Below are 115,343 nucleotides of genomic sequence, written 5' to 3' on the forward strand. Positions count from 1 at the left end.
TCTCCTCGGCTTCGGCCGTGGAGGAGGCGATGACCGGCACGATCCCGGGCAGGATCTTGACGTGGTCGGGGTCGCGGCCGTGTTCGGCCGCGCGCCGTTTGAGGTCGTCGTAGAACTCCTGGGCGTCGGCGAGGGTCTGGTGGGCGGTGAAGACGGCTTCCGCGTACTCGGCGGCGAAGTTCCGTCCGTTCTCGGAAGAGCCGGCTTGCACCAGTACGGGGTGACCCTGCGCCGACCGCGGAACGTTGAGCGCCCCGGCGACCTGGTAGAACCGGCCCTCGTGGGCGGCCGGGTAGATCTTGGCGTCGTCGCCCCAGACGCCGTTCTCCTTGTCGGCCAGGACGGCGTCGTCGTCCCAGGAGTCCCAGAGCTTGAGCGAGACGTCGACGAACTCGGCGGCGCGTTCGTAGCGCTCCTTGTGGGCGGGCAGGTGGTCGAGGTTGAAGTTGCGGGCGGCGTCGAGGCCGGCCGTGGTGACGATGTTCCAGCCGGCCCGGCCGCCACTGACGATGTCGAGCGAGGCGAAGCGCCGGGCCAGGTTGTACGGCTCGTTGTAGGTGGTCGACGCGGTCGCGATCAGGCCGATGTGCGAGGTGGCGCCGGCCAGTGCGGTGAGCAGGACGGTCGGTTCGAGGACGCCGGAGGGGCGGCGCCCGACCTGATCCCAGAGCACCGGGCCGTCGGCCAGGAAGACCGAGTCGAGTTTGCCGCGCTCGGCGATCCGGGCGAGGTTCTTGAAGTGTTCGACGTCGATGTCCGCGTGCGGGTCGGTCTCGGGCAGCCGCCAGGCCGCCTCGTGGTGCCCGACGCTCATCAGGAACGCGTTGAGGTGCAGTTCACGAGCCATGGTCACTGCACCTGCGGGGTGTAGTGGGTGGCCTCGTCGCCTTCGAGGATGTAGCTCTTGGTGCCGTCGGTGCCGACCGGGACGTCTCCGGCGACGGTGACGCGGTGCAGTTTGCGGTCCAGGTCGCCGTAGTCGTCGGCGGCGTAGTGCTGGGTGCTGCGGTTGTCCCAGACGACGAGGTCGCCGACCTGCCACTTGTGGCGCAGGGTGTTCTCGGGGCGGGTCACGTAGTGCTGGAGCAGGCGCAGGATGTCCCGGGACTCGGTCTTGGAGAGGCCGAGGATGCCGGTGACGAAGTTGCCGATGAACAGGTTCGGCTTGCCCGAGTCCGGGTTGACGCGGACGACCGGGTGGGCGGTGCGGTAGCGGGTGGAGACGAAGACCTTGTGGTAGTCGTCGACCTCGGCCGAGCGGAACTGCGGGTGCTCGGCGTAGTCGTACTCGTTGGAGTGCTCGGCCCACAGCCGGTCGGCCAGCACGCGCAGGTGTTCGGGCAGGTCGAAGTAGGCGGCGCTGGTGTTGGAGAAGAGCGTGTCACCGCCGTACGGCGGGATGACCAGACTCCGCAGCGTCGTCGCCTTGGGCGGGGCGACCACGAACGTCACGTCGGTGTGCCAGGCGTTGGCCCGGGCGCCCTCGCCGCCGGCGACTTCGAGCACGTTGGCCTGGCCGTCGACGGACGGGACGGTCGGGTGCGCGAGGGTCAGTTCGCCGAAGAGGCCGGCGAAGCGCTGGTGCTGGTCGTCGTCGAGGTGCTGGTCGCGGAAGACGAGCACCTTGTGCTCGACGAGCGCGTTGTGGATCTCCTTGGCGTCGCTCTCGGCGATCGGCTGTTTCAGGTCGATGCCGGTCACGGAAGCGCCGATCCGGCCACCGATGCGCTGGATGTCGATACTCATGGGAATCCCTTTCTGATTAGTTGGTACGCCAGGTCGAGAAGTGGCGCTCGGTGAGGATCAAAAGCTGGTTCACGATGAGGCCGATGCCGGAGATGGTGATGATTCCGGCGTACATGTCGGGGACCGCGAAGTTGTACTGCGCGTAATTGATGAGGTAGCCCAGTCCCGCTTTGGCGCCGACCATTTCGGCGGCGATCAGGATCAGGATCGAGTACGCCCCGGCCAGCCGGATGCCGGTGAAGATGGTGGGCACGGCGGCGGGCAGGACGACTTTCTGGAACAAGCTGAGCGGGCCGAGTCCGAGCGAGCGGGCCGATTTGATCAGCAGCGGGTCGACGGTCCGGACGCCGCTCACCGTGTTCAGGAGAATGGGCCAGGCGCAGGCGTACAGAATGATGGCGATCTTTGATGTCTCGCCGAGTCCCAGGATCAGCACGAAGACCGGCAGGATGGCCAGGGCGGCCGTGTTCCGGAACACTTCGAGGAGCGGGGTCAGCAGATTGGCGACCGGTTTGTACCAGCCGATCAGCAGGCCGAGCGGGATCGAGACGACGATCGCGAGGGCGAAACCGACGAGCGAGCGGGTCAGGCTGGCCTGGGTGTGTTCCCACAGTTCGCCCGATCGGGCCAGGTCCCACCAGGCGACCAGGACTTCGGAGAGCGGCGGGAGGAAGGTCGAGTCGACCACGCCCAGCCGGGGGAAGATCTCCCAGATGAGGGCGAGCGCGAGGATCGCGACGCTGCGGGTGATGGCGTTCCCGAAGAATCGGGCGATCCGGCGGGCCTGCACCGGAACGGCCACGGTCTTCGGAGCGACCAGCGTGGAGCTAGACACGGGTGGCCTCCAGTTCCTCGGTACGGGCCTTGCTGACCTCGTCGCGCAGCAGCGTCCAGATCTCGTGGCGGTAGTGCGCGAACTGCGGGTCGGAGCGGACGTCGTCGCTCTGTTCGAGGGGCGGGATCTCGACGACCTGCTTGATCCGCCCGGGCCGGGAGGTCATCACCGCGACGCGTTGTCCCAGGTAGACCGCTTCTTCGATGCCGTGGGTGATGAAGACGACGGTCTTGCCGGTCTTCTCCCAGATCTTGAGCAGTTCGTCCTGCAGGCCGTCGCGGGTCTGTGCGTCCAGGGCGGCGAACGGCTCGTCCATGAGCAGCACGTCCGGGTCGAAGGCGAGGCTGCGGGCGATGGCGACGCGCTGCTTCATGCCGCCGGAGAGTTCGTGCGGGTAGCGGTCGTGGAAGCCGGCCAGGCCGACCAGGTCCAGGTATTCGCGGGCCCGCTCGGCCCGTTCCCGGCGGGGCACGTGCTTGGCCTCCAGACCGAATTCGACGTTGCCCTGGGCGGTGCGCCACGGGAGCAGCGCGTACTGCTGGAAGACCACGCCGCGGTCGAGTCCGGGGCCGGTGACCTGCTTGCCGTCGACCAGGATGCGGCCGCTGGTCGGTTCGGCGAGGCCGCCGAGCAGGTCGAGCAGGGTGGACTTGCCGCAGCCGCTGGGACCGACGATGACCAGGAACTCGCCGTCCTGGACGTCCAGGTTGATCTCCTGCAGGGCGGTGACCGTGGTCCCGCGGGCCCGGAACTCCTTGCCGATGTTCTCGAAGACGATCTTGGCGGTCATGCGGCGCCACCCGCGTACGAGTTGTACTTGTTGCTGAAGATATCGGTGGCCTTGATGTCCTTCTTCAGTTCGCCGGCCCGGCTCAGCCAGTCGATCCAGGTCTGGAACTCGGCGTCGGCGATAACACCGCCGGTGCCGGCGACGCCGTAGCTCTTGAAGTACTGGATCGTGGAGCTGTCCTCGTTGCGGCCGCGTTTGGTCACGATGTCCTGGAAACGGGCGATGACCTGTTCGCGGGGTGTGGTCCGGGCCCATTCGATGGCCTTGCCGACGCCGGAGACGAACGTCTTGACGGTGTCCGGGTTCTTCTTGAGGAATTCGTTGCGGAAGATGAAGCTGCCCGCGGTGAACTTGCCGAGCAGGTCGAAGTCGCTGAACAGCGGGTGGACGCCGCCGCGGGCGATCGCCTTGTCGCGCAGGACGCCGCCGAGCGCGCCGACGTCGATCTGGTTCTGCCGCACCGACTGCTCGGTGTTGACCGGCGGCACGACGATCAGTTCGACCTGCTTGATCTCGGCGTCGGTCAGATTGTTCTTGGCCAGGTAGGTCTTGATGACCGCCTCGTGGTGGGCGCCCAGGGTATTGACGCCGATCTTCTTGCCGATGAGGTCGCGGGCGGTCTTGATCGGGCTGCCGTCGAGCACGTAATAGCCGGTGTAGGTGTCCTGGTCGACGCCGTAGTAACCGATGACGGCGGTGATCGGGGCACCGTTGGCGGCCAGTTTCACGATGGCGCCGTTGAATGCGCCGCCGAAGTCGACGTCACCGGTGGTGGCGGCCTGAATGTCCTGCGGGCCGCTGATCGTGTTGCCGATCCACTTGAGCGTCAGGTCACCCAGAAAACCGAGGTCGGCGGCGAGTTCGGGCAGGGTCACGGAGCCCACGCTGCCCTGATATCGCAGTTCCTTCACCTGGCCGCCGGCGGCCGAGGCCTCACTGCTGCCGCATGCCGAGAGTCCGGTGGCGGTCAGGAAAGCGCCGCCCAGAAGGCCGGCGAGTGCGTTGCGACGAGTGGGCACAGAAATCTCCTCAATGGCAGCATTCAACGGACGGCCCGCGAAAAGGGCCGCCGGAAATTCAAAGGCTTTTCGGCGTACGGACACAGCCGCGCGACCGCGCGTCGATGCGGGGCCGGGGCTGCGGGAGGGTGTGGGGCGGCGGGCCGTGGCGCTTCGCCGTCACCGCCTCAACAGGAGCAGGTGCACACCCGGAGGAAGTCGACGAAGCGACGCCGCGTCAGGCGCTTGTTTCGCTTCATGTCCACGAACGTAAACGCCCGGCGACGCCGCGTCAGCCTCTTTGTGACTCAGAACACACGTATTTCCCATAGGTTGAGTGGGATATACCTCAGAGCATTGGGCTGACCTGCGGAAACGCGAAAGGGCGGGAGCGCGTGTACGCTCCCGCCCTTTCGGACAGTCCGATTTGTCAGTCGACTTTCTCGATCAAATCTCCCCCATCGACCTCATCGGTCGACTTGGTCGACCGGCGCCAGGCCGGCCGCGCGGGGTTGCCGAGCAGCGCTGCGCCGGGCAGCCCTGGTCGATCGGCGCCGGGGGACGGCGCTGTTCGATCGGGACCGCGCCGACGCCGGGTGGTGCCGACCGGCCGCGGCGTCCCGCCCGGCGCCGGGCGGTCACCATGACCGCCGGCGGCGCCGGAGGGGAGGGTCGCGGGTCAGTCGTCGCCGAAGTCCTCGAAGACCTCTTCGACGGCCTCACCGATCACGTAGCCGGCCGCGAGACCGCCGACCGCGCCCAGGATCGCGCCGCCCATGCCGCTGCCGCCATGACCGCCGTGCCCACCCCGGTAGTGGCCGTGGTGCCCGTAACCGCCACCGTGACCGCCGTGCCCGTAGGCCGGCGCGCCGTGCCCGTAACCGGGCGGGGGCGGCGGCGGGTAGCCGGGAGCACCGTACGCCCCGTGGCCGCCGTGCGGGGCACCGTAGCCCGGGCGGGACTTGTGGTGGTCGACCGCCTGACGGACCCAGCCGTCGACGACCGCACGCCAGTCGGTGGTGTCGGCGTCGTGGTGCGAGACCGAGTAGCGCCCGTACGTGTCCTGGCCGCTGTGGAACAGGCCGCCGCGCTTGTCGAATTCGAGGACCACCTCGACCGAGTGCGGGCTGGTGACGAACGTCAGCTCGACCTCGTTGACCGAGTGCGCGTACTGCGAGGCGGGCCAGTACTCGATCTCCTGGTAGAACGGCAGCGTCTGGTGGACGCCGTAGATCTGCCCGTGCTCCAGGTCGGCCGACTTGAAGCGGAAACCGAGCTGGTTGAACGCGTCCAGGATCTTCTGCTGGATCGGCAGCGGGTGCACGTAGACCGGGTCGAGGTCGCTCTTGTCCAGCGCCCGCGCGATCGACACCTCGGTGCGCACGCCCATCACCATGCCGCGCAGCGGCTGCCCGTAGGCGGTGGTGATCGGGGTCTCCCACGGCATGTCGATGCGGAACGGGATCGACAGCTGCTGGCCCGGGTGCAGCCGCATCGGGCCGGAGACGGTCAGCCGGTAGAAGTCGCCGGTGGTCGAGTAGTCACTGCCGCCGCTCTCCACCTCCATGCGGGTGACCAGTGCCAGCGTGATGTGCTCGATGTCCGATTCCTGCGTGCCACCGGTCAGGTTGACGTGACCGGTGAGCGGGGCCCCCGGATAGGTGCTCGGGTTGGCCAGCACGGTGTCGACGCTCGGGCCGCCCACTCCCATGGCGCCCAACAGCTTTTTGAAGACCACGATGCCCTCTCTATAAGTCCTGCTAGCCCAGGTCCCTCGGAAAATTAACAAGGCCGGCTGGAAGGTCCCTGAGAGCGCCCCCACCAGCCAATCTTGCAGAGCAGCGTACGGCTATCGTGCAAGCTCATGGACCCAGTCTCGATTCACCGCCTCGCCGATGTCACCGTTGTCCACGCATCGAGTGACCCGGCCGACGTCGTCGCCGGCACGCCGACCACCGGCGCGGTCACGGTCACCACGCTCGACGGGCCGGGCGTCGAGGTCGGTGTCTGGGAGATGAGCGCCGGCGCGGTCCGCGACGTCGAGGCCGAGGAGGCGTTCCTGGTGCTCGCCGGGCGCGCGACGATCGAGACCGGTGGCGCGACGTTCGAGGTGGGGCCGGGCGACCTGGTCCGCCTGGCCGAGGGCACCAAGACCGTCTGGACGGTCTCCGAGCCGCTGCGCAAACTCTACGTGACGGGGCTTTAGAAACGACAAAGGCCGCTTATCCCGTACGGAATAAGCGGCCTTTGATCTTGAAATTTACTTGATCAGGCCGAGGCCCTGAACGGCCGTGCGCTCCTCCTGGAGCTCGGCGACCGAGGCGTCGATGCGGCCGCGGGAGAACTCACTGATCTCCAGACCCTGGACGATCTCCCACTTGCCGTCCTTGGCGGTGACCGGGAACGAGCTGATCAGGCCGGCGGGCACGCCGTAGGAGCCGTCGGAGACGATCGCGGCCGACGTCCAGTCGCCCTCGGCCGTGCCGTTGACCCAGGTGTGCACGTGGTCGATCGCGGCCGACGCGGCCGACGCGGCCGAGGACGCGCCCCGGACCTCGATGATCTCGGCGCCGCGCTTGGCGACCCGCGGGATGAACTCGTCGGCCAGCCAGGCCTGCTCGACCAGGTCCTTGACCGGGCGGCCGGCGGCCTCGGCGTGGAAGACGTCCGGGTACTGCGTGGCCGAGTGGTTACCCCAGATCGTCACCTTGCGCAGCTCGGCGACCGGCACGTTCAGCTTCTTGGAGAGCTGGGCGAGCGCGCGGTTGTGGTCGAGCCGGGTCATCGCGGTGAAGCGGTCGGCCGGCACGTCCGGCGCGTGCTGCTGGGCGATCAGGGCGTTGGTGTTGGCCGGGTTGCCGACGACCAGGACGCGCACGTCGGACGCGGCACCCGCGTTGATCGCGGTGCCCTGCGGGCCGAAGATGCCGCCGTTGGCCTCGAGCAGGTCGCCCCGCTCCATGCCCTTGGTGCGCGGGCGGGCGCCGACCAGCAGCGCCACGTTGACGCCGTCGAACGCGGCCTTGGCGTCGTCGAACACGTCGACGCCGTCGAGCAGCGGGTAGGCCCCGTCCTCGAGCTCGAGCGCGACGCCCTCGGCGGCCTTGGTGGCGGCCGGGATCTCCAGCAGGCGCAGGCGGACCGGTACGTTCGCGCCGAGCAGCTGGCCGGAGGCGATGCGGAACAGCAGCGCGTAGCCGATCTGGCCGGCTGCGCCCGTCACGGTGACGGTGACCGGTGTCTTAGTCATGAGTTTGTCTCCCGAGGTTGAGGCATTTCGGCACCCGAACCGGACTCTAGTCCTCGCGTTACGGGACGATGACGCGGATGCCTACGCGTGTGACCTCACGCGTTACTTCTTCCGTCCCACGGCCGCCCAGGTCGAGGTCTCGATCGGCTCCGGCCGCTCGGGCGACTCCGGCCGCCAGTCGCTGACCGGCGAGACCCCCGGCTCGACCAGCTCCAGCCCGTCGAAGAACGCGCTGAACTGCGCCTGGTTGCGCGGCCGGAGCGCGGCCGGGCCGCTCGGCTGGGTCGCCGCGATCCGCGCCGAGACCTCCGGCGGGACGAAATCGGCCGTGCCGTGCGTGGCGACCAGGAAACTGCCCGGCGCGGCGCCGGCCAGCAGGGCACGGACCACGCCGACGGCCTGCTCGTCGTCGTGGAGGAAGTGCAACACGTTGATCAGCAGGAACGCGATCGGACGGGCCGGGTCGATCGTCGCGGCGAACCCGTCGGCGCGGACGATCTTCTCCGGGTCGCGCAGGTCGGCATCCACATACGTCGTCGAGCCGCCGATCATCAGCGCGCGGGCGTGGGCGAGGACCATCGGGTCGTTGTCGACGTAGACGACCTTCGCCTCCGGCGCGATCGCCTGGGCCACCTCGTGGGTGTTGTCGGGCGCCGGCAGGCCGGTGCCGATGTCGACGAACTGGCGGATGCCGGCCGCACCGGCCAGGTGCCGGACGGCCCGGTTGTGGAAGGCGCGGCCCTCGCGCGCGGCCGTCCAGACGGCCGGGTAGATCCGGGCGATCTCGTCGCCGGAGTCACGGTCGACCTGGTAGTGGTCCTTGCCGCCGAGCCAGTAGTTCCACCGGCGGGCCGGCGAGACGGTGTGCTGATCCACCCGGTCGCTCGTCATGACTCATCCTAACCCGGTCGATATCTCCACTGTGGACGCGAAGGGTTTTCCTACTCCGGCCCCGCGGGCATATCCTGCATCGGCGGACTTCGAGGAAAGGTGCAGCGTGGCCATCCTGGCGCCGCCCTATCGGCCCTTCTCCCCCGGCTTCCCGCCGCTCGATCCGGCGCGCGGCGACGGCGGCGCGACCATCGCGGTGACCATGCGATACGCGCCGCTCGCCTTCGTGCTCGGACTCTTCACCCCGGTGCTGGAGATCGACGGGAAGAACGTGCCGGCGAGCTGGGGGCGGGTGACGACCCCGGTCGCGCTCGGGGAGCACCACGTGCACGTGCACATTCCGTACCTGCTGCCGTCCCGGATCGGCGTGGCCGAGACGACCGTGGTCGCGCTGCCCGGCAAGACCGCCGAGCTGGAGTACCGGGCGCCGATGCTGGCCTTCCTGCGCGGGGCGCTCGGGCCGCCGCCGCAGCGGTACCCGGGGCTCGCGCTGGCCGTGGTGCTGGTGATCGTGGCGCTGGTGCTGGCGATCTGCGGCTGCCTCGGGATGCTCACCTCCGGCCCGCCGGAACAGGAACCGGGGGCGACGATCGCGCCGTCGGCCCGCAGCGTCCCGGTGTCGCCGAGCCCGGACCTCTCGCCCGGCCGGCCCGGGTCGCTCCCGGGCGGATGATCGGTCGCGCGCCCCGGTCGATCGATCGGGGTGAGTGGACCGTTCGGTCAGGGCGGGGATCGACTCGCGCGGTGGGTACGGACCGATCGGCGGGTGGTGATGGGCGGATTCGGACATCAGGCTCTCGCTGTGAGTTTGCCGCCTCCGCAGGACCCGTGGGCCGTGCCGTCCGATACGCCGCATCCGGGGATGCCCGGGCCTCCGGTGAGGCCGGGTCCGGCCTATCCCCCGGGGCCGGGGCAGGCCTATCCGCCGACCACGGCCATGCCGGGGCCGGCCTACCCGCCGACCGCGACCGGGCAGCCCCGTCCCCCGGCGCCGAAGAAGAAGCTGACCCTCGACAAGGTGATGCTCGGCGTGGTCGGGATCTCGGCGATCGTGGCGTGCGGGGTGTCGATCCTCGCGCCGGACTCGACCAAGCCGGCGACGACGAACGCCGCCGCCTCGGAGACGCCGTCGGTGGTGGTGACCACCGAGAAGGTGGCCGCGTCGGCGCCGCCGGTCGCGGTCACGCAGTCGGCCCGGCCCACCGTCACCACGACGGCGCCGGCCACCAGGACGGCCAAGCCCACGCCGGTCAGGACCACGGTGAAGCCGGTCTACTACACCAACTGTGACGCCGTCTTCGACGCCGGCGAGTCCGACCTGCGCAAGAGCGACCCCGGCTACCGCAAGGCGCTGGACCGGGACGGCGACGGCATCGCCTGCGAGTCCGACGGCACCGACGAGGAGCCGGTGGTGGACGACGAACCCGACACCGGCGGCACCGATCCGCGGTTCTCGACCTGCGCGGCGGCCAAGAAGGCCGGGTACGGGCCGTACACCGAGGGCGAGGACCCGGAGTACGACTGGTATCAGGACCGCGACAAGGACGGGGTGGTCTGCGAGTAGCGGCCGGCCACCACCGCCGGGCGTTCCAGGACGCGGCCGGCGGCCAGGTCGGCGGCCAGCCGCAGGTACTGGGCGTGGGCCCAGGCCAGCGGGGTCGCCGAGGTGCTCGGTGTGCCCAGCGGGCGGTTCGGCGGATACTGGTCCCACACCTGCTCGGGCAGCATCCGGCTCGGCCCGGCCGCGGCGGCCAGGATCCTGAGCTGGTCCCGGGCGCCGCCCTTGGCGCCGGCGGCCAGCAGGTACTCGCCGCGTTCCCCGTTGAGCAGCGGCCACGCCCGGCCGCGGGTGATCAGCGAGTCGGCCGGGAGCGGGTAGTCCCACGGGCCGCCGTCGGCCTTCTCGCCGTAGCCGTCGAACGACGCCCGGTGCCAGTACGGCCCGGCCGCGAGCTGAGCGTCGACCACGCCGATCGAGGTACGGACGTCGGCGTCGGACGCCGGGAGGATCCCGAGCCGGACCAGCTCCAGGAATCCGGGGTCCACCACCCGGCGCTGATCGACCCCGGACGGGCCGCTGTCGCCGATGTCGTACGTGGTGCCCACGTCCGGCTTCCCGTCCTTGGTCAGGCGCAGGAAGTACGGCTGCTCGGAGTAGGTCCCGGTACTGGTGACGGTCCAGGCCTTGACGTTCGCGCGCCACTGATCGGCAACGGTCAGATACCGTACGGCGGAAGCATGGTCCTGGTTCTTCTCCGCGATCGACGCCGCGCATACCAATCCGGCGATCTCCGCCGCGATGGTGGCCGGGGAGTATCCGGACTGGTTCTCCCAGCGGTCCTGCGGGCTCCAGGGCGCGCGGTGGCCGTCGCGCTCGAAACCGGTCAGGAAGTCGGCCGCCTTCCGCACGTGCGCCCAGGTCGCCGCGTCGGTCCGGCCGAGCTGGTCGGCGAGCACGATCGGCAGCCCGACCTCGTCGAGTTGCAGGCCGTCCCAGACCGGGGTGCCGTCGAGCCGCGAGTTCTGCGGGAACGAGCCGTCGGCCTTCTGCTGCACGGTGAACAGGTAGTCCAGGGCCCGTCCGGCCCCGGCCCGGTCGCCGGCGGCGAGCAGCCCGGTGGCGATCTGATAGAGGTCACGGGACCAGACCAGGTGATACGGGCCGGACGGATCGTCGCGCCCGAACGCCCACGGCGAGCCGGGCGCGGCCACGTACGCTCCGCGGTGGGTCTTGTCCTCGGAGGCGGCCAGGACCATCGCGGACGCCTGCCAGAGCGTGCGGTCGGCGACGGCCGGCGGACGGTGCAGGCCACGCAGGTAACCGTGCCAGCCCTCGGCGTACTCGCGGGCGGCCGGGGCGAATCCGCGGCGCAGTCCGGCCCGCGCGCCGGCGAGCGCGGCGCTCTCGGAGGGGCCGAAACCGAGTGCGAGCGTGGTGTGCCCGGTGGTCAGCCGGCCGGTCTGCACGAGGTAGCCGGGTGCGGCCGAGGTGTACCTCGCGTCCGGGCCGTCGCTGGTCCCGGAGTAGCCGCTGGACGTCGTCCGGAACCCCGGCGAGGCCACGAAGGCGCTGGCCACGTCCCCGTCGACGGCCAGCAGCGCGTCGCCCGAGGTGCGGCCGGCGTCACCGGCGCGGCTGTTGCCGAGCGCCGGGTCGTAGACGGCGTACAGGCGGTAGCCCGGGCGGGCGGTGAAATCCACGTCGGCCAGGACGGTGGCCCGGTGCGGGTCGGTCACGTACGAGAGGGCGAGCCGCCACCGCCCGGACGGGCCGGCCAGCCGCTGCCGGAAACTCAGACTGCGGTCGTCGGCCAGGGTGGTGTCCACGGACGCCGCGGTCTCCGGGCCCGAGGGGCCGGTGACGACGAAGCTGAGCGCCCGCGCGCTCGGCGTTCCCAGGTCGGGGTAGAAGATCTCGCCGAGACCGCCGGTGCGTTGCACGGTCGCCCAGATCCGGCTCGCGGTCCCGGCCGCGGTGATCAGGCCGGTCTTGTCGGCCGGAAGATACTGCTGGTCGACGCCGGGCGCGCCCGGAGCCGAGCCCCCGGGAGCGAGGACCTGCGGGGTGAGACCGATCAGGGCGGTCGCGAGGACCCGGCCGATTCTCCGGTACGCCATGACGGCCGCATACCCAGATATCGACGAAGATAACAGTCAGGGCTTGGTCTGGAGTTCGTCGTGCAGGGCGCGCATCAGTTCGGCGCTGGTGAACGGCTTCTCCAGCAGGTGCACGTCGGCGGCGAGCGTGCCGTGGTTGGTCAGGACCGGCTGGGCGTAGCCGGACATGAACAGCACCTTGGTCCGGGGGTAGCGGGTGGTCACCGCGTCGGCCAGGTCCTTGCCCAGCATCCCGGGCATGATCACGTCGGTGAGCAGCACGTCGATGCTGTTCTGGTCGGCCAGCCGGAGCGCCTCCTCGCCCCCGCCTGCGGCCAGCACCGTGTACCCGCCCCGGTTGAGGATGCGGCAGGTCACCTCGCGCAGCGCGTCCTCGTCCTCGGCGACCAGCACGGTCGCGCCGTGCCCGGTCAGCCGTTCGTCGCTCTCCTCGGGGGTCGCCGCCTGCGCCTGGACGTCGGTGACCGGCAGCAGGATCGTGAACGTGGTGCCGATGCCCGGCTCGGAGTAGATCTGCACGGTGCCGCCGGCCTGCGTGATGATGCCGTACACGGTGGCCAGTCCGAGGCCGGTGCCCTGGCCGCTCGGTTTGGTGGTGAAGAACGGCTCGAACGCCTTGTCGATCACCTCCTTGGGCATGCCGGTGCCGGTGTCCGAGACACGCAGCCGCAGGTAGTGGCCGGGACTGAGACCGGCCCGGGCGGCCGAGTGCTCGGCGTCGACGCGGACGTCGGCGGTGTCGATGGTGAGCCGCCCGCCGGTCGGCATCGCGTCGCGGGCGTTGACCGCGAGGTTGACCAGCACCTGTTCCAGCTGGCCGGGGTCGGCCATCACCGCGGGCAGCGCGGCCGTGGTCCGTACCGTCAGGGTGATGTGCTCGCCGAGGGACCGTTCGAGCATCTGGTGCACCTCGGTGACCACCACGTTGAGGTCGAGCGGCCGGGGCCGGATCACCTCGCGCCGGGCGAAGGCGAGCAGCTGATGGGTGAGGTCGCTGCCGCGCCGGGCGGCCCGGGCGATCTGCTCGGCGTCGGCCGCGGCCGAGCTGCCGGCGGCGTCCTCGATGATGAACGCCGCGTAGTTGACGATCACCGCGAGCAGGTTGTTGAAGTCGTGGGCGATGCCGCCGGCCAGCTGGCCCAGGCTCTCCAGGCGCTGGGCCTGCTGCATCCGGGCTTCGAGCTTCTGCCGGTCGGTCTCCTCGCGCAGCCGGCGCCGTTCGGCCTCGGCGGCCAGCCGGTCGGTGATGTCCCGGACCGCGGCCACGGTGATCACCCCGGTGTCGGTGTGTAGCGCACTGACCGCGATGTCGACCGGCAGTTCGGCGCCGTCGCTGCGGGTGGCCCGGCGTTTGGCCCAGCGCTGCTCGCCGTCCTCGGTCCGCTCGGTGTCGAGCGGGGTGGCCGACTCGCCGGTGCGCAGGATCGCCGAGACCGGGGGCAGCCCGTCCGGCAGCAGGCGGTCCACCGCCATGTGGATCAGGTCGTGCCGGGGGTGGGCGAACAGCCGCTCGGCCTCGGCGTTGACCAGCACCACCTCGCCGGACTCGGCGACGCCGAGCAGCGCGTCCGGCGCGGCGTCGAGGATCGCCTGCACGCGGGCCTCGGTGCGTTCCCGTTCGCTGATGTCGCGGGCCGTGCTGGTGGTGCCGACCAGCAGGCCGTGCTCGTCGAGCAGCGGCGAGATCAGCATGGCGACGGCCACCGGCTGGCCGGCCGAGGTGAGCCGCAGCGAGCGGTAGCGGTCGACCCGGCCGCCCATCCGGACCAGCCGGCGGATCTGCTCCTCGTCGGCCCGCCGGTCGGGCGGGATGATCTCGTCGATCGGGGCGCCGATCATCTGCTCGGCGGTGAAGCCGTAGAGCAGTTCGGCGCCCGGGTTCCAGGACAGGACCCGGTTGTTCAGGTCGACCGTGACGATGGCGTCGTGCGAGGACTGGACGACCGAGGCGAGCAGCGCGCGGTTGGCCGCCGCCTGGCGTTGCGTGGTGTCGTCGCGCAGGACGGCGGTCACGTACGTCTCGACGCCGGGCACGGTGACCCCGGACAGTGACACCTCGACCGGGAAGACCGTCCCGTCCTGGCGGCGCCCGCGCAGCGGGAGACGGCGCAGCGGCGGGTGCTCGGCGGCCAGGTAACCGGCCCGCTGGTCGGGATGACCCGGGCGTACGTCGTCCGGGACCAGTTCGTCGATGGAGGCGCCGACGAGCCGGCCGGGCGGGTAGCCGAACATGTCGTGGGCGCGGCGGTTGGCGATGGTGATGACGCCGTCGGCGCGGCTGATGATGATCGCGTCCGGGGCGGTGTCGACCAGGAGCCCCGTCAGCTCGATGCGTGACTCCACGGCCGTCCCCTCCCTCCCCAAACTATCAATTTTCCGAAATTCCGGGCATGAAATCCCCATTTTCCGGGCATCGTCGGAGATTGTGAGCATCGATCCGAACCGGCCCAGCTCCGCCCGGGTGTACGACGCCTTCCTCGGCGGCACGCACAACTTCGCCGTGGACCGGTCGGTGGCGGCCCGGATCATGGAGATCGTCCCCGAGATGGCGGCGCTGGCCCGGGCCAACCGCGCGTTCCTGCACCGGGTGGTGCGCTGGGCCGTGGCCGGCGGGGTGCGCCAGTTCGTCGACCTCGGCTCCGGCATCCCGACCGAGGGGAACGTGCACGAGGTGGCCCTCGCGGCCGACCCGGACGCCCGGGTGGCCTACGTCGACGTCGACCCGACCGCCGTCCTCTACGCCCGTGAGCTGCTGGGCGACGAGCACCGGGCCGTCGTGGTCAACGCTGACCTGCGGGATCCGGCGTCGGTGCTCGACGATCCGGAGCTGCGCGCGGTGATCGACCCGGAACGGCCGATCGGCATCCTGATGTTCGCGGTGCTGCACTTCATCCCCGAGGGGCCGGTGCTCGACGCGACGCTGCGCGGCTACCGCGAGGCGGTGGCGCCGGGCAGTCTGCTCGCGGTCTCGCACGCCAGCGGCGGGCTGGACCCGGAGGCCGTGGATCGGGTGGCCGACCTGTACAGCCGGGCCGGAACACCGTTCGTGCCGCGGGACGAGGCCCGGTTCGCCGCGCTGTTCGACGGGTGGGAGCTGGTCGAGCCCGGCGTGGTGCGCGGGTCGGGCTGGCATCCGGACGGCGGGGTCGAGCAGCTCAGCGACTCGGCGTCGTCCATGGTCCTGACGGGCGTCGGCCGCCGGCGATGAGATCGCGGTCGGCCGGCCGGTCCCACCCGTCGCAGCAGTCCTCGGGCTCCACCTCGAGGAGGTCGAACAGGTCCGGCCCGGCGTGGCCGGTGTCGACCGAGCCGCCGATCAGGCCGAGCAGGGCGGCACAGTTGCGCCCGTAGCCCTGGACCATGCGATCCACCCGGGTCGGGTGACCGCAGCGACGACACGGTCGCATCCGCTCTGCCGGACGGTCACCCACCGGTCCATTATTGTCGGGAACCCGGATCCGCGCCCGTCTCATCCGCGCCGAATCCGGCCTCGGCCGCTATCGCCGCGATCCGGGCCAGTGCGCCCCGTGGATCCTGGTGTGGCCGGCTGGCCAGTTCGCCCACCTGACGGAGCAGGTCGGGCAGGTGACCGCCGTCGAGCTGCCGGACCCGTTCCACGATGCGCAGCAGCGCGGTGAGGTCGGCGATCGTGTCGCGGAGGCTGTCCGGGTCGAGCGTGCCGATCATGACCGGCTGCCGGTCGGGGCCGGGCTCGGCCTCACCGGCCGCGCGGAGCACCCCGATCCGGAAGCCGATGGCCACGGCATGAGCCTGATCGCGGGCGCCGAGTTGCTGGTAGAGCGTCCGCAGGCGGGACTTGACGGTGTTCGGCGAGATGTAGAGGCGAGCCGCCATCTCACGGGCGGTCTCACCGGCGGCGAGCGACTCGATTATCTCCTGGAGGTGCGGTGCCAGCACCGGCCATTGCGCAACGGCCCTGATGTGGCTTCGATGCGTTTGCAGCGACATGCCCGAGAATGTAGATCTTGCCTGTCCCGGTGTGATCCACACCTCCCGGATGACCCGGCCCGGTCGCGGCTGCCAGGAAACACTCAACTTCGGGTCCGTACCGTCCGGGGTCTGAGAATCTTGGAAGGGGTGTCGGGTGGAAGCGTTCCGGGTGTTCCGCGTGACCGCGGTCGCCGAGGCGTTCTCGTGGACCGGACTGCTGGTGGGGATGTATCTCAAGCACGTCTCGCACACCACCGACGCCGGCGTGTGGCTCTTCGGGCGGGTGCACGGCGCCCTGTTCGTGGCCTACCTGGTGGCGACGTTCTGGGTGGCCCGGGCCGAGCGGTGGTCGCTGTGGCGGACCGCGTTCGCGCTGGCCGCGTCGATCCCGCCGCTCACCACACTGATCTTCGAACGTTGGGTGTCCAAGCGCCGCCCGGCCGCGGCACCGGCCACCGCGACGGCCTGAGGCTTTACGGAACAGGAGCGCGCTGGGCGGCCGCCACCGCCTGTGCTCCGCCACGGAAAAGGGGCGCGTCCACCCGGGCGCGCCCCTTTTTCCGGCCGCGGGCCGGCCCGCGATCGGGCCGCTACTTGACCGCGATCGGGTTGACCGGGCTGCCCACGGCCCCGGTGATCGGCAGCGGCGCCGCGGTCAGCCAGAACTCGTAGACCCCGTCGGCCGCGCAGTCGGCCGCCAGCTCGTCCGGGTCCCACATCTCCCCCAGGAACAGACCGATGTGCGGGATCGCCACCTGGTGCAACGGCTGGAACGCGTCGTCGAACTCGTTCGGCCGCACCTCGAAGCCCCACGTGTCGGTCGCGATCGCGGCGATCTCGGTGCGGTGCAGCCAGTCCGCGGTGGTGAACGACAGTCCGGGCGCCGGACCGCCCGCGTAGTCACCCCAGCCGTCGCGGCGGACGCGGGTGAGCTGCCCCGTCCGTACCAGAATGATGTCGCCCGGCCCCACAGCCGACCCGGCGCCCTGCCGAGCGATGGTCTCCACCAGGTGTTTCTCCGTGATGGCGAAGCCATCCGGAAGCTCGCCGTCAGCGCCGAGAGCGCGCCCGACGTCGAGCAGCACCCCGCGCCCGGCGATCACCGACGCCACCGTCTCGATGCCGGTGACGCCGTCACCGAGGCTGGTCACCACCTTCTCGGCGGGCCGGCCGTTCCACGCGCGGCCGTGGTCGAAGATGTGGCCGAGCCCGTCCCACTGCGTCGAGCACTGCAGCGGCATGGCGATCACGTCGTCGGCGCCGCCGAGCCCGTGCGGAAACCCCTGCACGCCGGCGACCGCGTCGGTGCCGGTGTCGAGCATGGTGTGCACCGGGTTGGTGCGTCGCCGCCAGCCTTTCTGCGGCCCGTTCGCGTCGAACGACTGGGCCAGCGAGAAGGAGACCCCGCGCCGCACCAGGCTCGCCGCGTGCGCCCGGTGCGCCGGGGTCAGGAAATTCATCGTTCCCCGTACGTCGTCGGCCCCCCACCGCCCCCAGTTCGAGCACCGCTTCGTGGCCGCGGCGATGGCGCCCTCCGGATCCGTGCGGTCGATCATGCGAGCACGTCCGTGATCCAGTCCGCGATGTACGCCTGCACGTGCGCGAAGTGGTCGAGCCCGATGTGCTCGGCCCCGCCCTCGGCCGCCGTGAAGATCCGCAGGTCCCGCCGCGGCGCGTTGACCGCCTGCTGGTAGGAGCGATGCGCGTACTCCAGCGGGATCTGCCGGTCGTTCTCGCCGTGCACGATCAGGAACGGCACGGTGATCTTCTCGACGACACCGTCCAGGTTGACCGCCTCCGCCTTCTTCACAAAGGTGTCCAGATCGGTCTCGCCCCACACCCAGAGCACGTGGTCCCAGTAGTGCGGGACCGGGTTCTCGCCCTCGCGGTCGAGCCGCCGTTTCTGCACCGCGCCCCAGTCGTGGTTGGCGCCCCAGGCGACGCAGAGCGCGAGCCGCTTCTCGAACGCGGCGGCGCGGGGTGCGTAGTAGCCGCCCAGCGACCACCCGACCAGCCCGATTTTTCCGGGAACGACGTCATCGCGCGTGAGCAGGTGGTCGACGCAGGCCGCAGCCCAGTCCTCGGTCTCGACGCGCGACGTCAGCCCCAGGAACCGCAGCGCCTCGCCGCTGCCCGGGCAGTCGACCATCAGCGTGTGGATGCCGCGCGCGGCCAACTCGTGCGCGAATCCCGACGAATACATGTGCTCCTTGGTCGAGTCGAGCCCGTTCCACAGGATGATCGTCGGCGCCGGCCCGTCCACCGGCGCCTTCGTGAAGTACGCCGGGAGCAGCGCCCCCTCGAACGGCACCGCAACCCGGGTCGTGGCCGGGTCGATCAGGTCGAACGCCTTCTGCTGCAGGTCGAGCAGGCGCTGGTAGAACGCCCGCCGGTCGGGCGACTTGGCGCTCTGCATCCGCTCGGCCTGGGCCAGATAGTTCGTGGCCCGCAGATACTTCTGACCCGCGGTGCGCAGGTGCCCGGCCCGCTCGTCGGCCGCCGCCTGCGTGGCCAGATCCTCCGCGACGGCCGCCCAGGAAGCCATGAACTCCCTGGTCCCGACGTCCGCGCCCTGCGCGCCGAGCTCGCGGATCGGGCGGCAAGCGCGGTCGACCTCGTCGATCAGGCCACCGCTGTTCAGGGTGGCGACCACGCCCAGGTTCCAGACGTAGTTGCCGGGGAAGTACTCGAACATCAGCCTTGCCTTTCGCTTCGCGCTTTCGCCTGGTCACGGCGGCGAACCGGCGGCAGTGCCGCCGCTTTCAGACCGGACATGACCCGATTTGTCAGACGCCCGATCCCCTCGACCGTCAGCGTCACCTCGTCGCCGTCGCGCAGCGGCGGCGGATCCTGCGTCCCGCTGCGACCCCACAGCTCGGCCAGGCACCCGCCGTTGCCCACGGTCCCCGACCCGAGCACGTCCCCCGGCCGCACCACGCTGTCCCGGGCGGCGTAGGCCAGCATCGCCTCGAACGTCCAGCCCATGTTGCTGAGCAGGTCCCGCCCGACCTCGACGCCGTTCACCTCGGCCACACACCGAAGATCAAGAAAACCATCGATTTTGTACGGATCCAGCTCATCCGCCGTCACGATCCACGGCCCGAGGCTGGAGGCGAAGTCCTTGCCCTTGGCCGGTCCCAGGCTCACCCGCATCTCGCGACTCTGCAGGTCCCGCGCCGACCAGTCGTTGAAGATCGTGTAACCGAAAATGGTCTGTCCCGGGCCCACGACGGCGGCGACCTCCAACTCGAAGTCACGCGCCACCGACGCCGCCGGGAACGGGATGTCGTCGCCCGGCCCGTAGATCGCATGCGGGTTGGTGAAGTAGAACGTCGGCGCGTCGTACCAGGCCTCGGGCACGCCGGCCGCGCCGTCGATGCTGCGCCGGACCCCCTCGACGTGCTCCTCGAACGTGACGAAGTCCCGGATCGAGGTGGGTGTCAGCGGCGCCAGAAGCCGAACGTCATCAAGCCGGGTGCCGATCTTGGAAACATCGACCGGACCGCTTCTGATCACCTCCAGCACGTCGACGTCATCGACGAACGGAAAGATCGACCCGTCCCGGACCACACCGGCCCTTATGCCGGTTTTATCGATATAAGTGGCTATTTTCATGCTTACACCGGCGGGGCGACGAAGACGCCGCGGTCCGGGTCGTTGAACGACTGCCGGGCGACGAACTCGTTCATCGGGTTGGCCGTCCCCCACTGATCACTCACGGACGGGTCGGAGAAGTCGTACAGGTGCGGGTGCCACGTGTCCTCGTCGAGTTCCTCTAGCTCGGTGGTGTACTCGACGGTGTTCCCGTGCGGGTCGAGGAAGTAGCTGAAGGTGTTGTTCCCGGCCAGGTGCCGGCCCGGGCCCCACACCTTCTCGACGCCGCCGCGCAACAACCGGCCGGTCCCGCGCATGTACTCGTCGATCCCGCGCATCTCGAACGACGCGTGGTGCAGCGACACGTGCGGGCCGCGGGCGATCGCGAGGCTGTGGTGCCAACGGTTGGTCCGCAGGAACCACATCATCGAACCCATCCGCGGATGCATCAGCGTGTCGGAGAGCGCGAAGTTCAGATGCCGGTCGTAGAAGGCGACGGTCGCCTCCGGGTCCGGCGAGTTGATCACCACGTGCGAGAGCTTGACCGGGACGGACTCGCCCTCCTCCACCCGGCGGTGCTTCCGCACCGCAACATCGGAAGAGACTTCGACGGTACGGCCGTCCAGGTCGAAGAAGCGGAATCCGTAACCGCCGCCCGGAGTCCGCAGCGTGCCGGGCTCGCTGATCAGCTTCACGCCCGCACGGCCGAGCCGCTCGGCGAGCGCGTTCACGTCGGTCTCGTTCGCGGCGCCGAAAGCGATCAGGTCCAGGCGCTTCTCGTCGGCCTTGCGCAGCCGCACCGAGTACTGCTCGGGCGAGCCGGCCGCGGCCAGGAACGCGAGGCCCTCGTCGGTGGTCTCGGCGTCCAGCCCCCACATGGTCGTGTAGAAGTCGAGCTGCCGGTCGTAGTCGGGCACGGCCAGATCCACGTGCCGCAGGTGGGTGATCAGTCGTTCGTCGTTCACGTCTCTCTCCTCACTCTCTCCGGATCAGGCCGGCTCGGCCACGAGGTGCGAGATCCGCGCCATCAGGCCGGGAACGTCGCCGCGCTCGTGATCGAGGAGCCAGCGGCACAGTTGCCGGGACGCCTCGACGACCTCGGTGGCGCGCGGCAGGCGGCGCGCGGTGAACTCCGACCACAGTCCGTCGGTGACCCTGTCCTCGCGCAGCAGCAGCTCGGCCAGCACCGACGCGTCCTCCAGGGCCTGGGCGGCGCCCTGCGCGAGGGTCGGCGGGCAGCTGTGCGCGGCGTCGCCGATCACCACGACCCGCCCCCGGTTCCACGGCCCGTCCAGGACGTGACTCTCGAACGCGGTGTAGTTGACCCGGCTCGGATCGGTCAGCCGCTCGCGGATGTCGTCCCACGGCCCGTGGTACGCCCCGGCCAGCTCCCGCATCGTCGCCAGCGCCTCCTCCGGGGTGAGACCGGACCGGTCGCGCACGCCCTCGACCAGGTACGCGTATGTGCTGTCGGGGCCGGTCGGGCAGTACCCGGCGATGTAGGCCGGACCGCCGTAGAACAGGTCGGTCCGGGTGATCGAATCCGGCCGCCCGGTGAAGGTCCGCCAGATGCCCATGCCGACCGGCTGCGGCTCGGCGTCGATCCCGACCGCCCGCCGGGTCCACGAACGCAGCCCGTCGGCCCCGACGACCAGGTCGTACGTCATCGTGGTCTGATCGTCGAAGGTGACCGTGACCGCGTCGCCCACCGGGACCAGCGTGGTCGGTCGCGTCCCGAACCGGACAGTGGCGCCGGCCTTCCCGGCCCGCCCGATCAGGATCCGGGCCAGCGTCGGGCGGTACATGCCCAGGGTCGCGGGCAGGTCCGGGCCGCCGGTGCGGAGGTCGGTGAGCTCGGCGATCAGCGTGCCCGCCGGGTCGGGGGCGCGCAGGCCGAGCGTGTCGAACGCGTACCCCTCGGCCCTGATCTGATCCCAGACGCCCAGTTCACGCAGCACGCGCAGCGCGTTGCCCTGCAGCGTGATCCCGGAGCCCCGGGCGGCGACCTCGGGTCGGAGATCGACGAGGTCGACCGCGACTCCCCGCTCCGCGAGCAGGATCGCCGTGGCGGCGCCGGCCACGCCACCACCGACGATCAGAACGTTACGAACTGCTGGCACGGCGGTTTCCCTCCCGTTTCATGTGACTGGGACCACTGTCGCCGGAGCCGGTGGTATTACGGAAGGTCGAGTTGGTGATGCCGGTCATCGGTCCGGCTTATAGTGGTGCCGTGGCGGTCGACCGGGTGCTGGCCAATCTCGACCTCAACCTGCTGGTCACGCTCGACACCCTGCTCCGCGAGCGGAACGTGACCCGCACCTCCGAACAGCTCGGCGTCAGCCAGCCCGCGGTCAGCGGCGCCCTGGCCCGGCTGCGCCGGCACTTCGGCGACCCGCTGCTCACCCGCATCGGCAACCGGTACGAACTGACCCCGCTGGCCGCACGCGTCGCCGTGCTGACCGGGCCCGCCCTGGCCGGCGTGCGCCGGGTCTTCGACTCGACCCCCGACTTCGACCCGTCCCGGCTCGACCGCGAATTCACCCTCGTCATCTCCGACTACGCGGCCACGATCCTGGGCCCGCTGCTGGCCCGGCAACTCGCGGAACTCGCGCCGGGCGTGCGGCTGCGGCTGGAACAGACGACGCCGTACGCGGTCGACCACGTCGCCGACACGCTGCGCGCCGCCGACGGCCTCGTCATCCCGCACGGCTTCGTCACCGAACTGCCCTACCTGGACCTGTTCGAGGACCGCTGGGTGTGCATCGTGTCCGGTGACCACCCGACCGTCGGGGCGACACTCACCCTGGAAGAGCTGGGCACACTGCCGTGGGTGGTGGTCTTCGACCGGCCCACCGCGTTCGCGCCGGCCGCCCGGCAGCTGCGGATGCTCGGCATCGAAGCACGGGTCGACGTGGTCGTCGACGGGTTCGCGCAGATGCCGTTCCTGGTCGCCGGGACACGGCGGGTGGCGCTGATCCAGGAACGCCTGGCCCGGCTGCTGGCCCCCGTCACCGGGGTGCGGATCCTGGACTGCCCGTTCGACGTGGTCCCGGTGGCCGAGGCGTTCTGGTGGAACCCGATGTACCGCAACGACCCGGCCCACGCCTGGTTCCGCGACCTGATCCTGGGCGCCGCGGCGCCACTGCGCCATAAGACCGGGTGATGCCGGCCATCAGCGGATACGGGCTTCCGTGATGACCGGCCGTCTGACCATATTCAGGGCCAGCCGGATGTGACCTGGGCCACCGGCTTTCTCCTCCTCCGGAAGGCCTTCCATGTCCGAAGCCACCACCCTGCGCCGCGCCGGTGCCGGTCAACTCGCACTGCTGCTCGCCGGCAGCTGCCTGTCCGTCCTCGGTGCTGTGCTGATCGCCCCGGTCCTGCCGCAGATGACCGACCACTTCGCCGGAGTCGCCGGGGCGGACGTCCTGGTCCCGATCGTCCTCACCGTTCCGGCCCTGGTCATCGGCCTGACCGCGCCGTTCGCCGGGTACATCGTGGACGCCGTGGACCGCAAGCGCCTGTTGATCGCCGCGATGATCGGCTATGCGATCTGCGGGACGGCGCCGCTCTACCTGGACTCGCTGCCCGCGATCATCGGCAGCCGCGTCCTGGTCGGACTCTGCGAGGCGGCGATCATGACCTGCTGCACGACGCTCATCGCGGATTACTGGTCGGGGCGCCGGCGCAGCCGCTACCTGGGCCTGCAGACGCTGCTGGCGTCGGTGTCGGCGACCGTGTTCCTGGGGGTCGGCGGCGCGATCGGCGGGTCCGGGTGGCGGGCACCGTTCTGGCTGTACACGGTCGCCCTGCTCCTGGCCGTCCCGATGGCCGTGCTGATCTGGCCGCCGGCCCGGCCCGCGGCCGCCGTCGCCGCCGGCTCGCGGCGGGTGCCGCCGCTCCCCTGGCGGGCCCTGCGCACCCCGTGCCTGGTCACTCTGGGCGGCGGCATCGTCTTCTACGCGCTGATCGTCGAGCTGTCCTTCCTTCTCGACGAGGTCGGCGTCACCGCGACCGGTACGATCGGCGCCCTCAGCGCCCTGATGTCGCTGGCCACGGCGATCGCGGCCGGCTCGTTCGCCAGGCTCTCGGACCGAACCCCGCGCCAGCTGCTGCCGGTCGCCTTCGGGCTCGCGGCCGCCGGCTTCCTGATCATCTCGGTCTCCGACGCGGTCCCGGTGATCACGATCGGCGCGGTGGTCGCCGGTGGCGGCACCGGTCTGCTCCTGCCCACGCTGCTGACCTGGGCGACCAACAACCTCGGCTTCGAGGAGCGCGGGCGCGGTACCGGGCTGTGGACCGGCGCCCTCTTCGTCGGCGAGTTCCTGTCCCCGCTGCTGATCAACGGTCTCGCGGCCGTGACCGGTGGTCTGCGCCCGGCGATCGGTGTCCTCGGCGTCGCGACCGCGGTGATGGCCGTCGCCGTGTTGTGGATCGTCCCGAGGTCCGCCCCCGCCCTGAACCGGACGAGCAGCTGACCGGCCCGGTCACCCGGGGCCGGCGGCCGCGGGGTGGCGGTGGGCGGCCCATCGGGCGGCCGGGACCATGGCCAGGCCGGCGGCCAGGAACAGGGCGGCCGGCACGGCCCAGCCCCAGGGCGGGTGGTCGATCGCGGTCGCGGTCACGGCGACCGGGCCGATCATCAGGCCGCTCGCCGTGCCCGCGTTGAACACGCCCTGGTAGGCCCCGGTGGCCCGGCCGTCGGCCAGGTCGTAGCTGAGCAGCCAGCCGCCGGCCTGGGAGAGCACCTCCCCGGCCGTGCCCAGCGCCACCGCGGCCAGCAGCACGGCCGTCGCCGGGATGGCCGGCAGGCCGTCGCTGACGGCGATGACCAGGCAGTACCCGGCCAGCAGCAGTCCGGCGGCCCGGCAGGCGCGGGCGGCCCGGGGGATGTCCTCGGCGGTCCGGGCCGCGCGCACCTGGAAGACCACTACCAGCACGGTGTTGAGCAGCAGGGTGGCGCCGACCAGGGCGGGCGGGGCACTGGTCTCCCGCACGATCCACAGAGGGAGGCCGACCGTGAGCACCGCGAACTGCAGGCTCAGCACCGCGTTGAGCGCGGTGATCAGCAGGTACGGCCGATCGGTGAGCGCGCCCCGCCGGGAGCCCTCGTCCGCGGTGTGGACGCGAGCCGGCGTGGCCGGGATCCACCGCAGGATGACGGCCACGGCCAGGAACGTCACCGCGTCGGCGGCGATCAGGGTGAGGTAGGCGGCCCGGGTGTCGATCTGCAGGGCGATCGCGGCCAGGGCGGCACCGGCCCCGTAGCCGACGTTGGTGACCGCCCGCAGGTAGGCCCGCCCGGCGACCCGGCCGGCCGGGGACAGCACGTCGGCGTAGAGGGTGTTGCGGGCGGTCGCGGCGGCCCGGTCGGTCGCCGTCTCCACGCAGACCACCAGCAGGAACGCCGCGAAGCTGTGCACCAGGAAGTACGCGCTCAGGCCGGCCGCCTGCACGACGCAGAGCGTGATCAGCACGCGGCGGCTGCCCCAGCGGTCCGCGGCCCGGCCGGCCGGGATGCTGGCGGCGACACCGCACACCCCGGCCAGGGTCAGGCCCAGGCCGACCGCGCCGGCGCCGAGCCCGACGATCCGGGTGAAGAACAGCACCGACGCGGTGACGAACAGGCCGTTGCCGATCGTGTTGACCAGCACCATCCAGGACAGCCGGCGCACCATCGGGTCGGGGTGCAGCAGACGGCGCTCGATGACTGTCACGTCCCGATCGTGCCGTACGCCCGCATCAGCCGGCCGGGAGGAACGTCCGTCCCGAGCCGTAGGCGGTGCCGGCCCGGTCGCGTTCCAGCCAGCCGGTCTCGACGAGCATCCGGCGGACCGCGGCGACGTCGTCGGCGACCAGGGCGATCCGCTGGTTGACCTCGTCCTCGGTGAGCACGCCCTCGACGGCCAGGAACCGGGCCAGCATCTCGGAGATCTGCTCGTACCGCTCGCTCAGCGTCGGCGGCAGGCTGCTCAGCCGGCCGTGTGCGAAGAAGCTCTTGAGCTGTGGGTATTCCTTGAGCAGGGGCGCGATCGGCAGGGTGCCGACCAGGGCCTGGGCCGCCTCGCGCAGCACCTCGGGCTTGGCCCGGTAATACCCGTCGCCGCTGCCGCTGGCCAGTCCCAGCCCGGCCAGGCGGCCGAGGGCCTCCCCGGCTTCCGGCTTGGTCATGTCCAGCAGGTAGGACATCTCGGCGATGGAGAACCCCTCGGACCCGCGGGCGACGAGGCCGGCGAAGGCGCGCAGGCGGGCGGGGTTGGACAGTTGCGTCAGGAGTTCGGCGGCTCGGGCGGCTTCGGCGGACATGCCCCGCAATCTAGCCGCGGTCAGTACCGGAAGGTACCGATTATGTCCTGCAGCTGGGTCGAGATCCGGGCCAGGTCGGTGGCGGCGACCTCGGTCGCGTCGGCCGCGCTGCGCGTGGTCGAGGTGACGTTGACGACCTCGGCCAGCTGGGAACTGATGTCCGAGGTGCCGTCGGCGGCCCGGCCCAGGTCGTCGGTCATGCCCTTGGTGGTGGCGCTCTGCTCTTCGACGGCCGAGGCGATGGTGTTCTGGAAGTCGTTGATGTTGCCGATGATCTGGCCGATGCCGGCGATCGACTCGACGGCCTCCTTGGCGTCGCGCTGGATCGCCTCGACCCGGTGCGAGATGTCCTCGGTGGCCTTGGCGGTCTCCTGGGCCAGGTCCTTGACCTCGGAGGCGACGACGGCGAAGCCCTTGCCGAGTTCACCCGCGCGGGCCGCCTCGATGGTGGCGTTGAGGGCCAGCAGGTTGGTCTGCTCGGCGATCGCGGTGATGGTCTTGACCACGCTGTCGATCTCGCCCGAGGAGACGTCGAGCTTGGTCATCAGTTTTTCCGCCTCGGCCGCGACGTCGACCGCGCTGGAGGCCACCGCGGCGGCCTGGCTGGCGCTGATGGCGATCTCCCGGATGGCCGCGCCCATCTCCTGCGCGCCACCGGCGACCGCCTGCACGCCCGCGGTGACTGCTTCGGCGGCCTGGTCGATCGAGCTGACCCGGCTGGAGGTCTGCTCGACGCCGCCGGACAGGTTGCGGCTGGCCTGCTGCATGTCCTCGGAGCGTTGGAGCAGGCCGGCGCTGGCCCCGGAGAGGGTCTGCATCACGTTGCGCATGTGGTCGAGGGCGGCCACGGCCGAGCGGGACATCCGGCCGATCTCGTCGCCGCCGTTGTCGGCCCGGGCTTCCCGCAGGTCACCGGCGGCCATCGCGGACATCATGGCCTCCAGCGCGTTGAGTCGCCGGGAGTAGGCGCGGGCCACCACCAGGGCGAGCGCGCCGGCCAGCAGGACGCCGATCACGAGCGTGGCGATGATGGTGATCCGGGCCTGCGAGGCGGCCTTGCTGGCGGCTTCGGCGGCGGCCGCCGCGCCGGCCCGGGAGACGCCTTTGAGTTCCTCGATGTGCTTGACCGCCTCGACGATGGCCGGGTTCATCTTGGTGGTGCGGATGTCCTGCCACTCGTCGAGCTTGCCGGCGTCCTTGGCCGCGACGGCCTGGGCCCGGTATTTGAGGTATTCCTCCCAGGACGCCTGGACCTGGGCCATCCCGTCCTTCTCGGCCGCGCTGACGTCGAGTTTGGCGTAGTCGGTGATCTGCTGGGAGACCTGCTCGATGTAGCCGGCCGACTCGGCGGTGTACGCCTTGGCCTTGACCGGGTCGGTCGAGGTGGTGCCCGACAGCCCGGCCCACCGGGAGTGCCAGATCAGCTGCTGGATGTCGATGACGGCCGAGATCGGCTGCAGCGCCCGGCGGTAGATCGCGTCGGCCCGATCCGCGATGCTCGACATCCGCATGATGCCGACGACGCCGACGACGACGGCCACGACCAGGCCGACCGCCGCCGCCGTGAGCAGGTTCGAGCGCATGCTCATCGAGCTCAGACGCTTACCGGTGGACGCCATGCCCGTCACCAAGACCCTTCACGGCGGACGAAACACGTTCACCGTAAAAGTCCGGAGCCTCCTGAGGTTCCCAGTCCGGAAATGTCCGGAACGTCAGACTTCTCCCACCATCAAGATCAACACCATTTCGCCGTACGGCGGAAAGCCCGCACGCATTGACTTAACTCGATCAATTGGGCACTCTGGGCGCACAGCACTGCCGCGGCGTCGCGCGGCACCCGGGAGCGGGGGCAGCTCCCGACGTCCTCACCGCCGGCCGTCGCCACGGGCACGGCCCTGAGCTCAGGAGTGCTGAGTTCGCATGCCCAACGTCGTACGAAACAAGTTGTTGATCTCTGCTTTGATCGCGGCCCTGACCGCGGTCCTGGTCGTCCTGGTCGCGCCGAGCTCCCCCGCCTCGGCCCACGGGAACGTCCTGAGCCCCGCCTCGCGCAACTACGGATGTTTCGAGCGCTGGGGCGACAAGTTCCAGGCGCCCGAGATGGCTACCCAGGACCCGATGTGTTACCAGGCCTGGCAGGCCGACCCGCAGGCGATGTGGAACTGGAACGGCCTCTACCGCGAGGGCGTCGCCGGCAACCACCAGGCGGCCATCCCGGACGGGCAGCTGTGCAGTGCCGGAAGAACCCAGAACGGCCGATACGCCGCGATGGACACCATCGGCGACTGGAAGGCGACGAACCTCGCCAACTCGTTCACGCTCGGCCTCTTCGACGGAGCGCGCCACGGGGCCGACTACATCCGGGTGTACGTCACCAAGCCGTCCTACAACCCGGTCACGACCGCGCTCAAGTGGTCGGACCTGGACCTGGTCAAGGAGGTGCCGAACACGCCGGCGGCACAGTGGACCGAGCAGCTGAGCAACGGCGTGCAGATGGACATCCCGGTGAGCGTGTCCGGGCGTTCCGGACGGGCCATGGTCTACACGATCTGGCAGGCCAGCCACCTGGACCAGTCCTACTACTTCTGCAGTGACGTGAACTTCGGCGGGACTTCCTCCCCGTCGCCGTCCACCTCGTCGACCCCGTCCACCTCCCCGTCGGCGTCGCCGTCCTCGTCGCCGTCGGTGTCGCCGTCGACCTCCACCCCGCCGGTCACCGGGGCCTGCGCGGCGACCGTCGCGGTGGCGTCGCAGTGGTCCGGCGCGTACCAGGCGACGGTCACCGTGACCGCGGGCAACGCGGCGGTCAAGGGATGGGCGGTGACGCTCACCTACGGGGCGGCCCAGACCGTCCAGCAGTCCTGGAGCGCAACCGTGCTGACCAGCGGCAACCAGATACAGGCGACGAACGCGGCGTACAACGGCGCACTGTCGGCCGGCGGGTCGACGTCGTTCGGCTTCATCGCCTCGGGGACACCGAGCACACCGGCGGTCGCCTGCTCGGCGGTCTGACCTCTCGCGGGCTCCGGCAACAATTGCTACAGTTCGGTTAACTGGGAGCGCTCCCAGATCATCTCCGTCCCCCAACCGACCGAACGGAGGCAGCGAATCCCCCGCGTGCCACCACGCAGTGCTGCCGCACCACCAGGACGGGGAACGAGGCCGCCCCAGCCTCGCTCCCCGTCACCCCCACCCGCCCCGGCCCGGGCGTTCCGATCACGTACCGGCGGGCCACATCGACCGGCCGCCCCGACCGGGTTAGGCTGCCCTAACCAATTACGGGGCGGGTGGACATGGCGCAGCCGGAGTCGCTGTCAGAATTGCTCAACGGGCGGCGCGCCGCCATCGACGCGTCATGGCCCGCGGTCGGCTACCTGGCCGGCTGGCTGATCTTCCACTCCATCTGGGCCGGCTCGGCCGGTGCCCTGATCTGCGCCCTCGGCGTCGTCGCCTGGCGCCTGCGCCGCGGCGACAAACCCCGCGCCGTCCTCATCGGCCTGCTCGGCGTGTGCGTCGCCGCCCTGATCGCCCTGCACACCGGCAAGGCCGAGGACTTCTTCCTCCTGCAGATCCTCAGCAACGGCGCCAGCGTCCTGATCTGGGCCATCAGCATCGTCGTCCGCCGGCCCCTGCTGGGCCTGGTCGTCGGCGCGGTCCTCGGCCAGAGAACCCGTTGGCGCCGCGACCCCGACCTGCTGCGGGCCTACTCACGGGCCAGCTGGGTGTGGGTCCTGCAGTACGTCATCCGCGTCGCCGTGTTCCTCCCGCTCTACGCCGCCGGCTGGGCCGGCACCCTGGCCGCCGCCCGGATCGCGCTGAGCTGGCCGCTGGTCGCGGCCTGCCTGGCGGTCAGCTGGGGCGTCATCCGGCGCACCCTGCCGGCCGACCACCCCGGCCTGCGCCACCCCCGCATCGAACAGCCCGTCTGACTACTTCCCGGCCGCCCCGCGTCGAACAGCCCGTCTGACCACTTCCCGGCCGCCGCGCGTCGAACAGCCCGTCTGACCACTTCCCGGCCGCCCCGCGTCGAACAGCAGCTATGGACCCTCCCCGGCCACGATCCACGCTCGCCGGATCACCGACGACCCGGGCAGGGGGCGCCACCAAACCGTCGCGGGGCGCGAGGAGCATGATCACCGCGAGCGCCACGCGTCGGGAGCCGGCCAGGACTGCAGGTCGCAGGCAGGCCGGTCGCTCGGACTCGGTCGATGTTGATCGCCGGCAACGACACCGGGTCGCCGGTCAGCGCCGGCAGAAACCGTCTGCAGCGCACGCCCGACCTTGGTATCGCCGGCGATACTATCGCTGAAGTTAGTATCGCCGGCGATAGTAAACCCGGCGGTAGCCGCCGGGATCAGAGGTCGGCGAGGACCTGCTGGGCGATGCGGAAGGCCGTGTTGGCGGCCGGCACCCCGCAGTAGATGGCGCTCTGCAGCAGGACCTCCTTGATCTCGTCGACGGTGAGGCCGTTGGTGCGGGCCGCCCGCACGTGCATGGCCAGCTCGTCGTGGTGACCGAGAGCGATCAGCGCGGTCAACGTGATCATCGAGCGGCTGCGGCGGTCGAGGCCGGGGCGGGTCCAGATGTCGCCCCAGGCGTAGCGGGTGATCAGGTCCTGGAAGTCGCGGGTGAACGGGGTGGTGGCGGCGGTCGCGCGGTCGACGTGGGCCGGGCCGAGGACTTCGCGGCGGACGGTGATGCCGGCCGCGCGGGACTCGTCGAAGTGCTGGTCGAGCAGGAATGCGACGACTTCCGGGGATTCGGCCGGGGCCAGGTGGGCCACGTTGTCGAGGACGACGAGCCGGCCGTGGAGCACGCTGGACGCGATCAGTTCCAGACCGGCGACCGGGGTGGGTTTGTCGTGGCCGCCGGCGACGGCGAGCACCGGCGTGGCGATCTCGGCCAGGCGATCCCGTACGTCGAAGTCGGCCAGGGCCTCGCAGCAGCGCGCATAGCTCTCGTCGTCGGTGGCCCGCAGGGCGGCGAGCAGGGGTTCCTGGTCGGACGCGGGGAAGTCCGGGTTGAACCAGCGTTCGATCGAGCCGGCCACGACCGCGTCGGTGCCCTTGGCCCGGACCAGCGCGGCGCGTTCGCCCCAGGCCGCCGCCTCGCCGATCTTGGCGCCGGTGCAGAGCAGGGCCGCGGCGGTGATCCGTTCGGGGGCGTCGAGCAGCAGTTGCAGGCCGATGGCGCCGCCGATCGAGTCGCCGGCGTAGAGGAAGCTCTGGCCGGGCCGCAGCCGGTCGGCCACGGCGACGACCTCGCGGGCCAGGTCGGCGATGGTGAACGGCCCGGTCGCGGGCGAGCTGCGGCCGTGTCCGGGCAGGTCGAGGCCGACCACGTGGTAGCGGCCGTAGAGCCGCGACGCGCAGCGCGTCCACAGGCTCTCCGCGGAGGTGCCGACCGACGTTGCGAGCAGCAGCAGCGGGCGGTCGGGGGCGTCGGTGAAGACGGTCGCGGTCAGCACAGCGGTCCTTCCGGGAAAGATCACATTCTTGCTCGGGTACGGCGTCAGCGCGGTCCCGCCGCGGCCCGGGCGAGCACCGCGTCGATGATCTCGTCGGTCGCGCCGAGGTAGGGGTGGTCCGGGGAGACGCCGGGGGTGATCGACTGCTGTTCGGCGTCGATGCCGGGCCGGGCCTCGTGCAGGGTGGCCAGCATCTTCCCGGTGTCCACGCGCAGCCCGGCGAGCAGTTCGGCGGTCTGCGAACCGGCGACCGCGGTGCGCCGGGCCAGGGTTCGCAGGGTGGCCCACTCGACGTGCCAGCCGCCGTCCGGGCGTTCGTCCACCGCGGCCGCCGCACCGGCGTGGACCAGGGCGGACAGCGGCGGACCGGCGATGGCGGCGCGTTTGATCAGGACGGCGTGGACCGGGTTCTGCTTGTTCGGCATCGCCGACGAGCCGCCCTTGCCCTCGGCCGCGCCCTCGATCAGTTCGTGGATCTCGGGCCGGGCGCCGACGAGCACGTCGTTGGCGATCCGGCCCCACGCGTCGGTGCAGGTCACGAACGCGTCGGCGATCCGGGTGACCGGCGCGCGGCTGGTGTGCCACGGTTCCCGGGGCGGCAGGCCGAGCTGCTCGGCGGTGGCGGCGACGAGGTCCCGGGCCCGGGCCGGATCCCCGGTGAGCGCGGTCGGTGCGGCCAGGCTGCCGGCCGCGCCGCCGATCTGGATCGGGAACGTCACGGCGGCCAGCTGGTCGCGGGCGTCGAGGACACCGGTGAGCCAGCCGGCCGCTTTCAGTCCGAAAGTGATCGGGATGGCGTGCTGGGTGAGCGTGCGCCCGGCCATCCGGGTCTCGCGGTGTTCCTCGGCAAGACCGATCAAAACCCGGATTTGAGTACGGAGGTCCGCGCGGATCCGGTCGTGCGCGTCCCGCAGGCACAGCACGATCGCCGTGTCCACGACGTCCTGACTGGTCAGGCCCTTGTGCAGCCAGCCCGCGGCCGCCGTGTTGCGGCCCCGCAGGCGGGCGCGCAGCAGCTTGAGCAGCGGGATCAGCGGGTTGCCGCCGGACTCCGCGTCGACCGCCAGCCGCGGCCGGTCGTCCGGCGTGACCAGGCCGGTCAGGTCGGGAACGGTGATGTCGGCCAGCTTCGACCCGGCCAGAGCGGTCAGCCAGGCGTGTTCGACGCGGACCATGGCCGCCACCACGGCCGCGTCGCTGAACAGGTCACCGGCCCGATGATCCCCGGGCCACAGCAGATCGCTCACGACGTACGGGAAAATCGGAAGTTGATCTTCATGCCCAGGAATCCCGCAGGCGGGGGTAGGTGAGGAAGACCGTCTCGGCGTCGCCCTGCAGACTGATGTCGAAGCGCAGGCCCTGGTCGGTGCGCTCGGTGATCAGGGTGGCCCGGCGGTCCGGTTCCAGGGCCGACAGCAGCGGGTCGGCGGCGAGCGCCTCGGCGTCGTCGGGCAGGTAGGCACGGGTGAAGAGCCGGTCGAGCAGGCCGCGGGCGAAAACGGTCACGGCGAAGAACGCGGGACGGCCCGGTTCGGTCGGGCCGGGCGTGACGGTGGCGAACGAGTAGAGGCCGTCCGGGTCGGTGGCGGCCCGGCCCCAGCCGGTGAACGTCCAGCCGTCGCGGCGCAGCGAACCGGGCTGCCGCACGATGTGGCCCTGCGGGTCGGCCTGCCAGATCTCGATCACCGCGTCCGGCACACCGGCGCCGGAGCCGTCGGTGACGCGGCCGTGCAGGCGGACGGCGCGCGGGTTGCCCGGCGGCACCAGCTCGTTCATCTGCGGATAGGCGAGACCGAGGTGGAAGAAGGGGCCCACGGTCTGCCCGGGCACGGCGCTCATGCTGTCTCTCCGCTTCGCTCCGAGCCATCATGAGTTGAAAAACTGAGCCTGATGATGAGCTCCCTCCGGTCGCTCATGCGGGTTCCTCGGTGTCGAGCGGAGTGCGGTGGGTGCCGGTGAGCACGATGTCCCAACGGTATCCGGTGTTCCACTCCGGGGTGGTGAGGTCGTGGTCGTACTGGGCGATCAGCAGTTCCCGGGACTTCGGGTCGGTGATCGACTGGTAGATCGGGTCGTACCTGAAGAGCGGGTCGCCCGGGAAGTACATCTGGGTCACCAGGCGCTGGGTGAAATCGGTCCCGAAGATCGAGAAGTGGATGTGCGCGGGGCGCCACGCGTTGAGGTGGTTGCGCCACGGGTACGGACCCGGCTTGATCGTCTGGAAGCGGTACGTCCCGTCCGGCCCGGTCAGGACCCGGCCGACCCCGGTGAAGTTCGGGTCGTGCGGCGCCGGGTGCTGGTCGCGCTGGTGGCGGTAGCGGCCGGCCGCGTTGGCCTGCCACACCTCGACCAACTGGTTCGCCACCGGGCGGCCGTCGCCGTCGAGCACCCGGCCGGTGACCACGATCCGCTCGCCGAGCGGGGTGCCGGCGTGCTGGATGGTCAGGTCGGCCTCGTCGTCGGCGACGTCCCGGTGACCGAAGGCGGGAGCCCACAGCTCGACCGACTCCGGGTCGATGAGATGAAGGGGCTGCTTGGGGTGCCGCAGGACACTGCTGCGGTACGGGGCGTAGTCGATCTTCGGCTGCGGTCCGCCGGGCTGCTGCGCCGCCGCTTCGATCTCCTGGTTGATCTCGGCCTGGGTGTTCACCCCCTGGACGCTAGGCGCTCGGTGGACCCGGAGGCGATACTCGGCTTCCGTTCAGCGGAAAGGAGAGCCGGTGGCGAAAAGTGTCACGGCCCGCGCGCTCGACCTGCTCGGCGTCTTCGACTCGGAGCATCGCAGTCTGACGCTCAGCGAGATGGCCCGGCGTTCCGGGACTCCGCTGGCCACCGCCCACCGGCTCGTCGCCGAGCTGCGCGCATGGGGTGCGCTGGCCCGCGAGCCGGGCGGGGAGTACGTGATCGGCCGGCGCGTCTGGCAGCTCGGCCTGCTCGCCCCGGTGCAGAGCGAGTTGCGGACGGCGGCCAGCCCGTTCCTGCACGACCTGTACGGGGCGACGCTGGCGACCGTGCACCTGGCCGTCCGGGACGGCCTGGAGGTGCTCTACATCGACCGGCTGGCCGGGCACGTGTCGGTACCGGTGGTGAGCCGGATCGGGTCACGGTTGCCGCTGCACGCCACCGGGGTCGGGAAGGTGCTGCTGGCCTACGCCCCGGACGACGTACGCGCAAATGCCCTTCAGAATTTGACCCGGGTGACCGCCTACACCGTGACCCAGCCGGCCCGCCTGCTCGAACAGCTGCGGCGGGTGCGGGCCGAGGGGTATGCGACGACCGGCGAGGAGATGAGTCTGGGCGCGTGTTCGGTCGCGGTGCCGGTGCGCCACGGGGACGCGGTGGTGGCCGCGCTCGGCATCGTCGTGCCCGATCTGCGGCGTCAGCTGCCCCGCCTGGTCTCCGCGTTGCAGGTCGCCGCGCACGGCATCGGGCGTACGATGGCTTCCGTCCAGTGGAAATAGGCCCTTGCCCGGGGGCCGTCCGCCGCTGAAGGTGGGTGGCATGCGAACCCAGGTCGCCATCATCGGCGCGGGCCCGGCCGGCCTTCTGCTCTCCCATCTGCTCGCCCAGGGCGGCGTCGACTCCGTGGTCCTGGAGACCCGCTCGGAGGAGTACGTCGCGGCCCGGATCCGGGCCGGCATCCTCGAACACTCCAGCGTCGAACTGCTGGAGTCGGTCGGGCTGGGCGCCCGGCTGCGGGCCGAGGGGGACGAGCACCGCGGGATCTACCTGCAGTGGCCGGGCGAGCGGCATCAGCTCGACTTCGTGGATCTGACCGGGCGGTCGGTGTGGGTCTACGGTCAGACCGAGGTGCAGAAGGATCTGATCGCGGCCCGGAAAAAAGCCGGGCAGGAGATCCATTACGAGGTCACCGACGTCGCCCTGCACGACATCGAAGATTCTCCGTATGTGACTTATGCCGATAAAAACGGGCAAAGCGTCAAGCTGGACGCCGCCGTGATCGCCGGCTGTGACGGCTCCTTCGGGCCCTCGCGGGCCGCCGTCCCCGCCGCGAAGGCGTTCGAGCGCGTCTACCCCTACTCGTGGTTCGGGATCCTGGCCGACGTGGCGCCCTCCACCGACGAGCTGATCTACGCCTGGCACCCGGACGGGTTCGCCCTGCACTCCATGCGCTCGGCCACGGTCAGCCGCCTCTACCTGCAGGTTCCCAACGGCACCGACCCGCAGTCGTGGTCCGACGACCAGATCTGGGACGCCCTGGCCACCCGCCTCGGGCACGGGCAGAACGGGTGGAAGCTCCACCCCGGGCCGATCACCGACAAGAGCGTGCTGCCGATGCGCAGCTACGTGCAGACGCCGATGCGGCACGGGAACCTGTTCCTGGCCGGGGACGCCGCGCACATCGTGCCGCCGACCGGCGCCAAGGGGCTGAACCTGGCGATCGCCGACGTGGCGCTGCTCAGCCGGGCGCTCGTCGCTCGCTTCCGGGAGAACGACCCGCGCCTGGCCGACGCGTACTCGGAGACCGCGCAGCGGCGGGTCTGGCGGTGCACGCACTTCTCCTGGTGGATGACAACGATGCTGCACACCTCGGGCGACCCGTTCGACGCCGAGCTGCAACTCTCCCAGCTGCGGTGGGTGGCGTCGAGCGAGGCCGGGGCGACCGGCCTCGCCGAGAACTACGCCGGCCTGCCGATCTTCCTCTAGAGCAGCGCCTCGATCGCCGCCCGGATCGGGACGGCGACGCGGAAACGGGCGCCGAGCCAGTCCAGGATCACCCGGGCCGCCGCGGGATTGCCGTGGTAGCCCGGGACCATCCCGGCCAGGGGCAGGACCTCGGGCGGATAGGTTCGCTCGACCCGGCGGGAATCATCGAAGACATCACGGTACGGCGGTTCGCCCTCGTTCAGGCGCAGCAGCGCGATCACCCGGTCCACGGCGTGACCCTGGATGAACCGGGCCGCGCTCAGGTGCTCGCCCCGCAGGTCGCGGTGCAGGCCGACGTACAGGTTGGCCAGGGCCTCGTTGAGGTGGAACTCGACCGTGTCGAACGGCGGGCGCGGCACCGGGGCGTCCGACTCGGTCAGGCCGGGCGGGGCGTCGGCGCGACGCCACACCGGCCGGGCGCCGCGGAACGGGACGCGGCGCAGCTCGGCGACGGTGACGACGCCGTACTCGACCAGGATGCCGTCGGCCAGCAGCGCCTTCCGGCCGTGACGCTCGTGGGCGAAACTCCACACCACCGGGACGGTCCCGGCCAGCCAGCCCGGGTCACCGGCGTAGCGGCTGGTCGCGCCGTCGGCGACGACGAGCAGGAGATCGAGGTCGGAGTGGTCGTCCAGTCGGCCCCTCTGCGCTCCGGCCGACCCCAGCCCGAGCAGCGCGATCGTGTCGTCGCGGGTGGCCACGTGGGCGGCGATCTCGTCCAGGCGCTGCAGCATCGGATGCATACGGGGTCCCTCCGAGTAGATATCCGTGGATCCCTAAGGAGCATCACGGATTTGCGCCGCGCGCCCAAGCCCTAACGTCCGACATGCACGGCTCCGGCCCGCGTGCGAACGGGGGGACATCGGTGGGGCGGCTCGACGCGCTCCCACCGATGTCCGCGTCTCCGGCGGTGGAGGGGCTCATGCCGTACGGGAAAATGGGGTTGATCTTCAGGAAAGGCCCTTGTCGCGGGGTGGCACCTCGTCGTCGTAGGCGCCGATGCGGCCGCGGTGGCGGGTGCCGTCGAGGAAGGGCCAGGGGTTGGGCTTGCAGCCGTGCAGGCCGAGGGTCTGCTGCTGCATGACCGGGGCGAGGTCGCCCTTGGCCGGGCAGAGTTCGTGGGCCTGGCCGAGGCGGTGGCCGACCTCGTGGTTGATCACGTACTGGCGGTAGACGTCGAGGCTCGCGCCGTAGTGAGGGACGCCCTTGACCCAGCGGGCGACGTTGACGACGACGTTGTCGTGGGTGCGGCAGGACGTGTAGCCGTCGGCCGCGCCCTCGCAGATCGAGTCCCGGGTCGCCGGGGTGACCAGCCAGATCGTGAAGTCGGCGCGGTCGGACGGGCCGACGCGCTGCAGGCGCCACTCGCCGCCCGCGGTCCAGCTGCGGGGATCACGCAGCGTCGCGGTGGCCACGGTGGCGAACTGAGCGGCGGTGACGCCGTGGATGTCCTTCTCGACGGCGACGCGATAGCGCAGCAGCGTGCCCTTATGACCGGCCGGGGCCGCGGTCTCCCCCGCGGCGACCGTGAACTTCCGCCCGCCGGCGGCCGGGTAGGTGATCCGCTCCGCGGCCGGTGGTTTCGCCGCGGGCCTGGTCGTCGGCGCGGCCACCTCCGTCGTGGGCGTCGCCGCGGTCGGCTCCGCCCGGACCGCGTCCCCGCCTCCGGCCAGCGCGTATCCGACGATCCCGCATCCGGCCAGCACCAGGAGCACGGCCAGGACCGGCAGTCGAGTTGATCTCACAAACCCCTGACGCACGGCGAGTGGTCACGGTTGCATCCCGGTGAGATGGGTCATTGTTCGGTATGACGGGCAACGTTGACGCACGTCGATGCATAGAAGATCGTGGATTGACTATGGCCTGGCGCACCGTGCGCCGGCCCACCCCACGATCGAGGTACCGATGACCTGGTTCTCGCGTCTCCGGAGGCTGATCGCCGTCGGGGCAGCCGTGCTGCTCGTTCCGATCGGGGCCGGGCTCACGACGCCCGGCGCCGCCACGGCAGCCGTCCCGGGCCCGGCCGACCTGGCCTACTACGACATCACGTCACCGTCCACCACCACCGGAAGCCTGGCCGCCGACCTCACCCGGCGCGGCTACGACGTGCTGGAAGGACCGCTGACCAGTGGCGTTCCGATCCTGGCGTCGGCCCTCGACGCCCAGCGGCTGCGGCAGCGCGGGCTGACCGTGCGCTACGCCGGCCCGCTCTACCAGCCGGTGGCCACGTCGTTCGTGGCCGCGGCCGACACGTACTACGGCGGCTACCACACCGCGGCCGGGCACGAGGTACACAACCAGGCGGTCGTCACCGCCCACCCCGACCTGGCCGTGCTGCGCACCATCGGGCAGTCGTGGAAGAAGACCCAGGGCACCGGCGGCCACAACCTCCAAGCCCTGTGCATCACCAAGATCGCCACGGGCGACTGCGCGGCGGGCACCAGCGGCTCCAAGCCCAAGTTCACCCTGATGGCCCAGATGCACGCCCGCGAACTGGCCACCGGCGAACTCGCCTACAAGTGGATCGACTACCTGGTCGGCAACTACGGCAAGGTCGCCGCGGTCACCAACCTGATGAACACCACCGAACTGTGGGTCATCCCGATCGCCAACCCGGACGGCGTCGACATCGTGTCGTCCAACTCGACCCGGCCCGTCTCCCAGCGCAAGAACGCCCACACCAACGGGTGCAGCGGCACCGGCCTCGGGGTCGACCTCAACCGCAACTCCAGCTACCACTGGGACGTCAACCAGGGCACCAAGTGCAGCGAGACGTACCCGGGCACGGCGGCGGCGAGCGAACCGGAAACCCAGGGCATCCAGAGCTTCCTGTCGCAGATCTACCGCGACACCAAGCCCAGCGCCGACTTCTCACCGGCGACGACCGCGACCACCGGGACGTTCCTGACCCTGCACAGTTACGCCGAGCTCAACATTTATCCGTACGGGTGGACCAACTCCCTGGCGCCGAACAACACCGACCTGAAGACGATCGCCACGGCGATGGGGCGGTCCAACGGGTACGACGTGGTCCACGGGGACGGAGGGCTGAACTACTTCGCGCCGGGCGCGACCGACGACTGGATCTACGGCACGCTGGGCGTTCCCGGATACACCATCGAGGTGGGGCCGAACTCGTCCGGGTGCAGCGGGTTCTTCCCGGCCTACTCGTGCATGACGTCGTTCTGGAACCTGAACCTGCCCGCGTTCATGACCCTGGCCACCGCGGCGGCCCGCCCCTACCCGACCGGGAGCTGAGGATCGCGCCGGGCGGGGTCAGGATCCCGCCCGGCGCCGTAGTCATGCACAGATATCGGTCTAGACTGATATCTCATCTTTTGTCAGCTTGCGGGATCGTACGGCTGCTACCGGGCGCGGGTGCGCCTCGGCCGCGGCGGCCAACCGGGCGGCGTGATCGCGCTGCTTCTGCCCGTGCCCGTAGAGCGCGCCCCGCGGCGACAGCCGGTCCACCTCGCGCATCGTCGCCCGGGACGACACTCGGAAGAAATCACCCCGGTTACACCCCATACTCGACAAACCACCACGATGCGCTCTCGCACCCACGACCTGGCCCGCACCGACCCGACCGTTCCGGACGTGACCGAGACACAGCGATACCTCTGCCACTCCGAGGCCGTTCCGTTCTCGACCCGGATGCGTCCTATAGCAAGATCTTCGGAGAGGAACCGTGACCCTGCCTGTACCGCCGAAGCTTCCCGTGCCACCGGTCCGGGAGATGAGCAACACGGCCTTGGCCGACCTCGTCCGAGCTGGTGGCCCGTACCGTGGAAAGGCTGTCTTCGAACTCGGCGACAGAGCCTCGACCGACGAGGGCGCGGCTGGCCTGCTGGGTGAACTGACCCGCCTTCCGATCCTCCGCGCGGACCGTGTTCACGCGCTGTCCCTGGCCTGGGCGGCAATCATCTCCCTGCTGGCCGCGAAGACGCCGTACGCACGACAGACGGCATACCAATCGTTCGCAGCCCTGCCTGAACCCGAGCAACGAGACTTGCTCGCCTACCTGCGTTGTACCCGGATCGAAGACGCCCAGCCCTGAGGTCTCGCCTTCCATGACGGGTAACACGAGGTGCACCGGTCAGCGCCTCTGGCGCAGCGCCTCGCCGTCGACTTCGACACCGAGTTCGACAACCCGCGTGCGGTGCGGTTGCGGCTACCGGGTCGCACCGTTGACTCCCTGACCGCGATCGACGGCGCCACCAATACCCAGACGATCGACTACATCAAACAGGTGGCGGCGGCGATCCTGGACGTCCTCGACTCACCGGGCGCCTGACCACGCCCGGCCTCGCACCTACGGCGCGCGAAGCGTTCAGCGCCTATCGCCGTTCGTCGCGTATAGCTGACCCCAGGCCGCGTGTAAGCATAGTTACATCGGCCGCACTCACACGGATAAACCCATGCCGACTGCCATCGCATCGTCACTGGTCGGCATCCGCGGGTCCGAAGACACAGGCAGTAGTCCAGTTTGCTGCGGGCAGGCGTAGATGCAGCCGCGGGTCATCTCCAGGGCGCTGCACCGTTCCACTTGAGGGGTACCCGGCGGGCCGGGGGCATTACATCCGACGACTTAGCAACTGTCCGGGGTCGGCGTGTCGTCCAGGAACTCGTGCCGGTCGGCCGGGTCCGGTGGAATTCGCGCGCCATTAGCGTTCTCCTTTCCACCGGATACAGGAGCTCGGGATGACAATTACCGCGGAAAGCCAGAATGCCGATTCGGGCACCACTCTGGACTATCCCCCGGGCGTACGCGGATATGCCGTGATCGTGGCCGGCGCCGGCAGCGACGGCGCCGATGTGGTGGCCATCTGGATCCTCAATCCCTTCGGCGAGCCGACCGGGGCCTGGGTGCGGCCACTGGTCGATCTCGACGGTGAGCGCCTGACGGCGATCATGGGCATGGTGGAGGGCCGTTGCCTGGTCGGCTGGACCGAGGAGGCGGCGGCCGGCGCCCTGGACAAGATCGAGGCGGTGCTGCCGGCCGAGGTCGTCGCCCGGCTGCGGGCCGGGGTCCTCGCGATTCCCGACCTGATCGCCGAGACGCGCGAGCACCGGGCCCGCTACGAGGAGGCCCTGGCCGCCTACACGGCCACCACCACCTCGAAGATCGCGCCGCTGGCCTGGGCGCGGGCCCTGCCGTCGGCCGGTGAGGAGGTCGCCGCCCTCAGCCCCCGCCCGATCGTCGCGGCCAGTCCGGCCGCGTCGGCCGCGCTGACCCTGGCCAAGTCGCTGAGTCAGGCGATCGAGCTCTGGCAGATGACCGAGGAGGCCCGGTACCGGCGGCCCTACCTGCGGTCGACCGGCGCGCAGCAGTCCCTGCCGCCGCGCTGGCTGGCCCGTCTGCGCCGCGCCGAGTCCGGGGAGAAGAGCTGACCGTGTACGCCGTCATCGACCTGGAGACCACGGGTACGAAGACCAGCTGGCACGATCGGGTCGTGGAGATCGCCGTGGTGCGGCTCGACGAGTCCGGGCGTACCCGCGACGAGTGGTGCACCCTGGTGAATCCCGACCGGGACCTGGGGCCGCAGGACATTCACGGCATCAGCGCGGCCGAGGCCCGCCGGGCCCCGAAGTTCGCCGATCTTGCCGGGCAGATCGTCGAGCAGCTCGCCGGGCACACCGTGGTGGCGCACAATCTGCCGTTCGACGCCGGATTCCTCACCGCCGAGTTCGGCCAGCTCGGCCACCAGGTGCCCGTCGCGGCCGGCCGCGGGCTGTGCACGATGCGGCTGGCCAGGCATTTCCTGCCCGCCTCGGCCCGCAGCCTGGAGGCCTGCCGATCGGCCGCCGGGCTGGGCCCGCACCGGGCGCACTCGGCCCTGCACGACGCCCGGGCCGCCGCCGAACTGCTCGCCTACTACCTCCGGCAGGCCGGCAGCCCGCCGCCGTGGACCCCGCTCGTGCACGAGGCCCGGCAGGTCCCGTGGCCGAACCTGATCAGCCGCGGCCTGGCCCCGGTGAACCGGCGCCGCCCGGAGGACCGGGAGCCGCACTTCCTCACCCGGCTGGTCGACCGCCTGCCCCGGCTGCCGGACCCGAAGGCCGACGCCTACCTGGGTGTGCTCGACCGGGCGCTGCTGGACCGGCACATCTCCGGGCACGAGGCGGATCAGCTGGTGGCGACCGCCGATCGGCTGGGGCTGGCCCGCATCGACGTGGAACACCTGCACCGCGGCTATCTGACCAGCCTGGCCGCGCTCGCGATGGAGGACCAGGTCCTCACCGACGAGGAGCTCAGTGACCTGGACGCCGTGGCCGGCCTGCTCGGCCTGACCACGGACGACGTCAAACGTTCACTGGACGAGGCCGTCACGAATCCGGTCGCGATCCGCCCGCAATGGCAGCTGAATCCCGGCGATCTGGTGGTCTTCACCGGAGCCATGAATCCTCCGCGTGAGGTCTGGAGGAGCAGGGCGCTGGAACACGGCTTGCTCGTCGGAAAAGACGTCACCAAACGAACGCGCCTGTTGATCGCAGCCGACCCCGACTCGATGTCCGACAAAGCGAAAAAGGCGCGACAGTACGGCATTCCGATCGTGGACCCGACCGCCTACCGGTCGATGCTCGGCCGGTTGCCGGAGTCGGTGGCTCGCTGAGGCCGGACGGCCGCGACGGTCACGCGGCGGGCGGTGGCTCACGTTGACCGGACGGCCTCGGCGGTCACACGGCGGGCGGTGGCGACCAGGCTGGCGACGGCCTCCTCCGGGGGCAGGCCGCACAGGTCGGTGAGGGTGAAGACCGACTCGGCGCTGATGACGACGGCCAGGTCGCGGACCAACTGGTCGGCCACGGGGTGGCCGGCCAGGCCGTTCGCCTCGATCCACGGGGCCAGGGCGTGCTCGATCAGGCCGAAGCGGTGGGCCGGACGCTCCCGGGCGGTGGCCGGCTTGGCGACGGTCGCTGCGACGATGGCGCGGACGGCGCCCTGCCGGCGCAGCACCGCGCGGCCGAGGATCTCCGCCGCCTGGCCGATCCGCTCGACCGGGTCGTCCCCGGTGGTCACCGCTCGCAGGGCCGCCACCTGGTCCTGCACCGGGACGGCGGCGCGCAGGAGCGAGACGAGATCGGGAAAGTACCGGTACGCCGTCGCCTCGGAGACCTTGGCCTCGGCCGCGACCGCGACCATGGTGATCTCGGCGCCGCTGTCCGCGAGGTGGCCGGCCGCGGCGACGATCGCGGCCCGGGTGCGTTCCATCTGGTTGGTGCGGGTGGTCACCGGCCGACTATACCGCGACGCTCTCACGAGAAGAGTCAATTCTCTTCATGAGAGTGGACTTGCATGAAGGCGGTCCGCACTCCTAGGGTCGAGCCGACAACACCGATCAGGGGAGGCTTCATGGTCGCCGTATCGATCGTCGGACCGGGCGAGGGCGAAGTCATCGTCAACGGCCCGTCACGGGTCCGGATCCTGGAGGACGGCAGCAACACCGCCCACCGGCTCGGGCTGGCCGAGATCGTCGTCCCGCCGCACACGCCCGGGCCGCCGCAGCACCGCCACGCCCAGCACGACGAGGGCTTCTACGTGCTCTCGGGCGTCGTGCGGTTCACCGTCGGGACCGACGACCACGACGCCACGGCCGGCACCTGGGTGATGGTCCCGCCGGGCGCACCGCACACGTTCGCGAACCCGGGCGACGAGCCGGCGGTCATGCTGAACACGTTCACCCCGGACCTGTACGTGCAGTACTTCCGGGACCTCAAGGACATGGTCGAGTCCGGCCGGCCGTTGACGCCCGCGTCGGTGGCCCAGGTCTGGACGAAGTACGGCACCGAACCCTCCACCGAGTACGCGCCGTGACCGTCCTGCTCGTCGTCAACGCCGTCGGGGCGCTCGCGAGCATCGCCTTCGCGGTGATCGGCGGCGTCCGCCCGGCCGCGCTGAGCGGCAGCAACACGCCGACCGCGGGGGAACGGTTCCACGGCTGGATGTACGCCGTCCGCGGCGTCCCCCTCGGCGTGGCGGCCGGCCTCGCTCCCCTGCTGTGGACCGGCCCGGCCGTCTCCCTCGTCCTCTACGCGGCCGCCGCGGCCCAGATCGGCGACGCCACGATCGGCGCCACCCACCGCAAAGCAACGATGATCACCGGCGCCTCCCTCCTGACCGTCATCCACGTGGCGACCGCCATCGCGGTCCGGAGCAGCCGCTGAGCGGGTCAGAGGAGACCGTGCCGCCGGGCGAACCGCGGAAAGGCTTCTCCGCTGCAGGGCAGGCGCATGCCCAGGGCCGCCAGGGCATCCACGATGTTGCCGGCCCCGACCTCGGTCAGCTTGCCCTCGGCACACGCGGCGCCGAGGAGCCACAACGTCCCGTGCACCTCGACCCCGAAGGCCCGGCCGGTCCGGGTCGCGTCGCGGTCGTCGATCAAGGCGACGGCTCGGTATTCCTCGGCGACTGCCAGAACGCTGGCTTCGCCGAGGTCACGGGCTCCGGCACCGACCCGAGCCGACCAGACGGCGAACCGCCGGATCCGGTCCAACGTGTCGAGAGCGGCGACGGAGAGCCACTCCACATCGAGAACGTGGGCCAGCGCGGGATGATCGGGGATCCCGGCGCGAATCTCCTCGCGCACCACGTGCGGCACCGAGGTCCGGACACCCGCCAGCAGGTCGCCGAGCACGTCGAGCCGGTCCGCCCGGGCGAAATAGCTGAGGCAGGTGGCGTCGAACACCAGGTGCGAGGCGGTCAAGGGGCGACGTCCTCGTCGAGCGGCGGCAGGTCCGTCTCGGCGATCTGGCCCCGCATCAATTCCACCGCGCGCGTCGTGGTGATCAGGTGCCGTCGCCGGGCCTCGAGGACCGCGTGTGCGTACGCCGGTGGCACCCGTATCCATTCCAGGTCCGGCTGCGGTGTCCAGCCGGTGGTGTCGAGAAGTTCGGACCTGGTCGGCGTCAGCGGCAGCCAGCCCGCGGCCTCACCCTGATCCAGAACGCCGGCCCGGACAGCCTGCCGGACCGCCAACGACCAGGACGTCCGGTACGTCGAAGCAAGCCGGACGAGCACATCGCGACTGAAACCGCCGGCGGTGATCACCGTTGACGGCAGGAGGAACTCGGCCGCGAACGCGTCGATGACCGACTCCCGGGCGGCCCGTGACGTGTGCACGCCCAGGTCGCTCGAATACTCGTCGCCGAGTACGAGATGACCGAGTTCGTGGGCCGCCGTCGAGCGCCGGCGCCCCGGATCGCCGCGCCGGCTCACCACGGCCACCGCGAGGTCGTCGTCGCGCACCGAGGCGCCGTCGCCCGGCAGGTCGGCGACGGCGACCAGGAGGCCGGCCTCCTGGCAGGCCTTCACCAGCGACTCGATCGGTTCGTTTCCACTGCCGAGGCGGCCCCGGAGCCAGCCGGCCGCCGATTGCGCGGCCGCTTCCGAATCGGCCGCTTCCGGATAGCCGAGGATCGCCCCGACCGTGAGCACCCCGAACGACTGCACCTGCCGGACATCGTGAAGCCAGCTGACGAGGGCCGCCTCCAGCCGGAACGATCCGCGGCTCGCGTCGGTCGCATCCTCGTCGAGAAGCCCGCTCCGCCGCGACAGGACCGCCGGACGCTCCCGCAGAAAGTAGTCGATCGGTAGGTCAAGGGCCTGGCCGAGCCCGATCAGCTCGACGGCGTCGATGCGACGCGTACCCGCCTCGATCTTGGCGACCATCGTCCGGTCGAGGCCGAGGCGGCGACCGAGCTCGTCCTGCGAGAGGTTCGCGGCCAGCCGGGCCTCACGCACCCGCTGCCCGATGCTCACCCACTCCTGCTGCGCCGCCATGGTGCGATAATCGCACACTGTCGCCTCGTGGCGAGTGCTGTCGGCGACAGACACCCGAACGGCGCCGCCGGCAGCGCCTAGGATCCTCAGTGGACGGTGTGGGCGGCGGCGGGGGGCGGCGGGATGTCGAGGGACACGACCGTGGTGGTCATCGGGGCCGGGCCGGCCGGGGTGTCGCTGGCGAACTTTCTGCGGCGCAGCGGGGTCGACTGCGTCGTGCTGGAGGCGCGGGATCGGGAGTATGTCGAGGGGCGCCAGCGGGCCGGGGTGATCGATCATCGGGCCGAGCAGATCTTCGGGGAATTCGGGCTGGCCGGGCTGGTGGGTGGGGGCGCGCCGCTGGAGACGTTCCTGGAGATCCGGGTCGAGGGGGTGCCTCGGCTGATCGACGGGCCGGGGCTGGCCGGTGGGCGGCCGAGCCGGCTGGTTCCGCAGCAGCTGCTGGTGCGGCGGCTGATCGGGGCCTATCTGGAGGACGGCGGGGATCTGCGCTTCGACGCGCGGGACGTGACCCCGCACGATCTGGACGGTGACCGGCCGCGGGTCACCTATCGGGACGCGGACGGGGTGGAGCGGGAGCTGACCTGCTCGTACGTCGCCGGGTGCGACGGGTTTCACGGGGTCAGCCGGCGCAGTATCCCGGAGGGGGCGCTGACCACGTACAGCTTCGATCACGGGATCGGGTGGTACACGGTGCTGGCCGACTCGCCGGCGCCGCGCTATCCGTTGATGGCGGTCAGCCGGCACGGGTTCGCGGCGCAGTTCGCGCGGGGGCCGCACGCGAGCCGGTTCTACCTGCAGTACCGGGCCGGAGAGGATCCGCGGCGGTGGCCGGACGAGTTCACCTGGGAGCAGCTGCGGCTGCGGCTCGGTGACGACGGGCTGCCGGGCGGGGCGATCACCGGCCGCGAGGTGGTGGACATGCGCAGTTTCGTGGCCGAGCCCATGTCGTACGGGAAAATGTTTCTGGTCGGCGACGCGGCGCACATCATCACGCCGATGGGCGCGAAGGGGATGAATCTGGCCGTGGCCGACGCGTATCTGCTGGCCCGCGCGATCGTGGCGGCCGAGCGGGACGGCGATCGGTCCGGGCTGGCCGGGTATTCGGAGGCGTGCCTGCGGCGCACCTGGGACTACCAGGAGTTCTCCCGGTGGTACGCGGAGATGGTGCACGAGGCGGGCGACGAGAGCGAGCCGTTCCGGCGGCGGCTGGCCCTCGCGCGGCTGGATCGGCTGTTCCGTTCACCGACGGCGGGCGCCGCGTTCGCCGACCTGATGGCCGGCACCGAGGTGAGCCCGGGCCGATGGCCGGCACCGAGGTGAGCCTGGGCTGACCGCGGCGCCCGCCACAAGGCCGAGCGGCTCAGACGCCGGCGAACTTGCTCATGGTGGCGGCCAGCGTCGTGTCGGTGATCTCCATGTAGACCTTGTGGTTGTCGGGGACGCCCAGCGCGTACGGGCAGGTGGTGTCCTTGGCCGCGAGCTTCGTGTCCATGATCTTCTTGCCGGTGGCCGTCTCGTACACGTGCAACCGGTACGTCGCGTGGTACAGCGTGGCCTCCCCGCCGGCCAGGCCGGAGCCGGGGCTCTCGTAGGTGCAGGTGCGCACCTTCGCGCCGACCGAGACCCGGTCGATGCAGGCCACCATCTGGATCTTGGACACGGGCATGCTGGACGACGACCACGCCTTCTCCAGCGCGGCCGGCTTCTTGAGGAACCAGGCCTTGAACATCGTGTACGGCAGCCGCTTGCCCTCGCCGGTGTCGCCGGTGACCAGGATCGGGTGCGGGGCCTTGGTCGAGCTGCGCTTCGGCAGCATCGGCCAGTAGGTCAGGCCCTGGCAGATCTGGTCCATGTCGTAGATGCTCTCCGGCGGCACACCCTGCGGGACCGGGCCGGGCGGGATCGTCGACAGGTCCTCGGAGGGCGTGACCGACGGCTGCGGCGACGGCTGGAGCAGGGACGGAAGCCCGGACGAGAGGTCGCGCGACGGGAGGACGGCCGGGGTGGTCAGGGCGACGGCCGGGGTGTTGCCGGTGGATCCGCGGGCGACGACGCCGATCGCGCCGCCGACCAGCGCGGTGACGGCGACCACGAGGACGGCGACCAGGACGCGCAGATTCCGCTGCCGCACGGCCGGCTGGGCATACGTCGCCAGGTCCAGATCCTCGATCGACGGCGCCCCGGGCGGCGGGGTCAGGCCCTGGATCGGCATCGGCCACGGGTCGATCGGCGCCTGGACCTCGGGCGATCCCGCCTCGGGGTGCTCGCGACCGCCGGCCCGGGCCGCCCACTGGGCGAGCGGCGCGTGCTGCGTCTTCTCCCCGTGCTCGGTGTCGGCCGGCACCACCGGGTCGCCGGGCGAAGCCAAGAGACCGCCCGGCACCACCGGGTCACCGGGCGAAGCCAACAGACCGCCCGGCACCACCGGGTCACCGGGCGAAGCCAACAGACCGCCCGGCACCACCGGGTCGTCCGGCGGCACGACCGGATCGGCATCCTTCTCGCTCCCGGGCTCAGCCACGAGCGCGACTGTATCGAAAGCTTTCACATCATCGCGCGCGGCCCGGACCGCTCCGGACCGCGCGCGACGGGTCACCGACGTGTCTTGGGCAGGTCGTACTGGTCAGCCGAGCGGCAGTCGCGGTAGTCGCCGATCGCGCCCTTGGGGAGCTTCTTCAGGGCGGCGCGGGCGCGCTGCCGTCCGAGGTTCCAGGCGTACCAGGGGTCGGGCTCCTTGAGGTCGTCGTTGATCCAGCTCAGCGTGCATCGCCGTACGGGATCGGGCAGTCGGGTCAAGGCCGGGGTCGCGTCGGCCGAGAGGGCCCGCAGATACCACGCGTCGATCTTGCCGGTCTGCTCGTAGCGCAGGGCGTTGCGGTCGGCCGCGTAGCCCTCCGGGTCGAGGACCGCGAGGCCGAGCAGCATCAGCACGGCCAGGCCGATCGTGGCCCGCGGGATCCAGCGGCCCCGCCAGCGGATGCCGGCCACCGCGATCATCACGAACACGGTGCCGAGCAGGATCTCCAGCGACATCACGAAGATGCGCTCGCCGGTGAAGCTGTAGACGCGCTGGTAGGCCCACATGCGGGAGAGCGCCGACCAGACGATGACCACGCTCAGGCCGCAGACCAGGCCGAGCAGGACACGCAGCAGCATCCGCTCCGTCGGGGTGTCGCGGCGGGCCCAGCGGGCCAGCGCGGCGAGCAGGGCCAGCGACAGCAGGGTGACGGCGACGAGCTGCCAGAAGCCGCTGCGCGCGTACTCCGCGTAGCTGAGCCCGGCCGTCTTCAGCACGTGCCGGCTGCCGCCGAACAGCACCGCGAACTGCACGCCGACGAACCCGGCGAAGAGCAGGACCAGCGCGGCGGCGGCGGGCGCCCACTCGACCAGGCCGAACCGGCCCCGGCCCTCGGTGTCCAGCCCGGACGTCGTCGGCGGCGCCGACAGCGTGTAGATGCCGGCGACCGCGATCAGGGCGCCGGCCACGGCCAGGAAGATCCACTGGAAGATCGAGCCGCCGTCGAGATCGGGCACGACGTCGCCGAGCAGCGTCGAGAACGCGACGTCGGCCGAGGACAGCAGCGCGCCGAAGACCAGCAGGACCAGCACCGTGAGGCCGACCGAGAAGACGATGCGCCGGGCCAGCCCGGGGTTGCGGCTCGCTTTCACGTGCCGGCGGACCCAGGGAAGACCTTTGAAGGCGGCGTACGGCGTGGCGATCAGGCCGAACAGGATGGACCGCACCTGACGGCCGCCGACGATGGCCAGTGTGGCGCAGCCGAGTGCGCCGAGCACGCTGAACGTGACCAGCCACCAGGCGTTGCGGACGGCGGGAACCGCGAAGAGCAGCAGCGACGCCACCGCCCAGCCGGAACGGATCCAGCGTTCACCATGAGAAAGATCAACCGATTGGCGTACGGCCATGACCACGCCCGCGGCCAGCACCAGGAACCCGAGGAACCAGCCGATGCCGGTCCGGTCCAGCGGCACGAAACAGGCGACGCCGAGCGCGCCCGCGAGCACACCGAGCGGGACGGCCGCGCCGCGCGTCTGGGCCGGTCCCGGCCAGTGCTTCTCGCGGAACTTCTGCCACGGGGTGGGCGGGGCCTCGTACCGGTACGGCCGGTGCTGGTCGTGCCGGACGCCGGGCGGCCAGGTGGACGGGGTGGTCCAGTCCTCGCCGGGCGCCGGCGCGACCTTCTCGGGCACCCGCGGAGCCGGGGTGGCCACGGCCTCGACAGCGACCGCGGTCTCCGGCTCGTCGCCCTCCGCCGTGTCCACGTCGGACTCTTCGGACTTGTCGGATTCAGCGACCTCGGAAGCGACCTCGGCAGCGGCCTCCGGGGCGGACTCGGCCGGCGTGACAACCGGCGCCGCAACTGCCGGGGAGGCCGAAGCGCCCACGGGCGCCACGACGGTCGCGGCCGACACGGCGACCATCGGCACGAACAGTGCGTACCCCACGGTCCCGGACGGGATCCGGACCGGGATCGCCCAGGCCGGCTCTCCCTCGGCACCGGGCCAGGCCATCGACGGCAGCACATCGTTCTGGGGCATCACCAGCAACTGCGGCGCCGGTGGCGCCGGATCGGTCGGGTTGCGTTGCTCTGGCGGGGACTCGGCCACAGTGCCCTCCTCGTTTCACAGGTTCGGCACAGCGTAGGGGGTCCGCGCACGTACGTCTACGTTGCGACGGTTCCGTATCGCCGTGACGACTGCGTGTGCACGCCGATCGTGTCCCGAGGAGGGCCTCCTGAGCTGGTCAGTGGCGCGGCCGGAACTCCCGGGCGAGCACGTACCGGGCCGTGCCGTCACCGATCTGGACACCGCGCACATCGGCCGTACGGAAGTGGACCCCGCCCCAGATCCGCGCCTCGACCACTTCGGCCAGTGCCGACGAGAAGCTGGTGAACGAACGCGTGGTCCCCGAGTCCGCGCTGTACGCGCTCATCGCGATGTCGTCCCGCCCGAAGAACCGCTGCCAGGTCAGCGCGATCGCCGAGAACGAGCAGGTGTGCCCGGAGGTGTAGTCCGGGAACGGCGGCGTCACCAGCAGCGGCATCCAGGTCGGGTCGGCCACGGTCGCCGGGTTGCCGTCGAGGTCGGCCTCCTGCACCGCGGTCACCGGCCGCCAGAAGTTCCAGTACTTCTTCTCGTTGTAGCAGGCGATCAGCGCGTCCGCGTTGACGATGTCGACCATCGCGAACATCCGCGCGGTCTGCAGCGTGCTCAGGTGCCGCGTCTCGGCGAGCTGCCGCTTCATGGCCCATTCGGTGAGCCGCCGGTCGTGCCACCAGATCGCCGACTGGGTCTGGTCGAGCGTGCGGACCGTGCTGTTCACCCCGCCGATCGCCTTGACCTCGTTGAGGTCCCGGGCGTAGGCGGCGCTGGTCAGTGCGGGCGGGCCGACGGTCCGGAACATCGCCGGGTCGGGGAGCACGAACGGCTTGAGGTCGGCGAACCACGCGCCGTCCTGGACGTTGGTCGGCGGGGTGGGCCGCCACTGGCCGGGTGCGGTGCTGATGTCGTAGCTGTCCGGGTCGAACGCGCCGTCACCGACGCGGGCGGCGATCATCGCGTCGGCCGCCCGTTCCCCCACCGCGACGCCGTCCCGCTCGGCCCGGCCGTCCGGGATCGCGGCGAGCGCGGCGTCGTACTGGGCCCGCACGGTCGCGGCCTGGTCCGGGAAGAGCGCGAGCAGCACCCGGGAGGCGGCCGCGGCCACCGCGGCGTCGGCCGAGGCGCCGTGGCGCACCTTCGGGGCGATCAGGTAGGGCTCATAGCGGACGCCCGACACGGCGTTGACCGCGTCGTAGACGGCGCCCTGAACCATGGCGAAACTGCGGGCGGCGGTGGCCGGCGACTGCCGGGCCACCTCGTAGATCTCGTTCTGCGCGTTGAGGTTCCAGGCCACCACGGCGTTGGGGCCGTGCGACGAGCCGGCCTGCGCGGCGGCCGGCGTCAGGGCGGCGATCAGAGTGAGAGTGACGGTCAGTGCGGGCAAGCGACGGTATGCCATCAGGGTCCCCCGGGCTGTCGGAAACTGCCGCAACCACCCTGATGGCCGACCATTGTCCACACAAGACCGCATCGACAATTGTCAACTTTGTGTGTTGTACGCCTCCGCGGTGACGGTCAGGCCGTGGGGGCGGCCGAGGCGGCCCGGCCAGGAGACGACGACCTCGCGACTCTCGCCCGGGAGCAGCCAGAAGTAGTTGTCGTCGTAGCGGGCGGGCAGCACCCGCTCGCCGTGACCGTCGCGCAGCGCCAGCCGGACCAGGGCGGCGACGGCCGGGCCGCGGTTGGTCACCACGGCGGTGACCGCGTCCGGGTCCCGGGCGGGCCGGACGGTCACGCTCAGGCGGGTGCGCGGCATCGCCGACAGCGCCTTCATCTCCTCCGGCTTCGAGTACCGCCAGTACGTGTTCTCCGAGATCAGGGCGCCGCGCCGGTCACGCATCTCCAGCCGGACCAGGTGCAGGCCGGAGGTGGGCGCGGCCAGCACGAAGGCGGGCGCGGTGGACGAGGCGGCGACCGAGAGGGTGCGGCTCTGGGCCACCCCCAGGGCGCGTCCGCCGAGGTCGTACGCGCAAGCCTTGATCTTGATCTCGGAAAGCGGGGCCGACGTGTGGTTGACCACCCGCACCTGCCACGTGCCCGGGTCGGCCTGGACGTGGCGTGGTTCGCAGCTCTTGCGCGAGCCGTAGTAGGCGCCGTTCACGTCGAGGTCGTAGTCGTAGGTCTGCCAGACCGTGCTGTACCAGGCCGGATGCGACATCCAGAGCAGCAGCCCGGACGCGTTCTGCCACAGTCGCGCGTTCCACGCCTCGAACATCGCCCGGTGGTTCTCGAAGTTCACGAACTGGGCCCGTCGCGTGAACTCCTCGAGCGACGACGAGGGGCCGAAGCGGGCCTCGATCGCCGTCCGGTAGCCGTCCACGTGCTGGTTCCCGTTGCGCGCCCAGTCGTGGTAGCCCCAGACCTCGCCGATCGGCCAGGCCGGTTCGTCCTTGGCCAGGTTGCGCATGGTCTCGGCGTGCGGGACGACCGGCATGCCGATCTCGGTGTGGAAACCGAAGACGCCGGCCTTGTAGCTGAGCGGGTCGGCGTAGGCGGTCGGCTCGATCCAGTGCCACGGGCCGCTGCCGCTGACCACGCCGGCGTTGGAGGACGGCACGTAGACGATCTCCGGGTCGTTCTCGGCGACCGCCCTGCGCAGGCCGGCGTCGACGGCGGCCGGCGGGAACTGCTCGTTGGCGCCGCACCAGACCGCGATCGACGGGTGGTGCCGGTAGCGCCGGATGGTGTCGGCCACGATCGCGTCGTAGGTCGGCGACCCGTCGATGAACGGCCCGGCCTCCCAGAAGTCGTTCCAGACCAGGATGCCGAACTCGTCGCAGGCCGCGTAGAGCTCGTCGCGGGTGCTGCTGCCGATCCAGTTGCGGATCATCGTGAAGTTCATGTCGCGGTGCATGGCGACGGCGTCCCGGATCAGGTGCGAGCCGGTGCGGCGCAGCAGCTCGTCCCAGCCCCAGTTGCCGCCGCGGCAGAACACCGGCACGCCGTTGACGCTGATCTTCAGCTCGATCGCCGCGTTGTCGACGGTCGTCACGTCCGTCCACGCGTCCCCGTCGGCCGACACCTGGATCTTGAAGTCCCGGGCGTAGGCCGCCTCCCAGTCGATCTCGACCTGGTCGAACGCGACCGTCTCCCCCAGGTCGACCTGGATCCACTGGTTGTCAGAAGCAGAAGACGCCCATCGCGTACGGGCGTTGCCGTCCACCGCGTTCGCGGCCGGATTGGCGTCCTCGCTCGACGACGCCGTCACCGTCCTGCCCCGCGCCAGATCGGTGGCCGCGTCGGCCGCCCGCCGCACCGACAGCGTCCACATCGAGAAACCCCAGTCGGTGGCCCGCCGCAGACCCTGCACCCGCACGTGGCGGGCGTGCTGCTCACCGAGGTCGACGACCTGCTTGCCGGTGTTGCCGATCGGCGTCTCGTTGCTGCGTGACGCCAGGTCGTCCCAGGTGTCGCCGTCGTCCGAGGCCTGCACGCGGAAGTCCAGCGCGTACGCGGTCTCCCAGACCAGCGTGACCCGGTCGAAGCCGGCCGCCGCGCCCAGGTCGACCTGGATCCACTGGTCGTCGAGGTAGTCCGAGCTCCAGCGGGTGTTGGCGTCGCCGTCGACCACCGCGGGAGCCGAGCCGCTCTGGGTGGACGCGGTCGCGGTCTTCGCGCGGGCCAGGTCGGGGCCGTCGGCGCCGTCGTGGACCTCCAGGGACCACAGGGAGACGCCCCAGCCGGTGGCCCGGGCGCCGGCCTGCATCCGGACGTAACGCTTGGTGGTCCGCTCGAACGTGACCGTCTGGGTGGCGTGGTTGTTCTCGAACGCCAGCGGCGGGACGGCGGGCGGGGAGATGACGACGGGCTGGAAGGACTCGTACCCGTACTCCCGAATGCCGAATGTGATCTTCCGGGTGTCGCTGGTCTGCCGCGCGACCGTGGCGGTGACGGTCAGCTCGTGCAGGTTCGGGTCGCCGTAGCCGTTGGGCCACCACAGCTTCGGGTTGGTCACCCGGACCGGGATGAACGTGACCTCGGTGCTCGCGCCGGCCGGCACGGTGACCGTCTTCTCCATCCGGAAACTCGCGAACGACGCCCGGACGGTGACCGTGGTGGCGGTCGTCGCGACGTTGCGGAGCGGCACGGTGACGGTCACGTCGGCCGTCCGCGTGTCGGGAACCTTGCTGGTCACGTGCGCGTCGCCGATCACCACGGCGCCGGTGGTGCGCAGCCGCACGTGGTTCCACAGGCCGGCCACCCGGTCGCGGACCGCGGGCATCCAGTCCCAGCCGGACACCGCGAGGTAGGTCGGCGAGTCCAGCCAGAGCGAGCCGCCGTTGAGGAACGTCCAGCTGTCCAGGGTCTTGTCGCCGGGCGTGCCCGGGTGCGGCATCGGGGTGATCTTGACGGCGACGGTGTGGTCGGTGTGCCCCTTCAGCGCGGCCGTGATGTCCAGCGCGCCGCGGGCGAACGGGTGCGTCACCGTGCCCACGTCGACACCGTTCACCCAGGTCCGGGCCTCGTGGTTGATGCCGTCGAACTCCAGCCAGACGTGCCGGCCGGCCCCGGTGTTCAGGCCGCGGGGCAGGCGGAACTCGCGGCGGTACCACCAGGCGTGCCGGGACAGCGCCTCCGGGATCTTCAGGTTCTCGAAACCGGCCACCGGATCGGGCAGGTGACCGCGCTCGACCAGGGTGGCCAGGACCGTGCCGGGAACCGTGGCGGGCAGCCAGTCGCGCACGTCACGGCGGCCGGTCGACAGGGCCGGGCCGTCGGCCGGGCCGGCGAAGTCGTCCAGGGTCAGCGCCCAGCCCGACTCCAGGGGCACGGTGCCGTCGGCGGCCACGGTCAGCGCCGGGACGGGCGCGGTGTTGCCGCCGGCCCAGTCCGTCCAGCCGGTCGCCCTCGGGCGGGGGGACAGGGGGCGGCCGTACACCTGGAAGCCGTTGAGGCCGACCGGGTTCGTGGTCGATCGCCGGGTCGCGGTCATCCGCACGTGGCGGCCCTTGACCGGCGCGGCCAGGGTGATCGCCTGCGCGCCACCCGGCCCGGCCTCGGTCTGATACGCCGTCGACCAGGATTTTCCGTCCGGGGAGACCTCGATCTTGTACGCGACGGCGGCGCTCGACAGGATCTCGTCCCCGTCGGCGTTGTTGTAGTTGCCGTCGAACGGCCCGTCGGCCGGCGTGGCCTCGAAGGTCAGCGTGACCGCGGTGATCTCGCAGACGGCCTGCAGGTCGACGGCGATCCACTGCGGGTCGCCGCCGCCGGCCCGCCAGCCCGAACCCTTGACGCCGACCTGGTTGAGCAGGTCGACGACGAAGTTCGGCTGGGTCGGGGCGTACGCGGTCGACGAGACCGTGACCGGGCGGTAGAGGGCCAGGTCAGCGGGGGCGGCCGGGGTGGCCGGGGCGTTCGGGGCGGCCTCGGCCGGGCCGGGCAGCCCGATCGTGGCGAGCAGGCTGCCGCCGCCGGCGGCGAGGAAGGTACGGCGGGAAACGTTCATGGGGGCCTTCCACCAAATGACAACGTTGTCGGTCAACGGGTCGGAAAAACCCGCCGGCGGGCCGCCCCGATCAGGGGCGACTCGCCGGCGGGCCGGGGGGCCACCTCGGCTTAGTTGGCCGGGGTGACGGTGAACGGAAGTTCGACCTTGGCGCCCGAGGAGGCGCCGGTCAGGATGACGCCGGTGCCACCCGGCTGGGCCGTCCCGGGCACGCTGACGGTCTCGCCGGAGACGACCCCGTCGGCGTTGGCGTGCAGCGTGACGGCCGGTCCGGCGCCGACGCGGCCGGTCACCGTCTCGTTGGGCGCGAACCCGGAGCCGTCGACCGTGATCGCGGTGGCCCGCGGTCCCGCGGTCACCGAGAGGGTGGCCTGCGGCCGATACGCCGGAGTGGCGGCGGGCTTACCGGGGTCGACCACGGTGGACGTGATCGCGGCGGCGCCCTTGGCCACGGTCACCGTGAACGTGACCGTGCTGCTGGAGTACGCGTCCCAGGCGGTGACGTGCACGGTGTACGCGCCCGGCTGGGCGTACGTGTGCTTACCACCGATCGCCCCGGACCCGTCGATGGTGGCGTCGGCCGGCACGGTGCCGTCACCCCACTGGACCGTTGCGTGGGCCCCGCCGATGACCGAGCCCAGCGTCGCCGCGAACTCCTTACCGGCGGTCGCCGTCTGGCCGGCCGGCGCGGTCAGCGCCAGTTCCGGCCGGGGCGTGCCGTCGTCGGCGATCGCGAAGACGTGGATCCGGCCGGCCGAACCGGGGTCGCCGGTCTGGGTCGGCAGGGTCACCGAGACGAGCGTCTTGCCCGCCGGGATCTGGTACGGCGCGGTGGCGAACAGGAACGGCACCGCCGCGTCCTGGTCCGGGCCGTGCAGCCGGTAGGCCGACTTGGCGACGATCACGTTGCCGTAGGCCGGCGTGGCGTTCGGGTTCGCGCCCATGGTCCAGTCGGTGAACTGGATCGGGATGCTCGCCGTGCTGCCGTCGCTGAACGTCGCGGTGCCGGTGGTGCTCTGGTTGCCCTGGGTGCCGGTGCCGACGAACGAGATGCTCCTGGCGTCGGCGGGCAGGTTCAGCGCGACCGTCTTCCCGTTGCCGCTGGCGTTGTCGGGCTGCCCGGCCGGGGTCACCGGCAGGGTGAACCGCAGCGCGGTGCCCGGCACGGTCACCGGCTTGCCCTGGGTCACGCCGGCCGCGGCCAGCGCGCTGCGGGAGTAGGCCCAGTTCTTGGCGTCGCAGTTGGCCCCGAGCACCCCGTCGTCACCGATGCAGACGGTGTCGAACGCGGCGGCCAGACCCGAGTCGGGCACGTAGCTCACCTGGACACCGACGGTCGCGGAGTCCTGCCCGGTGCCGTCGGTCACGGTGACCTTGGCCTGATAAAAACCGGGTTTCGCGTACGTGTGGGAGCCGCTCACGCCGTAGACCGCCCGCGAGCTGAGCGTCGTCGTGCCCGCGGTGGCCGGCGTGCCGTCACCCCAGTCGACGGTGGCCTGGTAGCCGCTCGCGGTCCCGCCGGTGACGGTGGCCAGCGGCACCGTGACCGCCGTGCCGGAGAGCGCCGGAACGGTCGTGGCGCCGCTCACCGTGACGCTGCCGCCGCCCAGCTTGACGTCGCCGCCGGCCAGCAGTTCGATCTCGGCCAGGTTGGCCTGCGGGGCCCCGGTCGTCCGGCCGACGACCAGGCGGAACTGGGTGAACCGGCCGGGCCGGGTGATCTGGAACGGCCGGGTCTGGTTGCGCCAGGCGAACGTCTCGCCGCGGCGGGAGTCCAGGGTGGTCCAGGTGATCCCGTCCTTGGAGCCCTGCAGCTGCCAGTCGGCCGGGTCGCCGGCCTTGGCCCCCGAGGTGAGGGTGTAGTAGGTCGGCGCCTGCTTGCCGCCCCGGAAGTTCCAGTTGACCGTCGGCGTGGCCGAGTCGAACGTCAGCTGGGTGCTGGACGTGTCGTCGAACAGCTTCGAGGCGTCCTGGCCGCCGGACGTGGTCGCGGTGCCGAGACCGGGACCGGTGACGTCCTGCAGCGGCTTGGGTGCCTCGGTGCCCTTGGTCAGCGACGGCGGCACGTCGTTCTTCCCGGTGGACCAGGACGACGGCTTCGGGCCCATGACGAACTCGATCGTGCCGCCCCGCTTGAGGACCGACGAGTCGATCGAGACGTTCTTCTGGGTCTTGCCGTTGACCCGGGCGGACTGGATGTAGACGTTCTTGACGCTGTTGTCGTACGCCTTGACGACGATGTCGCCGGTGGTGCGGTGCACGGTCATCCGGTCGAACTGCGGCGAGCCGATGGCCCAGCTGGACGAGCCGTTCTGCAGCGGGTAAAGGCCGAGCGAGCTGAGGATGTACCAGGACGACATCTCGCCGTTGTCCTCGTCACCCAGGTAGCCCTGGCCGATCTCGCTGCCGACGTAGAGCCGCTGCAGGATCTCCCGCACGATCGCCTGCGTCTTGGACGGGGCGCCGGTGTAGTCGTACATGTACGGGATGTGGTGCGAGGGCTGGTTGCTCATGCCGAGCTGGCCGAGGCGTACGGCCCGGGCCTCCAGCATCTCGTGGATCGTGCCGCCGTACCCGCCGGGGTGGTCGGCCTTCTCCGGGGTGGCGAAGAACTCGTCGAGCTTCTTCTCCAGCTGCTTGCGTCCGCCGTACAGGTTGGCCAGGCCCTGCCCGTCCTGCTGGGCGGTGAACGCGTAGTTCCAGCCGTCGGTCTCGGTGTAGACGCCACCCCAGTCGAGCGGGTCACCGTTCAGGAACGTCCCGTTGGCCTGCCGCCCCTGGAAGAACTCGCTCTTCGAGTCGAACAGGTTGACGTAGTTGCGGGCCCGCTCCAGGAAGTACCGCGACTCCTCCTTGAGCTGCTTCACCCGCGACTTCGGGGTGGCCCGGTCCTTGGCCAGGCCGGCCGCCATGTTGCCGAGACCGAAGTCGTTGATGAACCCTTCCAGGGCCCACGACACGGACTCGCCGGTGGTGGTCGGCGTGTAGCCGAGGAACAGCGACGTCTCGATGCCCTTACGGCCGACCGCGCTGCGCCCGGAGGCGACCGTGGCGTCCTTGACCGCGGCGTCGTACGCGCCGAGCGGGTCGGGCAGCTTGACCCCGTTCAGGTACGCCTCGGCCAGGGCGACGTCGGCGCTCGTGCCGGTCATCAGGTCGGCGTAACCGGGCGAGGACCAGCGGGCGATCCAGCCGCCGTCGCGGTACTGCTGGACGAAACCGTCGGCCAGCTTGGCCGCGACGTCCGGGTAGAGCAGCGAGTACGCCGGCCACACCGTGCGGTAGGTGTCCCAGAACCCGTTGTTGACGTAGATCTGGCCGTCGACCAGCTTCGCCCCGGTGTTCGTCGGGGTGGAGGTGCCGGTCGCCGCCGACACCGGGCTCGCGTACTGCCAGTGCGGCGCGGTCGCGGTGCCGGTGTTCTCCGACTGCGAGTTCGGGTACAGGTTGAGCCGGTACAGGTTGGAGTAGAGCGTGACCAGCTGCGTCTCGGTCGCGCCCTGCACCTCGACCCGGCCCAGCCGGTCCTTCCAGGCCGCGGTGGCGGCCTTGTGGATCTGGTCAAAGCTCCTGCCGGTGACCTCCAGGCCGAGGTTCTTCCCGGCCTGGTCGACCGAGATGAACGAGGTCGCGAACCGCAGGGTCACGGTCGCCGACGCCGAGGTGTCGAAGGTGGCCGAGGCGGCCGCGGTGGCGGCCGGCGCCCGGTCGAACGTGCCGGCGTAGAACATCCGGCTCCGGCCGGCGGACAGGCCGCTGCCGTTGTCGACCCAGCCGGTGACCGTGCCGTCGGCCGCGATGGTGAACGTGCCGTTCTGGAAGACCACGCTGCCGGTGGCCGAGCCGGCCGGGAACGTGAAGTCGGCGACGCCGCCGTGGTCGGTCGGGGTCATCCGCGCGACCAGGCCGTTCTGCGTCTTCACCGAGTAGAGGTCGGGGCGGGCGATCTCGTCGTCGTGGCTGAACGCGAGCGCGCGGGTGCTCGGCGTGCCGGTCAGGTTGCCACCGGCCGGGACCGGCATGACCGACATCTGGTTGCGGTCACCCATCCACGGGCTGGGCTCGTGCGAGATCGCCAGGCCCTGCAGCGTCGGGAGGTTGGCCGCGTTGTTGTCGCGCTGGTAGACGTACTCCCACGAGTCGGACGTGGCGTTGGTGACCGGCGTCAGGAAGTTGAAGCCGTTCGGCACCGCGGCCAGGGGCAGGTTGTTGCCTCGGGAGAAACCGCCGGACGCGTTGGTGCCGCGCCGCGTGTCGACGTAGTTGGTCAGGGCCGACTTGTCGATCGCGGCCGGCGTGCCGGTCACGGTGACGTCGTCGATCCAGCCCTGGAACCGGGTGACCGCCTTGGCGCCCGCGTTGTCGTAGGACAGCAGGATCCGGTCGATCGTCTTGCCGCTGGCGACCGTGCCGACGTCGGCCTGGACGGCGTTCCACTCGTCGGCCAGCAGCACCTTCGACGCGCCCTGCCCGGCCGCCGTGAGGGCGTAACCGTGCTGGTCGATCGGGGACCGCTTGCTCAGGTAGGTGCCGTCGGTGAAGTGCAGGTCGATCGCGGCGAAGGTGGACGGATACTGCAGATCCTCGCCGGTGAGCTCGGGGAAGATCTTGTAGTTCAGCCGCGTCTTCGGCCCGACGGGGATCTTCACATCGAAAAGACGATTGCTCGCGTACGACCGTCCGTCGCCCTCGGCCGCACCGGCGTAGCGCAGCGAGGCGACCCCGGTGAACCCGGCGCCCGGCTTGGCGTTGGAGCCCCGGGACGGGCCGGCGCCGACGACGCTGACCATCGGCGTGGACGGCGGCTTGACGTCGGTGCCGTCGCTGATGTCCCAGTCGGCCAGCTGGATGAGCGAGTCACCGGAGTTGGCGGTGATGTTCAACCGGTAATAGCCGTACGCGGTGGTGTTGGCGAGGGTGTAGGTGTTGGTCGCGAAGCGACCGCCGAAGGTCTGGCCGGTCCGGGCGTCGAGGTCGACCCAGTCGGTGCCGTTGGCCGAGCCCTGCAGCGTGAAGTTCTTGGGGTCGCGCCCGGCCGCGTCGTTCGCCGAGGTCAGCGAGTACTTGACGACCTTCACCGGCGCGGCCAGCTGGTAGGTGGCCCAGCCGGTCGTGCTGAACGTCAGCCACTTGGTCGACGAGTCGCCGTCCTTGAGCTTGACCGCGGTCTCGTTAGGCGGGTTCTCGGCGCTGGCGGTCACGGCGGTGACCTGGCCGAGGACGCTGCCGGGAAGCCCGGTGCGGATCGAGCCGGTCAGGTTGCCCTGGACCGGTTTGCCGGCCGCGTCGAGCTCGGCGGTGCTGGCCACGGGTTGCTGGTCGGTGGACTCGAACGAGGAACGGAAGTCTCCGGCCGCGACCGCGGCACTGGCCGCGGTCGGAGCGGACAGCAGTCCGGCCGGGAGGAGAAGCGCGCCGGCGACGGCTGACCACCGTCGGGGCGAGCGGGAGAATCTCATGCGGACTCCAAGCGGAGGAGGTGCACAGTGGACGCCCTGCTGATCAGTGATCGCCAGCCTCGCCCCGCACTGACAACGTTGTCAAGGACGTCCGGGAAATCGGCTGGAAACATTACTGACTGATCGTCGTCACTGCCGTCGAACCGCCCGTCGGCGCCGATTTCCGGCACCGCGCCCGAACCTCGATGGGCCGCCGTTTTCCGGCGCCACGGACGAAAAAGGTGCCGGGCGGCGAACCGCCACCCGGCACCGGCTCAGCGAGGAATCAAGGTGTCTCGATCGGATCCGGTGACCCGCTGTTCGCCGGGTCGGACGGCGCCGGCGACGACCCGGACGGCTCCGGGGCGGACGGCGACACCGAGCCCGACGGCGACGGCGAGGTCGGCGTCGACTCCGGCTCCGGGCTGGACGCGCTCGGCTTCGGCCCGGCCAGGGGCTTGCTGGCGATCGTGGTCTCCGGGAAGTCGAACGTCCACCCGTCGGCCAGCAGGTCCGGGATCAGCGTGCGCAGCGCCGCCACGGTCTGCTTCCGGTCGCCGCCACCGTCGTGCACGAGCACCACCGCCCGGGGCGTGAGCTGCTGCTTGATCCGGGACGCGATCACGTCGGCGCCCGGCAGCAGCCAGTCGTCCGGGTCGACGACCCAGCCGAGCGGGGTGTGCCCGGCCTTGCCGCCGGCCTTGGCCGACGGGCCGAAGTCGCCGTAGGGCGCGCGGTAGTAGGTGACCGTCGCCCCCGGCACGGCGTCGGCGATCGCGGCGTCCGCCTCGGCGATGTCCGCCGCGCTCTTCGCCTCCGGCACGATGCCCAGGTCGTCGTGGTGCATCGAGTGGTTGCAGAGCCGGTGGCCGTCGTTCACGATCCTTCTCACCAGGTCCGGGTACCAGGTCACGTTCTCGCCGACCATGCAGAACGTGGCCTTCACGTGGTACTGCGCGAGCAGGTCGAGCACGGCCGGGGTGTCCTCGGACGGCCCGTCGTCGAAGGTCAGCGCGAGCCGCTTGCCGCTGTGCTCGGTGTGCACGACCGGCTCGTAGCCGGACGCGGGCGGATGCAGGGTGGTGACCGAGTCCGGGTTCTTGGCGTCGTGCCCGGTCTTGCCGAAGTCGCCGGTGTCGGTCCGGCCGACGTGCGCGGGCTTGGGCAGCGCGGTGACCGGCTCGCCCTTCAGCGCCGACCTGGTGAAGTCCCGCCAGATGTAGGACGGCATGGTGTCGCCCTCGATGGGTTTGTTCTTCGCGTCGCGCAGCGGGCCCGGTTTCGCCTTGCCGATCCAGACCACGCTGGCCAGCTCGGGCGTGTAGCCGGCCATCCACGCGTCCTGATTGTCGAGCGTGTCCCGGAACTGCTGGGTGCCGGTCTTCCCGGCCGCCGGCCGCCCCGGCGTGATGCCGTGCTCCTTCACCACACTCTGCAGCACGGTGGTGACGTCGGCCGCGATCTTCGGGTCGACCGCGGTGGTCGCCTTGTCCGGAGTCGTGTACCCGGACCCGCCGGCCGCGGTCACCGACTGCACGAAGTGCCGCTCGTGCCGGACCCCGCCGCCGGCCAGGGTCGCGTAGACGGTCGCCAGGTCACCCGGCTCGACCGCGTAGCGCCCGAGCGAGATGTCACCGCGCGTCTTGCCCGGGGCCGGGTCACCCTTGACGTCGACCATCGACTTCTGCCCGTCGTACTTCTCCGGAATCCCCAGACGTACGGCCATGTCGCGCACCCGGCCCGGCCCGATCTGCGCGGTCACCGCGTAGAACGGCGTGTTCAGCGAGTCGACCATGGCGTGCTGCAGGGTGCACTCGGCGCACTGCAGGTTGTCGTGGTTGCGCAACGGCACACCCCGGTCCGGGAACAGCCGGGGCGAACTCCCGTCCCACCGGGACTGGTAGGCGATCCCCCGGCCCAGCGCCGCCGCCAGCACGATCGACTTGAACGTCGACGCCGCCGGGTGCAGCGCCGCCGCGTTGTCGAAGTAGCCGCTGCCGTGCTCACCGCCGTAGTACGCCCGCACGCCGCCGGTCCGCGGGTCGAGGGCGACGAGCGCGGCCTGCAACCCGGACGGCTGACCGTGCAACCGGGTCCGCACCGCGCTCACGGCCGACTGCTGGGCCGCCTGGTCCAGGGTGGTGACCACCTTCAGGCCCTGGGTGTGCAGCTGCTGCGAGGTGATGCCGTGCCCGGCCAGCTCCCGTTCGACCTGGTCGACGACGAGCCCGAGCGGGCCGCCGATCGCCGAACCGGCCGGGCGGATCGCCGGGTAGGTCACCTTGGCCGGGTCGATCAGGCCGGCGTCCCGGGCCGTCGCGAAGATCCAGTTCCAGCGGCGACGGGCGCCCTTCGGGTCGTGGTCCGGGTCGTAGGCCCACGGATCCTTGATGACCGCGGCCAGCACCGCGCCCTGGGCGAAGTCCAGCCGGTCCGGGGTGATGCCGAAGTACGCGTTGGCGGCGGCGGCGATCCCGTACGCGCCCCGGCCGTAGTAGATCGTGTTCAGGTACCGGTCCAGGATCTCGTCCTTGCCGTACTGCCGCTCCAGGTTGATCGCGAGCGCCAGCTCCTGCATCTTCCGGTCGACGGTCACCTGCTGCGTCAGGAACGCATTCCGCGCGTACTGCTGGGTGATCGTCGACGCGCCCTCGTGCTTGCCGCTCACGTCGGCCACCATCGCCCGGGCCACGCCCCGCACCGACACCCCGGCGTGCTCGTAGTAGTCCCGGTCCTCGGCCAGCAGGACGGCCTGCCGCAGTTCGGGCGAGATCGCCGACAGGGGCACGTCGTTGTGGTCGGTCGCGCCGACCCGGGCCAGGATGGTCTTCCCGTCCCGGTAGTACAGGACCGAGGCCTGGGGCTGCGCCACCGCACCGGGCACCGGGACCGACTCCACATAGGCCTCGGCGGCGCCGATCCCGGCCGCGCCCCAGAACATCAGGACGGCCGCGGCGGTCGCCACGATCCGCCGCCACCGCCGGGGCCGCTTCCCCACGGCCTCAGCCGAAGGCTCCGGCTCCGGCTCCGCGGCGGGCTCGGTCGCGGGTTCCGGCTCGGCGATGCGCGCGGCCGCAGGATCGGGTTCGGGTTCGGTGGTGTCCGGCTCGGCGCGGGTGTCGGGTTCGGCCGCAGGCTCCGGCGGGTCGGACGGTTCCTGGGACTCGATGGGTTCCTGCACACCCGCATAGACGCGGGAACCACCGTCCGGTGTGGCATGTGATCTTCCGTGACCGCCCGGTCACTCCCGATTTCCGGCGTGTTGACCAGCCATTTCGCGAAGGTTGCCAGGAAATCGAATGAAATATGTCACTTTTCCGGGGCGGGCGGCGGGGTTTCATCCTTGCGACCGCGCTTCTGCAGCCGCCGCTGGGAACTGGCCGACATGTACTTCCCGGCCCGCGACGCCGACCCGTGCTCGGTCTCCCGCTCCAGATAGTCCAGAGTGGCCACTTCCTCGGCCAGGTCGGCCGCCAGTGCCTCGGGCGCATCCCCCTGAGCCCCGGCGATCTCGGCCCGGGCCTGCCGCAGCTCCTTCAGCGCGGCCTCCGAGTCACCCCGGTCGAGCAGCTCCGACGCGCGGCGTTTGGCCTGCTGGGCCCGCAGGTAGACGAGCTCGGTGCGCACCACCGGATCGGGCACCCGCCCGGCCGCGCGATCGCCCGGCACCACGTTGACGTGCACCGGGACGGTGACCGTGTGCTGGGCCAGCGCCGGCAACTCCACATACGTGAACGTCAGCGTCGCGACCTCGGTCAGGCCGAGCGCGGCGACCGCCGGGACGTCGAAGGTCAGCACGAGCTTGCGGGTCTCGTCGGCGTAGAAGCCGCCCAGCTCGACCAGCAGGCCGTCGTCGACCGGCCGGGCCGGCAGCTCGTTGACGACCAGCACGCCGCGCACCGCCGGGGTGAGCCCCACGTGCAGCGACGCCGCCTGCGCGGTCTGCGTGAGCAGCCCCTCGACCTCGCCGGCGATGAGCGCGGCCGCGGTGTCGGGCTCCTCGGCGAAGTGCTCGTTGCCGGAGCCGCCGCGGGCGATGGCCGACATGAGCCGCTCGTCGTAGCCCAGCCCGAAACCGAGCGTGGTGGTGGTGACGCCGTGCTCATACGCCTCGGCGGCCACGCGGGACAGCGCATCCGGGTCGACGATGCCCGCGTTGGCGTGCCCGTCGCTGATCAGCAGCGTGGTGGCGCCGGTGGCGCCGGCCACCCGCCGGGCCTCCTGCAGGCCGCGCAGGTAGCCCCCGGACAGGTCGGTGCTGCCGCCCGGCCGCAGGTTGTCGATCGCCCGCCTCGCCGAGACCTTGTCGGTCAGCCGCGCCGCCGGCACCGGCACGTCGACCTGGTTGTCGAAGACCACCAGTCCGAAGTGGTCGCGCGGGTCGAGCCGGTCGACCAGCGCGACGAGCGCGGTCTTGGCCCCGGCGAGCCGCCCACCGGACATCGAGCCGCTGCGGTCGAGCACGATCTGCAGCGTGTTCGGCGCGCGCTCGCCGGACCCGGTCGCGGCCGGCGCGGTCAGCTCGATCATCACGGACACCTGGTCATCGGTCTCGACGGCGATCATCTCCACGTCGAGGTGGGCGGTGATGTGCACGCGGCTCACTCCTTGTCCCCTGAGGCGGCCCGACTGTACTGGTCCCACGCCACCCCCGAAGATCAACTTCACATTCTTCATTGCCTCGGTCCGCCGGGGTACGGACCGTCGCTCCCGCGGGGACCCTTCCGACCCTCGCAGGCCGCTGGCGCGGCCAGAACGCGAGGCCCGCAAGGGCGACGTGGTCGGTTGGTCGCGGTCAGAGCAACAAACCTTGACGGGGCACCCGGGCGATCGCAGAATCGGGCCGTGCTCGACTCGCTGGGATTGACCGATCTGGAACAGCGGGTCTACGCGGATCTGCTCGGCGGCCACGCGGCAACCGTGCGGGAGCTGACCGCCCGTACCGGAGAGGAATCGTCGAAGATCCAGAGCGCCGTCGCGACCCTGCACGCGCACGGCCTGGTCGGGCTGGACGGCGACCGCATCTCCCTGGCCCCGCCCGACCTGGCCATCGACTCGCTGCTGCTGGGCCGGATGCGGCAGTTGCAGGAGGCCCGGCGGGGTGTCCGCGCCTGGATCCAGAGTCAGCAGAGCGCCGAGCCGTCGGCCAGCGGGGTCGAGGCGGTCGTCGGCGCGTCCGCCGTCGGTCAGGTCTTCGACCAGGTGCTGCGCGGCGCCCAGGAGGAGGTGCTGGGTTTCGACCGGCCGCCCTACCTGGGCGGGTACCACGACAATCCGACCGAGATCGAGCTGCTGGAACGCGGGGTGCGGTTCCGGATCGTCTACGACCGGCGGACCCTGGAACGGCCGACCGCGGCCCAGCGGATCGGGGCCTGTGTGGCCGCCGGCGAGCAGGCGCGGGTGGCGGCCGACGTCCCGGCCAAGCTGGCGGTGGCCGACGGCCGGGTCGGGCTGCTGTCCTTCCCCGGCCCGGGTGAGCTGCCGGCCGAGCCGTGGGCGTTCGTGGTGCGCGGCCCGGCCTGGGTCGAGGTCCTGGTCGCGCTCTTCGGCGAGGTGTGGGATCGGGCGACGCCGCTGCGGCTGGCCCCGGGCGCGACCGAGATCGAGAACCTGGATCGGTGGAACGTGCCCACCCCGACCGACCGGCAGATGCTGTCGCTGCTGATGTCCGGGCTGCCCGACAAGGCGGTCGCCTCCCAGCTGGGGATGTCGCTGCGTACGGTGCAGCGCCGGCTACGTCACCTGATGGACGTGACCGGCGCCGCCACCCGCATGCAACTGGGTTGGTTCGTCGCGAGGAACGACTGGTTGTGACTACTTACGGACGGTGAGCGCCACGGTCACCGGCACCGTCGCCGCGGTCGCCCCGTTGCTGACCAGCAGCAGTGTCGCCCGGTGGACGCCCGGCCTCAGCCCGGTCGTGTCGACGGTCACCCGCACCGACGCCGTCCCGCCCGGGGTCACCGTCCCGGTCGGGTTCACCGTGGCCAGCCAGGGGATCTCGCTGTAGGCCGGCAGCTGCCCGGACACGTGGTAGACGCGCGCCTGCCCCGGCGTCCAGGCCTGTCCGAGCGTCCACAGGTCGCCCTGGTCGTCGACGGTCAGACCGGCCGCGCTGAGCCCGTCCGGGTCGGGGTCGGGCGCCCAGCTCAGCTCGGCGCACGTGTCCGGGTCGAGCGCCCGCAGCCGTTCCCCCTGGTTGTCCTGGTTGAGGCTCCACAGCACGTTCTGCTTCTCGTTGAGTTCGAGTCCCACGGTCCACGGAACGGCCGGCACGCACTGCCCGAGCACCTCGCCCGGTGTGGTGTGGCCGAGCCCGGCAATGTGCCGGATCGCGCCGTCCCCGGCCAGGTAGAACGTGTCGTCCGAGGCCCGGTAGGCCAGCCCGTAGTAGAGCGTCCCGGCCCGGGGCGTCGGAATCGTGGCCTTGACCTGCAGCGAGTCCCGGTCGAAGCAGACGATCGGCAGGTCGCCGACGATCGACATGCTCGGCCCGCAGGACAGTCCGCGCGACGGCACCGAGGTCAGGTCGGACGCCCACCCGTTCATCGGGATCACGCCCCGCCCGAGCAGGTTCCCGCCGGTGTCGAACCGTTCCACCTGGCCCCAGAAGTACGTGTCGGTGACCAGGACCTTCCCGTCGTGCCAGTCGATGCCGTACGCGTTGTAGAGGTCCGGGATCCCGAACGAGCCGAGCACCTTCCCGGGTTCCCCGTCCGGCGCCGTGGCCGAGTTGATCTCCCGCGCGTCCCAGGTCGCCGGCAGTCCCCCGCGGTTGCCCAGCGGGATGTCGACGGTCGCGGTGCCCCCGGCGCGAACCGTCACCGAACGTGACGCCGGCGCGGTCAGCAGCGGCGTCCGCAGCTTCACGTCGGCCGTGCGCACGGTGTTGGCCGCGACCGTCGCGACGATCGGCGCGCTCTCGTAGGCCGGCTTGCCGACCGTCCCGGTGACCGGCCCGGCCGGCCGCTGCACCTGCCACCCGCCGTCCGCATCGGTGCTGGTCCCGAGCACGTCCGCGGCCACGACCGGCCGGCCGGTGTTGGCGTCGAGAACCCGGCCGCGGAGAAGTCCGGCGCCCGGCACCGCGAAGGTCACCGCGGTCTCGTTCTTCAGGACAGGATCATTCTGCGCGTACGACAGGAGGTTCGTCCCCTTCGCGTCGGCGATGCCCACGAGGGCGGACGCGCCGGCCGGCAAATTCCGGTAGCGGACGGTGATCGCACCACCCCGCCCGAGCAGGATCTGCACGTCGATCCGTTTCGCGGTGCCCTTGATCAGCGCCCCGGTCCACGTCACGGCGAATCCGTCGTGGCCCGCCCGGGTGGTCACGTGGGACCGCCGGTCGAGCACGAGATCGGCCCGGAATGCGTTGACCGTAGCCCCGTCCCCGAACGTCAGATACCCGTCGTCGTGCACGGTGACCTGCCGATACGTGACGCCGTAGAAGGTCACCGGCTCGGGCAGCCGCACCGTTCCCGGCTTGACCGTCCGCCCGCCGGTGGTGAACCGGGCCCGGGACTCGGTGACCGTGTAACCGAACCCGTCGGTCTTCGCCGCCAGGGCCACGTCCAGGGTCTCGTCGCCGTCCACGGTCAGCGCGACCGTCCGCGGCGCCAGCCACCGTCCGTAGTCGACGACCACGTCGTAGTCGCCCTCCGGCAGCGGCCCGGTGAACCGCCCGCCGGCCCCGGTCACGAAGCCGGGGAACGTCTCGTCGGCCAGCCGCACCGAGGCACCGGCCACCGGCCGGCCGGACGGGTCGGTGACCACCCCGGTGACCTGGTGCCAGGGTGCGGGCGCGGTCAGGTCCACGTCGAGGGACTGGGTCGCGCCGGCCGCCAGGGTGAGCGTGCGGCGCTGGGTGAGCTGGGCGAACCGGGAGACGGTGAGCGTGTAGTCGCCGGCCGGGACGCGCCCGAGCTCGGCCGTGCCGTCGGCGCCGGTGCGCGCGGTCCGGGTCACCACGTCCGAGGCGAGCGTCACCTTCGCCTCGGGCATCGGGTTGCCGGCGCCGGTGACGGTCACCGTGATGCCGCCGTGCTGGCCGGCCGTCCCGGCCTGGACCAGCGCGTACGCGTCCAGGCGCCCCTGGCCGTAGACGTTGTTGTCGGCCGCGTCGCCGCCGCACGTCTCGTCGTCGGCGTCGTGCGCGCTGGCGTCCAGCAGTTCCCGGGTGGCCGCGACGTCACGGCGCAGGTTCGGGTTGGCCGACCAGAGCAGCGCGACCGCGCCGGCCACGTGGGGCGCGGCCATCGAGGTGCCGCTGTCCAGGCCGTACCCGCCGCCGGGACGGCTGGAGAGCACGTCCACGCCGGGTGCGGCGATGTCCGGGCGGGTCGAGCCGTCGTCGGCCGCACCCCGGCTGGAGAAGTAGGCCGCGGTGCCGGTGCTGTCGAGGGCGCCCACCGCGTACACCTGCGGGTTGGTCGCCGGGTAACCGGCGGTGCCGCAGCCGTTGACGCCGTCGTTGCCGTTGGAGAAGACCGGGAAGATGCCGGCCGCGACCCAGGTCGCGATGATGTCGTCGTAGAACGTGCTGCCGTCCTCGGGGCCGCCCCACGAGTTGTTGACGATGTCCGGCGACAGGTCGGGCCGCGGGTTCTGCCCGTTCGCGTCGGTCGGCGCGAGCATCCACTGACCGGCCGCGAGCAGCGCCTCCTCGGTGCAGCCGTCGACCTGGCAGCCCTTGGCGGCGATCCACCGCGCGCCGGGCGCGACGCCGACCGTGTGGCCGGCCCCGTCGTCGCCGGTCATCGTGCCGGTGGTGTGCGTGCCGTGCCCGACGTCGTCGCACGGCACCCCCGGCTCGGGGCAGGTGCCGGTCGCGTCGAACCAGTTGTAGGCGTGGCTGACCGTGCCGTCGGCGGCGGTCCCGCGGTACTGCCGGATCAGCGCCGGGTGGTCGAACTGGACGCCGGTGTCCAGGCTGCCGACGACGACGCCGTCACCGCGTACGCCGTAGTCGTCCCAGACCTTGTCGGCGCCGATCTGCTGGAGGCCCCACGGCAGCTCGGTCGCGGCCGACGCACTCGCGCCGAGCGGGTCCACCGTCACCGCGGTCGCGGGCAGCGCGATCCGGCCCACGTCGGCGCGGGCGGCCAACTCCCGGACCAGCGCGAAGTCCCCGGTCACCTCGATCGTGTTCGCGATCCAGAACGTCTTGTAGTCGAGCCCGCGCGCCTCCAGCAGCTCCCGCAGCCCATGCTGGGTCCGCTCGGCGTGCGCGACCCGGTCCTGGTAGACGTGGGTGGTTCGGGCGACGCGGGCGGCCCGGCCGGGCGACGACGCCGGGGCCGGGCCCGGCTCCCCGCGGTCGGCCAGGTCGACGAAGAACGTCTGCCGGTCGCCCGAGGCGAACTTCAGCAACAGTCGTGGATCCACCTTGTCGCCGGCCGGCGCGGCGCCGGCCTGGGCGGGCGCCACCAGCAGCGCGGCGACCAGCACGCCGGCCAACAATCCGAACTTGCGCAACGAGACCCTCCTCCATCGGTCCAGGCCGATTCTTGGGCTCGTTTGTTTCCGGGGAACCGGGTCGCGATGGCGGAGGACGGACATGGCGCAACTCCGCCACACCGCTGTAGATCGAGCAATTACGATACGTCGATGTCATGGTCACGAATGCGAGGGATGGCCATAGCCGTCGTCGCGGGAGTCGCGGTCACGCTGACCGTCTCCGCCGCACCGGCCACCGCCACCGGGGTTCCGCACATCCGCAACGGGGAGACCGTGCCGGTCTACTCCTACGCCAACGCCGTCCGGGAGAGCGTCTGGGTGCAGACGCCGCTGGACAACGACCACGACGGCGTCCGCGACGAGATCGCCGTCGACATCGTCCGGCCGCGCGAGACGGCCGCCAAGCACCTGAGAGTGCCCGTCGTCATGGAGGGCTCGCCGTACTACGCCTGCTGCGGGCGCGGCAACGAGAGCGAACTCAAGGAGTACGACGCCAACGGCGTGATCACCAAGGAGCCGCTCTACTACGACAACTACTTCGTGCCCCGCGGGTACGCATTCGTCGCGGCCGACCTGGCCGGCACCAACCGGTCCACCGGCTGCATGGACGTCGGCGGCCGGGAAGAGGTGCTCGGCGCCAAGGCGGTCATCGACTGGCTCAACGGGCGGGCCCCGGCGCGGTACGCGGACGGAAAGCCGGCCGTCGCCACGGGCTGGACCAACGGCCGTACCGGAATGATCGGGAAATCCTGGGACGGCTCGGTCGCCAACGGTGTCGCCGCGACCGGTGTCGAGGGCCTGGAGACGATCGTGCCGATCTCGGCGATCTCCAGCTGGTACGACTACCAGCGGTTCAACGGGGTGCTGCGCTCGCCCGACTACCCGGAGTTCCTGGCCTCCTACGTCAGCGGCCGCCCGGAGGAGACCTGCGCGGCGACCGTGTCCGACCTTGATCAGGGCAGCGACGACGCCACCGGCGACTACAACACGTTCTGGGCCGACCGGAACTTCCGGCCCGACGCCCGCAAGGTGCACGCCAGCGTGTTCGCCGTGCACGGCATCAACGACACCAACGTGACCACCGATCAGTTCGCGCAGTGGTGGCCGCGATGGGACGTACCGAAGAAGCTCTGGATCTCTCAGATGGGACACGTCGACCCGTTCGACATCCGGCGCGGCGAATGGGTCGACACACTGCACCAGTGGTTCGACCGCTGGCTGCAAGGCCTGCACAACGGGATCGACCGGCAGCCGGCCGTGTCGATCGAGACCGCCCCCGGCACCTGGGTGAACGAGCGCACCTGGCCCGCGCCGGCCGCCCGGCCGGTCACCGTGCCGCTGGGTTCCGGCGTGCGCACGTGGACCGACAACCCCGACCTGAGCGAGGCCGACGCGGTCGCGAACCCGAACGCCGACGTACCCGGGCGGACCACGTTCCTGTTCGGGCCGCTGACCGGAAACGTTCGGATCTCCGGCACACCGTCGGTGACCCTGCGCGTCAAGGTCGACAAGCCGACGACCGAACTCACCGCCCGCCTGGTCGACTACGGAACCGCATCACGCGTCGACTACCTCGGCGGCGGCGAAGGCATCCGCACCCTGGACACCGAATCCTGCTGGGGCGCGTCCACCACGGCCGACGACGCCTGCTACCTGGACACCGCCGAACGCGTCGTCACCAGCGACCACGCGATCATCACCCGGGGCTGGCAGGACGCGGCGCACCACGTGTCGCTGCGCTTCACGACGCCGCTGCGGCCGGACCGCTGGTACTCGATCACCGTCCCGCTGCAGGCGACCGACCAGCGCATCGCCGCCGGACACGTACTCGGCCTGATCCTCCAGGCCAGTGACAACGAGTACTCGTCGCCCCAGTCAACCGGGGCCACGATCCAGCTCGACACCCGCCGCAGCAGCCTGTCGGTCCCGCTGATCGGCCACCTCCCGCCGGTCTCCACCCCGACGGTCACGACGACTCCGGCCCCGGCCCCCTTCGCCCCAAACCACTCCCAGCCCCAACTCCCCTGACCGCCCGCCCACTCCCCTAACCGTCCGCACCCACTCCCCTGACCGTCCGCACCCACTCCCCTAACCGCACCGGACCCGGCGCCCCCTCCCCGGCGCCGGGTCCCCTGCACCCACCGCGTCCGCGCCCCCGGGCGCTCGGGTCCGGTGCACCCACGTCATTCACTCGCGCCCATGCCCCCGGCCCGCGACCGCCGCCGTGCCCGAGCCCGCAGCGCGACTCACGCCTTTCGGCTGGCGCTGAGGGCTCATTTCGAGCCAGAAAACAACCGTCAGCACCAGCCGGGACCGCGACCCCGGCACCCACACCAGGCCACAACCCGCCTCACGGTCGTCGGCTGGCGCTCACGGCTCGATTCGAGCCGGAAAACAACCGTGAGCACCAGCCGGGACCGCGACGCCGACACCCACACCAGGCCACAACCCGCCTCACGGTCGTCGGCTGGCGCTCACGGCTCGATTCGAGCCGGAAAACAACCGTGAGCACCAGCCGGGACCGCGACGCCGACACCCACACCAGGCCACAACCCGCCTCGCGGTCGTCGGCTGGCGCTCACGGCTCGTTTCGGGCGGAAAAACAGCCGTCAGCGCCAGCTGAGCCCTGGAGTCGCGCTGCGGGCTCGGGCACGGCGGACGTCGCGCGGGCAGGGCGGCACGCGGCGGCGCGGCGCAGGGCGGGGGCGGCGCAGCGCGGGGCGGCGCAGCGCGGGGCGGCGCAGGGCTGGGTGGCGCAGGGCTGGGTGGGGTGGGGTTGTTGGTCAGGTGGGGCGGGTGGTGCTGCCTCGGACGACCAGGCGGGGGGTTTCGGTGCGGATGCTCTCGCGGGACGACGGGTTGGCGATGGCGGCGAGGAGGCTGGTGGCGACCTGGGCGCCGAGGGCGTAGGTGTCGCGGGAGAGGCAGGTGAGGGCCGGGTGGACGATGCGGGTGAGGACCGAGTCGTCGAACGAGACGATGGAGAGCCGGCGGGGGACGTCGATGCCCATCTCGAGGGCTACGCCGAGTCCGGCGGCGGCCATCAGGTCGCTGTCGTAGATGATCGCCGTGGGGCGGTCGGCTCGGGACAGCAGTGCCCGGGTGGCTGCTGCGCCCTGGGCGTCGCTGAAGTCGGTCGGTACTGATTCGGCGGCGGTCAGTCCTCGGGCGGTGGCCTGTTCGCGCAGGGCGGCGGCCCGGCGGGCGGTGTGGACGTAGACCGGTGGGCCGGCCACGTGGGCGATCCGCCGGTGGTCGAGCGCGGCCAGGTAGTCGACGATCGTGGTCATCGCCTCGGCGTCGTCGGCCCACACGCTGGTCAGCTGCCCCGCCTCGGCGGAAGGCCCGACCGTGGAGGGGGTGGCGGGGAGGCCGAGGGTGACGGCGGGGATGGCGAGTTCGCGGATGACCTCGATGCGCGGGTCGTCCAGTTGGAGGTCGACCAGGACCAGGCCGTCGACGCGGTGTTCGGACGCCCAGTGCCGGTACAGGTCGATCTCGGCGGCGGTGTCCCGGACCAGTTGCATCTGGACGGCCGAGGAGCCGGCCGACAGGACGTCCTGCATGCCGTACAGAATCTGGGTGTAGAACTGCTCGGAGCCGAGGGTGCGCGGGTCGCGGGCGAGCACGAGTCCGACGACGCCGGCCTGGGCGCCGCCGAGGGCGCGGGCCGCGCGGTGGGGGCGCCAGTTCATCTCGCGGGCGGTTTCGAGGATGCGGGCGCGGGTTTGTTCGCTGACGCCGGGCCGGCCGTTGAGCGCGAACGAGACGGCGCCCGGCGAGACCCCGACGCGTTTGGCGATGTCCGCGATGGTCGGCCTGTTTCCCACGGCGGGCACCCTACGCCGGCTAAAGGGTTTTAGCCAAGAAACCAAGCTCGTGAAGAAAGTGAACAGCGGGCGTTGACTATAGCGCTTTAGTTCCCCACGATGATGTTTCGCCGACGTTTCCTGTTCGACGATCACCGATGCACAGGAGCCTCAACCATGCGAATCCGACTTGCCACAACGGCCGCCCTGGCCGCTCTCACGCTCACCCTCGGCGCCTGCGGGGGCGGTTCCTCCGACAGCGCCGCCAGCGACAAGATCACCGGCAGCATCACCCTGCAGACGTGGGCCCTGACGCCCAAGTTCACCGACTACCTGAACGAGGTCATCGCCGGGTTCACGGCGAAGTACCCGGGCACCAGCGTCAAGCTGCTGGATCAGCCGGGTGACGGCTACTCGGCGAAGGTCCTGGCCCAGGCCTCCTCGAACACGCTCCCCGACGTGATCAACCTGCCGCCCGACTTCGCGCTCCCCCTGGCCAGGCAGAACCTGCTGGTCGACGTGAGCAAGGGCGACGATCTGAGCAAGACCTACGTGCAGGGCGGCGTCGACGCGTACAAATTCAATGGTGTTGATGGGGTTTTCGGGTATCCCTGGTACCTCAACACCGATCTGGACTACTGGAACGTGAAGCAGTTCTCCGACTGCGGCCTGGACGCGAACACTCCCCCGGCCACCACCCAGGAACTGTTCACGCAGGCCGCGACCATGAAGGCCAAGTGCCCGGACAACTTCCTGATGAGCCGCAAGCCGGACGTCTCCGACTTCGTCCGCGGCGGCATCAAGATCATCAGTGATGACGGCAAGCAGTTCGTCTTCAACACCGATCAGGCCGCCGCGCTGGTCGACCAGTACAAGGACGCGTTCGCGAAGGGGTACATGCCGCCGAGCGTGCTGAACAGCGACTACCAGGGCAACTCGAAGCTGTTCACGCAGGGCAAGGTCGCCTGGACGACCGGCGGCGCCACCGGCCTGGCCGATTTCGAGCGCGACAACCCGAGCCTGAAGGGCCAGGTCGCGGTCAGCAAGGCGCTCGACACCCCGCCGCTCTACGTGCAGGGCGTCAGCGTCTCGGCCAAGAGCAAGTACCCGGCGACGGCCAAGGCGTTCGCCCAGTGGATCACCGACGCCGACAACCAGAACAAGTTCGGCCACCTGGTCAACGTCTTCCCGTCGACCGTGGCATCGGCCTCCGACAGCTACTTCGGCAAGGACGACGGCACGCCGGCGGGCAAGGCCCGGGCACTCGCCTTCGGCGAGCTGAGCCAGGCCAAGAACCTCATCCCGTACGAGGTGAACGCCGACATGCAGAAGATCCTGGACCAGCAGATCGCCCTCGCGGTGAAAGGCGACGAGACCAGCAAGAAGGCGCTCGACGACGCGGTCGCCAAGATGAACCAGATGCTGAGCCGCCAGTGAGACCGGTGGCGGCCGGAGGCCCCCCAACACCCCCGGCCGCCACCCCCTATTCGGGGAGACGAGCGTGAAGACGCAACGATGGTTCACGCCGTGGGTGCTCACCATCCCGGCCCTGGCCTGGCTGCTGGTGTTCAGCGTCTGGCCCTCGATCAACACGCTGCGGCTGTCGTTCACGAACGCCAAGCCGCTCGGCGGCACCACCGATTTCGTCGGGCTCCGCAACTACACGGACATGCTGCACGACGGTGACGTCTGGACCGCCCTGCTCAACAGCGCGATCTACATGGCGATCTGCCTGCCTCTGCTCACGGTCCTGCCGCTGCTGCTGGCCGTGCTGGTGGAGAAGAAGCTGCCCGGCATCGCGTTCTTCCGGACCGCGTTCTACGTCCCGGTCATCGCCAGCGCGGTCGTGGTCGGCCTGATGTGGACGTGGCTGCTCGACGACCGCGGCCTGATCAACAACCTGGCCCGGGCGCTGCACGTGGTCGCCGGGCCGGTGCCGTTCCTGACCGACCGCTGGCTGGTTCTGATCAGCGCGATCAGCCTGACCGTCTGGAAGGGGCTGGGCTACTACATGATCGTGTACCTGGCCGCGCTCGGGAACGTGCGCAAGGACCTGCACGAGGCGGCGGCGATCGACGGCGCCGGGAGGGTGCGGCGGTTCCTCACGGTCACGGTCCCCGGCGTACGGGGAACGATGTTCCTGGTTTCGATCCTGGTGAGTGTCGCCGCGCTGCGCGTCTTCTCCGAGCTCTACATCCTGACCGGCGGCAAGGGCGGTCCGGGTGGGAAGGACCAGTCGCTGGTCATGCTGATCCAGCAGTACGCGGGCGGCTTCTACGGCGACTTCGGCTACGCGTCGGCGCTGAGCGTGCTGCTGTTCGTCGTCACGCTCGTCCCGATGATCGTGCTGGCCCGGCTGAACACCCGGAGCGACCGATGAAGGCCCTGCGCTACGTCCTGCTGATGTTCGTGCTGGTCATCACCGTCGGACCGTTCCTGTGGGAGCTGTCGACGTCGCTCAAGGGCGCCGGCGAGGACATCTACACCGCGACGCCCAGTTTCATCCCGCACCAGCCGACGCTGAACAACTACGCGCAGGTCGCCGACGCCATCCCGGTCTGGCGCTACATCAGCAACTCGCTGGTTGTCGCCGCGCTGACCGTCGGCGGCAACATCCTGTTCGCCACCACCGCCGGCTACGCCATCGCCCGCCTCAAGTTCCGCGGTCGCAGCCTGGTGCTCGGACTCTTCCTGTCCACCCTGGTGCTGCCCGGCGAGGTGACGATCGTTTCCCAGTACGTCACGGTCCGCGACTTCGGGCTGGCCGACACCCTGCTCGGGGTCGCCCTGCCCGGCATGGTCGCCGCGCTCAACGTGCTCCTGATGTACAACGCGTTCCGGGCGCTGCCGATGGAGATCGACGAGGCCGCGATCGTCGACGGCGCGACCGTCCCGCAACGGCTGCTGCGCGTCTCGCTGCCCGCGGTCCGCGGCACCCTGGCCGTCGTCGCGATCTTCGCGTTCATCGCCGCCTGGGACGACTTCCTCTGGCCGCTGATCGTGCTGACCTCGCCGGAGAAGTACACGCTCACGGTCGGCCTGCAATACCTGTCCGGCACGTTCACCCAGGACCAGCGCCTGATCGCGGCCGGCACGATGATCGCCTTCATCCCGATCGCGATCCTGTTCAGCGCACTACAACGCTACTTCTTCAAGGGTGTCGAAGAAGGCGGCGTGAAAGGATGACCCACCCGATGCGTTTCGGCGTCAACTACACCCCGTCGGCCGGCTGGTTCCACTCCTGGCTCGACTTCGATCCGGCCGCGGTCCAGCAGGACCTGGAGGCGATCGCCGGGCTCGGCGTCGACCACATCCGGCTGATGCCGCTGTGGCCGCACGTGCAGCCGAACCGCGGCCTGATCCGCCCGCGCGCCCTGGCCGACGTGGTCACGGTCGTCGACCTGGCCGCCGACTGCGGCCTGGACGTCAACGTCGACGGGCTGCAGGGCCACCTGTCCAGCTTCGACTTCGTGCCGGCCTGGCTGTCCAGCTGGCACCGCCGGAACCTGTTCACCGACCCCGACGTGGTCGCCTCGACCGCCGACTACCTGCGCGCGCTCGCGGGTGCGGTGGCCGACCGGCCCAACCTGCTCGGCGTGACCCTGGGCAACGAGACGAATCAGTTCGCGGCCGCGCCGCACCCGTTCCCGCACCCGGTCACCGAGGAGGGCGCCGGGGTGTGGCTGTCCCGGCTGACCGACGCCGTCCGGGCCGAGGTCCGGCCGTCGACGCTGGTCACCCACGCCATGTACGACGCCGCCTGGTACGACGACACCCAGCCGTTCGGCCCGGCCCACGCGGTCGCGCACGGCGACCAGACGATCGTGCACTCGTGGGTGTTCAACGGGGCCGCGCAGGCGTACGGCGGTCTCGGCGCCGGCTCGGTCCGCCACGCCGAATACCTGTGCCGGCTGGCCGCGGCCTGGCACCCCGACGCGACGCGCCCGGTCTGGTTGCAGGAGGTGGGCGCGCCGACCAATGTGGTGAGGGAGCCGGATGCCGCGGACTTCCTGGAGGCCACCCTGCGTCACGTCGCCCGCATCCCCGAGCTGTCCGGCATCACCTGGTGGTGCTCCCACGACGTGTCCCGGACACTGCTCGACTTCCCCGAGCTGGAGTACGACCTGGGGCTGATCACCAGCTCCGGCAAGGTCAAACCGACCGGCGTCCGGTTCGCCGAGACCATCGCCGACCTGCGCGAACCGAAGCCCGAGGAGCAGCCGGTCGGGCTGATCCTGGACGACACCGTGCCCGGCTACCGCGCCGCCGCCGGACCCACCCGCGAGTTCTACCGCGCCTGGCTGCACCTGGCCGGTGACGGCCCCGGCCCGCAGATCGTCCTGGCCTCGAAGAAGAGCGACACCGCCCTGCTGGCCGCCCGCGGCATCCGCGTCCTGAAGGAGAGCCACTGACATGCACGACGACATCCCGCTCACCGTCGGGCGCGTGACCCGGGTGCTGGCCGAGCGCATCCGGCCGGCGATCCACTCGGACGCCGTACCTCTGGAAGTGTCTTTTCATGCTCTGCCCGGCGAACCGATCCCGGTGGCCGAGGGGCTGGCCCTCGATTTCGAGCCGTATGCCGTGGGCACGCCGTGGGGGCCGGCCTGGAACACCACGTGGTTCCGGCTGCGCGGTCAGGTTCCGGTCGCCTGGCAGGGCAAACGGGTGGAGATCGTGGTCGACCTCGGGTTCGACGTCAACATGCCCGGGTTCCAGTGCGAGGCGCTGGTCTACCGGCCCGACGGCACTCCGGTGAAGTCCATCAATCCGCGCAATCAGTGGATCCCGGTCTCCTCGTCCGATATCGATCTTTACCTCGAAGCCGCCGCGAACCCGGTGCTCCTCGACTACCACCCCTTCCTCCCGACTCAGGAAGGCGACGTCCGGACGTCGTCGGAACGCCCGCTCTACACGACACGGAGGATGGATCTCGCGCTCTTCGACGAGCCGGTCCACGAGCTCGCGCTGGACATCGACGTACTGCTGGAATTGCAGTCTGTTCTTCCGGCGACCGCCCCTCGGCGGATGCGGATCCTGCAGGCGCTCGACGACGCTCTCGACGCACTGGACCTGCAGGACATTTCGGGCACGGCGGGGGACTCCCGCGCCGCCCTGGTGGACGTCCTGGCCGCGCCGGCCGAGCACAGCGCGCATCACGTGTCCGCGATCGGTCACGCGCACATCGACTCGGCCTGGCTCTGGCCCGTCCGCGAGACGATCCGCAAGGTCGCGCGCACGGCCGCCGGCATGACCGAACTGATGGAGATCGACCCCGATTTCCGGTACGGCATGTCCAGCGCCCAGCAGTACGCGTGGCTGAAGGAGCACCGGCCCGAGGTGTGGGACCGCGTCCGCGAGGCGGTCAAGGACGGCCGGTTCATCCCGCTCGGCGGCATGTGGGTGGAGTCGGACACGGTCATGCCGACCGGCGAGGCCCTGGTTCGCCAGTTCACCTACGGCCAACGCTTCTTCCGCGAGGAGTTCGGCGTCGAGAGCCAGGGCGTGTGGCTGCCGGACAGCTTCGGCTACTCCCCGGCGCTGCCGCAGCTCATCCGGCGGGCCGGGTTCGAGTGGTTCTTCACGCAGAAGATCTCGTGGAACCAGGTGAACAAGTTCCCGCACCACAGCTTCCTGTGGGAGGGCATCGACGGGTCGCGGATCTTCACCCACTTCCCGCCCATGGACACCTACAACTCGCAGCTCTCCGGGGCCGAACTGGCCAAGGCCACCTCGCAGTTCCGGGAGAGCCGGATCGCGTCGCACTCGCTCGCGCCGGTCGGCTGGGGCGACGGCGGCGGCGGGACCACCCGGGAGATGACCGGGCGGGCCGCGCGGCTGCGGAACCTGGAGGGCAGCGCGACCGTCGAGTGGGAGCACCCGAACGACTTCTTCGCCAAGGCGCGCGCCGAGATGCCGCACCCGCCGGTGTGGGTCGGCGAGCTCTACCTCGAACTGCACCGGGCGACCCTGACCAGCCAGCACCGGACCAAGCAGGGGAACCGGCGCAGCGAGCACCTGCTGATCGAGGCCGAGCTGTGGGCGGCGACCGCGGCGGTGCGGGCGGGACAGGCCTATCCGTACGAGGAGATCGACCGGCTGTGGCGGGACGTTCTGCTGCACCAGTTCCACGACATCCTGCCCGGGACGTCGATCGCCTGGGTGCATCGTGAGGCGGTTACCGCGTACGCGGAAATCTGCTCCTCGGCTTCTGCCTTGATCGACTCTTCGCTGGCCGCCCTGGCCGGATCGGGCCCGTCGGCGATCACGGTGAACCCGGCGCCGTTTGCTCGTGACGGCGTGCCGGCACTCGCCGCCGGTGTGGCCTCCCCGGACGGGAGTGTCGCCTTTTCCGGAAATGTCATCGCGAACGGGATCGTGTCGGTGACGATCTCCGACGAGGGCTTGATCACCTCGGCGATCGACCTGGCGACCGGGCGTGAGGCCCTGGCCGGCGAGGCCAATCTCCTGCAACTCCACCAGGACTTCCCGAACATGTGGGACGCCTGGGACGTCGACCGTTTCTACCGCAACCGCGTCACCGACCTGCGCGCGGTCGAGTCGATGACCTTCACCGACCGCTCGGTCACGATCGTCCGCGCGTTCTCGAAGTCCCGTGTCACGCAGACGCTCACGCTCGCGCCCGGCAGTCGCGTGCTCCGCATCGACCAGGAGACCGACTGGCACGAGACGGAGAAATTCCTCAAAGTCACATTCCCCTTCGACGTACGGGCGGAGCACGTCGCCGCCGAGACGCAGTTCGGCTACCAGAAGCGGGTCACCCACACCAACACCAGTTGGGAGGCGGCCAAGTTCGAGGCGTCCATGCACCGTTTCGTGCTCGTCGAGGAGCCCGGCTTCGGCGCCGCCCTGGTCACCGACTCGACCTACGGCTACGACGTCACCCGCGACTCGACCGAGGAGCACGGTGTCACCACGACGGTCCGGTTGTCCCTGCTGCGGGCCCCGCGCTTCCCCGACCCGGAGACCGACCAGGGTCGCCAGACCTGCGCGTACGGACTGGTCATCGGCGCTTCGGCCGAGACCGCCACGGAGGCCGGCCTGGCCATGAACCTCCCGCCGCGGGTGGTCACCGGGGCCCACGGCTTCGACCCGCTCGTCTCCCTGACCGGCTCGGGCCTGCTGATCTCGTCGGTCAAGCTGGCCGACGACCGGTCCGGCGACGTGGTGGTCCGCCTCTACGAGTCCCTCGGCCGCCGCGCCACCGGCACGCTCCACCTGCACGCCGACTTCGCGTCGGCGCACCCGGCCACACTGCTGGAACGGCCCGAGGGCGCGGCCCTGCCGATCACCGAGGCCGGCATCGCGCTGAGCCTGACCCCGTTCGAGGTCCGCACCCTGCGACTCACCCGCTGAGGGTTCAGGGTCCGGCCGGCGCCGACCGGCCGGACCCCACCCGGTTCGCGATCGACCGCAGCACCGGCACCGTCCGGTCCAGGTGGGTCAGCAGGAACATGTGGTCGCCGGGCAGGACCTGGAACTCGCTGCGCCGCAGGTAGGACTGCCATCGACGGACCGACGCCGGGGCGGCCAGCGGATCCGCGTCCCCGGCGAGCAGGTAGGCCGGCGTGTTCACCAACGGTGACGCCGACAGGCGACACGAGTCGGCGACCCGGGCGTCCGCCCGCAGCAGCGAGGTCAGGTACGCGACGAACTCCGGATCGGCCAGCAGCTCGGGCGGAAGGCTGCCCCACCTGGCCAGCTCACCGACCAGTTCGGACTGCTCCATCTCGTGCCAGCCGAGTCCGGGCTCGTCGTCGGGCGGCGACGTCCCGGACAGGACCAGGGCGGACGGCGGCACACCGTCCGCCTCCAGCAGCTGGGTGAGCCGGAACGCGGCCAGGCCGCCGAGACTGTGGCCGAGCAGCACCACCGGGCCCGCGTCCCCGTCGACCGCGGCCGCGTACGCCTCGGCGTAGGCGGCCACCAGCTCGTCGAAGTCCCGCGCCAGCGGCCTCCGGTTGGCGCCGTGGCCGGGCGGATCGATCGCGTCGACCCGCCAGCCGGTCAGCGCCCGGGCCAGCGGGGCGAAGACCGCGGCGGTCGCCCCCGCGTGCGGGAAGCAGATCAGCCGCGGCCCGCCCGCCAGGACCCGCACGGACGAGCCCACGGACGGGGCATCGGAGTCGGCGCCGAACAAGCGTTGTCTCCCTAATCGGTTCTGGGCTGCGAGCCCGGGAAGAACCCGTCGATCGTGGTGCCCACGCCATTCCTCACCGTCTCCTGGTAGACCCAGGCGCCCAGCGCGATGTCGAGCGCGCCGAGACCGAACGGCGAGAAGATGACCGGCCGGTCGGCGGCGACCGCGCGCTCCCCGCTGAGCAGGTCGCCGAGCGTACCGTCGATGAACGCGTCGTTGCCCTCCCGCGTCGCGGTCAGATGCAACGAGGTGCGCTCGCGCACGGCGTGATCGACGTCGTCGGTGTAGTTCTGCGCGGCCAGCACCATCTCCGGGCTCAGGTCCCGCAGGGACAGGTGCAGCACCACCGGATTATGGGCGAGCAGTCCGGGCTCGAACAGGTGCGGCGTCCCGGCGACGGTCGCCAGCACGACCACGTCGCAGTCGAGGAACACCTCCTCGGGGCGCTCGGTGACCGCCACGTCGAGAGAACCGCGGTCGGCGAGACGGCCGGCAAACCGCTCGGCCGACGCGCGATCCAGGTCGAACAGGCGGTAGCCCTCGATCGCCCAGTCCAGGTCCTGGAGGAACAGCCGCACCTGATCGGCGATGAAGCCGGTGCCGATGAAGCCGACGCGCTTGGCCGCCCGCTTCCCGACGATCGTCTCGGCGGCCAGGACGGCCGACGCGGCCGTCCGCGCGGCCGAGATCAGGGACGCCTCCAGGCAGGCGAACGGGAACCCGGTCGCCATGTCGTTGAGCAGCAGCACGGCCGAGGCGCGGGCCAGGCCGTGACCGGTGTTGGCGGGAAAACTGGCGATCCACTTGATCCCGGCGACATCGGTCTCGCCACCGACGTAGGCCGGGAGCGCGATGATCCGCTCGGCCGGCTTGTGCGGAAACAGCAGGAACGAACTATGGGGTACGACGTCGTGGCCCTCGTGGTGGGCGATGTAGGCCCGGCGCACCACCTCGAGGCAGCTCTCCCGGCCGGCCGAGATCTGCTTGTCGACCTCGGGGCCGGTGATGACGGTGAACGGTTGAGCAGACATGTCGGAACTCGCTATCGGCGCGTGGGCGGGCGGTGGGGACGACGGGTCGGCGACGTCAGTCGGACATGCCGACCAGGATTCGCCGCGCGCCCTGGAACGACCGCCGGCCGTGCGCGACGAGCACGTTGTCGAACAACAGCACGTCGCCCTGCTCCCACTCGACGTCGACGGCGTACTCCAGACCGCGGTCGCGGATCTGCAGCACGTACTCGTCCGGAATGGGGTCGCCGTTGGCGAAACTGACCGACTGCGGCATCTCGTCCTCGCCCAGGATCTCGGCCATGGTGCGGGCCGTCTCGTCACCCAGTGCCGCGATGTGCCACTGATCGGACTGGTTGAACCAGACGTGATGCCCGGTGACCGGGTGGACCGTCGTGGCCGGGCGGGAATGACGCACCCGCAGCCCGCCGTCCTTCTTCCACTCCCACGCGGCCTCGGAGGCGGTCAGGAAGGACTCGACGTCCGTACGGCTCGTCGTCTCGAAGGTCTCCTGCCAGCTCTTGCCGAGACCGGCCCCACCGTGCAGGTTCTGGGTGTAGCGCACCCCACCGGCGAACGCGTCGACCAGCTCCCGGTCCAGCTTCTCCAGCCACAGCGCGGCGTCCACCAGCGGCGTCGCCCCACCGGCGGCGGCCGGCTGCGCGGCGAAGAACATCAGGCGCGACGGCCAGGACCGGGCGTAGGACAACTCGTTGTGCATCGAGATGGTGAAGTCGGCCGGATATTCGGTCGAGGTGTAGACGTTGTCGCCCACCTTGGTGCGCGGCGAATTCCCGTGCACATAGGCGAGACGATTCGGCAGGAGGAGCTTCATGACCTGCTCGAGATCCGAATCAGTGACGCCGAATCCACGGAAGATCAGCGCCTTGTTCTCGATGAGCAGGTTGTCGATCGCCTTGGCGTCCGACAGATGATCGGCGAGACCGGCCGCCGTGGGCGGCACATCGGCATCCTGCGGGGAAACGATTAGCGGACGCCATTCCATACCCTCGAACACGACGACCCCTGTCTGAATAAGCAACAGCAACATAGACCGTGACAATTTCGAGCGTAAAGCCCGAGCCTATATTGCGCCTATACCAAGGGAATACGTCGAATTGCTTCAGGCCCGCCCGTATTCCACCCGGGTATCGCCCGAGCGGGCCTCCGCGACGATGCTCCGCGGGGCCGCCGCGTCCTCCCGCACCTCGATCGACCGGGTGCCCGAGGTGGTGTTCCCCTGCACCCGGTACGCGTCGGCGGGCGGCACCGAGATGGTGAGATCACCCGAGGTCGTGCTCACCCGGACCGAGTCGGGCGGCCGGGAGAACGAGAGCTGCACGTTCCCCGACCGGGCGGTGACCTCGGCCCTGGACGCGGCCAGCCCCAACGCCATGACACGACCGGACACGGCTTCCGCGCTGAGGTCGCCCTGCGCGTCCCGTACGTCGATGTCACCGGACGTCGTCCGGAAAGTCTTCGTCCCGTTGTTGCCCCGGGACGTGATCCCGCCCGATCGGACCTTCGCGGTGATCGTGACCCCGGCCGGCACCTGCACCTCGTACTTGATCCGGCAACCGGGCAACCGGAAGTGGTCGCCGCAGCCGGCGCTCAACGCCACGCCGTCGCCGGACGCGCTGTCGTTCGTCACCGGCCTGTCGTAGGACCAGGTCAGGGTCCGCTTCACCCGGACCCGGTCGTCGGTGGCGGCCAGGAACGTCACGTCGCCGTTGCTGAGGTCGACGTCGACGTGCTGCACCGGCTGGTCGAAGGCCTGCTCCTCGACCAGCGTCCGCTTACCGGCCCAGCCCCAGACGTAGAGGCCGGCCAGGATCAGCATGACCACGGTCAGAACACTTCCGGCGCCCACCCACAGGCTGCGCCTCCGCCGGCCGTTCACCGTCTTTACCCCATCCCCGCGCGAATGTATTTCAGGACGGCCAGCACCCGTCGATGTCCACTTTCGGCCACGGACAGGCCCAGCTTGGTGAAGATGCTGCTCACGTGCTTGGCCACGGCGCTCTCGCTGACCACCAGGCTCTGGGCCACGCCGGCGTTCGACTTCCCCTCGGCCATCAGGCTCAGCACCGCCGCCTCCCGCTCGGTGAGCAGGCGCAACGGGTCACTGCGGTGGCGCACCAGCAGCTGCGAGACGACCTCGGGGTCGAACGCCGTGCCGCCCTCGGCGACCCGCCGCGCGGTGAGGAGGAACTCGTCGACGTCGGCCACCCGGTCCTTCAGCAGATAGCCGACGCCGTTGGTGTCACCGGAGAGCAGCTCGGAGGCGTACCGCTCCTCGACGTACTGCGACAGGACGAGGACCGCGATCCCGGGCTTGCGCTCCCGCAACGCCAGGGCGGCCCGCAGTCCCTCGTCGGAGAAGGTCGGCGGCATGCGCACGTCGGTGATCACCAGATCGGGATCGTGCTCGTCGGCGACCAGGTGCAGTTGTTCCGCGTTGCCCACGGCGGCCACCACGTCGAACCCGGCGCCGCTGAACAGCCGGACCAGACCCTCACGAAGCAGGACCGAGTCCTCCGCGATCACTATGCGCATGGCAGCTCCACCTCGACCCTCGTACCGCGCCCGGCGGCGCTGTCGATGTGGAGTGTTCCATCAACGGCCTGCACCCGGCCGTGGAGCCCGCGCAGCCCGCTGCCCTTGTCACAGCTGGCCCCGCCGCGGCCGTCGTCCGACACGGTGATCAGCAGACGGCCCGCGACCAGCCGGACCCGGACCTCGATCTGACTCGCCTCGGCGTGCTTGGCCGCGTTGGCCAGCAGCTCGGAGACCACGAAGTAGGCGACCGTCTCGATGCTCGGGGCGACCCGGGTCGGCAGGTCGGCCGAGACCCGGACCGGCACCGGTGACTTCGCCGCTATCCCCGAGAGGGCGGCGTCCAGGCCCTGCTCGTCGAGCACCGCCGGGTGCAGCCCGCGCACGAGCGCCCGGATCTCGGCCGCCGCGCTCTTGGCCAGCTCGTGGGCGTCGACGACGAGCTCACGGATCTCCGGAGGCCCGTCGCGCAGGGCGCTGCGGGCCATCCCCAGATTCAGGGCGAGCGCGGTCAGCTGCAGCTGAGCGCCGTCGTGAAGGTCACGCTCGATGCGCCGGCGCTCGGCCTCGGCCGCCGCCACCGCGGCCGCGCGACTCTCCGACAGGGCGACGACCCGCCGCTTGAGCTGCTCGGTCGCCGACCGGCCGAGCAGCCGGCGAGCCAGCCGGACATCGAGTCTCGTGCAGGCGGCGGCCACCAGCGGGGTGACGAGAAGCGCGGCGGCACCACACACGACGGTGAGCAGCCGGACGCGGCCGTCCAGGGCGAAGCCGAAGAAGGTGAACCCGGCCGGCCCGGCCAGGCCGGCCAGCACGGAGGTCAGGCCCAGCGCGGCCGGCACCAGCACCGGGATCAGCAGGAGCGGGCCGAGCAACCCCTCGACCAGGTGATAGCCGAGCTGCCGCCAGGTGGTGTCGCTCCGCAGCCGGGCCCCGGTGTCGCGCAGCCAGGACGTGCCCTTCTCCGGCCGGTCGGGTTCGGTGATCTCCACGCCGAGCAGGGCCAGCAGCCGGGCCCGGTGCAGCCGGGCCAGCACGGTCGACAGACTCGCCGTCCACCGCAGCATCGCCAGGCTGGGAAGAACCGTCGGCGCGAGAACGAGGGCGATCGTGCCCGGGATGACCACCAGCACGAAGCCGACGACACCGGACACCGCACCGGCCGACACGTCGGCCATGGCGTTCAGTCCCGCGCGCCATGTCGTCGACACCCGCCGCAAGCTCATCGCATCGAACCTACTGGGACGCCGGGGCCGGCACCATGAGGCTGACCCCCCGGTCGGCCTGCACCCAGCACCACCCCAAGTCGGGTCCGTACGTGACTGACTCGGCGGCCGCCCGCGCCGAGTATTTGTCGCATGCTCTCTCGAGTCGGACAATTCTGCTTTCGACGCCGCTGGATCGTGCTGATCAGCTGGCTCATCGTCATCGTCGCCGGTGGCCTGGCCATCGGCCCAGTGCTGTCGTCGCTGGCGGCCAACCGGCCGTCGCAGGGCATGGAGTCGAACAGCGGCCGGCAGGTCCTGGCCGCCGAGGGCGACTCCTACAACCGCCTGTACGCCGTCGTGGACGGCATCCAGGGCAACGAGGCCCAGGCCGGCCAGGCGATCTCGGCGGCCACCGCCGACCTCCGCAACGTGCCCGGGATCGCGAGCGTCGATGCCCCGGTGGCAGCCGCGGACGGCGACGGCTTCGAAGTCACCGTCACCATGGCCAAACTCGACAACGACGCCCGGAAGACGACGCTCAAGGCGGCGACCGCACGGATCGACCGCATCGCCCAGGAGGTGCCCGGCAGCACCGTGCTGATCGGCGGGGACCAGCCCCAGGCGAACGAGACGAACTCCCGGTCCCAGGCCGACCTGCTGCACGCCGAGGTCCTGTCCCTGCCGATCACCCTGATCCTGCTGGTCATCGTCTTCGGTGGTCTCGTCGCGGCGCTGCTGCCGCTCACGGCCGCGGTCGGGGCGATCACCGGCTCCTTCCTCGGGGTCCTGCTCTTCCTGCAGGTCGTCCCCATGGACAGCACCGTGATGAACGTCGTCATGTTCATCGGCCTCGGCCTGTCGATCGACTACGGGCTGCTGCTGATCGCCCGGTTCCGCGACGAACTGGCCGGCGGGCACGCCCCCGACGTGGCGATCCGGCGCACCTGGGCCTCGGCCGGCCGCACCATCATGTTCTCCGGCCTGACCGTCATGGCCGCGCTGGCCGGGATGCTCGCGTTCGACATCCCGCGGCTGCAGACGATGGGGGCCGCGGGCATCTCGGCGACGCTGATCGCCATGCTCGCCGCCCTCACGCTGCCGGGCGCGCTGCTCGGGGCGTTCGGCCGGTTCGTCAAGCCGTCCCGGCGGGCCGTCGCCAAACTGCAGCGGCGCGAGAACAACCTGCACACCGGCTTCTTCTTCGGGCTGGCCCGGTTCGTCCAGAAACGGGCCCGCCTCGTCACCCTGGTCGCCGTCGGCACCCTCTTCCTGGCCGGGCTTCCGCTGCTCGGAGCGCACGCGAGGCTGCCGCAGCTGGACGGGCTCCCGCAGAGCATGAAGACCGTGCAGGCGGCCCGCATCCTCTCGGCCGACTACCGGATCGAGGTCCAGCCCGCGGTCTTCGTCCTCGCCCGCACCTCGCCCCAGGACCTGGACGCCTGGGCGGCCCGGCTCAAGGCCGAGCCGGGAACCGGCGTGGCCGGACCGGCCCGGGAAGTGGGGACCAACCTCTCCACCATCGCGTTCCGGACCACCGGGCACGCGCAGGGCCCGGAGGCGCAGGCCCTCGTGCATGACATCAAGGACAACCGGCCGCCCGGCGGGCAGTCCTGGGTGATGGGGGACGCCGCCGTCCTGCTCGACCTCACCGAGAAGGTGCAGGAGGGGCTGCCCTGGATGATCCTGGTCATGCTGGCGTCCATGCTGGTCCTGCTGTTCCTGATGACCGGCTCGGTGGTCGCGCCGATCAAGGCGGTCCTGATGAACCTGCTCTCGATCGGGGCGACGTTCGGCGTCATGGTGGCCGTCGTCCAGTTCGGCTGGTTGTCCGGGCCGCTGGACGTCCTGACGCTCGGCGGGCTCTCGCCGTACACGTTCGTGATGGTCTTCGCGTTCGCGTTCGGCTTCTCCATGGACTACGAGATCTTCCTGCTCTCCCGGATCAAGGAGTTCGTGGACGCCGGGCACGACACCGACTCGGCCGTACGACTCGGGCTCCAGCGCTCCGGGTCGATCATCACCTCGGCCGCGCTGCTCATGCTCGTGGTCTTCGCCGGATTCGCGACCGCCCAGCTGGCCGACATCGAAGAGCTGGGGATCGGCCTGTTCGTGGCGGTCGCCGTGGACAGCACCCTCATCCGGTGCGTGCTCGTGCCGGCGGTGATGACCCTGCTCGGCCGGTGGAACTGGTGGGCGCCGCGGCCGCTGCGCAAGCTGCACGACCGGTTCGGAGTGACCGAGCACGCCGAAAGTCCTCGGGATCTGGCAACCGCGAGCTAGGCCAGACCCCGTCCAGCGGGGAGCTGATCGGCATACACCCCCGGTGCCGGTCGGCTCCCCGCGAACAAGTAGTAGGTGGGTGCACCGCTGAGGCGGTGCACCCACCTACTCTTGCTTTCCCCCGGTCCTGCGGCCCCGGCCTCTTGGCCTTTCTCCGGTCCCCTGCTCTGCCCGGCCCATTGCCCTCCCCGGCCGATGTGGGACCCGGACGACCGGCGTGGCCGCCACAGGGGCGTGAGATGCGACGGCCGGGCTGAGCCGGCCCGGCTCGGGGCGGCAGTTCGGGCCCGGGCCGGGCGGTTTCCGCGGCTCCAGCCGCCCCGGTTTCCGCGGCTCCAGCCGCCCCGGTCTGCGCGGCTCCGGCCGCGCGGGTTTCCACGGCTCCGGGTTCACCGCACGCGAAAGCGCCCTGCTCCGGGACAACCGGGGCAGGGCGCGGGTCGGACCTCGCTGGATCAGGCTCAGGTCGAGGCCTTGACTCCCCGGACCGCCTTGCGCGCGGACGGGTTCACCCAGGCCGAGAACGCCAGGACCGCCATCACCGCGGCCATGCCGTACGCGGTGTGGCCGACGCCGACCGAGTCGAGCAGGGCACCGGCGAGCAGTGGCCCCACGAACGCCCCGCCGGACCCGACGAGGGTCATGACGGCCACGGCCCGGCCCATCATGGCGTCCGGCGCGGTCTGCATCAGGTAGACACCACCGGTGACGTTGAGGACGCCGCCCAGGTAGCCGACGGCCACATAGGTCGCGCCCAGCACGTAGGCCGAGCTGGACAGCCCGACCGGTGCGATCGCCAGGGCCCAGCCGAGGAAGCAGAGGATCAGCACCATCTGCATGTTGAGCCGCTTGAGCCACCACGACGCGGACAGCGCGCCGAGCAGGCCGCCGACGCCGGACATGGCCAGGATGACGCCGGCCACGCCGATCGAGTACTGCCCGGCGTGCGCGACCGCGACCACGGCGATGCCCATCGCCGCGAAGACCACGTTGCTGACCGCGATCATGATCAGGGCGGCCCGCAGGAAGCCTTGCGAGAAGACCCAGACGATGCCCTCGCCGATGTCCTTGCGCAGGTTGCCGGCCTTGCGTTCCCGGGCCGACTGCAGCGAGGTGCGGATCCTCAGCAGCGCGGTGAACGAGAGCGTGTGCAGCACGGCCGCGGTCACGCCCGGGAGCGCGTGGGAGAGCACCATCAGCGCGCCGCCGATGGGCTGGCCGAGCAGTTGCGCGCCCCGGGCCCGGGCCTCGTTCCGGCCCAGGGCCGAGTTCAGCTGGTCGGCCGGGACGACGTGGCGTACCGCGGACCGTTCGCAGACGTCGTAGAAGATGGCCAGGGATCCCTGCAGGAAGCCGGCTATCACCAGGTGCCAGAGGAACACGTGCCCGAGGATCACCATCAGGGCGACGGATCCGGCCGTGGCGAGACAGCCCAGGTCGCAGGCCACCATCAGCCGCCGGCGGTCCCACAGGTCGGCCAGGGCCCCGGCCGGCAGCTGGATCAGCAGCTGGGGCAGCAGCACCGCCGCCCCCACCAGTCCGGCCGCCGCGGTGGAGCCGGTCTGCCAGAGGATGAGGGCGGGATACGCGAACACGCTGATGCGGGCGCCGAGGAGGTTCATCCCGGCGCCGGACCAGAGCAGGAGGAAGTCGCGGTTCGAGGTGCGCCGCTTGCGTTCCGTCACGTCGTCGGCGACCGTCATGCCTTCAACGCCCAGCACAACACGGCCATCGCCGAGTACATCTTCATCTCGGCCTGGTCGAACGCGATACTTGCCGGTCCGTCGAGCACTTCTCCGGTCACCTCGTCACCACGATGGGCGGGCAGGTCGTGCATGAAGACGGCTCCGGGGCTCCGCGCCCAGAGCTCCTGCTGAACCTGGAACGGTGCGAACTGCTCCCGCCACCGCGGGTCGGCCTTGGTCGTGCCGGTCGTCTGCCAGCGGGTGGTGTAGATGACGTCGAAGTCCCGGGGCAGGTTCTCCAGGTCGTGCGCCTCGTTGACGCTGAAGCCGGTGTTGACGCCGTATCCGCGGGTCCGCTCCAGCACTCCGGCCGGGACGCCGTACCCCTGGGGGGTCCTGATCTCGAGGTGGACGTCCTTGAACCGGGACAGTGCGAGCGCCAGGGCGGTCGCGCTGTTGTTGCCCTCGCCGACGTAGAGCACCCGCAGGCCGTCGACGCGTCCGAGCCGCCGTTGCATGGCGGTGAGGTCGGCCAGCGCCTGGGTCGGGTGCTCCTCCTCGCTCATGGCGTTGACGAAGGCCAGTCGTTCGTCGGCCAGCTCGCGGAGCTCCGCGGTCGGACCGGCGGTGCGGACCACCAGCGCGTCGAGCATGCGGCCGAGCACCCGCCCGGTGTCCCGGAGCGTCTCGCCGGTGTTGAGCTGCAGATCCTGCGGCCCGTAGGCGATGACGTCGGCGCCGAGACGCAGGGCCGCGGTGGTGAACGCCGTACGCGTGCGGGTCGAGGTCTTCTTGAAGTAGATGCCGACGACGGCACCGGCCAGCGCCGTGGGTTCGGCCCGCTGGGAAAGGTCCACGCCCCGGGCGACCGTCGCTCGCAGGGCCGGCTCGGTCATGTCGTCGATGGAGATCAAGTGCCGGCTGAGGTACGTCATGGGTCTGCTCCTCTTCAGTCGTCGTGTGCCTGGGAAAAACCGGCTCCGAGCACGACCGTCTGCTCGGCCACGGCGGCGGCGACGAATCGCTGGGCCTCTTTGCCGTTGTCGGAGTTGGTCAGCACCACCACGCCGTTGCCGCCGACGGCCTCCATCAACGTGGCCGACCGGTAGCCGGCCGCCTCACCGATGTGGCCGAACTCGACCGCGGTCGCGGTGCGGTCCACCGAGGTGCCCAGGCCGAACAGACCGTCGGGGTGGGAGATCGTCAGCATCGCGTCGGCCACCTCCGGGGTGAGCACCTCGGAGTAGCGCCCGAGGAAGGCCCGGCGGATCTCAAGGGCGAGTTTGGCCAGGTCGGCGGCGGTCGTCCAGAGGCCGCCGGACGCCTGGGTGCTGCGGTCGCGCCAGCCCCCGTCGATCGCCACGCCGTCGGTGTCGTGGCCCACCGCGACCGGCAGGCCGCTGAGAACCGGATGGTCGAAGCGGTAGCTGGAGTGACTCATCCCGACCGGGCGCATCACCAGGTCGCGCATCACGTCGTCGAAAGGAGCTCCGCTGACGTCCTCCAGGATCTGCTGGAGGACGGCGAAATGGGTGTTGTTCTTGTGGAACACCATTCCTGGTACGGACTCGATCCGCACCGGCGGAGATCCAGCGGTGCCACGGAGCAGGTCGAGCACCGTGGGCCGCTTGTCATTTCGATGAAACCCCTGGTTGGGGGTGTCGCTGAGGCCGGAGAGGTTGGCCAGCAGGTGCCGGACCGTCACCGGCACGGAGGTGCCTTCGTAGTCCAGGTGCCAGCTCGTCAGGTACCGGTTGATGTCCTCGTCGAGGCTCAGCCGCCCCTCGGAGACCAGTCGCAGGGCCCCCACGGTGGCGACGTGCTTGGAGATCGACCCCACCTGGAAGAGGGTGTCCGGCGTGACCGGGGGCGAGTAGTCGGCCGCCAGGGTGCCGTAGCCGGCGACCGTGGTGATCTCGCCGTCCACGACGACGGCCACGCTCATGCCGGGTATGCGGTGCTCGGCCAGCGCCGCGGCCGGATCCGGAAGCCGGAACCCCTTCGGGGCGGTGACCGGGGCGGGCGCCGGGCCGGTGTCCGGGCGGGCGTCGAGGAAGGCGGCCAGGGTGGCGATGGTGTCGTACCGGTAGATCTCGGCCAGGCTCAGCGCGATGCCGGCCGTGCGGGCCGCGGCCAGGAAACGGACCACCCTGATCGAGTCGCCGCCGAGCTCGAAGAACCGGTCGGACCGGCCGATCCGGTCGATGCCGAGGGCCTGCTTCCACAGGTCGGCCAGCCGGACCTCGGTCGCGCCGTCCGGCTCCACGAACGCGTGCGAGCCGGCCATCGAGTCCCGGTCGGGGGCCGGCAGGGCGGCCCGGTCGACCTTGCCGGCGGCGTTCAGCGGCATCGTCTCCAGGACCACGAACGCCGTGGGAATCATGTAGGCCGGCAGTACCTCACGCAGGGACGGCCGCAGGTCGACCCCGTCGAGACCGGCGCCGATCAGGTACGCGACCAGCGTCGGGTCCCCGGCGTCGTCGGGGCGGGCGACGACGACGGCGTTCGCCACCGCCGGATGCTCGACCAGCCGGGACTCGATCTCGGTGAGCTCGATCCGATGGCCGCGGATCTTGACCTGGAAGTCGTTGCGCCCGAGGCATTCCAGGGTGCCGTCGGACTGGACGCGGGCGAGGTCGCCGGTGGCGTACATCCGCGCCCCGGGCGTGGCGCCCGGCTCGGGGACGAAACGCTCGGCGGTCAGGTCGGCCCGGCCGACGTAGCCGCGGGCCACTCCGTCGCCGCCGATGAACAGTTCCCCGACGACGCCGCGAGGCACCGGCCGGCCCATCCCGTCCAGGACGTAGACGCGGGTGTTGGCGATCGGGCGGCCGATGCGGATGCCGTCCGTCGGCCGCGTCGCGTCCCAGGTGGTGGACCAGATCGTGGTCTCGGTCGGGCCGTACAGGTTGTGCAGTTCGCCGACCCGCCGGTTCAGGTCGCCGGCGAGGGCCGGGGTGAGTTCCTCCCCGCCGACGAACGCGGTGATCGCGGTGGCCGGCAGGCCCGAGGCCAGGAACACCCGCCAGGCCGACGGGGTGGCGAAGACGTGGGTGACCTCCCCGGCGGCGATCAGCGCCACCGGTTCGGAACCCTCCTTGGCCTGGGACGACTGGGTCACCAGCACCGTCCCGCCGCTGATCAGGGGCAGGTGCAGCTCCATGCCGGACACGTCGAAGGAGATGGACGACGAGGCCAGGAAGCGGTGGGACGGGCGGACCGCGTACTGGCGGCGCATGGAGTAGAGCAGGTTGGCCAGTGACCGGTGACTGATCTGCACCCCCTTGGGGCGGCCGGTGGACCCGGAGGTGAAGATCACGTACGCGATGGCGTCGGGATCGATCGTGACCCCGGGTGCGCCGGTCGGCGCCGTCCGCGTCTCGTCCAGGGTCACCGGGGTCGCGCCGGCCCGGGCCACGCGGTCGGCGTACTCGGGATGACACAGCACCAGGTCGACCTTGGCCAGGTCGAGCACGTAGGCCAGCCGATCCGGCGGGATGTCCTGGTCGAGCGGGGCGTAGGCGCCACCGGCCTGCCAGATCCCGTACATGCCGGCCAGCAGCTCGTGATCGCGGTTGACCAGGAGGCCGACCGTCCCCTCCGGGCCGATACCGCGGTCCCGGAGGGTGTTGGCGATCTGGTTGGCCCGGGCGTCGAGCTCCCGGTAGGTGACGCTCACCCCGCCCGAGATCACGGCCACCGACTCCGGTGACTCCGTGGCCAGGCCGGAGACCAGTTCGAACGCGAGTCGCATCACCACTGCACCGCCGTATCGTTGATGTCCACCAGGTGCTCCTCGGCCGCGGCCGGCGCCACTGCCGGTCCGGCCGGGTCCGCGACCATCGCCTCGAGGACGCCGCGGTACATGCCGGCGAGACGTTCGGCGCTCGCCCGGTCCATGGCCCGCCCGTCCACGGTCAGGGCCAGGTGGCCCCGGATCGTGGCGACGGCCAGGGGGAACTCGTTGACCCCGTCGACCACGTTCTCGTCCGACGACGGGCCGTCCTCGCTGAGCACCGTCTCGTTGTCGCCGAAGTCGCGGTAGCTGAACATGACGTCGATGAGCCGGCCCCCGCCGGCCTCCCGCTGAATCGTCGGCATCGGCAGGTGGCGGTGCGCCCACACGTCGCCCTCGGTGGCGAAGACGGCCCGGACCGCCTCGACCCACGAGCGCGGGGCTCGCTCGTACGGGAAAGGAAGGGTGTTGATGTACATGCCGAACACCCGCTCCGCGCCCTCGGACTCGGGCCGGGCGCTGCTGACCAGTCCGGTGTAGAACGCGTCGGCCGTGGTCAGCCCGCCGATCACCGTGAGGTGGGCGGCCAGCAGGACGCTCTTGAGGGACGCGCCCGCGGTCTTGGCCAGCAGTTCCAGATCGTCACGGACGTCCGCGTAGGGCACGACCACGATGAAGCTGTCCTGCGCCGACTGCCCCCAGCCGCCGGGCAGCTCGAACTTGGCGTGGCCGGCGAGCACCGTGCGCCAGTAGTCCCGGTCCTCGGTGCCGGCCAGGGAGTCCAGCTCGGCGGCGATGAAGTCGGCGTACCGCACCTGGGGCAGGGCCGGCGGTGTCGGCTCCTGACCGGCCCGGATCTGCCGGTAGGTGGCGAGGAGCTCGTCCAGCCAGACCCGCAGCGTCCAGCCCTCGGTGATGGCGTGGCAGTAGGTGGCCGACAGCCACCAGTCGGTCCCGCCGGACAGGTGGACGGCGAGCCGCATCAGGGGACGATCGGCGATGTCGAACACCGCGGCGCGCTCGGCGATCGCGAAGTCGGTGTGCGCCTCCCGCAGCTCCCGCTCGGTCGCCGTGCCGAGGTCGTGCACGGTGATCGACATCTGCGCGGCCGGGTGCACCAGCTGCACCGGTACCGAGAATCCGTCGAGGTGGAACGAGGTCCGCAGCATCTCGTGCCGTTCGACCGACAGTTCCACGGCCCGCCGCAGCGCCTCGATCGAGAACCGCTCGTCGTCGGCGACCGGGAAGGTGTTGGCGTTGTGGTACTTGTTCAGCTCCGGGTCGGCCAGCATCTCGGCGATCATGCCGAGCTGCACCTGCGACATCGGGTAGGCGTCGACGACCCCCTCGGGCACGGCGGCCCGATCCGCGGCGGTCAGCAGCTGGAACGGCTCGACGAACTCCTCCGGCCGCTCCGGCGTCCCGCCGATGAACTCGGCCAGCTCGGCGATCGTGCCGTACTGGAACACGTGCTGCACGCCGGCGTCGAACCCGGCCTTGCGCAGCGCCCCGACCAGGGCCACGGCCCGGATCGAGTGCCCGCCGATGTCGAAGAACTTGTCGTGGATCCCGATGTCCATCCGTTCCAGCACCCGCTGCCAGACCTCGAGGATCTGCTGCTCGACGGCGTTGCGCGGCCCCGGCTTCTCGACCGGGACGGCCGGCGCGACGTCCAGCGCCAGCAGGCTGCGCCGGTCGACCTTGCCGTTCGCGTTGAGCGGCAGCTGGTCGACCCGGACGATCCGGGTGGGCACCATGAACTCGGGAAGCCGGTCGCGGCAGGCCGCCGGCAGCGCGTCGATCGTGGCCTCGTCGGCGGCGGTGACGAAGGCGACGATCTCGCCGTCGACGGCGAGGACGGCCGCGGCCTCGACCCCGGCCTGATCGGTCAGGACGGCGCCGATCTCGCCCAGCTCGACCCGGTAGCCGCGGATCTTGACCTGCTCGTCGGTGCGGCCCAGGAACTCCACGTCGCCGGTGGCGTTGCGCCGGACGAGATCGCCCGTGCGGTAGAGACGGGAACCCGGTTCGCCGTACGGGTCGGGCAGGAAGCGCTGGGCGGTCCGGGCCGGGTCACCGGCGTAGCCCCGGGCGACGCCGACGCCACCGACGTACAGCTCACCGATGACGCCGGGCGCGACCGGCTCCATCGCGTCGTCGAGCACGTACATCGCCATGCCGGGCAGCGGCCGGCCGATCGGCTGCACCTCCGGTTCGTCCGAGGTGACCGGGTAGATACAGGTCCCCACGGCGGCCTCGGTCGGCCCGTACTCGTTGATCAGCGTGGTCCGGCCGTCGAGGTCCCGCCAGCGTCGCAGCACGCTGCGGGTGAAGGGCTCACCCGCGACCACCATCACCTCGGCCAGGGCGCCGGCCTGCTCGGCCGAGAGCTGATGCGACAGCATGTCCAGGTGGCCGGGGGTCAGCTTGATGAAGCTGAACGGTCCGGCCGCGGCCAGCAGCGAACCGACGTCGGCCATGTCGACCCGGTGCGACACCAGGAACACCGGCTGCCCGGCGACCAGCGGCGCCCACAGGTTGGGCACGACCAGGTCGAACGCCACCGACGAGAAGACCGGGGCGCCGCCGGTGCCGCGGGAGGCGAGCTCGCGGGCGGCCCAGCGCACGTGGTTGGCCAGCGAGCGGTGCGAGATCTGCACACCCTTCGGGCGGCCGGTCGATCCGGAGGTGAAGATGACGTACGCCAGGTTGTCCAGGTCGTTCGCGACGTCCAGCGGGGTGTCCGGATGGGCGGCGATCCGTTCCCGGTGGTCGTCGACGAGGACGAGCTGCTCGACGCCGACCGTGGCCGAGGTGTAACCGGCCTGGGTCACCAGGACCCGCGCGCCCGCGTCGGCGACCATGAGCTTGATGCGTTCGGCCGGGTAGCTGGGGTCCAGCGGCACGTAGGCGGCGCCCGCCTTCCACACCGCCAGCAGCGCCACCATCAAATCGGGGGTCCGGTCGAGCTGGACGCCGACCAGCGACTCCGGCTCGACACCGAGCGACACCAGGTGCCGCGCGAGCCGGTTGGCCCGGCGGTCCAGTTCCAGGTAGCTGTAGTGCAGGTCCGATCCGGTGGCGGCGAGCGCCGCCGGCCGGGCCGTCGCGGTCATCTCGAACCGGGTCAGCACCGACTCCTCGACCGGCTCGTCGGTCACCGGGTTGAAGTCGCGCAGCTCCCGCGCCCGTTCGGCCGCGGGCAGGTAGGCGGCGGTGGCGTCGTTGCCGGCGTCCTCGGCCATCGAGGCCAGCACCGCGAGGTACATGGCGCCGATCCGGTCCGCGCTCTCCCCGGTCAGCCACCGGTCGTCGACCGACAGCACGACGTGCCCCAGCCGGACCAGGACGGCCAGCGGGAACTCGGTCGGGCTGTCGTCGATGCTGGCCGCGTAGTCGACCAGCTCGGTGTCGACCTGGTTGAAGTCGTGCAGGGAGAAACGGACGTCGAGCAGCCGCTCCCCCGAGCCGAGCTCGCGGGCGATCGCCGGCATCGGGAAGTGCCGGTGCGACCAGACCTCGGTCTCCTGGCGGTAGACCCGCGCGACCAGGTCACGCCAGGTGGCGGCGCCGGCGTCGTAGGCGAAGGGGACGCTGTTGAGGTACATGCCGTACACCCGCTCGGACCCGACGATCTCCGGCCGGCCGTGCACGACGAGCCCGGTGACGAAGCTGGACTCGGCCGTCAGCTGGCTCATCACCTTGAGGTGGGCGGCCAGCACCACACTCTTGTAGGACGCCTTCGCGCTGCTGGCCAGCCGGCGGAGTCCGGGCAGAAGATCGGTGAAGGCGTACGTGTACTGGGTGTGCGTCCAGTCGCTGCGGCCGTTGCCCCAGCCGGTCGGCAGCGTCAGCCGGGACCGCCCGCTCAGCACCTGCCGCCAGTAGTCCAGGTGGCTCGGATCGGCCAGGGCCTGCTGTTCCTGGGCGATGAAATCGGCGAAACGGTACGGCGGAAGCTCCGGTCCCGTGACCGCGGTGCCGCGCCGCAGCGACCGATAGGTCTGCAGCAGCTCCATGAGCAGGGTGTGGTGGCTCCAGCCCTCGATGACCGCGTGGCACTCGGAGATCGTCACCCACCACGCCCCGCCGTCACAGGCGTGCGCGGCCAGGCGCACCAGCGACGGCGTGGTGATGTCGAAGGGCCGGTTGCGCTCCTGCTCGGTGAACCGGTGCAGCGACTCGGTCACCGCCGCCTCGTCCTGTCCGCGCAGGTCGTGAAGCTGGACGCCGATCTCGGCGGTGCGGTGCACCAGCTGCATCGGCACCTCGTAGCCGTGCAGCTCGATGGAGGAGCGCAGGGCTTCGTGCCGGTCGGCCAGGATGGCCGCCGCGGTCCGGAACACCTCCCCGTCGAAGGGGAGTTCGTCGATGAGGCGGAAGCTCGTGACGTTGTGGTAGGCGCGCACCGAGGCGTCGGCCTGCATCTCCACGACCATGCCGGCCTGGATCTGCGAGAGCGGGTAGGCGTCGGCGACCCCGGCCGGCAGGTTCTGCCGGTCGGCCGCGCTGATCAGCGCGAACGGTGCGACCGGTTCGCCGGTGACGACCCGGCCCGGCCGGTGCGCCAGCAGGGACGCCAGCTCGGCCACCGTGCGGTGCGTGAAGACGTCCCGGACTTCGATGTTCACGCCGTTCGCGCGCAGTTCGCCGACCGCGGCGACGGCCCGGATGGAGTTGCCGCCCAGGTCGAAGAAGCTGTCGTGGACACCGACCCGGTCCACCCCGAGGGTGATGCGCCAGACCGCGGCGAGCTGCTCCTCGACGGCCGTGCCGGGGGCGACGAACTCGGCGCCGATGCCGGTGCCGGTGCGGTCCGGGGCGGGCAGCGCCCGGCGGTCGAGCTTGCCGTTGGCCGTGAGCGGCAGCGCGGCCAGCTCGACGAACGCGGTCGGCACCATGTACTCCGGGAGCCGCTGGTGCAGCGCGGTGCGAACGTCGGCGATCACGACCGGCTCGCCGGCCGGGACGACGTAGGCGACGAGCACGTCGTCGCGCACGACGACGGCGGCCTCGGCGATCGACGGCTGCTCGATCAGGACGACCTCGACCTCACCGAGCTCGACCCGGTAACCGCGGATCTTCACCTGGTGGTCGGCCCGGCCCACGAAGTCGAGGCCTCCGTCGGCGGTACGCCTCGCGAGGTCACCGCTGCGGTAGAGCCGGCCCGGCCCGGCCGGGTCGGGGACGAAACGCTCGGCGGTCAGCCCGTGGCGGCCGTGGTATCCGCGGGCGACGCCGGGGCCGCCGACACAGATCTCACCGGGGACACCGATCGGCGCGAGATCGCCGTACTGGTCGAGCAGCACCACCCGCAGGTCGGCGATGGGCCGTCCGATCGGGTTCGCCGTGGAGGCGAGATCCTCGTCGGTGACCTGGTGGTACGTGGTGTGGACGGTGGTCTCGGTGATCCCGTACAGGTTGATGAGCCGGGTGGTGGCGAGGTCCCGGGCCGCGGCCCACGGGCGCAGGTCGGCCATCTCGAGCTTCTCGCCGCCGAAGGTGACCACCCGCAGCGCCAGCCGGTCGATGCGCGGATCGTGCTCGCGGGCCAGTCCGATGAGGCCGCCGAACGCCGACGGCGTCTGGTTCAGGCAGGTCACCCGGTTCTCGACCAGGAAGTCGACGAAGTCGTCGGGCGAGCGGAGGATCTCCGAGGGGGCGACGGCCAGGTGGCCGCCGTAGTGCAGGGCGCCCCACAGCTCCCAGACCGACATGTCGAACGCGTACGAGTGGAAGAGCGCCCAGACGTCCCGGTCGCCGAAGTGGAAGTGCCGCTCGGTCGCCGAGAACAGGCGCATCACGTTGCGGTGCGTCATGCAGACGCCCTTGGGCCGGCCGGTCGATCCCGAGGTGTAGATGACGTAGATCAGGTTGTCCGGACCGGCATGCTGGTCGAGGTTGGCCTCGGAGTAGGTCGCGATCTCGGCCGCCGCGTCGTCCAGCCACACGCGAGGCCCGGCGAACTCGACCTCGCCGCCCAGCGAGCTGTCGGTGACCAGGATGCCCGCGGCCCCGTCGTCGAGCATGAACTGACGGCGATCGGCCGGCTGGTCCGGGTCCAGCGGGAGGTAGGCGGCCCCGGCCTTGGCCACCGCGAGCAGCGTGGTGACCAGGTCCAGTCCGCGGGCCAGGCTCACCGCCACCACGGCATCAGGACCGGCTCCGAGGGTACGAAGGTGCCGGGCCAGCCGGTTCGCCCGCGCGTTGAGCTCGTGGTAGGTCAGCGTCGCACCGCGAAAGGAGACCGCGACGGCGTCCGGCTCGATCTCCACACGCCGTTCGAACGGCTGGTTCACGCACTCGATGACGACGCTGTCCTCGACCTCGCCACCGCCGACGATCTCCTGCTCGTCGCTCTCCAGGAACCGCAGGTTCGCGATCAGCGCGCCGGGCTCGTCGGCGACGGACTGCAGCAGGCGCAGGTAGTGGCCGGCCAGGCGGGCCACGGTGGAGCGGTCGAAGAGCGCCGTCGCGTACTCGAACTGCACGCCCAGGCTGCCGTCGGCCCGTTCCGACACGACGACGGTGAGATCGAACCGGGAGACCGTCGAGGCCGCGTCGACCGGGGCGGTGTCGACGCCCGGGAGGTCGAGGACCTTGCTGCGGTCCTTCTGCAGGGTGAAGGCGACCTGGAAGAGCGGGGAGCGCGACATGTCCCGCTCGGGCTGCAGCGCGTCGACCAGCCGGGCGAACGGCACGTCCTGGTGGTCGAACGCGTCGTGCACGGTGTCCCGTACCGTCGCCAGCAGTTGCGTGAAGGTGGGAACGCCGTCCCAGCGGGTGCGGATGACCAGGCTGTTGATCAGGTATCCGATGAGGTTCTGCAGTTCGGGGCGGTCGCGGCCGGAGACCATGGTGCCGACCGGGATGTCGGCCTTGCCGGTGTGCCGGTGCAGCAGCACCTGGAAGCCGGCCATCAGGGTCATGAACAGCGTGGCGTTCTGCCCCGTGCTCACGGCGCGCAGCCGCTCACCCAGCTCGGCCGGGATCTCGACGTCGAGCACGGCCCCGGCGGCGTCGCGGACCGGCGGGCGGGGGCGGTCGTAGCCCAGCTCGACCGGTTCCAGGTCGGCGAGCGCGCCGCGCCAATACTCCAGGTGCTCGTCGTGTTTCGCGGATCCACGCTGCCAGGCGGCGAAGTCGCTGTACTGGATCGGCAGGCCGGCCGGTTCGGCCCCGCGGTAGAGCGCGCCCAGCTCGGCCCCGAAAGCTCCCAGGGACCAGGCGTCACAGGCGATGTGGTGGAAGACGAAGGCCAGGACCTGCTCGCCCGGGGCGGTCCGGATGAGCTGGGCCCGGACCGGCCACTCGTTCTCGAGGTCGATACTGCGGTGGATCATGGCTTCCAGGCGCCCGGTGAGCTCCACCTCGGGCGCCGCCGAGCCGGAGACGTCGACCACGACCAGGTCGCCCGCGCGGCCGGTGTCGTACTCGTCGATGATCTGCCGCGGGCTGCCGTCGATCATGGCGTAGCGCGTGCGCAGGATCTCGTGCCGGCGCAGCAGGCCGTGCCAGGCCCGGTTCAGCGCGTCCAGGTCGAGGTCACCGGTCAGCCGGGCGACGAGCGGCACCAGGTATTCCGGGCTGTCCGGCTCCAGCCGGCTGAGGAACCACAACTGCTCCTGCCCGAGCGACAACTCCGGCGGGGAATCGCGGTCCCGCCGCGGGATGTCGTTGCGCCGCCCGGTGCCGGTTCCGCTCAGCCTCTGACGCAGGAGTTCCCGTCGGCGATTTTCGACGCTGCTTTCTAGCGATGTCACGGTATATCTCCTGGGGTCTAGGCTCAGTTCAGCTCGGTGCCAAGAATTTCGTCGTCGGTGAGGCCGTCCAATTCGGCGATGATCAGCTCTTCCACCGTGGCCGCCAATCGGCGGACGGTGGGCTGCTCGAACACCTGCCGCACGGAGAAGGACAGGTCGAACGCTTCCTGGATTGCCGCGGTCAGTCGCACGGCGAGAATCGAGTTGCCACCGATGGCGAAGAAATTGTCGTCGAGGCCGATGGAAAGATCGTCGCCGAGCAATTCCTCGATGAGTTCGGCGACCCGTTTCTGCGCGTCGGTCTCCGGGAGCGCCGACCCGGTGACGGCCCGGGCGGCCAGACCGGGTGCGGGCAGCGCGCGCACGTCCAGCTTCCCGTTGACGGTCAGCGGCAGCTGCTCCAGCTCGACGTAGGCGCTGGGCAGCATGTAGTCCGGCAGGACCTTGGCCAGGTGCTCGCGCAGCACCCCGGGCTCGGGGGCCGGGCCCTCCGGGACGAGGTAGGCGACGAGGTGATCCCCGCTGACGACCACCGCGGCCTGCCGGATCGTGGGGTGCCGGCCGAGTTCGGCCGTGATCTCCCCCAGCTCGATCCGGTAGCCGCGCAGCTTGACCTGCAGATCGGCCCGGCCCAGGTAGCGCAGCGTGCCGTCGGGCAGGCGCCGGGCCAGGTCACCGCTGCGGTAACGCCGGGCGCCCGGCTCGCCGTGCGGGTCCGGCACGAAACGCTCGGCGGTCAGGCTCGGCCGGTTCAGGTAGCCACGGGCGAGCCCGCCGCCGCCGACATGGATGTCGCCGACCGCCCCGATCGGCGCGACGCCGCCGCCGTCGGCCACCAGGGTGGCGCTCAGGTCGTCCAGGGGCACACCGACCGGGCTGCCCACGACGAACTCGTCCTCGGCGGTGACGTCGTGGAACGTGTTGTGCACGGTGGTCTCGGTGATGCCGTACATATTGATCAGTCGGGGTTGATCGGATCCTCGGCCGGCCAGCCACGGCCGCAGATCCGCGACCTGAAGTCGCTCGCCGGCGAAAACGACGAAACGCAGGGAAAGATTCGCGCGACCGTGATCGGCGGACAGGAGATTGGAGAAGGCCGACGGTGTCTGACTGAGAACGGTCACCCGCTGACGTTCCAGGAGTGCCAGGAATTCCTCGGGATTGCGGCTGACCGCCCGGGGCACCACGACGAGCCGGGCGCCGTGCAGCAGTGCACCGAATATCTCGAAGACCGAGACGTCGAAGGCGTACGAATGGAAGAGCGTCAGTGCGTCATCGGCGCCGATACCGAATTGGTGGGCCGTCGTGCTGAACAGCCGCAGCACGTTCGCGTGCGTGATCGCGACGCCCTTGGGCCGCCCGGACGTGCCGGAGGTGTAGATGACGTAGCTGAGGTTCCCCGGCTCCACCGTCGTCGCCGGCCGATGGGCCGGCGCCCGCGCGATCAGCTCCGTCTCGGCCGGGTCGTCGAGCGCCAGCACCCGGGCCTCGACGGTGGCCAGGGACTCCCGGACCCGCCCGTCGGTCAGGACCAGATCGGTCCGGGCGTCGCTCGCGATGTAGGCGAGCCGGTCGGCGGGCTGGAAGGGATCCAACGGCAGGTAGGCCGCGCCGGACTTGAGGACGGCCAGGACGGCCACGACCAGTTCCACACCGGGCGGCAGGCAGATGCCGATCATGCGCTCGGGCTCGGCGCCCAGCTCGACGAGCCGGTGGGCCAGGCGGTTCGCCCGGGTGTCGAGCTCGCGGTAGGTGAGCGTCTCGTCCTCGAACACGACCGCCACCGCGTCCGGGTCTTGGTCCGCGCGACCGGCGATGACCTCGTGAAGTGTCCGGGCCGGGAACGCGCTCGGGGCCACCGGTGCGGCCGCGGCGATTGCCAGCTCGTCCGGGCCGAGGAAGTCGACCGCGCCGATCCTGGCGTACGGGTCGGCGGCCAGTGACTCGACGAGCCGGGCGAGGTTGTGGCCGACCCGCTCGACGGTTCCGGCGTCGTAGAGCGCGGTGGCGAACTCGAGGTAGCCGTGCAGTTCCCCGTCGGCCGCCCGGTGCAGCAGCAGGCTGAGGTCGGTCTTGGCCGCGCTCCAGGCCGCGCCCTCGTCGTCGACCCGGCGCAGGTCGTCACTGGTCCCGGACGCGCCTTCCTCGTGCAGGTCGAAGGCGATCTGGTAGAGCGGGGTGCGCGAGAGGTCCCGCTGCGGCTTCAGGTCCTCGACCAGCCACTCGAACGGGAGTTCCTGGTGGGCGAACCCGTCCCGGGTCATGTCGCGTACGCGATCGATGAGCTCGGCGAAGGTCGGGTTCCCGGCCAGGTCGCACCGGAGCACCAGCGCGTTGAGGAAGAAGCCGACGACCCGGTCCCACTCCGGCCGGGTCCGCCCGGCGATCGGCACACCGATCGGCAGGTCGGTTCCCGAGGTGTATCGGGAGAGCAAAACCGCGTAGGCGGCCAGGACGGTGGCGAACGGGGTGGCCCCCCGGCGCCGGCCGAACTCCACCAGACGCTCGGCCGACGCGGCCGGGATCGTCACCGGGACGAGGGCGCCGCGGCCGTCGCGTTCGGCCGGCCGGGGACGGTCGGCCGGCAGCTCGATGGTGGGCAGGCCGGCGAGTTGCCGCCGCCAGTAGTCGAGTTCCGGGCCCAGCCGGTCGAGGGAGAGTTCCTCCTGCTGCCAGACCGCGAAGTCGGCGTACCGGAGCTCGATCGGGGGCAGTTCCGGCTCGCGGCCGTGGTGGACGGCGGCGATGAGCTGCTGCAGCTCCTCCCGGAGGACCACTGTCGAGTGCCCGTCCGAGGCGATGTGGTGGAACAGCAGGCCGAGGCGCGGGCCGGACTCGGCCGGTTCGAGAACCGCTCGCCAGACCGGGCCCGCCTCCAGGTCGAAGCCGGTGTTCAGGAGGGCGCGCAGTTCGGCCGACGCGTCGGCGAGCACGGTCAGGTCGATCTTGGGCGACGGCTCGACGCGCTGGCGGGGCGTGCCGTCGACGACGACGTAGCGGGTCCGCAGGATCTCGTGGCGTTCCTGCAGGAGCTCCAGCGCCCGGACGACCGTGCCGGCGGTGACCCCGGCGGCCAGCGTCATGAACAGCGGGGCAATCCACTCCGGGCTCTCGGGTGAGATCCGGTCGAGCACCCACAGCCGGTGCTGTCCGTACGACAGGGGGAAGTCCTGGGAATCGCCGGTCTCCGCCGCGACCGGAACAGCCGGGCGTTCGACGCCGTCACGGCCGAGAAGCAGGGCCTGCGCGGCGACGGTGGTGAAGGTGAAAAGGTCCCCCAGCCGCAGCTGCGAGCCGGCGTCGACCAGCCGGCCGTAGAGCGCGGTGATCTGCAGGGACGACCCGCCGAGCTGGAAGAAGTCGTCGCCGCGGCCGGTCGGCGCGACGCCGAGAACGGACCGCCAGGCCTCGGCCACCACATGCTCGTTCTCGGTCCGCAGATCGTCCCGGGGCGACTGGTCGACCAGGGCGGGCAGGCGTTTGCGGTCGACCTTGCCGCTGGAGTTCAGCGGGAACTCGGCCAGGACCAGCGTCGCGGCGGGCACGAAAGCGGCCGGCAGCCGCTCGGCGACAAAATCCCGCAGCTCGCCCGCGCCGACCGATTCCGGTGCCACCACGTAGGCGCCCAGCCGCTTGTCGCCGGTGGCGGCGACGAACGTCGTCACCACCGCCGCCCGCACCAGCGGATGCGCTTCCAGGGCGGCCTCGACCTCGCCGGGCTCGACCCGTACTCCGTCGATCTTGACCTGCAGGTCGACCCGGCCGACGTATTCGAGCCGGGAGTCGTGACGCCACTTGGCGATGTCCCCGGTGCGGTACAACCGGGACCCGGGCGGACCGAACGGGTCGGGAACGAACCTCTCGGCGGTCAGATCCGGACGCCCCAGATAGCCGCGGGCGACACCGACCCCGCCCACGAAGAGCTCACCGGGCAGACCGACCGCGGCCAGCTCACCCCGGTCGTCCAGCACCACGGCGCGCAGGCCCGGGATCGGCCGGCCGATCGGCACCGACCCGGCCGGCTGGTCGCGGTCGAACCGGTGCGCCGTCACGTCGATCGAGCACTCGGTCGGACCGTACGTGTTCCACAACTCCAGATCGAGACCCTCGGTCGCCCGCAGCGCCAGCTCGGCCGAGAGCACCTCGCCGGCGCAGAACAGCGCCCGCAGGGAACGGCAGTGCGCCCAGCCCGGTTGCTCGGTCAGCAGCCGCAGCACCGAGGGCACCACCTGCAGGATCGTCGCCCGGGTGCTCGCCACGGTGTCCACCAGCAGCGCGGCGTCCCGCTCGGCCCCCACCGGAGCCAGCACGACACAACCACCGCTGACCAGCGGGGCGAAGATCTCCCACACGTGCGCGTCGAACGCGATCGACGTCTTGTGCAGGAACCGGTCGTCGGCACCGAGTCCGACCTGCCGCACGCCCCACAGCGTGCGGTTGGCGATGCCGGCGTGCTCGACCATCACGCCCTTGGGCCGGCCGGTGGACCCGGAGGTGTAGATCGCGTAAGCACGGCCCGACTCCGACAGGGGGACGTCGACGGTCGCGTCGGCAAGATCGGCGAGAGCCGAGCTCTCCAGATCAAGACACACCGGATCGCGTACGAGATCAGCCAGGCGCGACTCGGTCAGGGTGAGCCGGATCCCGGTGTCGCGCTGGACGAACTCCAGGCGGTCCCGGGGCTGCCCGGGGTCCAGCGGCACGAACCCGGCGCCCGCCTTCCACACCCCGAGCATGGCGACGACCAGATCGACGCCGCGCTCGAAACACACCCCGACCAGATCGTCGCTCGCCACCCCGCGCCCCACCAGGAGACGCGCGAGCCGATTGCTCCGCGCGACCAACTCCCGATAGGTCAGCCGAACGTCCCCAGCCTCCACCGCGATCGCGTCCGGCGTCCGGACGGCTTGATCGTCAACCAAAACGGGCAGCATCAATCCACTCTCCTGGCACGGGCGAAACGACAGATCCTGGACGCGAAGCCGCTATCGAGCCGCTTCCATCCGCTCACGCAGGCTGCGCGGACGCATGTCCGTCCAGACCTCGGCGATGTGGTCGAGGCAGGCCTGCTTCACACCCCGGAAGCCGGTCGTGCGCCAGCCGGCCGGGATCGCGCGCTCGGCCCACCAGATCGAGTACTGCTCTTCATCGTTGATCACCACGACGTACTCGCGGCCGTCAGTGTTGTCGGACATGACCATCCCTTTCAGGGCAACGTGAGTTACTGATGGACTGCGGCGGGCAGGAATTCGTCGACCGAGGCACCCCGGCCGGCGTCGCGGATCCGGCTCAACGCGAGCCGGCCCAGCGCTTCGTCGACCTCGGCCAGGCCGGCCGGCGAGAAGATGATCGGGCGGCGGTCGGCCGAGTCGAGACGCATGCGCCCCCGCAGGAGTTCGCCGAGGGTTCCCAGGATGAAGCGGCGGCCGGCGGTCAGGCGGGTCGCGATGTCCAGGGAGGACCGTTCCCGGCACACCCGCTCCGGGTGATCGACGATGTTGACGTTCTCGATGACGGTCTGCGGGTAGAGGTCGCGCAGCGAGAGCAGCAGGACGACCGCGCGTTCCGCGGCGGACCGGAGGCTGAGGTTGGGTTCGATCGCCCTGGTCGCCACCGAGATCAGCGCCTGGCCGGCCATCGCCCGGTTCGCGTCCAGCACCACCTCGAAGTTCAGCCCGGCCATGGAATGCATCCCACGGCGGACGAACCGGGCCACCCGGTGGGGATCGGTGTCGCACACCACCGCGGCCGTCAGCTGGGGGAAGACGTGCCGGAGAAAACGGAGCGTCTCGAAGTTGGCCTCTCCGCAGCCGATGAGCGACACCCGCGTGATCGGCCGCTCCCCGCAGATCGCCCGGGCCGCCAGCGCGGCGGTGGCCGCCGTCCGCTTGACACTGATCAGGGACCCCTCGACCAGCGCGTCCGGCCGGCCTCCGTCAGCGCTGCTCAGGAAGAAGGCCATGGTCGACCAGGGCAGCGGGATGAGCTTGCTGGGATGCGGGCCGCGGCCGACGCCGGTCAGCGCCCCGGCGGTCCGCAGATCGAGTTCCGCGTAGACCTCGTTGGCGACCCGGAGGATCTCGTCGTCGATACCGGACAGCGCGTCCCTGATGTCCCGGTGTCCCGCGATCAGCATGAGGTCGTCGCCGAGGACGTCTGGCGCGGGGTGAAGTCGATGTTGCGCCCCACCCAGTCGTCGGAGTAGACGGTCTGCAGATATCGGTCACCCCGGTCGGCCAGGATCACGACGCAGACCGAACCGGCCGGAATGCGGGGGGCCGCGCGGAGCAGCGCCGTGACCGCCGCGCCGGACGAGGCCCCGGCCAGGATCGCCTCGGTCTCGACCAGCAGCCGGCAGCCGGCGATGCAGTCGGCGTCGGTCACGTGGACGACGTCGTCGGCCGCGGTCGGGTCGAACAGGGCCGGCCGCGTCGAGGCGCCGTGGCCGGGCAGGAGCCGCCGGGTACGGGGCTGACCCTCGAAGATGTGGCTGCCCACGGCGTCCACGGCGACGATGCGGGTCGACAGCCCGTGCTGCGCCACGTACTGCGCACAGCCGCGCAGCGTCCCGAACGAGCTGACCGCGGCGAAGAGGTAGTCGACCCGGCCGACCGCCGAGACGATCTCCTGCATCGTCGTCTCGTGGGCCCGGGGGTTGGAGAGGTTGGCGTACTGATTGGGCCAGTACGCCCCGGGGATCTCGTCCAGGAGTTCGCGCACCCGCCGGATGCGGGCGGGCAGGTACTCACCGTCGGCGTCCGGATGGCTGACCAGCTCGACCTCGGCGCCGTAGGCGTGCAGCATGCCGATGTTGTGCGAGTTGGTCTTGGCATCGACGACACAGATGAAGCGGATGCGGTGATAGCCGCAGACCTGCGCGAGACCCACGGCCAGATTGCCGGAGCTCGATTCCACAACGGTGCTCTTACCGGCGACCAGTTCACCCGATCGAATCTTCTCGTCGAGCATGGTGAGCGCTGTTCGATCCTTGATGCTCCCGCCCGGGTTGGCCATTTCGAGCTTGGCGTAGAGCGAGAATCCCAAACCCTCCGACAGTTGTGCCAACTCGACAAGAGGAGTGCCGCCTATGACGGAGAGTATCCCCTTATATGCCACGCTCATCCGATCCCCCACCATACTCAATTCCCTCATCTGGAAGCGTGGCATCAGGTTCTATACTCGACCTTTATCCGGTGCTGCCCCGCCGGTCCGCCGGGGCGGCACCCGATATTGCGTCACGGTGTTTCAGGCAAGAGCCACGTCACTCGTGTTCTCGAGGACGTAGTCGGCCAGATCGCCGACCGTGGCCAGCTTGGGCAGCGCCTCGTCCGGAATCTCGATGTCGAAGGTCGACTCCGCGGCCACGACCAGGTCCACAGTGGTGAGCGAGTCGATGCCGATCTGGGCAAAGGTCAGCGACGGGTCCTCACCGCCGTCGTAATCCGACAGCAGGCCCTTGATCAGGTCGAAAATCTCGGAGACGAGTTGTGCTCTTTCCATGGTATTTTCTCCTTCGAACGGTGATAGGTTAGGGAAGCCGGACGACCTGGGCCGAATGACTGAGCCCGGAGCCGAATCCGATGAGCAGAGCAAGGTCTCCGGATTTGACGTCCGCCGTCGCGTAAAGGCGATCCAGAGCCAGCGGAATAGTCGCCGACGAGGTGTTCCCGGTGTCAATGACATCGCGTGCGACCTGATCGTCGGCGAATCCGAGCTGGGTGGCCAGCTGATCGACGATCCGCCGGTTCGCCTGATGCGGCACGAACCACGCGATCTCGTCCCGGGAGACACCGGCGAGTTCGCAGGCGCGGCGAGCCACCGCCGGCATCTTGCCGGTCGCCCACCGGTACACGGCCTTGCCGTTCATGGCCGCCACGTCGCGGCTCTGCTCGTTGCGGACCATCTCGATGACCGAGGCCCGGGTGCCGTCGCTGCCCCAGCTCACCGGCCCGATACCCAGCGAGTCCGAGTCGGACGCCGACACCACGGCGGCACCGGCGCCGTCGCCGAAGATGACGTAGGTGTCCGGGTTCCCCGGATCCAGGAAGTCGGTCAGTTTCTCGGCGCAGGTGATCAGGACGTGTCGGGCCTGACCGACCTGCACCGCGTTGGACGCCATGGCCAGCGCGTAGCTGAATCCGGCGCACACGGCGTTCAGGTCGAACGCGCCGGCCGCGGTGATCCCCAGCCGGCTCGCCACCTGAGGCGCCCCCGCCGGTGCGAGCTGACGGCGCGTCGAGGTGGTCAGGATGACGAGATCGATCTCCTCCGGAGCCACGTTCGCGGCGGCCAGCGCACGGCCGCCGGCCATCGCCGCCATGCTGACGACGTCCTCGTCGGGGCCGGCGTGGTAACGGGTGACGATGCCCGTACCACCCTGGATCCAGGTGGCCTCCACCCCGACGTTCTCGGCCAATTCCTCGTTACCGACCAGGCGCCCCGGCCGATGGGCGCCTATACCACTGATTCTCGTACCGCTAAACGTCACAGTTACCCCCACTGCTTGGTGACCACAACAGGTTCAAAGGACCACACCACCGTCGATCTGGAAGACCTGTCCGGTGATGTACGAGGCCCGATCGGACGCCAAGAACTCGATCAGATCGGCCACCTCTTCGGGTGTACCGAGCCGACCCAGAGCAACTGCCGCGAGCAGTTTCTCCGTGGTCTCGGCGGTCAGGACCGAGCTCATGTCCGTGTCGATGAGTCCCGGCGCCACAACATTGGCTCGGACGCCGTATCGACCCATTTCCTTGGCCAAGGACTTGATGAATCCGATGGCTCCCGCTTTTGTGGCCGCATAGTTGGCCTGCATGCCGTTCCCGTAAATACCGGCAACCGACGAGACCGCGATGACCGCGCCCCGGCGGCGTCGCATGAATCCCCGAACGACCGACCTGGTCACGTTGTACAGGCCGGTGAGATTGACGTCGATGACGTCGTGCCAGTCCTTGTGGTCCATGACCGCCAGCGGACTGTCCCTGGTGATCCCGGCATTGCTGACGAGAACCTCGATCGGCCCCAGGTCGTGCTCGACGTCCCGGACGAACTCCCGGACCTGGTCGAGATCGACGACGTCGAGCTTCCGCGAAATCACCGTGACATTTCGCTTGCTTGCTTCCTCGACCACGGCCAGGGCCGCATCCGCGTTCGATTGATAGACGAAAGCAATGTCGTTGCCGGCATCAGCCAGGCGGTTCACGACGGCACGGCCGATCCCGCGCGATCCCCCGGTGACCAATGCAACACCAGACACGACTCCCCCAAACACGACCGTCTACCAAGTAGCGTTATCGTGCAGCACCGCGCAATACTTTCCCTATACACGCGGTATTGAGGAAGAAATGGGCTCGCCATCGTACTGAAATGACGGTTGTGGGCGTTTCGTGGACGAAGTCGGGCCCGGTTATCCGCCCATGGCGAGACTCAGCAGACGGGCCCGCTCGTCCTCGCTGACGAGCGAGATGCCGGCGGCCCGGGTCGCCGGGTCCCGCACGGCGGCGGTCGTGCAGGTCACGTAGTGCGCCACCAGCTGGTCGGCCATCGCCCGGCTGTACAGGTCGTCGTTGAACTTCAGCCGCCCCCGGACCGCGCCGGCACTCCAGTAGAGCTCCAGTCCGATCTCGACCTGTCCCTCCTGCTGGCGCAGGTCGAGCACCTCGAACTCGTGGTCCCCGACCCGGGCCGAGCCCCCGCCGGCGGTGAAGGCGTTGAGGATCGTCGCCGTACGGCCCGACGCGAGGAAGGTGAGGAGGGTCTGGACCAGCGGCGTACGGCTGGGATCCCGGCCGATGCCCAGGTCGGCGATGATGTCCGGGAACGGGTACCGGGCGTGCTCGGCGGCGGCGGCCACCTGCCGGGCCAGGTCCTGTGCCAGCGTGGCGACGGTGTGTTCCTCGGAGACCTCGACCCGGACCGGGATCGTGTTCACGAACGGGCCGACCACATCGGACTCCCGCCGGCTGCGGGTGCTGAACGGGGTGCCGACCACGAACTGCCGCTGGCCGCTGTAGCGGAACAGCAGGATCGAGAAGGTGGTCAGCAGAAAGCTGAACGGCGTGACCCCGAGGTCACGGCACCGCGCGGTCAGTTCGCGCACCAGGTCGTCGCCGAACTCGAACGTGACCGTGTCCCCGACGTGCCGGTAGCTCGGCGGGCGGACCAGATCGGTGGGCAGGGCGAGGACCGGGTCGACGTCCCGCAGCAGCGACGTCCAGTAGTCACGATCGGCGGCGGCGGCCTCGGTCGCCGTCCACTCCCGGGCCCGCTGCGCGTACTCGGCGAACGTCCGCGTCGCCTCCGGCAGCGGTGTCTCCGGCGTGACCGCGCGGGTGATCAGCTCCTCGAGCAGGATGCCCAGGGAGTGGAAGTCCATCGCGACGTGGTGCACGGCGAGGACGAGAACCGCCTCGTCCGGTCCGCGCTCCACCAGCAGGGCCCGCAGCGGCGACTCCACCGCCAGGTCGAACCGCCGGTGCACGAAGTCCTGGGCGACCCGGCGCAGCTCCGCCGCGGACAGCGCGGCGCCCTCGATCCGGTCGAGCGGGACGGTGATGTCGTCGGACACCAGCCGGCGCGCGCCGTCGCCGTCCAGGTGGAAGGTCGAGCGGAGCACGTCGTGCCGGCGCAGCATCGTCCGGAGCGCGGCGGCCCACCGATCGTGCGGCAGCGCCGGACGCAGGGTCACCGCGGCCACCATGTTGTAGGCGACCCCGTCGGCGGCCACCTTGTTCAGGAGCAACATCGACTCCTGCTGGACCGTGAGCGTTGACGACGACACGACGAGATCCCCCATTCATCCACGACAATCACATCGAATCTACCGCCGAATCCGGCTTTTGCGAAGAATACTTTGGATATGGATTTAGTATAGGAAATGGTGATTCTATCGATTCCATGCTGGCGCACGGGATTGACATCGAAACGAGCCCCGTCTTCACCCGTATCGAGGGTCTGGGCATTTACCGCCCACACCGATTGGTGACCAATCAAGAAATCTGTCAACGAATCGAATCAACCGACGAGTGGATCAGAACGCGCTCCGGGATCGCCACCCGGCGACGCGCCTCGGACAAGGAAACCCTGGTCGACATGGGTGCCCGGGCCGCTCGCGACGCCCTGGCGGACGCCGGCCTCGCGGCCGACGACGTCGACACCCTCATCGTCACGACGAGCAGTGCCATGCGGTGCGTCCCCTCGGTTTCCGCCCAGATCGCCTTTGAATTGGGTTTCCGGGGCAGCGCATTCGACATTTCGGCCGCCTGCGCGGGTTTCAACTACGCCATCGCGATGGCCAGTGATCTCGTCCGGGGTCACACGGCCCGGCGGGTTCTCATCATCTCGACCGAACGCCTCAGCGATCTGACCGATTTCGACGACCGCCGGACGTCCTTTCTCTTTTCCGACGGCGCCGGAGCGGTCGTCGTCGGGCCGGCTCCGGAGCCCGGGATCGGGCCGGTCGTGTGGGGGTCGGACGGCTCGCGGGCCTCGGCGATCCAGCAGCACACCCCGTGGGACGCGCTCCGGGATCTCTCGATCCTGCAGGACCCCGACTTTCGTTTCCCGGCACTGTCCATGAACGGTCAGGACGTCTATCGCTGGGCGACGAGCGCGATGGTCCCGGTGGCCGAGGAGGCGATGAAGCGGGCCGGGGTGTCGGCCGCCGATCTGACGGCCTTCGTCCCGCACCAGGCCAACCTGCGCATCACCGAGACGCTGACCCGCGCTTTGGCCCTGCCCGCCTCGGTCGTCGTGGCCCAGGACATCGTCTCCCAGGGGAACACCTCGTCGGCCTCGGTCCCGCTGGCGCTCCACGCGCTGCGTGCGGACGGCTCGGTGGCCGCGGGCGACCTCGCCCTGATCATCGGCTTCGGCGCCGGGCTGGTCCACGCGGCACAGGTCATCGCCGTGCCCTGACCGACGCCCGGGAACTCCCGGCGCCCGTTCCCCGCGGTGCGCCGGCCGACCCGGAACTCCCGGCATCCGTTCGCCGCGGTGCGCCGGCCGACCCGGAACTCCCGGCGCCCGTTCACCGCGGTGCGCCGGCCGCCGCTCCTGAACTCCCGATGTCGGTTCACTACTCGCGGCTGCCGATCGATTCCATGAGCGGACGCCGGAGACAGAACCGGGTGGTGAGCTCCACGGTTGCCCAGCCCAGTAGTCCGATCCCGAGGACGACCGCGAGATAGGTCGCCGGGCGGACTGCGGGGATGGGCGATCCACTGAGCGCGATGCTCAGCGGGACGAGCGACCATCCCGCACAGATGGTGGCCAG

The 115,343-nt window shown here is 70.8% G+C and carries 85 protein-coding genes (2 of these 85 running past the window's edge); 28 read left to right on the forward strand and 57 right to left on the reverse strand.

Translation table 11 applies throughout. The annotated features are described in order from the left end of the window. The 6 genes from ACSHV8_RS28765 to ACSHV8_RS28790 all read right to left on the reverse strand — a co-directional run. Positions 1-847 carry the 5' portion of an LLM class flavin-dependent oxidoreductase gene (locus tag ACSHV8_RS28765; protein WP_436520580.1) on the reverse strand. Its footprint begins 488 nt before the window's first position, so 847 of the gene's 1,335 nt are visible here — the first part of the coding sequence; its start codon is at positions 845-847; the stop codon falls past the left edge of the window. A gap of 2 nt (positions 848-849) precedes the next feature. Beyond that, on the reverse strand, positions 850-1,746 hold the full coding sequence (locus tag ACSHV8_RS28770) for a TauD/TfdA dioxygenase family protein (protein WP_436520582.1): 897 nt from the start codon (positions 1,744-1,746) through the stop codon (positions 850-852). 16 nt (positions 1,747-1,762) lie between these two features. After that, positions 1,763-2,581, reverse strand: coding sequence for an ABC transporter permease (locus ACSHV8_RS28775; RefSeq protein WP_436520584.1), 819 nt, complete (start codon positions 2,579-2,581; stop codon positions 1,763-1,765). Beyond that, positions 2,574-3,371: an ABC transporter ATP-binding protein gene (locus ACSHV8_RS28780; RefSeq protein WP_436520586.1), complete on the reverse strand. Its 798-nt coding sequence runs from the start codon at positions 3,369-3,371 to the stop codon at positions 2,574-2,576. Before ACSHV8_RS28780 ends, ACSHV8_RS28775 begins: the two co-directional genes overlap by 8 nt. After that, positions 3,368-4,390, reverse strand: a complete 1,023-nt coding sequence (locus tag ACSHV8_RS28785; RefSeq protein WP_436520588.1) for an ABC transporter substrate-binding protein — start codon at positions 4,388-4,390, stop codon at positions 3,368-3,370. The genes ACSHV8_RS28780 and ACSHV8_RS28785 overlap by 4 nt, the downstream gene beginning before the upstream one ends. Before the next feature lie 658 nt (positions 4,391-5,048). After that, a complete protein-coding gene (locus ACSHV8_RS28790; RefSeq protein ID WP_436520590.1) occupies positions 5,049-6,107 on the reverse strand; it encodes a sporulation protein in 1,059 nt (352 codons plus the stop codon). 126 nt (positions 6,108-6,233) lie between these two features. Between ACSHV8_RS28790 and ACSHV8_RS28795 the strand changes: the two genes are divergently transcribed. Further along, positions 6,234-6,575 carry a cupin domain-containing protein gene (locus tag ACSHV8_RS28795; protein ID WP_436520592.1) on the forward strand — a complete coding sequence of 114 codons (342 nt, stop codon included), beginning with the start codon at positions 6,234-6,236 and terminating at the stop codon, positions 6,573-6,575. Positions 6,576-6,629: 54 nt separating this feature from the next. Here the strand turns inward: ACSHV8_RS28795 and ACSHV8_RS28800 are convergent, their stop codons facing one another. Continuing rightward, complete coding sequence (locus tag ACSHV8_RS28800; protein ID WP_436520594.1) at positions 6,630-7,619, reverse strand: malate dehydrogenase; 990 nt, start codon at positions 7,617-7,619, stop codon at positions 6,630-6,632. A gap of 102 nt (positions 7,620-7,721) precedes the next feature. Next, positions 7,722-8,510 (reverse strand): SAM-dependent methyltransferase, encoded by a 789-nt coding sequence (locus ACSHV8_RS28805; protein ID WP_436520596.1) that lies wholly within the window; start codon positions 8,508-8,510, stop codon positions 7,722-7,724. Positions 8,511-8,616: 106 nt separating this feature from the next. Here ACSHV8_RS28805 and ACSHV8_RS28810 point away from each other — a divergent pair, with 106 nt between their 5' ends. Continuing rightward, positions 8,617-9,183 carry a hypothetical protein gene (locus ACSHV8_RS28810; protein WP_436520598.1) on the forward strand — a complete coding sequence of 189 codons (567 nt, stop codon included), beginning with the start codon at positions 8,617-8,619 and terminating at the stop codon, positions 9,181-9,183. Positions 9,184-9,312: 129 nt separating this feature from the next. Continuing rightward, positions 9,313-10,074 carry an excalibur calcium-binding domain-containing protein gene (locus tag ACSHV8_RS28815; RefSeq protein ID WP_436520600.1) on the forward strand — a complete coding sequence of 254 codons (762 nt, stop codon included), beginning with the start codon at positions 9,313-9,315 and terminating at the stop codon, positions 10,072-10,074. On the opposite strand, the gene ACSHV8_RS28820 is transcribed toward ACSHV8_RS28815, so the two are convergent. Together ACSHV8_RS28820 and ACSHV8_RS28825 are read right to left on the reverse strand one after the other, a co-directional pair. Next, positions 10,038-12,128, reverse strand: a complete 2,091-nt coding sequence (locus ACSHV8_RS28820; RefSeq protein WP_436520602.1) for a glycoside hydrolase family 15 protein — start codon at positions 12,126-12,128, stop codon at positions 10,038-10,040. The two genes, ACSHV8_RS28815 and ACSHV8_RS28820, sit on opposite strands and share 37 nt — an antisense overlap. Positions 12,129-12,164: 36 nt before the next feature. Then, complete coding sequence (locus ACSHV8_RS28825) at positions 12,165-14,471, reverse strand: PAS domain S-box protein (RefSeq protein WP_436520604.1); 2,307 nt, start codon at positions 14,469-14,471, stop codon at positions 12,165-12,167. An 82-nt stretch (positions 14,472-14,553) separates the two neighbouring features. On the opposite strand from ACSHV8_RS28825, the gene ACSHV8_RS28830 reads away from it, so the two are divergent. Beyond that, positions 14,554-15,336, forward strand: coding sequence for an SAM-dependent methyltransferase (locus ACSHV8_RS28830; RefSeq protein WP_436520606.1), 783 nt, complete (start codon positions 14,554-14,556; stop codon positions 15,334-15,336). On the opposite strand, the gene ACSHV8_RS28835 is transcribed toward ACSHV8_RS28830, so the two are convergent. Next, a complete protein-coding gene (locus ACSHV8_RS28835; RefSeq protein ID WP_436536938.1) occupies positions 15,284-15,490 on the reverse strand; it encodes a hypothetical protein in 207 nt (68 codons plus the stop codon). The genes ACSHV8_RS28830 and ACSHV8_RS28835 overlap by 53 nt on opposite strands. A 76-nt stretch (positions 15,491-15,566) precedes the next feature. Next, on the reverse strand, positions 15,567-16,097 hold the full coding sequence (locus ACSHV8_RS28840; RefSeq protein ID WP_436520608.1) for a LuxR C-terminal-related transcriptional regulator: 531 nt from the start codon (positions 16,095-16,097) through the stop codon (positions 15,567-15,569). Between the two features lie 136 nt (positions 16,098-16,233). On the opposite strand from ACSHV8_RS28840, the gene ACSHV8_RS28845 reads away from it, so the two are divergent. Next, complete coding sequence (locus ACSHV8_RS28845; protein ID WP_436520610.1) at positions 16,234-16,548, forward strand: DUF3817 domain-containing protein; 315 nt, start codon at positions 16,234-16,236, stop codon at positions 16,546-16,548. Between the two features lie 121 nt (positions 16,549-16,669). On the opposite strand, the gene ACSHV8_RS28850 is transcribed toward ACSHV8_RS28845, so the two are convergent. From ACSHV8_RS28850 to ACSHV8_RS28870, 5 genes are read right to left on the reverse strand one after another with little or no spacing between them, the layout of a single operon-like run. Further along, positions 16,670-17,635, reverse strand: coding sequence for a cyclase family protein (locus ACSHV8_RS28850; RefSeq protein WP_436520612.1), 966 nt, complete (start codon positions 17,633-17,635; stop codon positions 16,670-16,672). After that, on the reverse strand, positions 17,632-18,774 hold the full coding sequence (locus ACSHV8_RS28855; RefSeq protein WP_436520614.1) for an alpha/beta hydrolase family protein: 1,143 nt from the start codon (positions 18,772-18,774) through the stop codon (positions 17,632-17,634). The genes ACSHV8_RS28850 and ACSHV8_RS28855 overlap by 4 nt, the downstream gene beginning before the upstream one ends. Continuing rightward, positions 18,774-19,694 (reverse strand): fumarylacetoacetate hydrolase family protein, encoded by a 921-nt coding sequence (locus ACSHV8_RS28860; RefSeq protein WP_436520615.1) that lies wholly within the window; start codon positions 19,692-19,694, stop codon positions 18,774-18,776. The genes ACSHV8_RS28855 and ACSHV8_RS28860 overlap by 1 nt, the downstream gene beginning before the upstream one ends. A gap of 2 nt (positions 19,695-19,696) precedes the next feature. Continuing rightward, the gene (locus ACSHV8_RS28865) at positions 19,697-20,638 is read right to left on the reverse strand and encodes a VOC family protein (protein ID WP_436520617.1); all 942 of its coding nucleotides are present in this window, start codon (positions 20,636-20,638) and stop codon (positions 19,697-19,699) included. Positions 20,639-20,662: 24 nt separating this feature from the next. Continuing rightward, positions 20,663-21,793 carry an FAD-dependent monooxygenase gene (locus ACSHV8_RS28870; RefSeq protein WP_436520619.1) on the reverse strand — a complete coding sequence of 377 codons (1,131 nt, stop codon included), beginning with the start codon at positions 21,791-21,793 and terminating at the stop codon, positions 20,663-20,665. Positions 21,794-21,903: 110 nt separating this feature from the next. Here ACSHV8_RS28870 and ACSHV8_RS28875 point away from each other — a divergent pair, with 110 nt between their 5' ends. Together ACSHV8_RS28875 and ACSHV8_RS28880 are read left to right on the forward strand one after the other, a co-directional pair. Further along, positions 21,904-22,836 carry a LysR family transcriptional regulator gene (locus ACSHV8_RS28875; RefSeq protein ID WP_436520621.1) on the forward strand — a complete coding sequence of 311 codons (933 nt, stop codon included), beginning with the start codon at positions 21,904-21,906 and terminating at the stop codon, positions 22,834-22,836. A gap of 112 nt (positions 22,837-22,948) precedes the next feature. Beyond that, on the forward strand, positions 22,949-24,151 hold the full coding sequence (locus tag ACSHV8_RS28880; protein ID WP_436520623.1) for an MFS transporter: 1,203 nt from the start codon (positions 22,949-22,951) through the stop codon (positions 24,149-24,151). Positions 24,152-24,160: 9 nt separating this feature from the next. Here ACSHV8_RS28880 and ACSHV8_RS28885 read toward each other — a convergent pair whose 3' ends face one another. From ACSHV8_RS28885 to ACSHV8_RS28895, 3 genes are read right to left on the reverse strand one after another with little or no spacing between them, the layout of a single operon-like run. Then, positions 24,161-25,390 (reverse strand): MFS transporter, encoded by a 1,230-nt coding sequence (locus ACSHV8_RS28885; RefSeq protein WP_436520625.1) that lies wholly within the window; start codon positions 25,388-25,390, stop codon positions 24,161-24,163. A gap of 25 nt (positions 25,391-25,415) precedes the next feature. After that, positions 25,416-25,979 carry a DUF2087 domain-containing protein gene (locus ACSHV8_RS28890; protein ID WP_436520627.1) on the reverse strand — a complete coding sequence of 188 codons (564 nt, stop codon included), beginning with the start codon at positions 25,977-25,979 and terminating at the stop codon, positions 25,416-25,418. A 20-nt stretch (positions 25,980-25,999) separates the two neighbouring features. Then, positions 26,000-27,598: a methyl-accepting chemotaxis protein gene (locus tag ACSHV8_RS28895; RefSeq protein WP_436520629.1), complete on the reverse strand. Its 1,599-nt coding sequence runs from the start codon at positions 27,596-27,598 to the stop codon at positions 26,000-26,002. A 301-nt stretch (positions 27,599-27,899) separates the two neighbouring features. Here ACSHV8_RS28895 and ACSHV8_RS28900 point away from each other — a divergent pair, with 301 nt between their 5' ends. Together ACSHV8_RS28900 and ACSHV8_RS28905 are read left to right on the forward strand one after the other, a co-directional pair. Beyond that, positions 27,900-28,991, forward strand: coding sequence for a lytic polysaccharide monooxygenase auxiliary activity family 9 protein (locus ACSHV8_RS28900; protein ID WP_436520631.1), 1,092 nt, complete (start codon positions 27,900-27,902; stop codon positions 28,989-28,991). Between the two features lie 281 nt (positions 28,992-29,272). After that, positions 29,273-29,908: a DUF3159 domain-containing protein gene (locus tag ACSHV8_RS28905; RefSeq protein WP_436520633.1), complete on the forward strand. Its 636-nt coding sequence runs from the start codon at positions 29,273-29,275 to the stop codon at positions 29,906-29,908. A 425-nt stretch (positions 29,909-30,333) separates the two neighbouring features. Here ACSHV8_RS28905 and pcaDC read toward each other — a convergent pair whose 3' ends face one another. From pcaDC to pcaH, 4 genes are all read right to left on the reverse strand, one after another. Next, positions 30,334-31,446 (reverse strand): bifunctional 3-oxoadipate enol-lactonase/4-carboxymuconolactone decarboxylase PcaDC, encoded by a 1,113-nt coding sequence (pcaDC, locus tag ACSHV8_RS28910; protein WP_436520635.1) that lies wholly within the window; start codon positions 31,444-31,446, stop codon positions 30,334-30,336. 44 nt (positions 31,447-31,490) lie between these two features. Then, entirely contained in the window at positions 31,491-32,693 is a 1,203-nt protein-coding gene (locus tag ACSHV8_RS28915) for a lyase family protein (protein WP_436520637.1), read from the reverse strand. A 28-nt stretch (positions 32,694-32,721) separates the two neighbouring features. Further along, positions 32,722-33,285 (reverse strand): protocatechuate 3,4-dioxygenase subunit alpha, encoded by a 564-nt coding sequence (pcaG, locus tag ACSHV8_RS28920; protein ID WP_436520639.1) that lies wholly within the window; start codon positions 33,283-33,285, stop codon positions 32,722-32,724. A gap of 73 nt (positions 33,286-33,358) precedes the next feature. Continuing rightward, positions 33,359-34,096, reverse strand: coding sequence for a protocatechuate 3,4-dioxygenase subunit beta (gene pcaH / locus ACSHV8_RS28925; RefSeq protein WP_436520641.1), 738 nt, complete (start codon positions 34,094-34,096; stop codon positions 33,359-33,361). Positions 34,097-34,166: 70 nt separating this feature from the next. On the opposite strand from pcaH, the gene ACSHV8_RS28930 reads away from it, so the two are divergent. Both ACSHV8_RS28930 and ACSHV8_RS28935 read left to right on the forward strand, forming a co-directional pair. Next, on the forward strand, positions 34,167-34,907 hold the full coding sequence (locus tag ACSHV8_RS28930) for an IclR family transcriptional regulator (RefSeq protein ID WP_436520643.1): 741 nt from the start codon (positions 34,167-34,169) through the stop codon (positions 34,905-34,907). Between the two features lie 40 nt (positions 34,908-34,947). Beyond that, the gene (locus tag ACSHV8_RS28935) at positions 34,948-36,114 is read left to right on the forward strand and encodes a 4-hydroxybenzoate 3-monooxygenase (RefSeq protein ID WP_436520645.1); all 1,167 of its coding nucleotides are present in this window, start codon (positions 34,948-34,950) and stop codon (positions 36,112-36,114) included. On the opposite strand, the gene ACSHV8_RS28940 is transcribed toward ACSHV8_RS28935, so the two are convergent. Together ACSHV8_RS28940 and ACSHV8_RS28945 are read right to left on the reverse strand one after the other, a co-directional pair. Then, on the reverse strand, positions 36,111-36,857 hold the full coding sequence (locus ACSHV8_RS28940; RefSeq protein WP_436520647.1) for a hypothetical protein: 747 nt from the start codon (positions 36,855-36,857) through the stop codon (positions 36,111-36,113). The two genes, ACSHV8_RS28935 and ACSHV8_RS28940, sit on opposite strands and share 4 nt — an antisense overlap. A 207-nt stretch (positions 36,858-37,064) precedes the next feature. Further along, positions 37,065-37,859 (reverse strand): DUF3152 domain-containing protein, encoded by a 795-nt coding sequence (locus ACSHV8_RS28945; protein WP_436520649.1) that lies wholly within the window; start codon positions 37,857-37,859, stop codon positions 37,065-37,067. 160 nt (positions 37,860-38,019) lie between these two features. Between ACSHV8_RS28945 and ACSHV8_RS28950 the strand changes: the two genes are divergently transcribed. From ACSHV8_RS28950 to ACSHV8_RS28970, 5 genes are all read left to right on the forward strand, one after another. Continuing rightward, positions 38,020-39,372 (forward strand): M14 family zinc carboxypeptidase, encoded by a 1,353-nt coding sequence (locus ACSHV8_RS28950; RefSeq protein ID WP_436520651.1) that lies wholly within the window; start codon positions 38,020-38,022, stop codon positions 39,370-39,372. A gap of 478 nt (positions 39,373-39,850) precedes the next feature. Further along, a complete protein-coding gene (locus ACSHV8_RS28955) occupies positions 39,851-40,171 on the forward strand; it encodes a hypothetical protein (RefSeq protein ID WP_436520653.1) in 321 nt (106 codons plus the stop codon). Between the two features lie 30 nt (positions 40,172-40,201). Further along, positions 40,202-40,408, forward strand: coding sequence for a hypothetical protein (locus tag ACSHV8_RS28960; RefSeq protein ID WP_436520655.1), 207 nt, complete (start codon positions 40,202-40,204; stop codon positions 40,406-40,408). Positions 40,409-40,815: 407 nt separating this feature from the next. Then, positions 40,816-41,505: a DUF6218 family protein gene (locus tag ACSHV8_RS28965; RefSeq protein ID WP_436520657.1), complete on the forward strand. Its 690-nt coding sequence runs from the start codon at positions 40,816-40,818 to the stop codon at positions 41,503-41,505. A gap of 2 nt (positions 41,506-41,507) precedes the next feature. After that, positions 41,508-42,728, forward strand: a complete 1,221-nt coding sequence (locus tag ACSHV8_RS28970) for an exonuclease domain-containing protein (protein WP_436520659.1) — start codon at positions 41,508-41,510, stop codon at positions 42,726-42,728. A 38-nt stretch (positions 42,729-42,766) separates the two neighbouring features. Here the strand turns inward: ACSHV8_RS28970 and ACSHV8_RS28975 are convergent, their stop codons facing one another. Further along, positions 42,767-43,348 carry a TetR/AcrR family transcriptional regulator gene (locus ACSHV8_RS28975; protein ID WP_436520661.1) on the reverse strand — a complete coding sequence of 194 codons (582 nt, stop codon included), beginning with the start codon at positions 43,346-43,348 and terminating at the stop codon, positions 42,767-42,769. 120 nt (positions 43,349-43,468) lie between these two features. On the opposite strand from ACSHV8_RS28975, the gene ACSHV8_RS28980 reads away from it, so the two are divergent. Further along, on the forward strand, positions 43,469-43,930 hold the full coding sequence (locus tag ACSHV8_RS28980; RefSeq protein WP_436520663.1) for a cupin domain-containing protein: 462 nt from the start codon (positions 43,469-43,471) through the stop codon (positions 43,928-43,930). Beyond that, positions 43,927-44,280 carry a hypothetical protein gene (locus ACSHV8_RS28985; RefSeq protein WP_436520665.1) on the forward strand — a complete coding sequence of 118 codons (354 nt, stop codon included), beginning with the start codon at positions 43,927-43,929 and terminating at the stop codon, positions 44,278-44,280. The genes ACSHV8_RS28980 and ACSHV8_RS28985 overlap by 4 nt, the downstream gene beginning before the upstream one ends. A 5-nt stretch (positions 44,281-44,285) precedes the next feature. Here ACSHV8_RS28985 and ACSHV8_RS28990 read toward each other — a convergent pair whose 3' ends face one another. Together ACSHV8_RS28990 and ACSHV8_RS28995 are read right to left on the reverse strand one after the other, a co-directional pair. Further along, a complete protein-coding gene (locus ACSHV8_RS28990; protein WP_436520667.1) occupies positions 44,286-44,819 on the reverse strand; it encodes a hypothetical protein in 534 nt (177 codons plus the stop codon). After that, complete coding sequence (locus ACSHV8_RS28995) at positions 44,816-45,895, reverse strand: helix-turn-helix domain-containing protein (protein ID WP_436520669.1); 1,080 nt, start codon at positions 45,893-45,895, stop codon at positions 44,816-44,818. The genes ACSHV8_RS28990 and ACSHV8_RS28995 overlap by 4 nt, the downstream gene beginning before the upstream one ends. Positions 45,896-46,018: 123 nt before the next feature. On the opposite strand from ACSHV8_RS28995, the gene ACSHV8_RS29000 reads away from it, so the two are divergent. Next, positions 46,019-47,218 carry a 4-hydroxybenzoate 3-monooxygenase gene (locus ACSHV8_RS29000; RefSeq protein ID WP_436520671.1) on the forward strand — a complete coding sequence of 400 codons (1,200 nt, stop codon included), beginning with the start codon at positions 46,019-46,021 and terminating at the stop codon, positions 47,216-47,218. A gap of 40 nt (positions 47,219-47,258) precedes the next feature. On the opposite strand, the gene ACSHV8_RS29005 is transcribed toward ACSHV8_RS29000, so the two are convergent. The 7 genes from ACSHV8_RS29005 to ACSHV8_RS29035 form a co-directional block, all read right to left on the reverse strand. After that, entirely contained in the window at positions 47,259-48,419 is a 1,161-nt protein-coding gene (locus ACSHV8_RS29005; protein WP_436520673.1) for a hypothetical protein, read from the reverse strand. A 71-nt stretch (positions 48,420-48,490) separates the two neighbouring features. Next, positions 48,491-50,524, reverse strand: coding sequence for a DUF4153 domain-containing protein (locus ACSHV8_RS29010; protein ID WP_436520675.1), 2,034 nt, complete (start codon positions 50,522-50,524; stop codon positions 48,491-48,493). Positions 50,525-50,660: 136 nt separating this feature from the next. Beyond that, positions 50,661-51,917: a vanadium-dependent haloperoxidase gene (locus ACSHV8_RS29015; protein ID WP_436520677.1), complete on the reverse strand. Its 1,257-nt coding sequence runs from the start codon at positions 51,915-51,917 to the stop codon at positions 50,661-50,663. Positions 51,918-51,998: 81 nt separating this feature from the next. Further along, the gene (locus ACSHV8_RS29020; RefSeq protein WP_436520679.1) at positions 51,999-55,967 is read right to left on the reverse strand and encodes a discoidin domain-containing protein; all 3,969 of its coding nucleotides are present in this window, start codon (positions 55,965-55,967) and stop codon (positions 51,999-52,001) included. A 110-nt stretch (positions 55,968-56,077) separates the two neighbouring features. After that, positions 56,078-61,426 carry a GH92 family glycosyl hydrolase gene (locus tag ACSHV8_RS29025; protein WP_436520681.1) on the reverse strand — a complete coding sequence of 1,783 codons (5,349 nt, stop codon included), beginning with the start codon at positions 61,424-61,426 and terminating at the stop codon, positions 56,078-56,080. Between the two features lie 265 nt (positions 61,427-61,691). Beyond that, entirely contained in the window at positions 61,692-64,586 is a 2,895-nt protein-coding gene (locus tag ACSHV8_RS29030; RefSeq protein ID WP_436520683.1) for a transglycosylase domain-containing protein, read from the reverse strand. A 128-nt stretch (positions 64,587-64,714) separates the two neighbouring features. Then, positions 64,715-66,001 carry a vWA domain-containing protein gene (locus tag ACSHV8_RS29035; protein WP_436520685.1) on the reverse strand — a complete coding sequence of 429 codons (1,287 nt, stop codon included), beginning with the start codon at positions 65,999-66,001 and terminating at the stop codon, positions 64,715-64,717. Between the two features lie 249 nt (positions 66,002-66,250). On the opposite strand from ACSHV8_RS29035, the gene ACSHV8_RS29040 reads away from it, so the two are divergent. Continuing rightward, the gene (locus tag ACSHV8_RS29040) at positions 66,251-67,219 is read left to right on the forward strand and encodes a helix-turn-helix domain-containing protein (protein ID WP_436520687.1); all 969 of its coding nucleotides are present in this window, start codon (positions 66,251-66,253) and stop codon (positions 67,217-67,219) included. Here ACSHV8_RS29040 and ACSHV8_RS29045 read toward each other — a convergent pair whose 3' ends face one another. Beyond that, positions 67,220-70,879 carry a S8 family serine peptidase gene (locus ACSHV8_RS29045; RefSeq protein ID WP_436520689.1) on the reverse strand — a complete coding sequence of 1,220 codons (3,660 nt, stop codon included), beginning with the start codon at positions 70,877-70,879 and terminating at the stop codon, positions 67,220-67,222. 132 nt (positions 70,880-71,011) lie between these two features. Here ACSHV8_RS29045 and ACSHV8_RS29050 point away from each other — a divergent pair, with 132 nt between their 5' ends. Then, positions 71,012-72,889 (forward strand): Xaa-Pro dipeptidyl-peptidase, encoded by a 1,878-nt coding sequence (locus ACSHV8_RS29050; protein WP_436520691.1) that lies wholly within the window; start codon positions 71,012-71,014, stop codon positions 72,887-72,889. 755 nt (positions 72,890-73,644) lie between these two features. Here the strand turns inward: ACSHV8_RS29050 and ACSHV8_RS29055 are convergent. Next, complete coding sequence (locus ACSHV8_RS29055; RefSeq protein ID WP_436520693.1) at positions 73,645-74,691, reverse strand: LacI family DNA-binding transcriptional regulator; 1,047 nt, start codon at positions 74,689-74,691, stop codon at positions 73,645-73,647. A gap of 156 nt (positions 74,692-74,847) precedes the next feature. Between ACSHV8_RS29055 and ACSHV8_RS29060 the strand changes: the two genes are divergently transcribed. The 5 genes from ACSHV8_RS29060 (at position 74,848) to ACSHV8_RS29080 (ending at position 82,047) form a co-directional block, all read left to right on the forward strand. Further along, on the forward strand, positions 74,848-76,107 hold the full coding sequence (locus ACSHV8_RS29060; RefSeq protein ID WP_436520695.1) for an ABC transporter substrate-binding protein: 1,260 nt from the start codon (positions 74,848-74,850) through the stop codon (positions 76,105-76,107). Between the two features lie 64 nt (positions 76,108-76,171). Further along, positions 76,172-77,050 carry a carbohydrate ABC transporter permease gene (locus ACSHV8_RS29065; protein ID WP_436520697.1) on the forward strand — a complete coding sequence of 293 codons (879 nt, stop codon included), beginning with the start codon at positions 76,172-76,174 and terminating at the stop codon, positions 77,048-77,050. Next, positions 77,047-77,856, forward strand: coding sequence for a carbohydrate ABC transporter permease (locus ACSHV8_RS29070; protein ID WP_436520699.1), 810 nt, complete (start codon positions 77,047-77,049; stop codon positions 77,854-77,856). The genes ACSHV8_RS29065 and ACSHV8_RS29070 overlap by 4 nt, the downstream gene beginning before the upstream one ends. Positions 77,857-77,864: 8 nt before the next feature. After that, a complete protein-coding gene (locus ACSHV8_RS29075; RefSeq protein WP_436520701.1) occupies positions 77,865-79,082 on the forward strand; it encodes a glycoside hydrolase 5 family protein in 1,218 nt (405 codons plus the stop codon). Between the two features lies 1 nt (position 79,083). Next, entirely contained in the window at positions 79,084-82,047 is a 2,964-nt protein-coding gene (locus ACSHV8_RS29080; RefSeq protein WP_436520703.1) for an alpha-mannosidase, read from the forward strand. Between the two features lie 4 nt (positions 82,048-82,051). On the opposite strand, the gene ACSHV8_RS29085 is transcribed toward ACSHV8_RS29080, so the two are convergent. The 6 genes from ACSHV8_RS29085 to ACSHV8_RS29110 all read right to left on the reverse strand — a co-directional run bounded on the left by ACSHV8_RS29085 (position 82,052) and on the right by ACSHV8_RS29110 (position 87,623). Next, the gene (locus tag ACSHV8_RS29085; protein WP_436520705.1) at positions 82,052-82,831 is read right to left on the reverse strand and encodes a thioesterase II family protein; all 780 of its coding nucleotides are present in this window, start codon (positions 82,829-82,831) and stop codon (positions 82,052-82,054) included. Between the two features lie 11 nt (positions 82,832-82,842). Next, entirely contained in the window at positions 82,843-83,862 is a 1,020-nt protein-coding gene (sbnB, locus tag ACSHV8_RS29090) for a 2,3-diaminopropionate biosynthesis protein SbnB (RefSeq protein ID WP_436520707.1), read from the reverse strand. A gap of 55 nt (positions 83,863-83,917) precedes the next feature. Next, positions 83,918-84,805: a TauD/TfdA family dioxygenase gene (locus ACSHV8_RS29095; protein WP_436520709.1), complete on the reverse strand. Its 888-nt coding sequence runs from the start codon at positions 84,803-84,805 to the stop codon at positions 83,918-83,920. A 159-nt stretch (positions 84,806-84,964) separates the two neighbouring features. After that, on the reverse strand, positions 84,965-85,741 hold the full coding sequence (locus tag ACSHV8_RS29100) for a DUF4097 family beta strand repeat-containing protein (protein ID WP_436520711.1): 777 nt from the start codon (positions 85,739-85,741) through the stop codon (positions 84,965-84,967). Between the two features lie 5 nt (positions 85,742-85,746). Continuing rightward, positions 85,747-86,397: a response regulator transcription factor gene (locus ACSHV8_RS29105; RefSeq protein ID WP_436520713.1), complete on the reverse strand. Its 651-nt coding sequence runs from the start codon at positions 86,395-86,397 to the stop codon at positions 85,747-85,749. Then, complete coding sequence (locus ACSHV8_RS29110) at positions 86,388-87,623, reverse strand: sensor domain-containing protein (protein ID WP_436520715.1); 1,236 nt, start codon at positions 87,621-87,623, stop codon at positions 86,388-86,390. Before ACSHV8_RS29110 ends, ACSHV8_RS29105 begins: the two co-directional genes overlap by 10 nt. Positions 87,624-87,755: 132 nt before the next feature. On the opposite strand from ACSHV8_RS29110, the gene ACSHV8_RS29115 reads away from it, so the two are divergent. Then, positions 87,756-89,885, forward strand: a complete 2,130-nt coding sequence (locus ACSHV8_RS29115) for an MMPL family transporter (protein WP_436520717.1) — start codon at positions 87,756-87,758, stop codon at positions 89,883-89,885. A 461-nt stretch (positions 89,886-90,346) separates the two neighbouring features. Here the strand turns inward: ACSHV8_RS29115 and ACSHV8_RS29120 are convergent, their stop codons facing one another. The 12 genes from ACSHV8_RS29120 to ACSHV8_RS29175 form a co-directional block, all read right to left on the reverse strand. Next, positions 90,347-91,588, reverse strand: a complete 1,242-nt coding sequence (locus ACSHV8_RS29120) for an MFS transporter (protein WP_436520719.1) — start codon at positions 91,586-91,588, stop codon at positions 90,347-90,349. Then, positions 91,585-92,505 carry an ornithine carbamoyltransferase gene (locus ACSHV8_RS29125; RefSeq protein WP_436520721.1) on the reverse strand — a complete coding sequence of 307 codons (921 nt, stop codon included), beginning with the start codon at positions 92,503-92,505 and terminating at the stop codon, positions 91,585-91,587. Before ACSHV8_RS29125 ends, ACSHV8_RS29120 begins: the two co-directional genes overlap by 4 nt. Positions 92,506-92,519: 14 nt before the next feature. Further along, on the reverse strand, positions 92,520-95,324 hold the full coding sequence (locus tag ACSHV8_RS29130; protein WP_436520723.1) for an amino acid adenylation domain-containing protein: 2,805 nt from the start codon (positions 95,322-95,324) through the stop codon (positions 92,520-92,522). After that, positions 95,324-103,069 (reverse strand): amino acid adenylation domain-containing protein, encoded by a 7,746-nt coding sequence (locus ACSHV8_RS29135; protein ID WP_436520725.1) that lies wholly within the window; start codon positions 103,067-103,069, stop codon positions 95,324-95,326. The genes ACSHV8_RS29130 and ACSHV8_RS29135 overlap by 1 nt, the downstream gene beginning before the upstream one ends. 23 nt (positions 103,070-103,092) lie before the next feature. Next, positions 103,093-108,003: an amino acid adenylation domain-containing protein gene (locus tag ACSHV8_RS29140; protein ID WP_436520727.1), complete on the reverse strand. Its 4,911-nt coding sequence runs from the start codon at positions 108,001-108,003 to the stop codon at positions 103,093-103,095. A 51-nt stretch (positions 108,004-108,054) separates the two neighbouring features. Then, positions 108,055-108,264, reverse strand: coding sequence for an MbtH family protein (locus ACSHV8_RS29145; RefSeq protein ID WP_436520729.1), 210 nt, complete (start codon positions 108,262-108,264; stop codon positions 108,055-108,057). Positions 108,265-108,290: 26 nt separating this feature from the next. After that, entirely contained in the window at positions 108,291-109,205 is a 915-nt protein-coding gene (locus ACSHV8_RS29150; protein ID WP_436520731.1) for a 2,3-diaminopropionate biosynthesis protein SbnB, read from the reverse strand. Then, a complete protein-coding gene (gene sbnA, locus ACSHV8_RS29155; RefSeq protein ID WP_436536940.1) occupies positions 109,199-110,206 on the reverse strand; it encodes a 2,3-diaminopropionate biosynthesis protein SbnA in 1,008 nt (335 codons plus the stop codon). The genes ACSHV8_RS29150 and sbnA overlap by 7 nt, the downstream gene beginning before the upstream one ends. Before the next feature lie 108 nt (positions 110,207-110,314). Further along, positions 110,315-110,569, reverse strand: coding sequence for an acyl carrier protein (locus ACSHV8_RS29160; protein WP_436520733.1), 255 nt, complete (start codon positions 110,567-110,569; stop codon positions 110,315-110,317). 28 nt (positions 110,570-110,597) lie between these two features. After that, positions 110,598-111,569: a beta-ketoacyl-ACP synthase 3 gene (locus tag ACSHV8_RS29165; RefSeq protein WP_436520735.1), complete on the reverse strand. Its 972-nt coding sequence runs from the start codon at positions 111,567-111,569 to the stop codon at positions 110,598-110,600. Between the two features lie 21 nt (positions 111,570-111,590). Continuing rightward, the gene (fabG, locus tag ACSHV8_RS29170; RefSeq protein WP_436520737.1) at positions 111,591-112,325 is read right to left on the reverse strand and encodes a 3-oxoacyl-ACP reductase FabG; all 735 of its coding nucleotides are present in this window, start codon (positions 112,323-112,325) and stop codon (positions 111,591-111,593) included. 150 nt (positions 112,326-112,475) lie between these two features. Further along, complete coding sequence (locus tag ACSHV8_RS29175; protein WP_436520739.1) at positions 112,476-113,849, reverse strand: condensation domain-containing protein; 1,374 nt, start codon at positions 113,847-113,849, stop codon at positions 112,476-112,478. Between the two features lie 116 nt (positions 113,850-113,965). Between ACSHV8_RS29175 and ACSHV8_RS29180 the strand changes: the two genes are divergently transcribed. Then, positions 113,966-114,985 (forward strand): beta-ketoacyl-ACP synthase 3, encoded by a 1,020-nt coding sequence (locus tag ACSHV8_RS29180; RefSeq protein ID WP_436520741.1) that lies wholly within the window; start codon positions 113,966-113,968, stop codon positions 114,983-114,985. Between the two features lie 160 nt (positions 114,986-115,145). Here the strand turns inward: ACSHV8_RS29180 and ACSHV8_RS29185 are convergent, their stop codons facing one another. After that, positions 115,146-115,343 carry the end of an FtsX-like permease family protein gene (locus ACSHV8_RS29185; RefSeq protein ID WP_436520743.1) on the reverse strand. The gene runs 2,373 nt beyond the window's last position, so the window shows 198 of its 2,571 coding nt (coding positions 2,374-2,571); its start codon lies off the right edge, out of view — the gene reads right to left on this strand; its stop codon occupies positions 115,146-115,148.

This window comes from Actinoplanes sp. HUAS TT8 (genome assembly GCF_051380535.1).
Lineage (GTDB): Bacteria > Actinomycetota > Actinomycetes > Mycobacteriales > Micromonosporaceae > Actinoplanes.

Bases quoted from the DNA above. Each gene is read 5' to 3' on its own strand.
- ACSHV8_RS29180 (WP_436520741.1), top strand. From the start codon at position 113,966: ATGCTGGCGCACGGGATTGACATCGAAACGAGCCCCGTCTTCACCCGT.
- sbnB (WP_436520707.1), bottom strand. From the start codon at position 83,862: ATGTCTGCTCAACCGTTCACCGTCATCACCGGCCCCGAGGTCGACAAG.
- ACSHV8_RS29110 (WP_436520715.1), bottom strand. From the start codon at position 87,623: ATGAGCTTGCGGCGGGTGTCGACGACATGGCGCGCGGGACTGAACGCC.
- ACSHV8_RS29145 (WP_436520729.1), bottom strand. From the start codon at position 108,264: ATGTCCGACAACACTGACGGCCGCGAGTACGTCGTGGTGATCAACGAT.
- ACSHV8_RS29115 (WP_436520717.1), top strand. From the start codon at position 87,756: ATGCTCTCTCGAGTCGGACAATTCTGCTTTCGACGCCGCTGGATCGTG.
- ACSHV8_RS28780 (WP_436520586.1), bottom strand. From the start codon at position 3,371: ATGACCGCCAAGATCGTCTTCGAGAACATCGGCAAGGAGTTCCGGGCC.
- ACSHV8_RS28980 (WP_436520663.1), top strand. From the start codon at position 43,469: ATGGTCGCCGTATCGATCGTCGGACCGGGCGAGGGCGAAGTCATCGTC.
- ACSHV8_RS28895 (WP_436520629.1), bottom strand. From the start codon at position 27,598: ATGGCGTCCACCGGTAAGCGTCTGAGCTCGATGAGCATGCGCTCGAAC.
- ACSHV8_RS29160 (WP_436520733.1), bottom strand. From the start codon at position 110,569: ATGGAAAGAGCACAACTCGTCTCCGAGATTTTCGACCTGATCAAGGGC.
- ACSHV8_RS28800 (WP_436520594.1), bottom strand. From the start codon at position 7,619: ATGACTAAGACACCGGTCACCGTCACCGTGACGGGCGCAGCCGGCCAG.
- ACSHV8_RS29080 (WP_436520703.1), top strand. From the start codon at position 79,084: ATGCACGACGACATCCCGCTCACCGTCGGGCGCGTGACCCGGGTGCTG.
- ACSHV8_RS29015 (WP_436520677.1), bottom strand. From the start codon at position 51,917: ATGGCATACCGTCGCTTGCCCGCACTGACCGTCACTCTCACTCTGATC.
- ACSHV8_RS28835 (WP_436536938.1), bottom strand. From the start codon at position 15,490: ATGGTCCAGGGCTACGGGCGCAACTGTGCCGCCCTGCTCGGCCTGATC.
- ACSHV8_RS28900 (WP_436520631.1), top strand. From the start codon at position 27,900: ATGCCCAACGTCGTACGAAACAAGTTGTTGATCTCTGCTTTGATCGCG.
- ACSHV8_RS28955 (WP_436520653.1), top strand. From the start codon at position 39,851: ATGAGCAACACGGCCTTGGCCGACCTCGTCCGAGCTGGTGGCCCGTAC.
- ACSHV8_RS28855 (WP_436520614.1), bottom strand. From the start codon at position 18,774: ATGTTCGAGTACTTCCCCGGCAACTACGTCTGGAACCTGGGCGTGGTC.
- ACSHV8_RS29105 (WP_436520713.1), bottom strand. From the start codon at position 86,397: ATGCGCATAGTGATCGCGGAGGACTCGGTCCTGCTTCGTGAGGGTCTG.
- ACSHV8_RS28880 (WP_436520623.1), top strand. From the start codon at position 22,949: ATGTCCGAAGCCACCACCCTGCGCCGCGCCGGTGCCGGTCAACTCGCA.
- ACSHV8_RS29125 (WP_436520721.1), bottom strand. From the start codon at position 92,505: ATGACGTACCTCAGCCGGCACTTGATCTCCATCGACGACATGACCGAG.
- ACSHV8_RS29020 (WP_436520679.1), bottom strand. From the start codon at position 55,967: ATGAACGTTTCCCGCCGTACCTTCCTCGCCGCCGGCGGCGGCAGCCTG.
- ACSHV8_RS29130 (WP_436520723.1), bottom strand. From the start codon at position 95,324: ATGCGACTCGCGTTCGAACTGGTCTCCGGCCTGGCCACGGAGTCACCG.
- ACSHV8_RS28860 (WP_436520615.1), bottom strand. From the start codon at position 19,694: ATGAAAATAGCCACTTATATCGATAAAACCGGCATAAGGGCCGGTGTG.
- ACSHV8_RS28965 (WP_436520657.1), top strand. From the start codon at position 40,816: ATGACAATTACCGCGGAAAGCCAGAATGCCGATTCGGGCACCACTCTG.
- ACSHV8_RS29150 (WP_436520731.1), bottom strand. From the start codon at position 109,205: ATGCTGATCGCGGGACACCGGGACATCAGGGACGCGCTGTCCGGTATC.
- sbnA (WP_436536940.1), bottom strand. From the start codon at position 110,206: ATGGTGGGGGATCGGATGAGCGTGGCATATAAGGGGATACTCTCCGTC.
- ACSHV8_RS28770 (WP_436520582.1), bottom strand. From the start codon at position 1,746: ATGAGTATCGACATCCAGCGCATCGGTGGCCGGATCGGCGCTTCCGTG.
- ACSHV8_RS29075 (WP_436520701.1), top strand. From the start codon at position 77,865: ATGCGTTTCGGCGTCAACTACACCCCGTCGGCCGGCTGGTTCCACTCC.
- ACSHV8_RS28905 (WP_436520633.1), top strand. From the start codon at position 29,273: ATGGCGCAGCCGGAGTCGCTGTCAGAATTGCTCAACGGGCGGCGCGCC.
- ACSHV8_RS29140 (WP_436520727.1), bottom strand. From the start codon at position 108,003: ATGCTGCCCGTTTTGGTTGACGATCAAGCCGTCCGGACGCCGGACGCG.
- ACSHV8_RS28995 (WP_436520669.1), bottom strand. From the start codon at position 45,895: ATGGCGGCGCAGCAGGAGTGGGTGAGCATCGGGCAGCGGGTGCGTGAG.
- ACSHV8_RS28805 (WP_436520596.1), bottom strand. From the start codon at position 8,510: ATGACGAGCGACCGGGTGGATCAGCACACCGTCTCGCCGGCCCGCCGG.
- ACSHV8_RS28940 (WP_436520647.1), bottom strand. From the start codon at position 36,857: ATGCATCCGATGCTGCAGCGCCTGGACGAGATCGCCGCCCACGTGGCC.
- ACSHV8_RS28840 (WP_436520608.1), bottom strand. From the start codon at position 16,097: ATGTCGCTGCAAACGCATCGAAGCCACATCAGGGCCGTTGCGCAATGG.
- ACSHV8_RS28890 (WP_436520627.1), bottom strand. From the start codon at position 25,979: ATGTCCGCCGAAGCCGCCCGAGCCGCCGAACTCCTGACGCAACTGTCC.
- ACSHV8_RS28820 (WP_436520602.1), bottom strand. From the start codon at position 12,128: ATGGCGTACCGGAGAATCGGCCGGGTCCTCGCGACCGCCCTGATCGGT.
- ACSHV8_RS28795 (WP_436520592.1), top strand. From the start codon at position 6,234: ATGGACCCAGTCTCGATTCACCGCCTCGCCGATGTCACCGTTGTCCAC.
- ACSHV8_RS29050 (WP_436520691.1), top strand. From the start codon at position 71,012: ATGTCATGGTCACGAATGCGAGGGATGGCCATAGCCGTCGTCGCGGGA.
- ACSHV8_RS29025 (WP_436520681.1), bottom strand. From the start codon at position 61,426: ATGAGATTCTCCCGCTCGCCCCGACGGTGGTCAGCCGTCGCCGGCGCG.
- ACSHV8_RS29000 (WP_436520671.1), top strand. From the start codon at position 46,019: ATGTCGAGGGACACGACCGTGGTGGTCATCGGGGCCGGGCCGGCCGGG.
- ACSHV8_RS28935 (WP_436520645.1), top strand. From the start codon at position 34,948: ATGCGAACCCAGGTCGCCATCATCGGCGCGGGCCCGGCCGGCCTTCTG.
- ACSHV8_RS29070 (WP_436520699.1), top strand. From the start codon at position 77,047: ATGAAGGCCCTGCGCTACGTCCTGCTGATGTTCGTGCTGGTCATCACC.
- ACSHV8_RS28850 (WP_436520612.1), bottom strand. From the start codon at position 17,635: ATGATCGACCGCACGGATCCGGAGGGCGCCATCGCCGCGGCCACGAAG.
- pcaG (WP_436520639.1), bottom strand. From the start codon at position 33,285: ATGAGCGCCGTGCCCGGGCAGACCGTGGGCCCCTTCTTCCACCTCGGT.
- ACSHV8_RS29120 (WP_436520719.1), bottom strand. From the start codon at position 91,588: ATGACGGTCGCCGACGACGTGACGGAACGCAAGCGGCGCACCTCGAAC.
- ACSHV8_RS28950 (WP_436520651.1), top strand. From the start codon at position 38,020: ATGACCTGGTTCTCGCGTCTCCGGAGGCTGATCGCCGTCGGGGCAGCC.
- ACSHV8_RS29060 (WP_436520695.1), top strand. From the start codon at position 74,848: ATGCGAATCCGACTTGCCACAACGGCCGCCCTGGCCGCTCTCACGCTC.